The sequence below is a fragment of the Nocardiopsis sp. NRRL B-16309 genome (genome assembly GCF_001279585.1).
Lineage (GTDB): Bacteria > Actinomycetota > Actinomycetes > Streptosporangiales > Streptosporangiaceae > Nocardiopsis.
This window is the reverse complement of record NZ_LGEC01000065.1, coordinates 1-114,864: the sequence shown is the minus strand read 5'-3', so window position 1 is coordinate 114,864 and position 114,864 is coordinate 1. Positions and strand designations below refer to the sequence as shown.

General features: G+C 71.3%; 101 protein-coding genes, 3 pseudogenes and 1 riboswitch. Of the genes and pseudogenes, 62 read left to right on the top strand and 42 right to left on the bottom strand.

The window, feature by feature from the left end:
• Window positions 1-272: 272 nt before the first annotated feature.
• From ADL05_RS10260 to ADL05_RS10250, 3 genes are all read left to right on the top strand, one after another.
• Complete coding sequence (locus ADL05_RS10260) at window positions 273-1,028, top strand: DUF3027 domain-containing protein (protein WP_053616652.1); 756 nt, start codon at window positions 273-275, stop codon at window positions 1,026-1,028.
• Window positions 1,029-1,179: 151 nt separating this feature from the next.
• A complete protein-coding gene (locus ADL05_RS10255) occupies window positions 1,180-4,386 on the top strand; it encodes a sacsin N-terminal ATP-binding-like domain-containing protein (protein ID WP_053616651.1) in 3,207 nt (1,068 codons plus the stop codon).
• 344 nt (window positions 4,387-4,730) lie between these two features.
• On the top strand, window positions 4,731-5,156 hold the full coding sequence (locus ADL05_RS10250) for a hypothetical protein (RefSeq protein WP_053616650.1): 426 nt from the start codon (window positions 4,731-4,733) through the stop codon (window positions 5,154-5,156).
• A gap of 218 nt (window positions 5,157-5,374) precedes the next feature.
• Here the strand turns inward: ADL05_RS10250 and ADL05_RS10245 are convergent, their stop codons facing one another.
• Window positions 5,375-6,871, bottom strand: coding sequence for a methyltransferase (locus ADL05_RS10245; RefSeq protein ID WP_053616649.1), 1,497 nt, complete (start codon window positions 6,869-6,871; stop codon window positions 5,375-5,377).
• 207 nt (window positions 6,872-7,078) lie between these two features.
• Window positions 7,079-7,339, bottom strand: a complete 261-nt coding sequence (locus ADL05_RS10240) for a DUF2530 domain-containing protein (protein ID WP_053616648.1) — start codon at window positions 7,337-7,339, stop codon at window positions 7,079-7,081.
• A gap of 231 nt (window positions 7,340-7,570) precedes the next feature.
• Between ADL05_RS10240 and ADL05_RS10235 the strand changes: the two genes are divergently transcribed.
• From ADL05_RS10235 to thpR, 3 genes are all read left to right on the top strand, one after another.
• Entirely contained in the window at window positions 7,571-8,974 is a 1,404-nt protein-coding gene (locus ADL05_RS10235) for an NCS2 family permease (RefSeq protein WP_156365808.1), read from the top strand.
• A 174-nt stretch (window positions 8,975-9,148) separates the two neighbouring features.
• Window positions 9,149-10,606 (top strand): MFS transporter, encoded by a 1,458-nt coding sequence (locus ADL05_RS10230; protein ID WP_231640699.1) that lies wholly within the window; start codon window positions 9,149-9,151, stop codon window positions 10,604-10,606.
• Between the two features lie 53 nt (window positions 10,607-10,659).
• Window positions 10,660-11,247 carry an RNA 2',3'-cyclic phosphodiesterase gene (gene thpR, locus ADL05_RS10225; RefSeq protein WP_053616646.1) on the top strand — a complete coding sequence of 196 codons (588 nt, stop codon included), beginning with the start codon at window positions 10,660-10,662 and terminating at the stop codon, window positions 11,245-11,247.
• A gap of 306 nt (window positions 11,248-11,553) precedes the next feature.
• Here the strand turns inward: thpR and ADL05_RS10220 are convergent, their stop codons facing one another.
• The gene (locus tag ADL05_RS10220; protein ID WP_053616645.1) at window positions 11,554-12,288 is read right to left on the bottom strand and encodes a 3-keto-5-aminohexanoate cleavage protein; all 735 of its coding nucleotides are present in this window, start codon (window positions 12,286-12,288) and stop codon (window positions 11,554-11,556) included.
• 88 nt (window positions 12,289-12,376) lie between these two features.
• Between ADL05_RS10220 and ADL05_RS10215 the strand changes: the two genes are divergently transcribed.
• The 9 genes and pseudogenes from ADL05_RS10215 to ADL05_RS32405 all read left to right on the top strand — a co-directional run.
• Window positions 12,377-13,441, top strand: coding sequence for a hypothetical protein (locus ADL05_RS10215; protein ID WP_053616644.1), 1,065 nt, complete (start codon window positions 12,377-12,379; stop codon window positions 13,439-13,441).
• 246 nt (window positions 13,442-13,687) lie between these two features.
• Window positions 13,688-14,023, top strand: a complete 336-nt coding sequence (locus ADL05_RS10210; protein ID WP_231640687.1) for a hypothetical protein — start codon at window positions 13,688-13,690, stop codon at window positions 14,021-14,023.
• On the top strand, window positions 14,020-15,249 hold the full coding sequence (locus tag ADL05_RS10205) for a zeta toxin family protein (protein ID WP_053616642.1): 1,230 nt from the start codon (window positions 14,020-14,022) through the stop codon (window positions 15,247-15,249). The genes ADL05_RS10210 and ADL05_RS10205 overlap by 4 nt, the downstream gene beginning before the upstream one ends.
• Before the next feature lie 70 nt (window positions 15,250-15,319).
• A complete protein-coding gene (locus ADL05_RS10200; protein ID WP_053616641.1) occupies window positions 15,320-15,586 on the top strand; it encodes a hypothetical protein in 267 nt (88 codons plus the stop codon).
• A gap of 239 nt (window positions 15,587-15,825) precedes the next feature.
• Window positions 15,826-16,173: a hypothetical protein gene (locus tag ADL05_RS10195; RefSeq protein ID WP_156365796.1), complete on the top strand. Its 348-nt coding sequence runs from the start codon at window positions 15,826-15,828 to the stop codon at window positions 16,171-16,173.
• A gap of 153 nt (window positions 16,174-16,326) precedes the next feature.
• Window positions 16,327-16,608: a hypothetical protein gene (locus ADL05_RS10190; RefSeq protein ID WP_156365795.1), complete on the top strand. Its 282-nt coding sequence runs from the start codon at window positions 16,327-16,329 to the stop codon at window positions 16,606-16,608.
• A gap of 1 nt (window position 16,609) precedes the next feature.
• Window positions 16,610-17,818, top strand: coding sequence for a zeta toxin family protein (locus ADL05_RS29580; RefSeq protein WP_082376255.1), 1,209 nt, complete (start codon window positions 16,610-16,612; stop codon window positions 17,816-17,818).
• Window positions 17,819-18,250: 432 nt separating this feature from the next.
• Window positions 18,251-18,487, top strand: coding sequence for a hypothetical protein (locus ADL05_RS32410; RefSeq protein ID WP_082376254.1), 237 nt, complete (start codon window positions 18,251-18,253; stop codon window positions 18,485-18,487).
• Window positions 18,484-18,741, top strand: a pseudogene (locus ADL05_RS32405) (amidase family protein); the annotation flags it as partial. The gene ADL05_RS32410 and the pseudogene ADL05_RS32405, both read left to right, overlap by 4 nt.
• Window positions 18,742-18,852: 111 nt before the next feature.
• Here ADL05_RS32405 and ADL05_RS31710 read toward each other — a convergent pair.
• Window positions 18,853-19,863 carry a glycerophosphodiester phosphodiesterase family protein gene (locus ADL05_RS31710; RefSeq protein ID WP_053616638.1) on the bottom strand — a complete coding sequence of 337 codons (1,011 nt, stop codon included), beginning with the start codon at window positions 19,861-19,863 and terminating at the stop codon, window positions 18,853-18,855.
• Window positions 19,864-19,968: 105 nt separating this feature from the next.
• Window positions 19,969-21,099: a phosphoserine transaminase gene (gene serC / locus ADL05_RS10175; RefSeq protein WP_053616843.1), complete on the bottom strand. Its 1,131-nt coding sequence runs from the start codon at window positions 21,097-21,099 to the stop codon at window positions 19,969-19,971.
• 184 nt (window positions 21,100-21,283) lie between these two features.
• Between serC and ADL05_RS10170 the strand changes: the two genes are divergently transcribed.
• The 10 genes from ADL05_RS10170 (at window position 21,284) to ADL05_RS10125 (ending at window position 34,624) form a co-directional block, all read left to right on the top strand.
• Window positions 21,284-24,910 carry a hypothetical protein gene (locus ADL05_RS10170; protein ID WP_053616637.1) on the top strand — a complete coding sequence of 1,209 codons (3,627 nt, stop codon included), beginning with the start codon at window positions 21,284-21,286 and terminating at the stop codon, window positions 24,908-24,910.
• Window positions 24,911-24,988: 78 nt separating this feature from the next.
• A complete protein-coding gene (gene pdxH, locus ADL05_RS10165) occupies window positions 24,989-25,642 on the top strand; it encodes a pyridoxamine 5'-phosphate oxidase (RefSeq protein ID WP_053616636.1) in 654 nt (217 codons plus the stop codon).
• Between the two features lie 172 nt (window positions 25,643-25,814).
• Window positions 25,815-26,417, top strand: a complete 603-nt coding sequence (locus tag ADL05_RS10160; RefSeq protein ID WP_053616635.1) for a redoxin domain-containing protein — start codon at window positions 25,815-25,817, stop codon at window positions 26,415-26,417.
• Window positions 26,418-26,430: 13 nt separating this feature from the next.
• Window positions 26,431-27,345 (top strand): cytochrome c biogenesis CcdA family protein, encoded by a 915-nt coding sequence (locus ADL05_RS10155; RefSeq protein WP_053616634.1) that lies wholly within the window; start codon window positions 26,431-26,433, stop codon window positions 27,343-27,345.
• 443 nt (window positions 27,346-27,788) lie between these two features.
• Window positions 27,789-28,490 carry a metal-dependent transcriptional regulator gene (locus ADL05_RS10150; protein ID WP_053616633.1) on the top strand — a complete coding sequence of 234 codons (702 nt, stop codon included), beginning with the start codon at window positions 27,789-27,791 and terminating at the stop codon, window positions 28,488-28,490.
• Window positions 28,491-28,636: 146 nt separating this feature from the next.
• Window positions 28,637-30,919 carry a SpoIIE family protein phosphatase gene (locus tag ADL05_RS10145; protein ID WP_053616632.1) on the top strand — a complete coding sequence of 761 codons (2,283 nt, stop codon included), beginning with the start codon at window positions 28,637-28,639 and terminating at the stop codon, window positions 30,917-30,919.
• 180 nt (window positions 30,920-31,099) lie between these two features.
• Window positions 31,100-31,936 (top strand): ABC transporter substrate-binding protein, encoded by an 837-nt coding sequence (locus tag ADL05_RS10140; protein WP_231640686.1) that lies wholly within the window; start codon window positions 31,100-31,102, stop codon window positions 31,934-31,936.
• Complete coding sequence (locus tag ADL05_RS10135; protein ID WP_053616630.1) at window positions 31,933-32,796, top strand: amino acid ABC transporter permease; 864 nt, start codon at window positions 31,933-31,935, stop codon at window positions 32,794-32,796. The genes ADL05_RS10140 and ADL05_RS10135 overlap by 4 nt, the downstream gene beginning before the upstream one ends.
• Complete coding sequence (locus tag ADL05_RS10130; protein ID WP_231640685.1) at window positions 32,793-33,593, top strand: amino acid ABC transporter ATP-binding protein; 801 nt, start codon at window positions 32,793-32,795, stop codon at window positions 33,591-33,593. The genes ADL05_RS10135 and ADL05_RS10130 overlap by 4 nt, the downstream gene beginning before the upstream one ends.
• 152 nt (window positions 33,594-33,745) lie before the next feature.
• Window positions 33,746-34,624: an NPP1 family protein gene (locus ADL05_RS10125; protein WP_082376253.1), complete on the top strand. Its 879-nt coding sequence runs from the start codon at window positions 33,746-33,748 to the stop codon at window positions 34,622-34,624.
• A 108-nt stretch (window positions 34,625-34,732) separates the two neighbouring features.
• Here the strand turns inward: ADL05_RS10125 and ADL05_RS31075 are convergent, their stop codons facing one another.
• Both ADL05_RS31075 and ADL05_RS10120 read right to left on the bottom strand, forming a co-directional pair.
• Entirely contained in the window at window positions 34,733-34,900 is a 168-nt protein-coding gene (locus ADL05_RS31075) for a hypothetical protein (protein WP_179825600.1), read from the bottom strand.
• A gap of 43 nt (window positions 34,901-34,943) precedes the next feature.
• On the bottom strand, window positions 34,944-36,086 hold the full coding sequence (locus tag ADL05_RS10120; RefSeq protein ID WP_053616629.1) for an acyl-CoA dehydrogenase family protein: 1,143 nt from the start codon (window positions 36,084-36,086) through the stop codon (window positions 34,944-34,946).
• Window positions 36,087-36,308: 222 nt separating this feature from the next.
• Between ADL05_RS10120 and ADL05_RS10110 the strand changes: the two genes are divergently transcribed.
• The 6 genes from ADL05_RS10110 (at window position 36,309) to ADL05_RS10085 (ending at window position 41,954) form a co-directional block, all read left to right on the top strand.
• Complete coding sequence (locus ADL05_RS10110) at window positions 36,309-37,460, top strand: DUF2207 domain-containing protein (protein WP_082376252.1); 1,152 nt, start codon at window positions 36,309-36,311, stop codon at window positions 37,458-37,460.
• A gap of 187 nt (window positions 37,461-37,647) precedes the next feature.
• On the top strand, window positions 37,648-39,690 hold the full coding sequence (locus ADL05_RS10105; protein ID WP_053616626.1) for an MDR family MFS transporter: 2,043 nt from the start codon (window positions 37,648-37,650) through the stop codon (window positions 39,688-39,690).
• A 91-nt stretch (window positions 39,691-39,781) separates the two neighbouring features.
• A complete protein-coding gene (locus ADL05_RS10100; protein ID WP_053616625.1) occupies window positions 39,782-40,924 on the top strand; it encodes an acetyl-CoA C-acetyltransferase in 1,143 nt (380 codons plus the stop codon).
• 61 nt (window positions 40,925-40,985) lie between these two features.
• Window positions 40,986-41,231, top strand: a complete 246-nt coding sequence (locus ADL05_RS10095) for a hypothetical protein (RefSeq protein WP_156365794.1) — start codon at window positions 40,986-40,988, stop codon at window positions 41,229-41,231.
• A gap of 26 nt (window positions 41,232-41,257) precedes the next feature.
• A complete protein-coding gene (locus ADL05_RS10090; protein WP_053616623.1) occupies window positions 41,258-41,494 on the top strand; it encodes an AbrB/MazE/SpoVT family DNA-binding domain-containing protein in 237 nt (78 codons plus the stop codon).
• On the top strand, window positions 41,484-41,954 hold the full coding sequence (locus ADL05_RS10085) for a type II toxin-antitoxin system VapC family toxin (RefSeq protein WP_082376251.1): 471 nt from the start codon (window positions 41,484-41,486) through the stop codon (window positions 41,952-41,954). Before ADL05_RS10090 ends, ADL05_RS10085 begins: the two co-directional genes overlap by 11 nt.
• Before the next feature lie 30 nt (window positions 41,955-41,984).
• Here ADL05_RS10085 and ADL05_RS10080 read toward each other — a convergent pair whose 3' ends face one another.
• The 3 genes from ADL05_RS10080 to ADL05_RS10070 all read right to left on the bottom strand — a co-directional run bounded on the left by ADL05_RS10080 (window position 41,985) and on the right by ADL05_RS10070 (window position 47,062).
• Window positions 41,985-43,418, bottom strand: a complete 1,434-nt coding sequence (locus tag ADL05_RS10080) for an FAD-binding oxidoreductase (protein ID WP_053616622.1) — start codon at window positions 43,416-43,418, stop codon at window positions 41,985-41,987.
• 369 nt (window positions 43,419-43,787) lie between these two features.
• Window positions 43,788-45,014, bottom strand: coding sequence for a winged helix-turn-helix domain-containing protein (locus tag ADL05_RS10075; protein ID WP_053616839.1), 1,227 nt, complete (start codon window positions 45,012-45,014; stop codon window positions 43,788-43,790).
• 101 nt (window positions 45,015-45,115) lie between these two features.
• Window positions 45,116-47,062 (bottom strand): acyl-CoA dehydrogenase family protein, encoded by a 1,947-nt coding sequence (locus tag ADL05_RS10070; RefSeq protein ID WP_053616621.1) that lies wholly within the window; start codon window positions 47,060-47,062, stop codon window positions 45,116-45,118.
• Window positions 47,063-47,933: 871 nt separating this feature from the next.
• Between ADL05_RS10070 and ADL05_RS10065 the strand changes: the two genes are divergently transcribed.
• Together ADL05_RS10065 and rbsK are read left to right on the top strand one after the other, a co-directional pair.
• Window positions 47,934-48,737, top strand: coding sequence for an exodeoxyribonuclease III (locus ADL05_RS10065; protein WP_082376250.1), 804 nt, complete (start codon window positions 47,934-47,936; stop codon window positions 48,735-48,737).
• Window positions 48,734-49,654: a ribokinase gene (rbsK, locus tag ADL05_RS10060; RefSeq protein ID WP_082376249.1), complete on the top strand. Its 921-nt coding sequence runs from the start codon at window positions 48,734-48,736 to the stop codon at window positions 49,652-49,654. Before ADL05_RS10065 ends, rbsK begins: the two co-directional genes overlap by 4 nt.
• A gap of 268 nt (window positions 49,655-49,922) precedes the next feature.
• Here the strand turns inward: rbsK and ADL05_RS10055 are convergent, their stop codons facing one another.
• The 3 genes from ADL05_RS10055 to argS all read right to left on the bottom strand — a co-directional run bounded on the left by ADL05_RS10055 (window position 49,923) and on the right by argS (window position 54,062).
• Window positions 49,923-50,897: a hypothetical protein gene (locus ADL05_RS10055; RefSeq protein ID WP_053616619.1), complete on the bottom strand. Its 975-nt coding sequence runs from the start codon at window positions 50,895-50,897 to the stop codon at window positions 49,923-49,925.
• Window positions 50,898-51,304: 407 nt separating this feature from the next.
• Window positions 51,305-51,913, bottom strand: a complete 609-nt coding sequence (locus ADL05_RS10050) for a YceI family protein (RefSeq protein WP_053616618.1) — start codon at window positions 51,911-51,913, stop codon at window positions 51,305-51,307.
• A 403-nt stretch (window positions 51,914-52,316) separates the two neighbouring features.
• The gene (gene argS, locus ADL05_RS10045; RefSeq protein WP_053616617.1) at window positions 52,317-54,062 is read right to left on the bottom strand and encodes an arginine--tRNA ligase; all 1,746 of its coding nucleotides are present in this window, start codon (window positions 54,060-54,062) and stop codon (window positions 52,317-52,319) included.
• 368 nt (window positions 54,063-54,430) lie between these two features.
• On the opposite strand from argS, the gene ADL05_RS10040 reads away from it, so the two are divergent.
• Window positions 54,431-55,405, top strand: a complete 975-nt coding sequence (locus ADL05_RS10040; RefSeq protein WP_082376248.1) for a mechanosensitive ion channel family protein — start codon at window positions 54,431-54,433, stop codon at window positions 55,403-55,405.
• 154 nt (window positions 55,406-55,559) lie between these two features.
• Window positions 55,560-56,219 (top strand): bifunctional 2-polyprenyl-6-hydroxyphenol methylase/3-demethylubiquinol 3-O-methyltransferase UbiG, encoded by a 660-nt coding sequence (locus ADL05_RS10035; protein WP_053616616.1) that lies wholly within the window; start codon window positions 55,560-55,562, stop codon window positions 56,217-56,219.
• 16 nt (window positions 56,220-56,235) lie between these two features.
• Here the strand turns inward: ADL05_RS10035 and ADL05_RS10030 are convergent, their stop codons facing one another.
• The 3 genes from ADL05_RS10030 to ADL05_RS10020 all read right to left on the bottom strand — a co-directional run bounded on the left by ADL05_RS10030 (window position 56,236) and on the right by ADL05_RS10020 (window position 57,654).
• Window positions 56,236-56,427 carry a DUF397 domain-containing protein gene (locus tag ADL05_RS10030; protein ID WP_053616615.1) on the bottom strand — a complete coding sequence of 64 codons (192 nt, stop codon included), beginning with the start codon at window positions 56,425-56,427 and terminating at the stop codon, window positions 56,236-56,238.
• Between the two features lie 178 nt (window positions 56,428-56,605).
• Complete coding sequence (locus ADL05_RS10025; protein ID WP_053616614.1) at window positions 56,606-56,791, bottom strand: DUF397 domain-containing protein; 186 nt, start codon at window positions 56,789-56,791, stop codon at window positions 56,606-56,608.
• 11 nt (window positions 56,792-56,802) lie between these two features.
• Window positions 56,803-57,654 (bottom strand): helix-turn-helix transcriptional regulator, encoded by an 852-nt coding sequence (locus ADL05_RS10020; RefSeq protein WP_053616613.1) that lies wholly within the window; start codon window positions 57,652-57,654, stop codon window positions 56,803-56,805.
• A gap of 409 nt (window positions 57,655-58,063) precedes the next feature.
• Here ADL05_RS10020 and ADL05_RS10015 point away from each other — a divergent pair, with 409 nt between their 5' ends.
• Genes ADL05_RS10015 through ADL05_RS10005 form a run of 3 tightly spaced genes read left to right on the top strand, consistent with a single transcriptional unit; the run spans window position 58,064 to window position 58,775 of the window.
• A complete protein-coding gene (locus ADL05_RS10015; RefSeq protein WP_053616612.1) occupies window positions 58,064-58,336 on the top strand; it encodes a hypothetical protein in 273 nt (90 codons plus the stop codon).
• Window positions 58,336-58,572, top strand: a complete 237-nt coding sequence (locus tag ADL05_RS10010) for a hypothetical protein (RefSeq protein WP_053616611.1) — start codon at window positions 58,336-58,338, stop codon at window positions 58,570-58,572. The genes ADL05_RS10015 and ADL05_RS10010 overlap by 1 nt, the downstream gene beginning before the upstream one ends.
• Window positions 58,569-58,775 (top strand): hypothetical protein, encoded by a 207-nt coding sequence (locus tag ADL05_RS10005; protein ID WP_053616610.1) that lies wholly within the window; start codon window positions 58,569-58,571, stop codon window positions 58,773-58,775. The genes ADL05_RS10010 and ADL05_RS10005 overlap by 4 nt, the downstream gene beginning before the upstream one ends.
• Window positions 58,776-59,081: 306 nt before the next feature.
• Here the strand turns inward: ADL05_RS10005 and plsX are convergent, their stop codons facing one another.
• The gene (gene plsX, locus ADL05_RS10000; protein WP_053616609.1) at window positions 59,082-60,173 is read right to left on the bottom strand and encodes a phosphate acyltransferase PlsX; all 1,092 of its coding nucleotides are present in this window, start codon (window positions 60,171-60,173) and stop codon (window positions 59,082-59,084) included.
• 416 nt (window positions 60,174-60,589) lie between these two features.
• Between plsX and ADL05_RS09995 the strand changes: the two genes are divergently transcribed.
• Window positions 60,590-61,954, top strand: a complete 1,365-nt coding sequence (locus ADL05_RS09995; protein WP_231640684.1) for a KamA family radical SAM protein — start codon at window positions 60,590-60,592, stop codon at window positions 61,952-61,954.
• Between the two features lie 390 nt (window positions 61,955-62,344).
• Here the strand turns inward: ADL05_RS09995 and ADL05_RS09990 are convergent, their stop codons facing one another.
• Both ADL05_RS09990 and ADL05_RS09985 read right to left on the bottom strand, forming a co-directional pair.
• A complete protein-coding gene (locus ADL05_RS09990; RefSeq protein WP_053616607.1) occupies window positions 62,345-62,581 on the bottom strand; it encodes a DUF397 domain-containing protein in 237 nt (78 codons plus the stop codon).
• A gap of 517 nt (window positions 62,582-63,098) precedes the next feature.
• Window positions 63,099-64,001: a helix-turn-helix transcriptional regulator gene (locus ADL05_RS09985; protein ID WP_053616606.1), complete on the bottom strand. Its 903-nt coding sequence runs from the start codon at window positions 63,999-64,001 to the stop codon at window positions 63,099-63,101.
• A 311-nt stretch (window positions 64,002-64,312) separates the two neighbouring features.
• Here ADL05_RS09985 and ADL05_RS09980 point away from each other — a divergent pair, with 311 nt between their 5' ends.
• Window positions 64,313-64,873 carry an ATP-binding protein gene (locus ADL05_RS09980; protein WP_053616605.1) on the top strand — a complete coding sequence of 187 codons (561 nt, stop codon included), beginning with the start codon at window positions 64,313-64,315 and terminating at the stop codon, window positions 64,871-64,873.
• 155 nt (window positions 64,874-65,028) lie between these two features.
• Entirely contained in the window at window positions 65,029-65,400 is a 372-nt protein-coding gene (locus tag ADL05_RS09975; RefSeq protein ID WP_053616604.1) for an STAS domain-containing protein, read from the top strand.
• Between the two features lie 195 nt (window positions 65,401-65,595).
• On the opposite strand, the gene glmS is transcribed toward ADL05_RS09975, so the two are convergent.
• A complete protein-coding gene (gene glmS / locus ADL05_RS09970) occupies window positions 65,596-67,449 on the bottom strand; it encodes a glutamine--fructose-6-phosphate transaminase (isomerizing) (protein WP_082376245.1) in 1,854 nt (617 codons plus the stop codon).
• Window positions 67,450-67,782: 333 nt separating this feature from the next.
• On the opposite strand from glmS, the gene coaA reads away from it, so the two are divergent.
• On the top strand, window positions 67,783-68,688 hold the full coding sequence (gene coaA / locus ADL05_RS09965; protein ID WP_053616602.1) for a type I pantothenate kinase: 906 nt from the start codon (window positions 67,783-67,785) through the stop codon (window positions 68,686-68,688).
• Window positions 68,689-68,882: 194 nt separating this feature from the next.
• Window positions 68,883-70,949, top strand: a complete 2,067-nt coding sequence (locus ADL05_RS09960) for an AAA family ATPase (protein ID WP_053616601.1) — start codon at window positions 68,883-68,885, stop codon at window positions 70,947-70,949.
• 126 nt (window positions 70,950-71,075) lie between these two features.
• On the opposite strand, the gene ADL05_RS09955 is transcribed toward ADL05_RS09960, so the two are convergent.
• The 3 genes from ADL05_RS09955 to ADL05_RS09945 form a co-directional block, all read right to left on the bottom strand.
• A complete protein-coding gene (locus ADL05_RS09955; protein WP_082376243.1) occupies window positions 71,076-71,891 on the bottom strand; it encodes a peroxiredoxin in 816 nt (271 codons plus the stop codon).
• 111 nt (window positions 71,892-72,002) lie between these two features.
• Window positions 72,003-72,596, bottom strand: coding sequence for a TetR/AcrR family transcriptional regulator (locus tag ADL05_RS09950; protein ID WP_053616600.1), 594 nt, complete (start codon window positions 72,594-72,596; stop codon window positions 72,003-72,005).
• A gap of 306 nt (window positions 72,597-72,902) precedes the next feature.
• The gene (locus ADL05_RS09945; RefSeq protein WP_053616599.1) at window positions 72,903-73,622 is read right to left on the bottom strand and encodes a hypothetical protein; all 720 of its coding nucleotides are present in this window, start codon (window positions 73,620-73,622) and stop codon (window positions 72,903-72,905) included.
• Between the two features lie 214 nt (window positions 73,623-73,836).
• Between ADL05_RS09945 and ADL05_RS09940 the strand changes: the two genes are divergently transcribed.
• On the top strand, window positions 73,837-74,745 hold the full coding sequence (locus tag ADL05_RS09940; RefSeq protein WP_053616598.1) for a universal stress protein: 909 nt from the start codon (window positions 73,837-73,839) through the stop codon (window positions 74,743-74,745).
• Window positions 74,746-74,954: 209 nt separating this feature from the next.
• On the opposite strand, the gene ADL05_RS09935 is transcribed toward ADL05_RS09940, so the two are convergent.
• Window positions 74,955-76,409, bottom strand: a complete 1,455-nt coding sequence (locus tag ADL05_RS09935; RefSeq protein WP_053616597.1) for an NADH-quinone oxidoreductase subunit NuoF family protein — start codon at window positions 76,407-76,409, stop codon at window positions 74,955-74,957.
• On the bottom strand, window positions 76,406-77,116 hold the full coding sequence (locus tag ADL05_RS30460) for a hypothetical protein (protein WP_156365793.1): 711 nt from the start codon (window positions 77,114-77,116) through the stop codon (window positions 76,406-76,408). Before ADL05_RS30460 ends, ADL05_RS09935 begins: the two co-directional genes overlap by 4 nt.
• 429 nt (window positions 77,117-77,545) lie before the next feature.
• On the opposite strand from ADL05_RS30460, the gene ADL05_RS09925 reads away from it, so the two are divergent.
• The 4 genes from ADL05_RS09925 to ADL05_RS09910 all read left to right on the top strand — a co-directional run bounded on the left by ADL05_RS09925 (window position 77,546) and on the right by ADL05_RS09910 (window position 82,810).
• A complete protein-coding gene (locus tag ADL05_RS09925) occupies window positions 77,546-78,259 on the top strand; it encodes a hypothetical protein (RefSeq protein ID WP_053616595.1) in 714 nt (237 codons plus the stop codon).
• A gap of 5 nt (window positions 78,260-78,264) precedes the next feature.
• Window positions 78,265-78,975 (top strand): DUF4142 domain-containing protein, encoded by a 711-nt coding sequence (locus ADL05_RS09920; RefSeq protein WP_053616594.1) that lies wholly within the window; start codon window positions 78,265-78,267, stop codon window positions 78,973-78,975.
• 435 nt (window positions 78,976-79,410) lie between these two features.
• Window positions 79,411-80,604 carry a DUF1996 domain-containing protein gene (locus ADL05_RS09915; RefSeq protein WP_082376241.1) on the top strand — a complete coding sequence of 398 codons (1,194 nt, stop codon included), beginning with the start codon at window positions 79,411-79,413 and terminating at the stop codon, window positions 80,602-80,604.
• 352 nt (window positions 80,605-80,956) lie between these two features.
• Window positions 80,957-82,810, top strand: coding sequence for a phosphoenolpyruvate carboxykinase (GTP) (locus ADL05_RS09910; protein WP_053616836.1), 1,854 nt, complete (start codon window positions 80,957-80,959; stop codon window positions 82,808-82,810).
• Window positions 82,811-82,904: 94 nt separating this feature from the next.
• Here the strand turns inward: ADL05_RS09910 and ADL05_RS09905 are convergent, their stop codons facing one another.
• The 3 genes from ADL05_RS09905 to ADL05_RS09895 all read right to left on the bottom strand — a co-directional run bounded on the left by ADL05_RS09905 (window position 82,905) and on the right by ADL05_RS09895 (window position 86,946).
• Window positions 82,905-84,386: an NCS1 family nucleobase:cation symporter-1 gene (locus ADL05_RS09905; RefSeq protein WP_053616592.1), complete on the bottom strand. Its 1,482-nt coding sequence runs from the start codon at window positions 84,384-84,386 to the stop codon at window positions 82,905-82,907.
• 151 nt (window positions 84,387-84,537) lie between these two features.
• Window positions 84,538-86,049 carry an NCS1 family transporter gene (locus ADL05_RS09900; protein ID WP_053616591.1) on the bottom strand — a complete coding sequence of 504 codons (1,512 nt, stop codon included), beginning with the start codon at window positions 86,047-86,049 and terminating at the stop codon, window positions 84,538-84,540.
• Between the two features lie 24 nt (window positions 86,050-86,073).
• Window positions 86,074-86,946 carry an aspartate/glutamate racemase family protein gene (locus tag ADL05_RS09895; protein WP_231640683.1) on the bottom strand — a complete coding sequence of 291 codons (873 nt, stop codon included), beginning with the start codon at window positions 86,944-86,946 and terminating at the stop codon, window positions 86,074-86,076.
• 182 nt (window positions 86,947-87,128) lie between these two features.
• Between ADL05_RS09895 and ADL05_RS09890 the strand changes: the two genes are divergently transcribed.
• The 3 genes from ADL05_RS09890 to ADL05_RS09880 all read left to right on the top strand — a co-directional run bounded on the left by ADL05_RS09890 (window position 87,129) and on the right by ADL05_RS09880 (window position 88,964).
• Window positions 87,129-87,812 (top strand): helix-turn-helix domain-containing protein, encoded by a 684-nt coding sequence (locus ADL05_RS09890; protein WP_053616590.1) that lies wholly within the window; start codon window positions 87,129-87,131, stop codon window positions 87,810-87,812.
• Between the two features lie 248 nt (window positions 87,813-88,060).
• A complete protein-coding gene (locus tag ADL05_RS09885) occupies window positions 88,061-88,645 on the top strand; it encodes a TetR/AcrR family transcriptional regulator (protein WP_053616589.1) in 585 nt (194 codons plus the stop codon).
• A gap of 31 nt (window positions 88,646-88,676) precedes the next feature.
• Window positions 88,677-88,964: a YciI family protein gene (locus ADL05_RS09880; RefSeq protein WP_053616588.1), complete on the top strand. Its 288-nt coding sequence runs from the start codon at window positions 88,677-88,679 to the stop codon at window positions 88,962-88,964.
• A 196-nt stretch (window positions 88,965-89,160) separates the two neighbouring features.
• Here the strand turns inward: ADL05_RS09880 and ADL05_RS09875 are convergent, their stop codons facing one another.
• Window positions 89,161-89,346 carry a DUF397 domain-containing protein gene (locus tag ADL05_RS09875; RefSeq protein ID WP_053616587.1) on the bottom strand — a complete coding sequence of 62 codons (186 nt, stop codon included), beginning with the start codon at window positions 89,344-89,346 and terminating at the stop codon, window positions 89,161-89,163.
• Window positions 89,333-90,157 carry a helix-turn-helix transcriptional regulator gene (locus ADL05_RS09870; RefSeq protein WP_053616835.1) on the bottom strand — a complete coding sequence of 275 codons (825 nt, stop codon included), beginning with the start codon at window positions 90,155-90,157 and terminating at the stop codon, window positions 89,333-89,335. The genes ADL05_RS09875 and ADL05_RS09870 overlap by 14 nt, the downstream gene beginning before the upstream one ends.
• Before the next feature lie 245 nt (window positions 90,158-90,402).
• On the opposite strand from ADL05_RS09870, the gene ADL05_RS31705 reads away from it, so the two are divergent.
• Both ADL05_RS31705 and ADL05_RS09860 read left to right on the top strand, forming a co-directional pair.
• A complete protein-coding gene (locus ADL05_RS31705) occupies window positions 90,403-90,723 on the top strand; it encodes a hypothetical protein (protein ID WP_053616586.1) in 321 nt (106 codons plus the stop codon).
• Between the two features lie 839 nt (window positions 90,724-91,562).
• Entirely contained in the window at window positions 91,563-92,315 is a 753-nt protein-coding gene (locus ADL05_RS09860; RefSeq protein WP_053616585.1) for an AfsA-related hotdog domain-containing protein, read from the top strand.
• A gap of 47 nt (window positions 92,316-92,362) precedes the next feature.
• On the opposite strand, the gene ADL05_RS30455 is transcribed toward ADL05_RS09860, so the two are convergent.
• Window positions 92,363-92,521 carry a hypothetical protein gene (locus ADL05_RS30455; RefSeq protein WP_156365792.1) on the bottom strand — a complete coding sequence of 53 codons (159 nt, stop codon included), beginning with the start codon at window positions 92,519-92,521 and terminating at the stop codon, window positions 92,363-92,365.
• 195 nt (window positions 92,522-92,716) lie between these two features.
• Between ADL05_RS30455 and ADL05_RS09855 the strand changes: the two genes are divergently transcribed.
• The gene (locus ADL05_RS09855) at window positions 92,717-93,490 is read left to right on the top strand and encodes a DUF4239 domain-containing protein (protein ID WP_053616584.1); all 774 of its coding nucleotides are present in this window, start codon (window positions 92,717-92,719) and stop codon (window positions 93,488-93,490) included.
• 53 nt (window positions 93,491-93,543) lie between these two features.
• On the opposite strand, the gene ADL05_RS31070 is transcribed toward ADL05_RS09855, so the two are convergent.
• The 7 genes and pseudogenes from ADL05_RS31070 to ADL05_RS09820 all read right to left on the bottom strand — a co-directional run bounded on the left by ADL05_RS31070 (window position 93,544) and on the right by ADL05_RS09820 (window position 100,791).
• On the bottom strand, window positions 93,544-94,311 hold the full coding sequence (locus tag ADL05_RS31070) for a hypothetical protein (RefSeq protein ID WP_053616583.1): 768 nt from the start codon (window positions 94,309-94,311) through the stop codon (window positions 93,544-93,546).
• A 62-nt stretch (window positions 94,312-94,373) separates the two neighbouring features.
• Entirely contained in the window at window positions 94,374-96,026 is a 1,653-nt protein-coding gene (locus tag ADL05_RS09845; protein WP_053616582.1) for a cation acetate symporter, read from the bottom strand.
• 128 nt (window positions 96,027-96,154) lie between these two features.
• Window positions 96,155-96,571 (bottom strand): annotated as a pseudogene (locus ADL05_RS09840) (hypothetical protein); the annotation flags it as partial.
• The gene (locus ADL05_RS09835) at window positions 96,568-97,395 is read right to left on the bottom strand and encodes a LytTR family DNA-binding domain-containing protein (protein ID WP_053616581.1); all 828 of its coding nucleotides are present in this window, start codon (window positions 97,393-97,395) and stop codon (window positions 96,568-96,570) included. The pseudogene ADL05_RS09840 and the gene ADL05_RS09835, both read right to left, overlap by 4 nt.
• Window positions 97,392-98,408, bottom strand: coding sequence for a sensor histidine kinase (locus tag ADL05_RS09830; protein WP_053616834.1), 1,017 nt, complete (start codon window positions 98,406-98,408; stop codon window positions 97,392-97,394). Before ADL05_RS09830 ends, ADL05_RS09835 begins: the two co-directional genes overlap by 4 nt.
• A gap of 314 nt (window positions 98,409-98,722) precedes the next feature.
• The gene (locus ADL05_RS09825) at window positions 98,723-100,402 is read right to left on the bottom strand and encodes a cation acetate symporter (RefSeq protein WP_053616580.1); all 1,680 of its coding nucleotides are present in this window, start codon (window positions 100,400-100,402) and stop codon (window positions 98,723-98,725) included.
• Window positions 100,399-100,791 carry a DUF485 domain-containing protein gene (locus ADL05_RS09820; protein WP_053616579.1) on the bottom strand — a complete coding sequence of 131 codons (393 nt, stop codon included), beginning with the start codon at window positions 100,789-100,791 and terminating at the stop codon, window positions 100,399-100,401. Before ADL05_RS09820 ends, ADL05_RS09825 begins: the two co-directional genes overlap by 4 nt.
• 324 nt (window positions 100,792-101,115) lie before the next feature.
• A riboswitch (guanidine-III (ykkC-III) riboswitch) is annotated at window positions 101,116-101,177 on the top strand.
• A gap of 32 nt (window positions 101,178-101,209) precedes the next feature.
• Between ADL05_RS09820 and ADL05_RS09815 the strand changes: the two genes are divergently transcribed.
• Window positions 101,210-101,524, top strand: coding sequence for a multidrug efflux SMR transporter (locus tag ADL05_RS09815; protein WP_053616578.1), 315 nt, complete (start codon window positions 101,210-101,212; stop codon window positions 101,522-101,524).
• 489 nt (window positions 101,525-102,013) lie between these two features.
• Window positions 102,014-103,165: a S1 family peptidase gene (locus tag ADL05_RS09810; protein ID WP_053616577.1), complete on the top strand. Its 1,152-nt coding sequence runs from the start codon at window positions 102,014-102,016 to the stop codon at window positions 103,163-103,165.
• Between the two features lie 189 nt (window positions 103,166-103,354).
• Here ADL05_RS09810 and ADL05_RS09805 read toward each other — a convergent pair whose 3' ends face one another.
• The 3 genes from ADL05_RS09805 to ADL05_RS09800 form a co-directional block, all read right to left on the bottom strand.
• The gene (locus ADL05_RS09805) at window positions 103,355-104,782 is read right to left on the bottom strand and encodes a non-reducing end alpha-L-arabinofuranosidase family hydrolase (protein WP_197285753.1); all 1,428 of its coding nucleotides are present in this window, start codon (window positions 104,780-104,782) and stop codon (window positions 103,355-103,357) included.
• Between the two features lie 568 nt (window positions 104,783-105,350).
• On the bottom strand, window positions 105,351-105,527 hold the full coding sequence (locus ADL05_RS29565; RefSeq protein WP_082376238.1) for a DUF397 domain-containing protein: 177 nt from the start codon (window positions 105,525-105,527) through the stop codon (window positions 105,351-105,353).
• Window positions 105,524-106,342, bottom strand: coding sequence for a helix-turn-helix transcriptional regulator (locus ADL05_RS09800; protein WP_082376237.1), 819 nt, complete (start codon window positions 106,340-106,342; stop codon window positions 105,524-105,526). Before ADL05_RS09800 ends, ADL05_RS29565 begins: the two co-directional genes overlap by 4 nt.
• Before the next feature lie 475 nt (window positions 106,343-106,817).
• Here ADL05_RS09800 and ADL05_RS09795 point away from each other — a divergent pair, with 475 nt between their 5' ends.
• The 6 genes from ADL05_RS09795 to ADL05_RS09775 all read left to right on the top strand — a co-directional run bounded on the left by ADL05_RS09795 (window position 106,818) and on the right by ADL05_RS09775 (window position 114,396).
• The gene (locus tag ADL05_RS09795; protein ID WP_053616575.1) at window positions 106,818-107,234 is read left to right on the top strand and encodes an ATP-binding protein; all 417 of its coding nucleotides are present in this window, start codon (window positions 106,818-106,820) and stop codon (window positions 107,232-107,234) included.
• Between the two features lie 542 nt (window positions 107,235-107,776).
• Entirely contained in the window at window positions 107,777-107,920 is a 144-nt protein-coding gene (gene fxlA, locus ADL05_RS29560; protein WP_082376236.1) for an FxLD family lanthipeptide, read from the top strand.
• Between the two features lie 59 nt (window positions 107,921-107,979).
• Window positions 107,980-110,121, top strand: coding sequence for a lantibiotic dehydratase family protein (locus ADL05_RS09790; protein ID WP_053616574.1), 2,142 nt, complete (start codon window positions 107,980-107,982; stop codon window positions 110,119-110,121).
• Window positions 110,118-111,365, top strand: a complete 1,248-nt coding sequence (locus tag ADL05_RS09785) for a lanthionine synthetase C family protein (protein ID WP_053616573.1) — start codon at window positions 110,118-110,120, stop codon at window positions 111,363-111,365. Before ADL05_RS09790 ends, ADL05_RS09785 begins: the two co-directional genes overlap by 4 nt.
• On the top strand, window positions 111,358-113,310 hold the full coding sequence (gene fxlM / locus ADL05_RS29555; protein WP_082376235.1) for a methyltransferase, FxLD system: 1,953 nt from the start codon (window positions 111,358-111,360) through the stop codon (window positions 113,308-113,310). Before ADL05_RS09785 ends, fxlM begins: the two co-directional genes overlap by 8 nt.
• 21 nt (window positions 113,311-113,331) lie before the next feature.
• Complete coding sequence (locus tag ADL05_RS09775) at window positions 113,332-114,396, top strand: hypothetical protein (RefSeq protein WP_053616572.1); 1,065 nt, start codon at window positions 113,332-113,334, stop codon at window positions 114,394-114,396.
• 206 nt (window positions 114,397-114,602) lie between these two features.
• Here the strand turns inward: ADL05_RS09775 and ADL05_RS31065 are convergent.
• Window positions 114,603-114,864, bottom strand: a pseudogene (locus ADL05_RS31065) (ATP-binding protein); the annotation flags it as partial.

The window sequence follows — 114,864 nt, the reverse complement described above, 5'->3', positions numbered from 1 at the left end:
CTCCGTCGGTGGTGGGGGCGCCGTGCGCGCCCCCGTCGTCGCTCTCACCCCTCTGACACGGCGGCGCGGACGAACGTGACACGGCGGACGCGCGGATCCGGATCCCAGGGCGGTCGCCGCACCGCACGGCCGCCACCAGACTCCGTCAAGAGGGTGTATCGGCCGAACCTTGACCCGCGTTATGGTCAAATCGGTGTCGGCGATCAGTGAGAATGGGGAACGTGAGCCCTTCTCGACGTTCTCCTGCACCGGACAAGGCCTGTATCGACGCGGTGGACCTGGCGCGCTCGGTGGCTGCCGAGGTCGGGCGACCCGAATGGGTCGGTGCGCCCCTGGACCCCGAGGTCGAGGACACGCGCCTGGTCACCCACTACTTCACCTGCCTGGACCCCGCCTACCCCGGGTGGACCTACGCCGTCACCGTCGTCCGCGCCTCGCGCGCCAAGGACGTCACCGTCAACGAGGTCGTCCTGCTGCCCGGCGAGGGTGCCCTCACCGCACCCGACTGGGTGCCGTGGAAGGAGCGCCTGCGCCCCGGCGACGTCGGCGTGGGCGACCTGCTGCCGGTGGAGGAGGACGACGAGCGCCTCATCCCCGGTTACGCGCAGGTCCCCGACAGCGAGCTGGACGCCGAGGGCGTCGACCAGCAGATGGTGTGGGAACTGGGACTGGGCCGACGCCAGGTCCTGTCCGAGACCGGTCGCGAGCAGGCCGCGGAGCGCTGGTACAACGGCGAGTCCGGGCCGCGCAGCCCGATCGCCACGGCCGCCCCCGCCCGCTGCGCCACGTGTGGTTTCCTCACCCCGCTCGCCGGTGAGCTGCGGCAGATGTTCGGTGTGTGCACCAACGAGTACGCGCCCGACGACGGCAAGGTCGTCTCGCTCGACCACGGCTGCGGCGCCCACTCCGAGGTCCGCACCCCCGTGTCCAAGAACGACCCCGCGGTGCCGGTCGTCGACGAGCTGGGCTACGACCACATCGTGTTCGACGACACCGCCGAACTGGAACTGGTCTCCTCCGACTCCTGAGCGCCCGCGCCGCCTCCCGGGCGCGGGCACGCCGGGCGGCCGGGCCCGACCCCGTGGGGCCTCCTCGGTGGGCTAGGGTCGTGACTACCGCACTCGCTCCCGTCCGGGGTGCACCATGCCGGGCCGTGCCCGCAGCGCAGGAGGAGACACCATGGCCGAGTCGGTAACCGCTTCGCGGATCGATCCCTACAACACGGCCGAACTGCGCAGACGCGTGCTCGCGGCCTGGGCCGACGCCCCCGCGAGATTCCGCGAGGACGCCAACGCCGAGGAGGACTTCGCCCTCGGCGGCTACCGCGACCGGGTCGTGGTGGAACTCGCCCAGAACGCCGCCGACGCGGCGCGCCGCGCCGGTGTGCCGGGACGGCTGCGCCTGTCCCTGGACGGGTCCGACCTCACCGCCGCCAACACGGGCGAACCGCTGACCGCGGAGGGCGTGGAGTCGCTGGCCACCCTGCGGGCCTCGACCAAGCGCGACGACCACGGCTCGGCCGGCCGGTTCGGCGTGGGCTTCTCCGCCGTGGCGGCCCTGAGTGACGACGTCACCGTGCGTTCCGGGGGCTCGGCCGTGCGCTTCGACGCCGAGCGGGCCCGCGCCGCGGTCGCCGACCTGCTGGCCGGCGGCACCGCCCACGCCGACCTCGCCGAGGAGGTGCGGCGGCGCTCGGGCCACGTCCCGATGCTCCGCCTGCCGTTCCCCGGCGACGCCGACGGCCCCACGGACGACTACGACACCGTCGTCACGCTCCGCCTGCGCGACGAGGCCACCGTCGAGCGCGTCCGCGAGCTGCTGGAGCGCACCGGTGAGGCACTCGTTCTGGCCCTGCCCGGCCTGGCCGAGGTCCAGGTGGCCGTGGACGGCACCGAACGCGTCGTCACCCGCCAGGACCTGTCCTCCGACGACGCCGACCTCATCACCACGCTGCGCGACGCCGAGGGCACCCGGACGACCCTGTGGCGCGTGCTGACCCGCTCCGGCTCCCTGGACCCGGACCTGCTCACCGACCGCCCCACCGAGGAGCGCGGCCGGACCGGCTGGACGCTGACCTGGGCCGTCCCCGTCGACGAGGACGGGGCGCTCGCGACCCTGCCCGCCGACGTGGACCGGGTCGTGCACGCGCCCACGCCCACCGACACCGAACTCGACCTTCCCGCGGTGCTCATCGGCACCTTCCCGCTCGGCAGCGACCGGCGCGCCGTCCAGCCCGGACCCGCCACGGACCAGCTGCTGGCGGAGGCGGCCGACGCCTACTGCGCCCTGCTGCGCGGATTCCACGCGCGCGCGGCCCTGGACCTGGTGCCCGGCACCCGGGTCGGCGGCGGCGCGGTCGACGCCGCCTTCCGCGCCCGCGTCGCCGAACCCCTGCGGGACACGCCCTTCCTGGTCACCGCCGCGGGATCGCCCGTCCCGCCCCGCGACGCCGTGCTGCTGGACACCGGCGGATCGGGCGGCGCGGCCGGGGTGACCGCGGTCCTGGCCGAACTCGTCCCGCAGCTGCTGCCGGGGACCTGGAGCCCCCGCCACCCGGCGCTGGCCGCCCTGCGCGTGCACCGGCTCGGGCTGGCCGACCTCGCCGACCTCATCGCCGACACCGACCGCCCGCCGCACTGGTGGGCCGAGCTGTACTCCGCCCTGGCGGACGCGGGCGGTGCCGGGGCCGACCTCGACGAACTGGGCGCCCTGCCCGTCCCGCTCGCCGACGGGCGGCTCGTGCGAGGACCCCGTTCCCTGCTCCTGCCCTCGGACGACTGGGAGCGCGCGGCCGACGCCCGGGACCACTCGTCCACCCGTGGCGCGCCCTCGTCCGAGGAGCGCTCCGAGCAGGCGCGGGCCACCGCCCCCGAGCCCTCGGCGCACGAATCCCTCGCCGCCCTGTCCGCGCTCGGCGTGCGCGTGGTCCACCCCGAGGCCGTGCACCCGCTGCTGCGCCGCCTGGGCGCGGTCGACGCCGGCGCGGCCGCCGTCCTGGCGGACCCGCGCACCGAGGCGGCGGTCCGCGACTCCCTGGACGCCGAGGACCCCGAACCGGTCGCCGAGGCGGTCCTGGACCTGGTGGCCGCCTCCGGCACCACCGTCGCGGACGCCCCCTGGCTGGCCGAGCTGGCCCTGCGCGACGACGAGGACGGCTACTCCGTGGCCGGCGAACTGCTCGTGCCCGGCGCGCCGCTGGCCGAACTGCTCGTGGACGACGCGCCGTTCGGCACGGTCCACGCGGACCTGGTGGAACGGCACGGCACCGAGACCCTGCGCGCGGTCGGCGCCCTGTGGGAGCTGACCGTCGTGCGCGCCCACGACGCGGCGCTGGGCGACGACCTCGTGGACGAGTTCGACGGCGCCGCCGGCGAGGGCGGCCCCGACGGGCTGGAGGACTGGGCCGACGAGATGCTGGAGCGCGTGGGCGACCCCGACCTGCCGCCGGTCGCGCCCGAGCTCGTGTGCGTGGTGGACCTGGACTACATCGCCGACGACCAGTGGCCGCGCGCCCTGGCGATGCTCTCCCGCGGCCCGCTGCGCGAGGCCGTCACCACGCCCGCGCGCATCGTCCTGCCCGACGGCCGCGTCGCCGACGTGCCCTCCTACACCGCGTGGTGGCTGCGCACCCGGGCCCTGGTCGGCGGCCGGGCCCCGGTGGAACTGCGCACCGCCGACGCCGACACCGCCCTGGCGGGGCTCTACGACGTGGTGCCCGCCGACGTCGATCCCGAGTTCGCCCGCGCGCTGGGCGTGCGCAGGACCCTGGACGACCTGGTCGCCGACCCCGACGGGCCGGACGACCTCCTCGCCCGGATGGCCGACCCCGACCGGCACGTGGACCGTGCCGCGCTGCGCCGCGTGTGGGCGGCGCTGGCGGAGGTCGACACCGACCTGGTCACACCGCCGTCCCGGGTCAGGGCCGTGATCGGCGGCGCGATCGTCGTCGCCGACGCCGAGGACGCCCTGGTGCTGGACTCGCCGGACCTCCTGCCGCTGCTGGAGGACCGCCCGCTCGTCCTGGCGCCCACGGACACGGCCGACGCGGTCGCCGACGTGCTCGACCTGGCCATGGCCTCGGAGGCCGTGACGGGGGAGATCGGCACGACCGGCCAGCTGCGCCCGGTCCCCGACGAGGCCGCGCTCTTCCTGGAGCCCGACGACGAGCCGGACCGCACCTACCTGCACCACCCGTCGCTCACCGTGGACGGCGTGGAGGTCGAGTGGTACGCGGGCGACGGCACGATCCACGCGGCCACCCCGGAGGGGCTGGCCCGGGCGCTGTGCTGGCGGGCCGGTCAGTGGTCCCGGCGCCACGCGGTGGCCGCCGTCCTGCGGGACCCGTCCTCGGCCGCCCGCCTCCTGGCCGAGTCCGACCTGGACTGATCCGACCGCGCGGGTGGCGGGAGCGCCCGGACCGGCGGCGGTGGGCGGGACGGGCCTGACGGCGGTGGTGGGCGACCCGCGCTCCACCGCGGCGCCGCGCAGTCCGCCCGGCCGGGGCCCTGGGGACACCTCCTGGGACGGGCAGGGAGAATCCGGTACGTCCGTGCGGCGTGCCCGGAATCGGCGGGGGAGATCCCGGTACGTCCGTGCGGCGTCTGCGGCGTACCCGGAACGGGCAGGGGAGGACCCCACACCTCCGTGCGGCGTATGCGGCGTACCTGGAACGGGAACGGGCGCCCGCGCGTCCCAAGGACGTCCCCACGTGTGCCGTCGAACGGATCCCCATGCGCTTCCTCGCCCCCTTCCTCGTCCTCGCCTCGGCGCTCTCCGCTGGGGGCTGCTCCCCGGCCCCCGAACCCGAACGGGGCGGTTCCACCAGCGGCCCCGAGGAGGTCCCGGCCGAACAGGCCTACGCCGCCGGGGACCGGATCACCGCCGACCTGACCATGCACCCCACCGAGGAGGGCGGACGCAGCACGCCCTTCTACTCCGGCTACCGCCCCGACATCGCCTTCGGGCCGGACGGACAGGAGTCCGCGTGCGCGGTCCAACTCCCGGACGACCTCTCCGAGTTCGCGCCGGGCGAGACGCACATGGTCGTCTTCGAGTGCTCCGAGGACGTGCTGGTCGACTCCGCCGCGCCGGAGTTCGTCCTGTGGGAGAGCGGTCAGGAGCGCGGGGTCGGAGACGTGGTCTTCACGGGCGAATGACCCCCGCCGCTCGGACGCGGCCGGGACGGTCGGGACGTCGGCAGACGGGACCGTGACCGGTCGGTCCCCTCAGAAGCGTGCGGGACCGCGCTCCCGGCGTGGCGGGCGGGAACGGCGCCGCCCACGGGTGTCCAGCGGCGCGAGGGCGGGCGCGCCGGCCGTGCCGCGCCGCTCCAGCGGGGCCCGGTTCCGTGAACTGGCCCCGCCGACGGATCGCGTCAGCGGGCCACCCGGAAGAAGCCCTCCGAGATGAGCGTGCGCAGCGCGTCCGGGGTGCGCTCGCGGATCACCGCCGAGTCCTCGCCCATGAGCTCCGAGATCGCGTCCAGCAGCGGCCCCACCGGCATCGTTCCGTCGCACACGCTCGCCAGCGCCGCCTCCACGGTGCCGATCCGCGCCACCCGCCGCAGGCCGTCGCGCTGGCGCAGCACGATCTTCTCCGGGTCCGGCGCCCCCGGCCGCCCCACGCGCTCCTCCACCACACCGGGCGCGAGCGCCACGTGCGCCGACAGCAGGGCGGCGTCGGTCAGCCGCAGCGCCGTCATCGCCCCGTCCACGACCTCGGGCAGGTACGGCCCGACCGGCCGCTCGATCTCGTGCTTGAGCTCCTCGACCCGCACGGTGGCGTCCTGGGCGACGTCGTTGCGCAGGCTGATCCAGCCGAACCCGATGCCCTTGATGCCCTCGCGTTCGAAGTAGTCCAGCCAGGCGTCGTACCGCCGCGTGTACTCCGGCGTGCCGTGCTCGCAGGAGTCGCGCAGCCACAGCTCCACGTACTCCGCCGGGTCCTGGACGTCGCGCTGGACGACCCAGCCCGAGCACCCCGTGCCGGTCACCCAGCCGCCGACCCGGTCCTCCCAGTCGTCGCCGTCGGAGTGCACCCAGTTGGCCAGGATCTGGCACCAGCCGCCCTCCGTCAGGTGGGCGGGCGCCTGGCGCACCAGTTCGGCGCACACGGTGTCGCCCGGCAGGTCCGACTCCCGGTAGGTGTAGCGAGAGGCCTCCGGCGTGATGACGAACGGCGGGTTCGACACGATCAGGTCGAACCGCTCGTCCTTGACCGGCTCGAACAGCGACCCCTGGCGGAGCTCGGCTCCCGTGACGCCCGACAGGGCCAGGCTGATGCCGGCCAGGCGCACCGCACGGGGGTTCAGGTCGGTCGCCACGATCTCGCGGGCGCGCGAGGCCAGGTGCAGCGCCTGCACGCCGCAGCCGGTGCCCAGGTCCAGCGCGCGCTCGGCCGGGCCGTTGACGATGAGCTGCGCCAGGGTCGAGGACGCGCCGCCCGCGCCCACCACGTGGTCGGGGCTGGGGACGGTACCCGAACCGGGGCGCACCTTGGGGTCGGAGACCACGAACCCCGGTCGGCCGTCCTCCAGCTCCCACGGGCCCAGGTGCACCAAGGCGCGGACGGTGCGTCCGTCGGGGCCCTCGTCCACGGTCACCAGGCCGTTCTCGGCCAGCTCCTCGATGGGCAGTATCGTGCGCGCCGAGCGTTCGGGGATGGGCGATCGCAGCCACCACAGGCGCAACAGCAGTCCGAGCCGTTCGTCCCCGCCGGTGGCGCGCAGGGCGGGCACGAGCTCCTCGCGCGCGAGGGCGCGCGCCGCGGCGTCGCCCAGGCGGTCGCGCACGCCCGACACCGTGTAGTCGGCGTCGATGAGGATGCCTCGGAGGCGTTCGGCCAGGCCGCGGGGGAAATCAGTCTCAGACACGTGCCCATTATCAGGCAGGGGTGGCGGTGCCCCGCGACATCGGGCGGCGGTGGCGGCATCAGCGGTGGCGGTGCCCCGCGAGATCAGGCGGCGGTGGCGGCATCAGGGGTGACGGTGCCTAGCGAGATCGGGCGGCGGTGGCGGCATCAGCGGTGGCGGTGCCCCGCGGCGCGTGGCCGGGCGCAGCCGGACCACCGGGGCGTCCGGTCAGCGCGTGCGCTCGGCGTCGCGGCGGGCCTCGGCCGCGGCGCGGCCGCGCAGGAGCCGCGGGATGTAGAGGAATCCGAAGACCCCGAGCGCGATCCCGGTGACACAGACACCGATCCACCACCGCTCGGACTCGGGCAGGCCGTCCCCCATGGCGAGGAGGACGACGAGCGCGACCGTCCACGCGAGGGTGCCGAGGGCGGCGGGTACGCGGTAGTCGCTCTCGTGGACGTCCGGGTCGGGCCGGCGGGGCTTACGCACGGGTCAAGGCTATCCGCTGGAACGATGTGTTGCTCACATCCGATCACCGGATCAGCCGGAGACATGGTGATTCCTCTGAAACACACGTGACTCTGGTGGCACTGGTTGTACAAACCTGCAACTAATCTGGCGCAGAATCCTTGTTGTCCCTTAACACGACCAGGTCAGGCTGACGACGTGAACGCACCGAATACATCCCCCACCGGCACCGCCGGCGCCCCAGCCAACCCCATGGACCGCTTCTTCCGCGTGTCCGAACGCGGATCGACCGTCGCCACCGAGATCCGCGGCGGCCTGGCGACCTTCTTCGCGATGGCCTACATCGTGGTGCTCAACCCGTTGATCATCGGTACCGCCGAGGACGTCAACGGCCAGACACTGGGCATCCCCCAGATCGCCGCCGTCACCGCGCTCGTCGCGGCCATCTCCTGCATCATCATGGGCATCGTCAGCCGCTACCCGTTCGCCATCGCGGCGGGCATGGGCCTCAACGCGGTGATCGCCTACGGACTCGCCCCGCTCATGCCCTGGGCCGACGTGTTCCTCCTGGTGATCGTCGAGGGCCTGCTGCTGCTCGTCCTCGTCCTCACCGGGTTCCGTACCGCGGTCTTCGCGGCCATCCCCGCCGGCATCAAGACCGGCATCGCGGTCGGCGTGGGCCTGTTCCTCGCCCTCATCGGCCTGGTCAACGCCGGGTTCGTGCAGGCGGGCGAGGGCACCCCGGTCCAGCTCGGCAACGGCGGCCTGAACGGCTGGCCCATCCTCGTCTTCGTCATCGGCCTGCTCATCAGCATCGCGCTCTACGTGCGCAAGGTGCGCGGCGCCCTGCTCATCGGCATCGTCATCGCCACGGTCCTCGCGATCGTGATCGAGACCGCCCTCGGCGACGGCGGCGACGCCCTCGGATGGGGCCTGACCGTGCCGAGCCTGCCCACCAGCGCCGACGAGTTCGTCGCCGCGCCGGACTTCAGCGTCATCGGCCTGTTCGCCGACGGCGGCTTCAACGTCATCGCCCGGTGGTCCGACATCGGCTTCGCCACCGTCGTGATGCTCGTCTTCACGCTGCTGCTGGCCGACTTCTTCGACACCATGGGCACCATGGTCGGTGTGGCCCACCAGGCCGGACTGGCCGACGAGCACGGCAACATGGCCAACACCCGCGAGGTGCTGGCCGCCGACGCCGTCGGCACCCTGCTGGGCGGTGTGGGCTCCGCGTCCGTCAACACGGTCTACGCCGAGTCCGCCGCCGGTGTCGGCGAGGGCGCCCGCACGGGCATCGCGCCGATCGTCACCGGCGCGCTGATGCTCGTCGCCACCCTGTTCACCCCGCTGGTGTCGCTGGTGCCGTTCGAGGCCGCCACCCCGGTGCTGGTGATCGTGGGCTTCATGATGATGACGCAGGTCACCAGCATCGACTTCAAGGACCCGGCCATCGGACTGGGCGCCTTCATGGCGATCATCATGATGCCGTTCACCTACTCGATCGCGAACGGCATCGGCTTCGGCCTGCTCACCTACACCTTCGTCCGCACGGTGCAGGGCCAGGGCCGCCAGGTCCACCCGCTGCTGTGGCTGATCTCGCTGGTGTTCCTGATCCACTTCGCCGAGGCGCCGATCTACGCGCTCATCGGCTGACCGTACTCCGTGATTCCCGCCTCGCCGGGAATGCGGGCCCCGGTGAACGGCGTTGACCCGATTGATGAGTCAACGCCGTTTACCTTTGTGCCTCCAATACACTCCGTGTCTCCTTCATGCCTATAAGCGAACATGGCCGAGGCGCCTGCCCGAACCCGCCGGGGCGGTGGGCGACTGATGCGTGTTCCGATGTTCCGTTCCCTGGCCGTGCGCAACTACCGGCTCTACGCGCTCGGGCAGCTGCTCTCCAACCCCGGAACGTGGATGCAGCGCATCGCCCAGGACTGGCTCGTCCTGCAGCTGAGCCACGGCAGCGGCATCGCGCTGGGCATGACGACCGCGCTCCAGTTCCTGCCGCTGCTGCTGTTCGGACTGTGGGGTGGCGCGCTGGTCGACCGGCTCGACAAGCGCCGGCTGCTGATCTTCACGCAGGGCGCCATGGGCCTGCTCGCCGTGGGGCTGGGCGTGCTGGCCACGGCCGGTGCCGCCGAGGTGTGGCACGTGTACGTCTTCGCCTTCGCCCTCGGCATGATCACGGTGCTGGACAACCCCGGGCGGCAGGCGTTCGTCCCGGAGATGGTCGGCCGGGAGCACCTGAGCAACGCCATCGCGCTCAACAGCGCCAGCTTCCAGCTGGGCCGGGTGACCGGGCCCGCGATCGCCGGCCTGCTGATCGCCTGGATCGGCAGCGGTCCCGTGTTCGTCGTCAACGGGTTCTCGTTCGCCTTCACGATCGTCGCGCTGCTGATGATCCGGACCGCGGACCTGCGCACCCCCGAACCGGTCCCCAAGGGCAAGGGCCAGATCCGCGAGGGCCTGCGCTACGTCACGGGGCGGCGCGACCTCGTGCTGCTGCTGGTCCTGGCCGCGAGCGTGCAGTTCTTCGGTGCCAACGGGCAGAACCAGATCGCGCTGATGGTCAACAACGTGTTCGAGTCCGGAGCCGCCGCCTTCGGCACCGCCGCGGCCGCGCTGGCGGTCGGCGCGCTGGTCGGGGCGCTGCTGGCCGCCCGGCGCGACCGGCCCCGGGTGCGGCTGGTGCTCATCGGATCGATGGGCTTCGGCGTGGCCCAGGTGGTGGCCGGACTCATGCCGGGCTACCTGGCGTTCGTGCTCGTCCTGGTGCCCATGGGCGTGCTCTTCATGACGTACGTGACCACGCTCAACGCGACCTTCCAGCTCACCGTGGACTCCCGGATGCGGGGTCGGGTGATGAGCATGTTCCTGCTGGTGTTCATGGGCGTGGCCCCGATCGGGGCGCCCGTGGTCGGACTCCTGGCCGACGCCTTCGGCCCGCGGGCCAGCCTGGTGACCGGCGGCGCGGTGACCGTCGTCGTGGTGTCCGTGCTCTCGGTGCTGCTCATGCGGGCCATGGACGTCCGCTGGCGTGCCCTGCTGCCCGGGCGGTGGCGCGGAGAAGCCACGGCCGACGTTGACGGCGGTGCCGGTGCCGGTGCCAGTGCCAGTGCCGGTGCCGGTGCCGCCGTGGCCGCTGGCTCCCGCACCCCTGCTTCCGGTACCGCGGGATCCGATGGCGCGGGTGGCGGGCCCGGGACCGACGACACCGGCCCGGACGACGGCCGGCGCGACACCAGCGACACCTCCTCCCGGGGCGCGGCGACTCCGGTCTGAACCACCGGCCCCGGCCGGGAGGTCGCCCGCCCGCGGGTGGGAAGGATGGTGCAATGAGACTGTTCGTGGCCCTGGTACCGCCGGAGGAGACCCTGGACGCCCTGCGCGCGGCGGTCGGCAGGGGTCGGCGGCACACGCCCGGCCTGCGCTGGTCCCGGCCCGGCGACTGGCACATCACCCTGGTCTTCCTCGGCGAGGTGGACGGGGAGGACCTGGCGGAGCTGTCCGCCGCCCTGGGCGCGGAGGCCGGGGCACACGCCCCCTTCGAGATCGCGGTGCGCGGCTGGGGACGCTTCCCACGAGACCGGGTGCGCTCCTCCGTCCTGTGGGCGGGGGTCACCGGCAACACCGGCGCCCTGGACTCGCTCGCACTGGGGCTGCGCGCGGCGGCGCGCTCGGTCGGGATTCCCGTGGACACCCGGCCCTACGTGCCGCACGTCACCGTCGCGCGCAGCCGCCGCCCGCGCGACCTGGCCGACACCGTCCACGCCCTCGGCCTCCTGCGCACGCGTCCGTGGTCCGCGCGCGAGGTGCACCTGGTGGAGAGCCGCCCCGGAGCGGACGACCCCTACCGAACCGTTCGGACCTGGACGTTAGGGTGGGAACCCGATCCCCGATCTCCTGAGCGGAGCACGTCATGAGCATGCTCACCAACAACCGCAAGCAGCGCTGGCTGCTGCCGGTGGTGCTGGGTTCCATCATGCTCATCGTCGTCCTGGGCGCGTTCCTGAGCTGATCCGCCGACCGCGTCGGCCCCGCCCGGACCTCCCTCGCCCGGACCTCCCTCGCCCGGACCTCCCTCGACAGGACCTCCTTCGCCCTGGCCTTCCTCGCCTGGATCTTCCTCGACCGGATCCGCCCGGAGCTGGCGGACCGGCCCGCTCCCGTCCCGACCAGCGCCGACCATGCCCGTCTCGCCCGGGCCCGCCGGATCGGGCGCCGGTGCCTCAGCCCACGCGGTGGGCGGCGCCCGCCAGGCTCACGGCGTGCGCGACCAGGGCCGCGTTGTCGTGCGCCTCGTCCCCGTCGGGCAGGCGCAGGGTGTCCTCCAGCCCGACACGGATGTCGTACCCCGCCTCGATCGCCTCCTCCAGCATCGGCCAGGTGGTCGCGTCCGCCCCGTGCAGCAGCCGGGGCGCGCCGATCCCCGCGCGGTCGAGCAGGGACAGGATCGCGTCCGCGTTGCGCCGCGCGTCCTCCACCGCCACCTGCGTGGGCTCCACCAGCACCGCGCTCACCTCGATCTTCGTGGCGATGAGGATCCGGGCCGCCTCCACCGTCCACACCCCGGCCTCCACCGCGACGCGGCGGTCGTTCAGCAGGTGCACGAGGTCGATCGAGCCGGCCTCGTGCAGGTTGACCGTCACCGAGTCCGGAAGCGCCGACGACGCCCACCTCTGCACCAGGTCGTAGCGCCGCCACGGGTCCGACTCCGCCGACAGCGACGTGGTGAGGGACACCGGCACCGCGGGCCCGTCGTCGCGCAGGCCCTCCATCAGGGGCGCCACGACCTGCGGTTCCAGAGACTCCGCGCCACTGGGGTCGCGCGGGTGCAGGTGGATCGAGGTCGCGCCGACCGCGGCCACCGCGTGCGCGTCCGCCACCACCTGGTCCACGGAGACGGGCAGGGCGGGGTGCGCGCCGGGGCGGCGGTCTCCGTTCAGGCAGGCTTCGATCCTCATGGGTCCTCCTCACGGCCCTGTATGCGACATGTGCCCGTTAGCGCCCGGCTGCAAGCCACCCGTGGCGACCCCTGGCAGGATGGCGGGCATGACAAGACCGCTCGTGCCGGCCGTGGCCGCCCTGATCGTCGCCCTCGCACCGGTTCCCGCCGCCGCCCAGACGGCCGAACCCGACGACTCCGGCACCGGTGGCCTCGACTACCCCCGCGGGGGCGAGGGGCCGGAGGGCTCGGAGGTCGCCTTCACCTTCCGGGACCCCCGGATCGCGGAGTCGAGCGGCCTCGCCCCCTCAGCGGTGCACGACGGCGTGTGGTGGACCCACAACGACAGCGGCGACTTCCTGCCCGACGTCTACGCGGTGAACCAGGACGGCGAGACCCTGGCCACCGTCTCGCTGGCGGTGGAGCTGCGCGACTGGGAGGCGGTCGCCGTCGCGGAGGGCCCCGACGGCCGGTCGTCGGTGTACGTCGCCGACATCGGTGACAACTTCGGTGGGAGCTGGCCCAGTGTGCGGGTGTTCCGCTTCGCCGAACCCGAGCCCCTGGCGGACGCGCTCATCGAGCCGCAGGTGTTCACCTTCACCTACGCCGACGGCGGCCGCGACGCCGAGGCCATGATGATCGACCCGCGCGACGGGCGCCTGTACGTGGTGTCCAAGGAGTTCGCCGGAGGTCTGTACGCGGCCCCGGAGACCCTGGACCCGGACGCGGAGAACGTGCTGGAGCGCGTGGACTCGGCGCCGCTCTTCGCCACCGACGCGGCCTTCCACCCCGACGGCACCCGCTACGCGATCCGCACCTACTGGGGTGTGACGATCTACGACTCCACCGACGGTGTGCCGGGGTCGGCGCTGGGCTCCTTCGACCTGCCCGAGTCGGACCAGGGCGAGGCGATCTCCTTCACGCCCGACGGCACCGCGCTCATGGCCGGGACCGAGGGGGAGAGCGCCCCGGTGTGGTCGGTGCCGCTGGCCGACGAGTACCTGAGCGAGGTGCCCGCCGAGACCCCCGAGGAGAGCGCGTCCGCCGACGACGAAGCCGGCGCCGGGGCCGCCGACGACCGCGAGGGCGGTGCCCTCCCGTTCATCCTGGGCGGCGCGGGCGTCGCGGCCCTGCTCATCGCCGGCATCATCGTGCTCGCCCGCCGCGGCTGAGTCCGGTCGACTCCTGCTGGTCCACACCACAATGGCGGACAACGTGAATGCCATCTCTGTGATGAGCTGGCCGAACAGGCCGGATAAGATCGGTGTTCGTGCATTCGACGTCGTGGATGAATTGAGCATCCGTCGCCGATCAAGTGGTTTGGATTCGAGCTGAGATCGCCGAGTTCCACCTCCTCGGGCAGGGCCTGGGAGTCGCAAGGCCGGATGGTATAATCGCGTTGTTCAACGCCCGAGGAGATGAGTCCCCTGAACAGTGAGAACAAGGGTGAGCAGGGTGGTCCGGCTCCCCACGGTCTCCTGCCCGTACCTCCGGGTATGGATCTGATGGAGTACCTGGACCTGAAGGAAAAGGCGGAATCCTATATTAGGCTGGTGAGGGACCTCTATCTGAAACTGGCCTTCGCGGAAGAGGATCCTGGGCAGAAGGAAAAATTCGAGAATGAAAAAAAGCGACACACGGCCCTTCTGAAGTCCATGAAGTGGATGGAGGTCGAGGTGGCGAAGCCAATCGTCGCTGAATACCCGGAGCTCATCCGCCGTCTTCGTGAGAAGGAGAAGCGGGGCAAGGTGTGAGCTACTCCAGTGACCCTCAGGATGCCGCTCTTATCGAGCAGCTCAAGAACGAACGCATTGAAGAACTCATTCCCGATGATGTTCCTGAGCGCTCGAAGAACAAGAGACCGCAGTTCGTCATCCTCGCGGGTCAGCCGGGCACGGGGAAGACGACGACCCAGCAGGCGGTGATCCGGGCCCTCGGCGATGCATCGGTCGCGACCTACGATGGCGATGACAACGCCAAAATCCACCCGCGGCACGACGAGATCATGCGAAACGGCGGCCTGGCGGGCCATTCGAACGTCGAGCAGAAGCTGCCTCCCGATCTCCAGGAGGAGCTGCTCGGCCACCTTCGCGGTGACACGGGCGGCCCGAAGTACGACGTGGTCGCCAGCCACCCCCTCGTGGGGCAGGAGCACGCCGACTACTGGCTCAACGGATTCCGCGACCGGGGCTACGAGACGACCGCGGTGTTCGTCGCGACCCACGAGTCGAACAGCGCGCTCGGTATCGCGCACCGCTACCAGAAGGGCCGTGACGACCCGTCGAAGGAGTACGGGCGGTGGGTCGGCCCCCACTCGCACGATGCGGCCTACGGCAACAACCCCCGCATCGCCCACGAGTTGGAATCCACGGGCGAGGTCGACCACATCTACGTGACCAACCGTGACGGTGTCGTCCTCTACGAGAACCACCGCAACCCGGACGGGTCCATGCGGAACGGCCTCGGGGCCCGCGAGGCGATCATCGAGGAGCGCAACAGGACCCCCACCCCTGAGGAGATCGCGCGCTTCGACGCCACCGTGGCCTACATGCGCAGCACGGATCCCGCAGTGCGTACCGAGCCGGTCGACGAGATGGTGAAGATGGCCGTCGACTACGCGGAGCAGGATCACCGGGAACTGCGCCGCAACGGTATTCCGGCAGCGGCCCCAGGGCCTAGCAGATCGATCGGTACGGCGCTCCAGGAACAGTTCCAGGATGCGGCCGCGGCACCGGAACCCGCCAAGGCCGGTGAGGTGTCCAGGGCCATGCGTATCGCTCAGGGGGGACAGGTCCCATCCGGTTCCTCCCGGGCCGTGCGTCTTGCGCAGAGTGGACAGTCCGCATCCGGCCCGTCCAGGGCCACGCGTATCGCTCAACGTGGACAGCACCCGTCCGGCACGGGCTCGTCGAACTTCGGACGTACACCGGGACCGAGCAGTGACTCACGGGATGGCGGTGACCGCGGCATCGAGTTCTGAGCGCCGGGGATGGCAGGGTCTTCTCCGTGCCCATCTGGACCTGTGGTTCTCGTCCTTTCACCCCGGCAGCATGCAGCACGATGCCCTGGCCCTGACAGCGGCCCTGCGGAAGACCTTTGTCAACATGAACCTGGCCAGGGTGCGACTGGACGAGTTGGGTCGGATGTCTTTGTCCGACAGCGGTACCGAGGTGTGGATGAGCACTTCCGCGAAGTACGAGCCCTTCTACCGCTGGCTGGAGAAAATCCTGACGACAGTGGAGACATACACAGACACCGACCGACTCGTCCGGCGTGCCGACACGAACCATGGAAGGGAGAGCGGCGGTGTCGGATGACGCGGTGCGGACCGGCGGAACCCTATCGTCGGGACCTCCTCGATGATTCGCCTTCTCCCTTGCCTCGAAGCCTCACGCCAAGAATTCACATGACTGCTTCGGAGGAACCTTTGATCGTCAGCAGAGTCATCGATGAGGAAACCCGGGACGGAGTCAAGATGAAGGCCTTCGTTTTGGGATTCCCCACGTTCTTGGGGGAAGGACGGGGCCTCGTCCAGATCTTCACGGGCAGGAGCCTGGTGCGTGACGTGTACATCCTCACCGAGATCAAGTCGAACCCGATGGAGACGGGCCTGGTCACTCGTGTGCCGGAGCTGGCCGTGATCCTCCAGCAGGACCTCACCCTTCACGGCCCGGAGGCCCTGACCGCCGGTGAGTGGTACGCCCACTACGGCCCCTTCTCCTACTACGAGGACTTCGGACCGGCCAGCTTCACCACCATCCCCCTCGGCTGGGAGGAGGGCCGGTTCACCGACCCGATCTCGGATCGCAGGGTCGTCCCCGAGGATGAGGCCGAGGCGCTGCGCAAGCGGCTGTCCTTGCCTCCGGTCGAACAGGTCCTGGAAGCTCTCGGCGAGGGGTCCTGATCCGTCGTGGGACCCCGTTGCGGCCCCTGATCATCGTCGGTACCGTCCTGCCGGCCCGCAGGAGCTGACCGATGTGCCCCGGACACGAACCGAGCACCCCTTGCGGGCATCTCAGACAGCAGTCGTACACAACAACCAGAACTGAGGCCGACCGTGACCGAACCCGTACCCGAGGGAACCGCTGGCGATCGTTTCGGACCCAACACCAACCTGACGGTGGTCCACGAGGTATTCCTGGACGTCGCCAATAACCTGGCCGGGGAATATGCCCATCGTTTCCACAACGCTGCCACTGCTGAGGAGAAGAGCTCCGCGAAGGAGGCCATACTATCGGTCCGGCGGAACCAGCGTGCTGTCGATCCAACCGACCGGGAGACGATGATCGCTGAGATCCTGCGAATGGAACAGCTGATCGAGCGCTTGGCTCAGGACTGAGATGGAGGTTCAGGAAAGGTTCAAGGTCAAGGATGAGGAGCTCAGGGAGGTATTCGATGATGTCATCCGGGAATCCGTATTCGAGGGTAGCAAGGCAGCCGGCGGGAAGCCAGTAATTATTCTCTTGGGCGGACAGCTGGCTGCTGGAAAATCGACTGCTCTGAAGAAAATTAGAGAGCAGAACCCCGGAATTGTCGAGATCGATCCTGACAGCTTTAGATCGCAGCATCCAAAATATAAAGAAATCATGACAGAATGTCCTGATAAAATGGTACAGGCAACCTCTCAGGCCATGCAGGAATGGGCGAGGATGTGCCGTGACTACGCTTATTGTCAAGGTATCTCTGTGGTTGTCGAAGGAACGTTCTCGGGTTCTCAGGGGCCACGTTCATTCGCCGAGAAATTCGCGGAGCCGAGGGATGTGGAAGAGGGCGGTGAGGGAGTTTCACACGGTGGGTACAAAGTCGAGGTCGTTGCGCTGGCAACGCCGGAGGCCCAGAGTCGCCTGGACTTGGTAGGCCGGTATCTTAATTCAGCCCCAGGCAAGGGTCGGTGGAATCCGACGGATGCCCATGACAGGATTTATAAAAATATACCCGAAACCGTGTCAGCTCTGGAGAAGAGTCCTTCTGTTCATAGGGTGCTGGTGACTAACCGCCAAGGTGACTCGCTCTATGAGAACACCCGTGGGCTTGATGGGAGGCTGATTGGTGCGGCGCGTTCGGCAGAAGCATTGAGGCTGAACAGGGGGGACGGAGAATTTCCGTTCGGAAAAAGGGAAGCGGAAGCTTGGCTCGCCTCCTACAGCGAACTTTCTAAGAAGATCGTTACTAGACGTGAGTTGAACTCCGAAACCGCTCCCTCATTCCTTGCCCTGCATGCCGATGCGGACCGGATGGCCGCGGTGGCCTATGCGGGCCAGGAGAATCAGCTTGCCAAGCACACGTGGTACCAGAAAGTGCGGAAGGCGGTTTTCATGGCGGGCGGGCGCGGTGTGGACAACGCTGACCTGCCATCGAGTCCGGAGGGGTACTTCTCCGCCACGCCGGCAGAACGCACGCGCTATATGGAGGCGATGAAAGCCCCCAAGACGGTCCGGCGCTTCGCGCAGAGTGCTGTTCCCCCGGGCGTACAGGGCACCATCACGCCCTCGCTTGACGGTGGTCGACGGAATCGTGGGCCACAGGAGGGTCCTGATCTGGAGCTGTAGTGGTGTGGCCACACGCGGAGGCGGACAAGGTGCTCTCGCAGCAGCAGCCGGCCCAGCCAGAGGCCCTGCCGTTGAACCTTCTCCCTGGCCCACTCCGACTCCCTGGCCCACCCCGAAGAACGTGGCGAACACGAACAAGCCTGCACCTGCTCCATGCCCACGAGCGCGCTGAGAGGCCGTGCCGATCGTGGGCGACAAGGGCTTCGCGGGAGTCGGCACCGAGAGCGCCGAGGTCGGCCTCGGGCTCGTCCTGGTCCGTCCCAGGCGGGTGGAAAGCCCGGCGTGCAAGCGCCTCACCTCCGGTCGAACAACACCAGTACGACCGGGAGGGGTCCCCGCAGCGGTCCGGGCCTGGGCGCATAGGGCCGGTCCGGTCCGGATGCCATTCCGTGGCAGGGGCTCGGACATAGGCGACTGGGAGGGCTTCAGGGCGTGGACGATGACTACGCGGGGATGGGCGCTGGCGAGATCGCGGAGCGGGTGCGGAGCGGCCGGGTCAGCGCCGTGGCGGTGGTCGGAGCCGCACTCGAGTCGATCGAACGGCTCGACGCCCGGATCAGGGCGTTCCGTGAGGTCTGGCCGGACACCGCCAGGGAACGCGCGTCCGTCATCGACGCGGACGTGGCCTCCGGGAAGCACCTCCCCTCGCCGGGGTCCCGTTGGCGGTGAAGGCGTCCGAGGGGATCGGGCCGCTCCAGGCCCGCCGGTTGGTCGGGGCCGGGGCGGTACCGGTCGGATCGACCTCGGTGCCCGGTCCCGGGACGGAGTGGAAGACCTGGGGCGCGACGGACAGGGGCCGGACCGTCAACCCGTGGCGGGCGGACGTCACCCCCGGCGGCTCGTCGGCGGGATCGGCCGCCGCCGTCGCGGCCGGGATGGTGCCCCTGGCGACGGCGAGCGACGGGGCCGGATCCACCCGGATACCCGCGGCCTGGTGCGGTGTGGTCGGCTACAAACCGACCACCGGCCTCCTGCCCGCCCGGGACAGGGCGGGGCTCGCGATCGGCGGGCCCGTCCGGCCCCGGCGGGTGCTCCTACTCGACGGGCTGCGGGTCCAGGAAGTGCTCCCGGCACAGGAAGGCGTGCCTGGAGAAGTCGGTGAACACACCGTCCACCCCGGCCTCGAAGAACATCTCGTACTCGGCGGCGAACCCCCCGAAGTCGCCGGGCTCGCCGTCCGAGCGCAGGTCGGCGGGCAGGAAGTGGTTCTCGCTGCGGAACGTCCAGGGGTGCACCAGCAGACCGGCCTCGTGCGCGTTCTCCACCAGGTCCGTGGGCTCGCCGAGGGTGCCGTCCTCGTTCTCCGGCACCACCAGGCTCTTGTGCGGGCCGATCGCGTGCGCGAAGGACGCCACCTCGGCCAGGCCGTCGGGTGTGGTGAAGTGCCGCCAGTGCTCCTCGGTCCCCATCAGGTAGACCAGGGGCAACTCCGTCTCGGCGAGCCGGCGCAGGCTCTCCGCCTCGAAGGACTGCAGGAACACCGGGAGCTCAGGCTCCTCACCGGTCAGGCCCGCCTCGCGCAGGACCGCGACCAGCGTCGGCTCCAGCTCCAGTCCCTGCGCCACGTGGTAGGCGGGGTGCTTCGTCTCGGGGTAGATCCCGACCGGGCGGCCCAGCTCCTTGGTGAGCGAGAACGCCAGGTCGATGACCTCCTCCAGGGTCGGGATCTCGTAGGTCCCGTCCATCATCGCGTTCATCGCCCGCACGTCCTGGAGCCGTTCCACGGCCCGCAGCGTCTTGATCTCGGCCAGCGTGAAGTCCTGGGCGAAGAAGCCCGTCACCTCGCGGCCGTCGATCGTGCGCGTGGTGCGCCGGTCGGCGAACTCCGGGCGCTCCGCCACGTCCGTGGTCCCGCCGATCTCCTGCTCGTGGCGGCAGATCAGGCGACCGTCCCTGGTCGCGACGAGGTCCATCTCGATGAAGTCGCCCCCGTGGCGCGCACCCAGTTCGTAGGAGGCCAGGGTGTGCTCCGGGCGGTGCCCCGAGGCCCCGCGGTGGGAGATGATCTTGATCGGGAGTTCCGTCTTGTTCCTGTTCCTGCGCACAGCCGAACCGTCCTGAGAAGCGAAAGCCAGAAGAAGTAGACAAGCGGGGAGGCCGACCCGCGTGCGGCGGGTCGGCCTCCTATTCTCCAACGCCGGCGGACCGGGTCAGGACAGCTTGCCGAGGACGTGGTCGATGCACTCGGTGAGCGCCTGCACGTCGGAGGGCTCGACCGCGGGGAACATCGCCACGCGCAGCTGGTTGCGGCCCAGCTTGCGGTACGGCTCGGTGTCCACGACGCCGTTGGCGCGCAGCACCTTGGCGATCGCGGCGGCGTCGACGTCGTCGCTGAAGTCGATCGTCCCGACGACCTGCGAGCGCTTGGCCGGGTCGGTGACGAACGGCGTGGCCACCGACGACTTCTCGGCCCACGTGTAGAGGATCGAGGAGGACTCGGCGGTGCGCGCCACCGTCCAGTCCAGACCGCCCTGGCCGTTCATCCACTCCAGCTGCTCGGCGAGCAGCAGCAGCGTGGCCACGGCCGGGGTGTTGTAGGTCTGGTCCTTGCGGGAGTTGTCCACGGCGGTGGTCAGCGAGAAGAACTCGGGGACGTACCGGCCGCTCGCGGCGATCTCGTCGACCCGGGCCAGCGCCTTGGGCGACATGACGGCGAGCCACAGGCCGCCGTCGGCCGCGAAGCTCTTCTGCGGCGCGAAGTAGTAGACGTCGGTCTCGGTGATGTCCACGGGCAGACCGCCCGCACCGCTGGTGGCGTCCACGAGCACGAGGGCGTCGTCGTCGGCGCCGGCGACCCGCTTGATCGGGGCGGCCACGCCGGTGGAGGTCTCGTTGTGGGTGAGCGCGTACACGTCCACGCCCGCCTCGGCGACGGCCTCGCCGTGGCTGCCGGGGTCGGTGGAGATGACGGTGGGCTCCGACAGCCAGGGAGCGCCCTTGGCGACCTTCGCGAACTTGCTGGAGAACTCACCGAAGGCCAGGTGCTGTGACTTGGAGCGCAGCAGGCCGTGGGCGGCGATGTCCCAGAAGGCGGTGGTGCCGCCGTTGCCGAGCACGACCTCGTAGCCCTCGGGCAGCGAGAACAGGTCGCGCACGCCGGAACGCACGCGGGAGACCAGGGACTTCACCGGCTTCTGGCGGTGGGAGGTCCCCATGTAGCGGGGGCCGGAGGCGGCCAGCGCGTCGAGCTGCGCTGGGCGGACTTTGGACGGGCCACTGCCGAAGCGGCCGTCGGCGGGCAGCAGGTTCGCGGGGATCTGAATCTCGTCGGTCACGGTCACCAGGGTAGTGGCCGCGGTCACGACACCACCGGTCAGGGCGGATTCTCGCAGCGTGAAATCACGTGAGGGCGCACCAGCGCGTCACAGGCTCCGACGCTGTGGCCGATATGGGTCAGTGCGGATTCACCGCGAAGGGGTGAAGAAACAGGGATGTGTGCGGTCTAATGGGGCGGCCACCGGGGGGGTGACACAGGAACAGGACGAGCCGTGGGAGGGCGTGGACGTGGCCGAGGACAAGACCGGCGTCCTTGACGACGAGAACACCGTTGCGACGTCTCCCCACCTGGAGGCCTTCGACGCGCTGCGTGAGCGTCCCGGCCGCAGGCTCCCCCGGATCGCGGCCCGGCTCGAACGCCGTGCGGCGCGCCGGATCCCCGTGGACCGCCACAGCCGTGTCCAGCGCGGCGACGTCGCCGAGCCCCCGCCGGTCCTGGACCTGGAGGTGCCGGCCGGGGTCGACCGCGAGGCGGTGGTCGCCGACCTGGTCGACCGCTGCGGCTCCCACCTGGTCTGGCGGCTGCCCCTGGACTCCGCCGAGACCGCCCCGGGCGGGCCCGAGGACACCGAGGTGTACGCCAGCACCGACGAGCTGTACAAGCTCATGCGACGACTGGTCGAGCGGGCCGACCAGGACCGTCCGGCGGGTGGCCGCCTGCGCAGGCCGCCGCCGCACGCGCGCTTCCGGCGACTGCGGTCGCTGCTCATGCTGCGCGAGTGCAATTTCGACAAGCTCCGCGGCGACGTCCTCAACCAGCAGGAGTCCGACAAGAAGAGCGCGGACGAGCGCCAGGCGCAGGCCGACCCGGCGCGCCAGCCCCTCAAGGACGGGCAGCGGGCCCAGATCCACGTCATCGCCGAGCTGCGGCGGGTCCGGTTGCGGTACCTCAAGGAACAGGCGACCAGGGCCCGGGCCCTCGGCGCCGGCCGACGGGGGAGCCGGCTCGGCCTGCTGGACCACTACAGCCGGGCCCTGCACACCGTGGCGGCCTGGATCGCCCGGCTCTCCGCCAACGTCAGCTTCGGCCGCTTCGACGAACGCCTCATCACCCCGCTCCAGTTCGTCGTCAACCTCGTCGCCTTCGTCGCGCCCCTCGCCCTCGGTACGGTCAGCATCGTCAACTCCCTGAACACCGTCGCCCAGGGCGTCAACAACATCGTCGGAGCCGTGGCGGCGGTGATCCTCCTCGTCGTCTACTGCTCCCTCGCCCCGTTCCTCGTCCTGCCGTGGCGCTCCTACCGCTGGTTGAACCGCCACGGCTACGTGACCGACAGCGAGGACGCCGACGGTCCCGAGACCCGGCCGACCAACCACCGGTCCCGGGGCGTCCAGGTCCTCAACCTGCTGAACCTCCAGAGCGCCACGGAGGCGTACTGCGCGGCGGACTCCGAGCATCCCGTTCCCGCGGCCACCCCCTGGTGGCCCCGCCTCACCGGGGCGGGGCGCCCCCGGTCGGAGGCCGCCGTCGCCGGGCCCCGGCCCGGCCGCACCGGTACCGGTCCACAGCGCAGGTCCCGGCCGGCCGGCGTCCACCGCCTCGCGGTCAACGCCTTCCTCGACGATCTCGCCGCCGTCTACGGCGGTACCGCCCGGCGTCGGTTCGCCCCGACACGGGGGCGCGACCTGCGGCCGGTGCTCATCGTGGACCAGAGCCGGCTCGGCCGGGTGGGCCGCTACCTTGTGCGCCTGATCGAGGACGAGCGGTTGCGCCGGGGCCTCCCAGACCCCCTGCTGATCGTGCAGGTCCGCGCCGAGGGCGATCGCTCTCTGGTGGACACCGTTCCCGACCCCGCTCGCTACGGCTCGCTGCCGGGGGCCGACGACGCCCCGGCCCGCCCCGGATCCGTCGCGGGCTGGTCCTACGCCCGCTACTCCGCCGGGATCCTGGGCCGGACGAGGACGCTGACCGTCCCGGTGAGGGGCGAGCGGGACGCGTGGGGGCGGCACGCGAGCCCCCGCGCGGACCGCTGGGTCCTCACCGCCCCGGCCCTGGTCGGCGCCTGGACCGGGGGCACCGCGATCGCCCTCGCCCCGATCGTGCTCCTGGCCTGGACGGTCGTGCCCACCGTCGTCCAGGACCGCAACCCCTGCGTCGCCGAGGGCGTGCTGCCGCCACGGGGCATCGTCCGCCACGGCGACGACTGCGTCGGGATCACCGACGGGGACTTCGACTTCCACGACCGCCTGGCGGAGGTCAGCGACCGCATCCACGAGCAGAACGAGGCCATCGGCGACGACTCCCCCTACGTCACGGTCGCCTACGTCGGGGAGCTCACCGTGCCCGGCGACGGCGACGGTGACCTCGCCCTGGCCGGGGTCCAGGGCGAACTCCTCGGACTGGCCCACCAGCAGCGGGAGCACAACCAGTCCGCGGGGACGTCCGACGTCCCCGCGATCAAGCTCCTGCTCGCCAACACGGGTGTGGACTGGGCCCACGCCAGGGCGGTCGCGGAGATGATCGTGGCGCGCTCCCAGGAGGAGCGCCTTGGCATGGACCGCCCGATCGCCGCCGTCGGCTTCGGCCAGAGCGTGCAGCCCAACACCGAGGCCATCCTCGAACTCGGTGCAGCCCGGATCCCGATGGTCGGCACCACCGCCACCTACGACCGGGTCGCCTCCGTGGGCAGCGAGTACAGCCAGTACTTCTTCCCCCTCGCCCCCTCCAACACCCGCATCGCCCGCCAGGCCGCGCTGTGGGCCTACGAGGGGGTGCCGTGGAACGGCGGCGAACTCGTGGGAGAGGGGACGGCCCCCAGCCTCGCCCCGGCGCGCACGGCGGTCGCCGTCGCCGACGACAACGCCGGCGAGAGCTACGGCCCGCACCTGGCGGTCGAGTTCATGCGCGAGTTCACCTCGCTCGGCGGGACGGCGTGGAGCGACGGCCTCGACCCCGAACCGGTCTCCCACGGCCAGGACCGGCTGGAGTCCGTCGACGGTGTCCTGCCGTACCGCAGCGGGGGCACGAGCATCGCCGAGCACCTGGAGCGGATCTGCGCCGACGAACCGCCCGACCTGCTCTACTTCGCCGGCCGGTCGGTCGACTTCATGGACGTGCACGTCCAGCTCCAGGAGGAGGGGGTGTGCCCGGAGGCCGGCATGGCCGTGCTGGGCGGCGACGACATCGCCAAGTTCGTCACGGACAACGCCGACGTGATCGGACGCGCCTCCGACTACCCCGTCTTCTACACGCCCCTGGCGGCCAGCGGCGCGTGGAGCCAGTACACGGGCACGAGCGAGCGCGCGTTCTACGAGGCGGCCGAGGCCCTCGTCCAGGACCTCTACGGGAACGGGGACGAAGGGACCGAGGGGACAAGCGCGCGGGCGGACGGCGACGCGGACGAGGGCGCGGGGGGCGGCGAGCCGGGGAGCGACGCCGACCTCGTCGCCGCGGACGGCGGACTGCCCTCCACGGCGCACGCGGTCATGGCCAACGACGGCCTGCGCGTCATCGTGCGGGCGCTGCGCGGCATCGACCGGCCCGCCCCCCTTGCCGCCCGGAAGGCGCCGGTGTGGGCGCCGGCGCCGAGTCCGAGCGCGAGTCCGAGCGCGCAGCCCTCGCCCTACCTCGCCACCGCGACGGGTTTCGAGCAGGAACGGGTGCAGCTGTTCACCAACGTCCAGAACACGGTGGGCCTCACGGGGGTGTCCGGCTACATCGGCTTCGGCCCGGCGGGCGAGGGAAACTGGTACGAGGACCGTATGATCCAGCTGGTCGCCGTGGGGCCGCAGGACACGGAGGGACGGCGCCAGCACGTCGTCGCGGCCTGCGGACGGGTCACGGCCAGGACCGTCATCGAGGAGGGGTGCCGGTGAGGGCGTCGGGCGAACCGGCGGGTCCCGTGGCCGGCGTCGGGTGGCGCGGGGGAGCCCCGGCGCGAGAGGATGCACCCTGTGGATCACCGAGACCCCGCCGACCTGCGCAAACCGTACATGGGTGACCCCCTGCGCCGTTCGGACCTGGCCGACCACCCGATGACCCAGTTCCATCTGTGGTTCAACGACGCCGTCGAGTCCGGGCTGGCCGAACCCAACGCCATGGTGCTCTCGTCCGTCGAGCCGAGCGGCATGCCCCGGGCGCGCACCGTGCTGATGAAGGGCTACGACAGCAGGGGTCTGCGCTTCTTCACGAACTACACCTCGCGCAAGGGGCGGGCCCTGGCGGCCGACCCGCGGGCCGGGGTGGTCTTCCCCTGGCACGCCGTGCGGCGCCAGGTTCTCATGGCCGGCCGGGTGGAACGGCTCGGCGACGAGGAGAACGACCGGTACTTCGCCACCCGGCCGCGCGGCTCCCAGCTCGGCGCCTGGGCCAGCGAACGCCAGTCGCAGCCGGTCGCCGACCGCGAGGAGCTGGACCGGCTCTACCGCGAGTTCGACCACGTGTGGGCGATCGACGAGGAGATCCCCCGGCCCTCCTACTGGGGCGGGTACCGGCTGCTGCCGGAGGAGGTCGAGTTCTGGCAGGGCGGCGCGGACCGGATGCACGACCGGTTCCGCTACCTGCGCGACGCCGAGGGCGGCTGGACCATCGACCGCCTGGAGCCCTAGGGCGTGGACCGCCGAACCGGCCCCGCGGCGGGGCCGCCCCTCGCGCGCCTTCCCCTCCACGCGATCGAGATTATTTTCCGCACCGGCACGTCGCCTTCGCGCGACCGGCCGCGAACCATGATGGAGAAGCCGGTCCGCGCTCATCCGCGGCCGAGAACCGATCGAGGAGACCATGCCCCCCACACCCGTACACGCCGCCGTCGCCACCGCCGCCACGGCGGTACTCCTGCTGTCCGCGTGCGGAGCGCCGGACGGCGGCGACGGACCGGCCGCACCGGCGGACGCCGCGTCCCCGACCGACACGGCGCCCACGGACGCGGCCACCACTGACACGGCTCCCGCCGACGCTCCGGGTGACGGGGCGGACGTCGCGGCCCACCTGGACTTCACCGCCCCCGCGGTCGGGGGAGGCGACGTCGAGGGAGCCGACCTCGCGGGCGACCCCGTCGTCCTGTGGTTCTGGGCGCCCTGGTGCACGGTGTGCCGGGGCGAGGCGGGCGCGATCGCGGAGGCCGCCGAGCGCCACGCGGGAGAGGTCGAGTTCGTCGGCGTCGCCGGGCTGGGCGAGGAGGCCGACATGGCCGAGTTCGTCGAGAGCACGGGCACGGACGGGATCACGCACGTCATCGACGAGGACGGCACCCTCTGGTCCGGGTTCGGCGTGGTGGGGCAGCCCGCCTTCTCCTTCCTCTCCCCGGACGGCACCTTCGAGACGCACCCCGGCACGCTGAGCGAGGCGGACCTGGACGCGCGCGTGGCCGCGCTCGCCGGATGAGGCGGACGGCACCGTGAACGAGATCCCCTACGCGATCGCACTGACGGCCGGGGCGCTCGCCGTCCTCAACCCGTGCGGCTTCGCCCTGCTCCCGGCCTACCTGGCCCTGGTCGTGGCCGGGGAGGACGCCGACGGGCGCTCCGCGCCGCCCTGGCGGGTGATCGGCCGGGCCCTGGCCACCACGGCCGCCCTGACCGGCGGCTTCGTCACCGTGTTCGGCGCCTTCGCGGCGGTGGCGGTGCCGCTGGCCCTGCGGGTGGAGCGCCACCTGCCCGTGGTGACCATCGCCATCGGCCTGGTCCTGGTGCTGCTGGGCGGGTGGCTGCTCGCGGGACGCGGGCTCGGGATCACGCTCCCGGCCCTGCGCCCGGGCGGGCCCCGGCGGTCGCTGCGCTGGGTGTACGGCTACGGGGCCGCCTACGCCATCGCGTCACTGTCGTGCACGGTCGCGCCGTTCCTGGGCGTGACCGCGAGCGCGGTCGGACTGGGCGGCCCTGTCGCGGCGGCGGGCGTGTTCCTCGCCTACGCCGCCGGGACCGCGCTGGTGGTGGGGATCGTCACCGTGGCGACCGCGCTGGCCAGGGAGGGCGTCATCGCGAGGTTGCGCGGCGCCCTGCCGTACGTCACGCGGGCGGGCGGCGCGCTGCTCGTGGCCGCCGGCGCCTACGTGGCCTACTACGGCTGGTTCGAGCTGCGGGTGTTCGCGGGCGGATCGGAGCACGACCCGGTCGTGGACGCGGCGCTGCGGATCCAGTCGACCCTGCAGACGGCGCTGTTCTCGCTGGGTCCCGCCTGGCTGGCCGTGGTGCTGGTGGTGCTCCTGGTGGCGGGCGGGGCTCTTCTGCTCGTCCGGCGCCGCGTGGTCCGCGCCGCGCGCGGCCTCGTCCCCGCGGCGCACGACGCCGACAAGCCGACCCCGGACACCTGAGGGGCCACTGACCGGCCACCACCTGGGGAACCGCCGACCCGGCGGCCTGAGTGGCCACTGACCGGTTGTCCACAGGCGTTTGGACCGTGACGTGATCTTGACCGCGGTGTCCGGGCGTGCGCCGGGGAGGGTGGGAAACCTCCCACGGCGCGGCATCCGTGCAGGACAGGGCCCCGTCCTCCGTCGCGGTGGCGGCCGGGCGGGCGCCCACGCGGCCGGTCCGGGGCGCCGCCCGCGCGGTCGTGTCCGCATCGTGAGACACCGGCGAAATGGGTGTCGGCGGCGTCACGATATGCTGGTGTCATCGGTGGTCGCTCCCGCGGACCTGCGGACGCCCCGGTCCCCACTCGGCCCCAGGGAATCACGCCGCCCCGGCCTGTGTTGTGAGAGACCTGCCGTGCCCGCCGAACATGCGTCGGGCACAGAGCCTTGGGAGGGGAGACTTGACCGCACACGGGCTGATCGACACCACGGAGATGTACCTCCGGACGGTTTTCGAGCTCGAGGAGGAGGGGATCGTCCCGCTTCGAGCCCGGATCGCCGAGCGCCTGCACCAGAGCGGCCCCACGGTCAGCCAGACAGTGGCTCGTATGGAACGCGACGGCCTGCTGCGTGTCGAGAACGACAGACACCTGGTCATGACGGCCGAGGGCCGCAAGCTGGCCACGCACGTCATGCGCAAGCACCGGCTGGCCGAGCGGCTGCTGGTCGACGTCATCGGACTCCCCTGGGAGGACGTGCACATCGAGGCCTGCCGCTGGGAGCACGTGATCTCCGAGGCCGTGGAACAGCGTCTGGTGACGCTGCTCAACGCCCCCTCGGTGTGCCCGCACGGCAACCCCATCCCGGGGCTGGACGAGCTGGGCCTGGTGGACTACGCTCCCGAACCCTTCACCGACGACTCGATCGTGCCCATGCTCGACGTGGCCGCGAACTCGGACACCACCGTCACCGTCCGACGCATCAGCGAACAGCTCCAGTCGGACCCCGACATCATGCTCAGTCTCCGCAGATCCGGGGTACAACCCGGGCAGGAAGTCGTGCTGCGCGCGACGGACGACGGGGTCCGCGTGGTCGGCGGGGACGCGGAGGAGGCCGAGCTGCCCGCGCACGTCGCCGGGCACGTTTTCGTCGCCAAACCGTGAACCCGCGCGAGATTGGTTGCTCATCGGGATTGTCACATTGCGCTGCGGGAACGTCCGGGGTGTTGCTACGCTCGCCCCAAGGTGCGGTCGTTCGGAGTACCCGGAGCGAGCATGTATGCAGCTCATGACGGCGAGGTGGCGGCTAGATGACACGGTGGGGTGAGCCCTTCCGGGAGAGCGACGCGCTCGCCACAGCCGCCGTGCTGGACCAGGCGCAGATCGCCATCGTCGTCATCGACCGGTTCAGCCTGCTGCGCTACTGGAACCCCTTCGCGCGCGAACTCTTCGGGTTCGTGGGCGGCCGTGACTACGTCGGCCTGTCCCTCCTGGACATCGGCATCCACGAGTCCGACCGGGAACACGCCTCCCAGCTGGCCCGCCGCGTGCTGCGCGGCGAGCCCTGGGAGGGCACCTTCGCGGTCCTCAAGGGCGACTCCACCTGGATCCACGTGCGCGCCCAGGCCGTGCCCATGCAGGACGAGTCCGGGGAGATCGACGGCATAGCCCTCATCGCCCGCGAGGCGCTGCGCAGCGGGCGCGTGGAGGAGCAGTACGGCCTGCTGGAGCGCATCGGCAGTCGGCTCGCCAGCTCCCTGGAGTTCGACTCCACGGTCAAGGGCGTGGCCGGCATCCTCGTGCCCCAGTTCGCCGACCACTGCTTCATCGACCTCTACGACCACGACCGCCTGGTCAGACAGGTGTCGGTGCACGCCGAGGGCTGGTCTCCGCCCGCCCGGACCTGGTTCGAGGTCGGCGAGGAGGTCCGCTACCCCGAGCGCCACTTCGTCACGCAGGCCCTGCGCCGCCTGGAGACCGTCGTCAGCAGCGACTACCTCTTCGAGAACTCCCCCACCGACCGCTCTGACGTGGTCTCCCGGCAGGTCGGCGTCACCTCCGCCATCGCCGCGCCCCTGCGCGCCCGCGGCGAGGTCCTGGGCGTGCTCACCCTGGCCCTGTCCGGCCTCTCGCCACGGCAGAAGAGCACCTACGGCGGATTCGACCGCGACCTCGTGGGCGCCATCGCCTCCCGGGTGGCGCTGGCGATCGACAACGCCCGCCTGTTCGAGGAGGAGCGCAGCACCGCGCTGGCCTTCCAGGACAGCCTGCTGCCCAGTATCTTCCCGCAGCTCGACGGACTGACCGTCGCCACGCGCTACCTGCCCGCCGGGCCCCTGCAGGCCCACGGCCACGGCGTCCAGACCCAGGTCGGCGGCGACTTCTACGACGCCATCCCGCTCTCCGCCGGCCGGGTGGGGCTCGTGATCGGCGACGTCGAGGGCCGCGGCCCGCACGCGGCCGCCGTCATGGGCCAGCTGCGCGCGGCCCTGCGCGCGTTCGCCCAGGCCGACCGGGAACCCGCCGACATCCTGCGCGAACTCGACGAGTGGGTGCGCCAGCTCGGCCAGCCCGACGGCAACGGCGGCACCTGGATCCCCAGCGTCAGCTGCCTGTACATGGTCTACGACGCCTGGTCGCGCGAGCTGTCCTACGCCAACGCCGGGCACGCGGCGCCGCTGCTGGTCACCTCCGAGTCCGTCGAGACCCTCGACCTGGAGATCACCGACCGCGTGCTGGGCGTGCGCGCCAAGGGCGCGGCGGGCGAGGACATCGTCTACCACCAGGCGAACCTGCGCCTGCCCATCGGCGCGACCCTGGTCATGTACACCGACGGCCTGGTCGACCGGCGGCCGATCGGCGGCCGGGCCGACCCCGAGCTCGCCCTGGAGCGCATGGCCGAACGGGTGGCCGAGGTCGCCGACAAGGACGTCGACCAGATCGCCGAGGTGGCCGTGCACAGCGTGCCCGGTGAACTCGACGACGACACCGCGCTGATGGTCGTGCGCACCCACTCCGACGAACTGGACCTCATGGAGGGCTGGTTCCGCTCGGAGGCCTCCACCGTGGGCGAGGCCCGCCACCTGGCGGCCAACACGTTCAAGGAGTGGGGGATGGGCCGCGACCAGTCCGAACTCGCCTGCCTGCTGGTCTCGGAGATCGTCACCAACGTCGTCATCCACGCCACCCCCCACCCCGTGCACCGCGAGTTCACCGGCAGCGGGGTGCTCGACTCCGAGGGCCCGCTGGAGAACGACTCCCCGGCCGCCGACGAGTTCGACGAGGACTGGACCGACCTCCTGGAGGCGGTCTCGGAGGCCGACGAGCCCTCCGAGGAGCCGTGGGAGAAGGAGTTCCTGCTCCGGTTGCGCCGTGGCGCCACCGCCGTGTGGGTGGAGGTCTTCGACCACGACCTCCGGTTGCCGCGCATCCGCAGCGCCGCCGCCGACGACGAGGGCGGTCGCGGGCTCTACCTGGTCGAACAGCTCGCCAGCCGATGGGGGTCGCGGCCCACGCCGGACGGCAAGGCGGTGTGGTTCGAGATGCCGATGCACGGCGACGAGGACGAGGACGGCTCCGAGACGCTGGGCTGAGCCGCCCCCGACACCGCGAACTCCCTGCCACGGCGCGCTCCCTCAGCGTTCCGTGACCGATATGACCTGGCACAAACCGGGAGGTATCGGTACTTTGTGGGCAGCCGTCCCCCATGAACCGGAGCCCCGATGACCTCTCCCACCCGTCCGTCCCGTCGATTCCGCCTGAGTCTCGGCGTCGTGGCGGGAAGCGCCGTCCTCGCCGCGGCGGCCTGCGCCCCCGTGGACGGGGAGGGGGCCGACGCGGCCGACGACGCGGCCGTGGAGTGCACGCCCGACCAGCTGCCCACACTGACCGAGGGCACGCTCACGATCGGGACGGACAGCCCGGCCTACCCGCCGTGGTTCGTCGACGACGACCCGGCCAATGGCGAGGGGTTCGAGTCGGCGGTCGCCCACGCGGTCGCCGAGCGGCTCGGCTACACCGCCGAGCAGGTCGAGTGGAGCGTCGTGACCTTCAACAACGCGATCCAGCCGGGGCCGAAGCAGTACGACTTCGACATCAACCAGTTCTCCATCACCGAGGAGCGCCGGGCCGCCGTCGACTTCTCCAGCCCCTACTACGACGTCCGCCAGACGGTCATCGCGATGGCGGGTACCGACGCCGCGGACGCGACCTCCCTGGCGGACCTGGCCGGTCTGAGCCTGGGCGCCCAGGTCGGCACCACCAGCTACGACGCTCTCGTGGAGGCCGTGGACCCGGACGAGGAGCCGCAGGTCTTCAACAACAACGACGACGCGAAGCAGGCCCTGGAGAACGGGCAGGTGGACGCGCTCGTCCTCGACCTGCCCACGGCCTTCTACGTCACCTCCGCCGAGCTGGAGGACGCCGAGATCGTCGGCCAGCTCCCGGTGACCGGCGCCGACACCGAGCAGTTCGGCCTGGTCCTGGACCTGGACTCGCCGCTCACGGACTGCGTCACCGAGGCCGTCGACGGCCTGCGCGAGGACGGCACGCTCGCCGAGCTCGAACAGGAGTGGCTGGCGGAGGCCGCGGACGTTCCCGAGCTGGCGTGAGCGGCCCGACCGCCGCCGCGCACGTTCCGAGCGTCCTGGAGACCGAGCGGGTCGCCTTCCGCCGCCGTCAGGGCGTGCGGTCGGTCCTGATCGGCGCGGTCTCCACGGCGCTGCTCGGCGGGGCCCTGGTGAGCGTGGTGATCGGCTCGCCGGGCTGGGACCGGGTGCGGGAGACCTTCTTCGACGCGGCCGTGGCACGCGACGCCCTGCCCGCCGTGCTCACGGGGCTGTGGCTCAACGTCCGGGTCCTGGTGTTCTGTGCCCTGGGCGCGCTGGCGCTCGGGCTCGTCGTGGCGATCATGCGGACCCTGCGCGGACCGGTGTTCTTCCCGCTGCGCGCCCTGGCGACGTCGTACACCTACGGGTTCCGCGGCGCACCGCTGATCATCGTGCTGTACCTCATGACCTTCGGCGTGCCGGGGCTGCGGCTGGAGGGCACCCCGAGCGTCCTCGTGCTCGGCGGGATCGCCCTGGTGATCACCTACGGCGCCTACATCGCCGAGGTGTTCCGGGCCGGGATCGAGTCGGTGCACCCCAGCCAGATCGCGGCGGCCCGCTCGCTCGGGCTCACCTACCCGCAGACCATGCGCCACGTGGTCCTGCCGCAGGCCGTGCGGCGGGTCTCGCCGCCGCTGCTCAACGACATGGTGGCGCTGCAGAAGGACGTGGGGCTGATCTCGCTGGCGGGGCCGATCGACGCCATCCGGGCCGCGCAGATCGCCACCGCGCAGACCTACAACTTCACGCCCTACATCGTGGCCGGGGTGCTGTTCGTGCTGATGGCGATCCCGCTGGTCGCGGTGACCGACTGGGTGACCGTGCGCTCGGCACGCCGGCAGTCGGCGGAGGGGGGACGATGAGCGAGCTGGAGCGGCTGGCACGCCTGGACGGCACCGAGGCGGATCCGGGTTCCGTGCCGGTGCTGCGGGTGCGGGACGTGCGCAAGGAGTTCCGGGGCACGGTGGTGCTCGACGGGCTGGACCTGGACGTGCCCGAGCACGGAGTGGTGGTGCTCATCGGCGCCTCCGGCTCCGGCAAGTCCACCCTTCTGCGGTGCGCGAACCTGCTGGAGCCGATCACCGACGGATCCATCCACCTGGACGGCGAGCACATCACCGACCCCAGGGCGGACCCCGACCGCGTGCGGCGCCGGATCGGGATGGTGTTCCAGTCCTTCAACCTGTTCCCGCACATGTCGGTGCTGGACAACGTCACGCTCGCACCGCGCCGCGTGCACCGGCGCGACCGCGCGGAGGCCACGGAGCGGGCCCGGGAGCTGCTGGACCGGGTCGGGCTGCTGGAGAAGGCCGACGAGTACCCGGACCGGCTGTCGGGCGGGCAGCAGCAGCGGGTGGCGATCGTGCGGGCGCTGGTCAACTCCCCGCGCCTGCTGCTCCTGGACGAGGTCACCAGCGCGCTCGACCCCGAACTGGTGGGGGAGGTGCTGGACCTGGTCCGCGGGCTGCGCGACGAGGGAATGACGATGCTGCTGGCCACCCACGAGATGGGCTTCGCGCGCCAGGTCGCCGACACCGTGTGCTTCCTGGACGGGGGCCGGGTGCTGGAGCAGGGGCCGCCCGCGCAGGTGCTGGGCGATCCCGAGCAGCCCCGCACCCGGCGGTTCCTCCAGCGGATCATCGACGCCGGGCGGCTCTGAGCGGGCGGTGACACCGTCCGGAGCCGGGGGCGAACAGTACGCGAACCCCTCTCGCGGTCCTTGTGCCGGGCGGGCACCGCGGTTAGCGTGCGCCTGGCACGCGCCCTCCCCACGGGTGCGTGTACCGGATCCCGTTGCCGGAAGGAACCCCCATGCCAGGACCCGTCCACCCCCGTGACGCGGTACCGCTCCGCAGCGCACCCGCCTCCACCAGCACTACCAGCACCACCAGCACCCCAGGGCCCGGCCGCCGCCTCCTCGGCCGGGCCCGTCGTCTGGGCACCCGCGGCCTCGTCGGCGCGTTCGCCCTGGTCCTCGCCCTGCCGGGCATCGCGCTCGCGGCGCCGCCGCCGGCCCTGCCCGCGAGCCACACCGAGGCCGAGGGCACGTGGCAGCCCGCCTTCGACTACGACACCGACGGCTGCTATCCCACGCCCGCGATCGGCCCCGACGGCACCCTGAACGGCGGACTCAAGACCTCCGGGGCGCTCAACGGCAACTGCCGTGACCGGTCCGACCTCGACAACACCAACTCCTACGCGCGCTCCAGGTGCGACGCGAGCGGCTGGTGCGCCTACATGTACGGCCTCTACTTCGAGAAGGACCAGGTGCTGCCCGGCTGCTGCGGGCACCGCCACGACCTGGAGCACGTGGTGGTGTGGGTCCGGGACGGCGAGGCCCGGTACGTGTCCGCCTCGGCGCACGGCGACTACGACACCCGGCCCGCCGACCAGGTGCGCTGGGAGGGGACGCACCCGAAGATCGTGTACCACAAGGACGGCGCGTCCACCCACGCGTTCCGCTTCGCGGCCGGCCACGACGACCCTCCGGAGAACCACTACGGGGTGTGGCAGTACCCGGACCTGGTGGGCTGGGACCACTTCCCGCCCGGCCTGCGCGACGCCCTGGCCTCCGCCGACTTCGGCAGCGCCCAGCTGGACCTCAGGGACGACCGGTTCGGGTCGGCGCTGGAGCGGGCCCGGCCCGCGGGCATCGACTTCGACCCGCACGCCCAGGACGCCCGGCTCTGAGCCGTTCGCCGCGGTGAGCCGCCTCCGCCGGGGCCTGCTCCCTCTCCAGGGGCGGTGCCCCGCCGGGGGCGGCGCGGACCTTCGATGCCTACGTTCGTCCGGGCGCGCTCAGCGCCAGGACCACGCCCACAGCAGCAGGCACACGAAGACGAAGAAGACCACGATCCCGCTGGTCGCCCAGGGGATGTGGACCTTGGGCCGGAGCTTGCGCACGCCGATGACGAGCAGCACGACCAGCAGGCCCATCACGATGAGGCCGTCCCACGCACCGCTCATGACCGACTCGACCCTTCCGGAGGGGGCTCAGGGGTTCAGCGGATCACAGGCCCAGTCCGCGTCCGACGATCTCCTTCATGATCTCGGTGGTGCCACCGTAGATCGTCTGGACGCGGGCATCCTGCCAGGCCCGTGCCACCGGGTATTCCATCATGTACCCGTACCCGCCGTGAAGCTGCAGGCAACGGTCCATCACCCGGTTGCACATCTCCGTGGTCCACCACTTGGCCATGGCGGCGTCCTCGACGGTCAGCTCACCCTCGTTGAGCAGCGCGACCCCGCGGTCGACGTAGGTCCGGCCCAGGTCCACCTCGGTCGCCAATTCAGCCAGGACGAAACGGGTGTTCTGGAAGCGCCCGATCGGGCGGCCGAAGGCGGTGCGGTCGCGGCAGTACTCGATGGTGTGCCGCAGGATCCCGTCGGCGGAGGCGACCGCGCAGGTGGCGATGGACAGGCGCTCCTGCGGCAGGTTGTGCATGAGGTGGATGAACCCCCGGCCCTCCGTGCCGATGAGGTTGGCGGCCGGTACGCGCACGTCCTCGAAGAAGAGTTCGGCGGTGTCCTGCGCCTTCATGCCGATCTTGTCGAGGTTGCGCCCGCGCTCGAAGCCGGGGGTCCCGCGCTCCACCGCGATGAGGGAGAACCCCTGGGCGCCCGCGTCCGGGTCGGTCCGGGCCACCACGATCACCAGGTCGGCGTTGACCCCGTTGGTGATGAAGGTCTTGGCGCCGTTGAGGACGTACTCGTCGCCCTCGCGCACCGCCGAGGTGCGGATGGCCTGGAGGTCGCTGCCGGTGCCGGGCTCGGTCATGGCGATGGCGGTGATCAGTTCCCCGCTCGCGAAGCCGGGCAGCCACCGACGCTTCTGCTCGTCGGTGGTCAGGCCGACCATGTAGGGCGCCATGACGTCGTTCTGGAGGGTGATCCCCAGCCCGCTGCCGTGGGCGCGGCAGATCTCCTCGTTGACGATGGTGTTGTACCGGTAGTCGTGCAGGCCCGTGCCGCCGTACTCCTCGGGGACGCCGTGGCCGAGCAGCCCCACCTCGCCCGCCCGCAGCCACACCTCGCGGGGCACGATGCCGTCCTTCTCCCACTGCGCGTGGAAGGGCACGACCTCGCGCTTGAGGAACTCGGCCACCGTCTCCCGGAAGAGGTCGTGGTCGGCGTCGAACAGGTTCCGCTTCATGGACGGCTCCGGCGGGTGAGGGCGGTCACGTACGCCCCACGCTAACCGAATCTCGTTCGGTTTAGAAGGGCCGACGCCAAGCGGGAGCAAAGATCGCGGCCCCGGGCGCGGTGCCTCCCCGCCCCAGGCGCGCCGCGTTCCCACCGCGGCCGCAGGGGAAGTCCGCGGCTTCTGCGGGATCATGTCCGGTGTGCCTTCCCCCGAGAGAGTGAGTGAGTCCCCTTGGCCCCCCGCTCCCGTTCAGCCAAGCGCCGAAGCAGGCGCGACAAGATCCGTGCCGCCGAGCGCCGGCAGAAGCGCGCCGCGCTTCGGGCCGCCGAGCGCGAGCCTGAGCGTGACGATCCCCCTGTCGCCGCACCCCCGCAGGACCGCCCCAGGCCCCCTTTCGCGGCCATCCTCGTGGTGTGCGTCTCGTTGGCGGGTCTGCTCGGACTCGGCCTCCACCTCCTCGCAGGCCGGGACTCCGTCCCCGTCGAATGGCGTGTCACCGAGTTCGACGCCCAGGTCACCGTGCACGCCTCGGGGTCGGTCGACATGGTGGAGACCATCACCTACGACTTCGGTGACCAGCCCTCCCATGGCCTGACCCGTGAGCTGCCCGAGACCGGGTGGATCGACGACTACGGCTGGCGCGACCTCGGCCTCACCGATGTGCGGGCCGACGGTGCCAACGGCCTGCCGGTGGAGATCAGCGCCCACGCCGGCGACCCCCGCGAGGAGAGTCAGACCGTCGTGCGCGTCGGCGACTTCGAGGCCGATCCGGTTCTCACCGGTGAGCACGTGTTCGAGATCTCCTACACCTACGAACGCCTCACCACACCCGGCGGGGACGGCGGCGCACGCTACTACGCCGACATCGTCGGCACCGGATGGCGGGTCCCCATCGAGTCGGCCACCGCGGCGCTCCATCTGCCAGACCTCGCCGAAGCGGGGGAGGGAGGGGGAGCGCGGGATCCGCACGACGAGATCGACGCCGCCTGCTACGCCGGGGACGCCGGTGAACGCGGCGACTGCGTCGTCTTCACGTGGGCGGACCCGGACTCGGACCCGGGTGACCCGCTGCTGACCGCCCGTCACCGGTCGCTCTCCCCGGGGCAGGCCATGAGTGTGCGGCTGTCCCTCCCACCGTCCGTGTACTCCGCTGACCGCACCGGTGAGGACGAGGGCGCCGCCCGGCCCGACCCGCCGTACGACCAGACCCGTACCGTGATCGTCGGCCTCGGGCTCATCGGCTGCCTAGGGGGACTGGTGGTCGGGTCGAGCCTCCTGGTGGAGCGCTACTTCCCGGACACGTCCGCGTCGGGACGCGGCTCCCGGGTCGGCGGTGGGGGCGTCGGCGGAGCAGGCGGAGGCGGTGGCGGAGGAGGCGGCTGATCCGGGCGGCCGGCCGACGCCAAGCGGGAGCAAAGATCGCGGCCCCGGGCGCGGTGCCTCCCCGCCCCGGGCGCGCCGCGTTCCTACTGTGGCCGCAGTGGGCCAGGGAGCGAGGGGACGCAGGCGGTCGATGGGGCGCGGGGCCCGCGGCGGACCGGAGCCGCGACGGCGTGACGGGGGAGAGGCGATGGCGCAGCGCGGGACCGACGACCGGGAGCGCAGGGAGCGCCGGAGCCACCAGGGTCCGAGGATCGCGGTCATCATGACCGCGCTCATGCTCAGCGTGCTGCTCTCGGCCCTGGACCAGACCATCGTGTCCACGGCGCTGCCGACGATCGTCTCCGACCTCGGCGGGCTCAACCACCTGTCGTGGGTCATCACCGCCTACCTGCTCGCGGTCACCGCCAGCACACCCCTGTGGGGCAAGCTCGGCGACCAGTTCGGCCGCAAACAGCTCTTCCTCGGCTGCATCGCGATCTTCCTCGCGGGCTCCGCCCTGTGCGGGATGTCCCAGGACATGCTCCAGCTGATCCTCTTCCGCGCGTTGCAGGGCATCGGCGGGGGCGGCCTGATGGTGCTGGCCTCGGCGATCATCGGCGACGTGGTCTCGCCGCGCGAGCGCGGCAGGTACCAGGGACTGTTCGGCGCGGTGTTCGGGGTCTCCAGCGTGGCCGGGCCGCTGCTGGGCGGCCTGTTCGTCGACCACCTGAGCTGGCGGTGGGTGTTCTACGTCAATCTGCCCCTGGGGCTGGTCGCGTTCCTGGCCGTCCTGGCGGTCCTGCCGTCGACCCGGCCGGAGGGGCGCGGCCGCGTGGACTACGCGGGCATCCTGCTGCTGGCCGGGACCGCCGTGTGCCTGACCCTCGTGGCCGCCTGGGGCGGCTCGGTCTACCCCTGGGCCTCGGTCGAGGTGGTCGGCGCGGGAGCCGCCGCGCTCGTGCTGGGCCTGGGCTGGTGGTGGACGGCCCGCCGGGCCGACGAGCCCGTCATGCCGCTCGGCCTGTTCGGCAACCCGGTGATCGTGGTGGCCATGGCCATCGGCTTCTGCGTGGGCTTCGCGATGATGGGCTCGATGGCCTACCTCCCGCTCTTCCTGCAGGTGGTGCACGGGATGTCGCCGACGGCCTCGGGCCTGCACCTGCTGCCGATGGTGGCGGGCATGTTCCTGACCTCGATCGGCAGCGGACGGCTGGTGACGCGGACCGGCCACTACAAGGCCTATCCGGTGGCGGGCATGGCCGTGACGGCCGTGGGACTGTACCTGCTCTCCACCATGGGGCCGGATTCCTCCCAGGTGGTGATGGGCGCCTACTTCTTCGTCCTCGGCTTCGGCCTGGGACTGGTGATGCAGGTGGTCGTCCTGGTGGTGCAGAACGGCGCCGAGTACCGCGACCTGGGCGTGGCGACCTCCAGCGCGACCTTCTTCCGATCGATCGGCGGTGCCTTCGGTACCGCCGTGTTCGGGTCGGTGTTCTCCGCCCGGCTGGCCGCGGACCTCGCCGCCCGAGCGGACGAGATCCGGCTGCCGCCCGGGGTGGACGTCGCGGCCCTGGAGAGCGACCCGCGCGCCCTGGGCGAGCTTCCCCCGGCGGCGCAGGCCTCGTTCCTGGGAGCCTACGCCGACGCCGTCGACGTCGTCTTCCTGTGGGCGGTGCCCGTCGCGCTGGCGGGGTTCGTCCTGGCGCTGTTCCTGCGCCAGGTCCCGCTGCGCACCACCGTGGGCAGTCCGGACCTGGACGAGACCATTCCGCCGGTGTCCTCCTACTACGGGCGCGACGGGCTCGCGCACGTGGAGAGGGAGGTCTTCCGCGCCTGCGGCCGGGAGGGCGCCCACGCGATGTACCGGCGGCTGCGGGAGGCGGCGGGCCTGGAGGTCTCCCCGGGCGCCTGCTGGGTGCTCAGCCACCTGGGCGCGACGGGGCCGCTGCGGACCGGGGAGCTGGTGGAGATGACCGGCCTGCCGGCGGAGCGGTGGGAGGCGGTGCGCCGGGAACTGCTCGACGCCGCCTACCTCGTGGCCGGCCAGGACGCGTGGGAGCTCACCCGGCGGGGCGCGGACGCGGTCCGCGCGCTCTTCGAGGCCCAGCGCACCGCGCTGCGCTCGCTGCTCGCCGACTACGCGCCGCACGAGCACCCGGAGGTCGTGGCCGCGCTGGAGCGGATGACCTCCGACACCCTCGGCGACGAGGGGGACGCGGCCGACCTCGGCCGGGACCCGGGGCCGCGTTAGGCGTCCGGGAGGGGCCGGGTACTTGCCAGGACCGCCAAACCGAATACAGTTCGGTTCAGAACCGTCACCCCAGCTCCCCTTGGAGGGCCCCGTGGCCGAGGCATTCATCGTCGACGCAGTCCGCACCCCCGTCGGCACGAAGAAGGGCGCGCTCGCCGGCGTGCATCCCGCCGACCTCGGAGCACACGTGCTCAAGGAGCTCGTCCAGCGCACCGGGGTCGACCCGGCGGCCGTCGAGGACGTCATCATGGGCTGTGTCACCCAGGCCGGACCCCAGGCGCTCGACCTCGCGCGCACCGCCTGGCTCTCGGCGGGGCTGCCCGAGTCCGTTCCCGGCGTGACCATCGACCGCCAGTGCGGTTCCTCCCAGCAGGCTCTGCACTTCGCCGCCCAGGGCGTGATGTCGGGGACCCAGGACCTCGTGGTGGCCTCCGGCGTGGAGAACATGGGCATGGTCCCCATGGGCGCCAACGTCCAGTTCGCCGTCGACAACGGCCTGTCCCTGTACGGCGAGGGCTGGGCGGAGCGCTACGGCCTCCAGGAGATCTCCCAGTTCCGGGGCGCCCAGCTCATGTGCGAGAAGTGGGGCTTCAAGCGCGAGCGGCTGGAGGAGTTCGCGCTGGAGAGCCACCAGCGGGCCGCCCGGGCGATCGAGGCGGGCCACTTCGACGGCCAGATCGCGCCGCTGGCCGGGGTCGAGCGCGACGAGGGCGTGCGTCCCGACACCACCCTGGAGAAGATGGCGGGCCTGAAGGCCCTGCGCGAGGGCTGGGAGCTCACCGCCGCCGTGGCCAGCCAGATCTCCGTGGGCGCGGGCGCGGTGCTCATCGCCTCCGAGCGCGCGGTCGAGCAGCACGGCCTCACCCCGCTGGCGCGCGTCGTCCAGTTGTCCCTGGTCGGCGACGACCCGGTGTACATGCTCACCGCGCCCATCCCGGCGACCCGGATCGCCCTGGACAAGGCCGGGCTGGGCATCGACGACATCGACGTCACCGAGATCAACGAGGCCTTCGCCCCGGTGCCCCTGTCCTGGATCGAGGAACTGGGCGCCGACCCGGCCCGGGTCAACCCCAACGGCGGCGCGATCGCCCTGGGCCACCCGCTGGGCGCCACCGGCACGGTGCTCATGGCCAAGCTGGTCAACGAACTCCACCGCACCGGCGGGCGCTACGGCCTGCAGACCATGTGCGAGGGCGGCGGCCAGGCCAACGTCACCATCATCGAACGCGTCTGAGCCGGATCCGACGGTGGTGCCGTGCGCGCATGCGTGCACGGCACGAACGTACGCTCGGGCCATGAACCGAGTGACGCGGAACGCCGAGGACGGTGGCGAGGCCCGGGCCGTCCGCGACCGGCTCGCCCGGGCCGGCCTGCTCGACACCTCAGGGGGCCCGAGGCGGCGGCCCGGCGGAGAGGCGTTCGCCCAGGCGCGGCGCGCGGCGGGCGGCGGGACCGCGCTGGAGCGGATCGTCTCGGAAGGACGCGAACGCACGCCCCCGTCGCCTCGGGACGGCGGTGTCCCCAGAGGTGCTCGGAGGTAATACCTTCGATGTATTACCCTGGTTCCATGAGACTCACGCAAAAGGGACAGGTGACCGTCCCGGTCGAGGTGCGTCGGCACCTGGGCCTGCGGCCGGGGGACGAGGTCGAGTTCGAACTGGACGGCAGGGGCGCGCGCGTGGTCCGTGCCGCGACCGAGCCCTCCCGCGGGCGCCGGATCACCGACCGGCTCCGCGGCAAGGGCGACGTCCGGCTCACGACGGAACAGATCATGGCCCTCACCAGGGGCGCGGATGACGACTGACAGCGGGTCGTCCCGCGCCTCACCCGGGTCTCCGGAACCGGAGGCCGACCCCGGCGCCGTGGCGACTCTGGTCGACTCGAACGTGCTGCTGGACATCATGACCGAGGACGAGACGTGGGTCGAGTGGTCGGTCCGCGCCTTGGAGGAGGCGGCGGACCAGGGACCCCTCGTCATCAATCCGCTCGTCTACGCGGAGATATCGATCAGGTTCTCGCGCGTGGAGGACCTGGAACGGGAACTCGGCGACGACTTCGTCCGCTCACCGCTCCCCTGGGACGCGGCCTTTCTCGCGGGAAAGGCCTTCGTGACGTACCGGAGGAACGGCGGTACGAAGGCGTCGACCCTGCCCGACTTCTACATCGGCGCGCACGCCGCCGTCAGTGGTCTCCAGTTGCTGAGCCGGGACGCTCGGCGCTTCAGGACCTACTTCCCCTCGGTGAAGCTGGTCTCACCGCACTGACGGTCCCGGCTCCCGGCTCCCGGCACCCGGTCAGCCCTGGCGGGGCGGCGGGGCCGTGGCGGAGGGCATCTCGCGGGCCGGGCGGATGTTGTGGTTGCGGTGGAAGACGTTGTCCGGGTCGAACTCGGTCTTGACCGCGCTCAACCGCGCGTAGTTGTCCTCACCGAAGCCGCGCACGACGCGCGACTCCCCCTCGTCCCCCGTGAAGTTGAGGTACACGTCCCCGGTGGCCCACGGGCGCACGTCCTCGCGGACGTCGCGCACCCACTGGATCGCCCGCTCGTCGTCCTCGGGGTCCTCCCACATCGCCAGCGGGTGGACCGCCCACGCGGCATGGCGCCACGGCAGCGGGTAGTCGGTCTCCGCCCGCCCGACGGCGCCGCCGAGCCGCCACATGGCGTGGGCCGTGGGGGAGGGGACGACCATGCCGTCGGCCCTGGCGCAGAACCTGTCGAGCGCCGGATCGGGCAGCGACGCCAGGTGCTCCACCGACCAGTAGTTGCGATAGCCGGGCGGGTCGTCGAGCGCCTTCTGCATGTCGGCGTAGGGCATGTCGGTGACCATCTCGACCTCGGGCCCCATCCGGATCACCGGCGCGGCCAGGTCGCGCAGCATCGCCTCGGGGCCCGCGCAGGTGATCACCACACCGCACACCAGCCTGCCCACCAGCTCCTCCGGTACGAACGGCTCCGGCTGCGCGACGAGGTAGATCAGCCCTCCGCCGATCTCGTCGGGGGCCTGCGCCATGAAGTCGCGCCAGACGCGCGCGACCTCGGGTCCGGATTCGGGCAGGAACAGCAGCAGGCCGAGGGAGAACTCCGGCAGCGGGTGCAGCCGCAGTTCCATGCGGGTCGCGACGCCGAAGTTCCCGCCGCCGCCGTGCAGTGCCCAGAACAGCTCGGGGTTCTCGTCGGCGGCCGCGTGCACGAGGTCGCCCTCGGCGGTCACCAGGTCGACACTGAGCAGGTTGTCGCAGGCCAGGCCGAACTTGCGCTCGATCCACCCCGAACCGCCGCCGAGGACGAAGCCGCCGACGCCGGTGGTCGAGACGCGGCCACCGGTCGTGGCCAGGCCGTGCCGGGTGGTCGCCTCGTCCATCTGTCCCATGACCGTGCCGCCGCCGACGGCGACCTGCATCCGGTCCATATCGACCGTGACGTCCTGCATGCGGCGCGTGTCGATGACGAGGCCGCCCTGGGTGAGGCTCATTCCGGCGACACTGTGCCCGCCGCCGCGGACCGCGATCTCCAGGCCCTCCTCACGGGCGCACTCGATGCCGCGGCGTACGTCGTCGGTGTTCGCGCACTGGGCGATCACGGCGGGCCGGGTATCGATCATCGCGTTGAAGAGCGTCCGGGCCTCCTCGAACCCGTCGTCCACGTTCGAGAACACCTGTCCCGCGAAACCGGAGCGCAGGCGCGCCAACGCGGTGTCGGACAGGGGCTGTACCTTGAGCTGGGCCATGGCTGTCTCCCTTGTGAACGGGAGTGTCCTCCGGGGCCGGCACGGGGTCGCGGATCCGTCTTCGGCGGGCCGGGACGCGGCGTACCGCCAAACACCCCCTACTCAGCACACTAGGCCTGTCGGCGCTCGCGGATAAGAGCGTTCGGCCCGCTCATTGCGGGTGCGCCGTCCCGGGGCGTGCCGCTGCGGGGCCCCGCGAGGCGCGGTCGGGCGGTCGATGCCCGCCGTGGCGGGCGATCGCCGTCCACGGTCCGGTCGCGTCCTGGCGACCGCGGTCGGCCGTGGCCGGAACCGGCCACGACCGCACGACGGTTCCTCCGCCAGGTCCTGGAGGATCCCAGGCCGTGGACGGGCCCGCCCAGGCCCTCGTCAGACCCCCGTGAGCGCGGGCCCGCCGACGCCGTGGTCCAGCCCCAGCCAGGCGGCCGTCTCGCCGAGCTGCGCGGTGAGCTCCTCCAGGGTCTCGGGCGGCGCGTCCTCCTCCAGCGTGATCCGCTGGGCCAGCAGCGTCCCCGAGGCCCGGTCGGCCTTGAGGTCGACCCGGGCCACCAGGTCCTCTCCCAGCAGGAACGGCAGCACGTAGTAGCCGTGCACCCGCTTGGCGGCGGGGACGTAGATCTCCAGCCGGTACCTGAAGCCGAACAGCTCCTCGGCGCGGTCGCGGGTCCACACCAGCGAGTCGAACGGGCTGAGCAGGGCGCGCGCGTCCACCCGGCGCGGCACGCGGGCGTCCCGGTGCAGGTAGGCGGTGCGCTCCCACCCCCGGACCCGGACCGGCACCAGCTCGCCGGAGTCGACGAGGTCGGCCACGGCCGCCCGCGACTCCACGCCCTTGAGCCGGAAGTAGTCGCGCAGGCAGGGCTCCGTGGCGATGCCGTGCGCGCGGGCGGCGATGGCCACCAGCTCCCGGTGGGCCTCCTCCGCCGACGGCTCCGGTGCCAGGTGGTGCTCGGCGGGCAGCACCCGCTCCGGCAGGTCGTAGCGGCGCTCGAACTGGGCGTTGCGCCCGTTGGAGGTGACGTCGCCGATCCAGAACAGGTACTCCAGGCACTTCTTGACCTCGGACCAGTTCCAGCCCCAGTGCTCCTTCACGCGCGGCGCGTCGTGCGCGAGGGCGGCCTCGACCTCGCGGGCGGTGGCGGGTCCGACCCGGCCCACCTCCTCCAGAACGGTCTTGATGAGGTCGGGCCTCTCCTCGCGGATGCCGTTCAGCCAGCCCACGCGCTCCTGGGCGCGGTTGCGCTCCATCCGGTACCGCATCAGCTGCCGGGTGGCCGGCGGGACCAGGCTGGCCTCGTGCGCCCAGCACTCCACCAGGCGCGCCGGGCCGGAACCCGCCGCGGTGGTGGTGGCGCGGTCGAGCAGGGCGGGGTCGTAGGCGCCCATGCGCGCGAACACCGGGAGGTACTGGCTGCGGGCCAGGACGTTCACGCTGTCGATCTGCAGGATGCCGACCCTGCGCACGACCCGGCCGAGGTGGGCCAGCGTGGGGGTCCCGGTGGGGCGGCGGTCGGCGAATCCCTGGGCGGCCAGGGCGATCCGGCGGGCCTGGGACAGGGACAGCTCCGCGTCGCGGCGGGGGTGCGGTTCAGCCATGCCGCCACCGTAGCCCCCGCCCACGACACTCCGCCGCGGGCCGTCCCTGCCGCTCATCGCCGCTCGTCCCGACCCGCCGCATCACCCGGGCCGGCCGTGCCTCAGCCCATCCTGCGGTGCTGGTCCTCGGCCTTGGACGGCCCGGGCTCGGCCGGAGCGATCAGCGGTCCGGGCAGCGAGGGGTCGACCACGCCCTCCTCCAGCCAGGTGTAGGAGTCGTCCATCAGCCGACGCGACACCTTGCCGTCGATCTCGTCGGTGTTGGACCACAATCCGTCGAACAGGGTGTCGATCCGCAGCCGCGACTGCCGGCAGAACGCGTCGGCCAACTCGAACGGGGTGGTGCCGCGCTCGGGGCGGGTGTCGGCGTCGTGGCGGGCCCGCACGATCACCGCGCTCATCGCGAACAGCTCGGCGCCGATGTCGACGATCCTGGCCAGGAACCCCTGCTTGGTCTCCATCCGGCCCTGCCACCGCGACATCCCGTAGAACGTGGACCGGGCGAGCTTGCGCGCGGTGCGCTCCACGTACCGCAGGTGGCCGGCGACCGGCCCGAACTCCGCGAACGCCGAGGGCACCTGCCCCTGCCCGACCACCAGGCCGGGCAGCCAGGACGCGTAGAAGCCGCTCGCCTTGGCGACCGCCCGCGCCTTGTCGGAGCGGTCGGCCTCGGGGTCGATGATGTCCCCGGCCACGGACAGGTGGGCGTCGACCGCCTCACGGGCGATCATGAGGTGCATGATCTCGGTGGATCCCTCGAAGATCCGGTTGATCCGCAGGTCGCGCAGCATCTGTTCGGCGGGCACCCCGCGCTCGCCGCGCGCGGCCAGGGAGTCCGCGGTCTCGAACCCGCGGCCGCCCCGGATCTGGACGAGGTCGTCGGCGACGCGCCAGGCGTGCTCGGAGGCCCACAGCTTCGCGATGGCCGCCTCGATGCGGATGTCGTTGCGCTTGTCGTCGGCGAGCTGCCCGGCCAGTTCGACCATGGCGTCCATGGCGTAGGTGGTGGCGGCGATGGAGGCGATCTTCTTGGCCACCTCCTCGTGCTTGCCGACCGGGCGCCCCCACTGGACGCGCTCGCGGGCCCACTCGCGGGCGATCCGGGTCGCCCACTTGCCCGCGCCCACGCAGATCGCCGGCAGTGACAGGCGGCCGGTGTTGAGGGTGGACAGGGCGATGCGCAGTCCGCGGCCCTCCTCCCCGATCCGGTTGGCGACCGGGACGCGCACCTGGTGCAGGCGGGTGACGCCGTTCTCCAGCCCGCGCAGGCCCATGAAGCGGTTCCGGTGCTCCACGGTGATGCCGGGGGAGTCTCCCTCCACGACGAACGCCGTGATGCCGCCCCGGTGGCCGGGGCTCTCGGGCACCCGCGCCATGACCACGAGCAGGTCGGCGACGACCCCGTTGGTGGTCCAGAGCTTGACGCCGTCCAGGACGTAGGCCGAACCGTCCTCGGTGGGCGTGGCGGTGGTGCGCAGCCGGGCCGGGTCGCTGCCCACGTCCGGTTCGGTGAGCAGGAACGCGCTGATGTCGTCGCGGGCGCAGCGCGGCAGGAACGCCTGCTTCTGGGCCTGCGTCCCGAACATGGCGACGGGCTGGGGCACCCCGATCGACTGGTGGGCCGAGAGCAGGGCGGCGATCGCGGGTGAGGCCGACCCGATCAGCGTGAGCGCGCGGTTGTAGTGGAGCTGGCTGAGCCCGAGGCCGCCGTACTCGGCGGGGATCTTCATTCCGAAGGCGCCCAGCTCGCGCAGGCCGCGCACGACCTCGTCGGGGATGCGCTCCTCGCGCTCGATGCGCTGGGAGTCGATGCCCTCGCAGAAGTCGCGCAGGCGGGCCAGGAAGGCCTCGCCGTCGCGGTCGGCGGCCTCGTCGGGGACGGTCAGGGGATGGATCAGGTCGAGGCGCAGTCGGCCCAGGAAGAGTTCCTTGGCGAAGCTGGGCAGCTCCCAGGTGCTCTCCCGGGCCTGTTCGGCGACGGCGCGGGCACGCCGTTCGTCGACCTCGGGCTCGGCGGGGGTCGGGGCATCGGGTTCGACGGTCGACATGGGTCGCTCACCTCACTGGCGGGGGTGTCACACTGTGGTCTGCATCACAGCCCTACCCGTCGGTACCGCGGCTGACGCGTGGCCTCGGGCCCTGGAGCACGACCGACGACGTCTGTAGAGAAAAACCTTTGGCCCGATGCGAACCACCGGGAGTGGTGGGCCGTCCTAGTTCCTGAGCGACGGAATCCCTCGGATTGCGCTGGGTAGTCGCGACGCCCCGGTGCGGAGGACGGCCGCACCGGGGCGTACTCGGGGCGCTTCACGCTGGGGCCTTCGTCGTCGCCTGCGCCTGCGCTCGTTCCTCGCTCCGGCTTGGCTCCTCCTGCAGGCACCAGCGCGCCCCTCGCACCTGTGCTTTCTTTGGGCCTCCGCTCGTTCCTCGCTTTGGCCCGACCAACCCCCCTGTGGTCCCGCCACCTGAACGGCTCACCTCCAACCCCCTCGGGTCGGGGCAGGCACGCCCGCTTACCTTCAACCCGCTGGGGCGGGCCTCCAGGCTCCTCAGGACCGCTCGGCGCCCTCGCCGTGCTTGCTTCGGGCCTCTGCTCGTTCCTCGCTTCGGCCCGACCAACCCCCCGGTGGTACCGGCGAGCAGGATCGCTCACCGTCCATCTCCTGGGGTGCACCTCCGGGCCCTCCAGGACCCGTCGGTGCCCTCGCAGTGCTTGCTTCGGCCCGGATCAACCCCTCGGTGGTACCGGCGGACGGGATCGCTCACCTTCCACCCCCAGGCGCTCCGTGGGGCGACGTGTGCGCGTTCGACCCCTCGGAGGTCTCCGTGAGCGGGCTCGCTCGATTTCGACACCGCCCAGGTGGGGGACAGGGCCCGGCGCGGGGGCGGTGTGTCGGCGTGGTGGCCTAGGCTTCTGATGTGCGTATCGCGACATGGAATGTGAACAGTGCCCGGGCGAGGACCGAGCGGATCGGCGCCTGGCTGGACCGGAGCGACGTCGACGTCCTGGCCATCCAGGAGACGAAGTGCCGCGACGACCAGTTCCCCGCCTCCGTCTTCACCGACCGCGGCTACGAGGTGGCCCACCACGGGCTCTCCCAGTGGAACGGGGTCGCGATCGCCTCCCGGGTCGGCCTCGACGACGTACAGGTCGGGTTCCCCGGCCAGCCCGGCTACGGTGAGCCGGAGGAGGTCGAGGCGCGCGCCGTCGGCGCCACCTGCGCGGGCGTCCAGGTGTGGAGCCTGTACGTGCCCAACGGCCGCGAGATCGACCACCCGCACTACGCGTACAAGCTGCGCTGGCTGGAGGCGCTGCGGGAGGCGGGCGCGGCCCGGCTGGCGGAGGACCCGCGGGCGCAGATCGCCTACGTCGGGGACTTCAACATCGCCCCCGAGGACACGGACGTGTGGGACATGGCCGAGTTCGACGGCAAGACCCACGTCACCGGGCCCGAGCGCGCCGCGTTCACCAAGCTGGTCGACGCCGGGTTCGCCGAGGTGGTGCGCCAGTACACCCCCGGTCCGGGCGTGTACACCTACTGGGACTACAAGGCCCTGTCCTTCCCCAAGCGCAAGGGCATGCGCATCGACTTCGTCCTCGCCTCCCCGGCCCTGAGCGAGCGCGTGACCGGCGCCCGGATCGACCGCGAGGAGCGCAAGGGCAAGGGCGCCTCCGACCACGCCCCGGTCATCGTCGAACTGGACGGGGAGGCCGACGCGTGAGCCGCGCACCCCGGATCGCCGTCTTCGGCAGTGTGAACATGGACCTGGTCGCCTACGTCGACCGGGTGCCCTCCAGCGGTGAGACCGTCACCGGCACGGCGTTCCGCCAGGTGCCCGGCGGCAAGGGCGCCAACCAGGCGGTCGCGGCCGCGCGCGCCGGCGCCGAGACCGCCTTCCTCGGGGCGGTGGGCGACGACTCCTTCGGCGAGGAGCTGCGCGCCAACCTCGTGGACTGCGACATCGACGTGTCCGGCCTGCGTACGGCCCCGGGCGCGTCCGGGGTGGCGCACATCGTCGTGGACGGCGGTGGCGGCAACTCCATCATCGTCGTGCCCGGCGCCAACGGCACGGTCACCGCGACGGCCGCGGGCGACGCCGCGGTCATCGGCGCCCGCGACGCCCTGCTGCTCCAGCTGGAGCTGCCGATGGAGGCCGTGGTCGACGCCGCGCGGACCGGGCGGCGACTGGGCGTGCCCGTGTACCTGACGCCCGCGCCCGCCCGGGAGCTTCCGGCCGAGCTGCTGGAGTCGGTGGACGTGCTGGTGCCCAACGAGCACGAGGCCGCCGCGATCACCGGGCTCACCGACCCCCACGCGGCCCTGGAGGCCCTGGTCGAGCTGGTGCCCGAGGTGCTGCTGACCATGGGAGAGGCGGGTGCGCTGCACGGCCGCCGGGGAGCGAAGCCGGTGCACGTGCCCGCGCGCAGGGTCGAGGCCGTGGACACCACCGCCGCCGGTGACACCTACTGCGGCGCGTTCGCCGTGGCCCGGGCCGAGGGGAACACCCCCGAGGACGCGATGCGCTTCGCCGCGGCCGCCGCCGCGCTGTCGGTCCAGCGGCACGGGGCCGCCTCGTCCATCCCGACCCGGGCGGAGATCGCCGCCTACGTCGCCGCCGACGGACCCGTTGACGACTGAACCGACGAGCAGGTGAGGGCCCGGCCGCCGCGCGGCCGGGCCCTCCGCGTGTTCCACGGATGCTCGCCCCTGTTCTCGAAGGGTCGCCCGCACAGGTCGGGGGCGTCGGCGGGTTCTTGCGGATGCTCGCCCCTGTGCTCGAAGACTCGCCTGAACAGGTCGGAGGAAGGACACCGGCGGGTTCTTCTGGAGCGGGCGGAGCCGGAGCCGGAGCAGGGGCACCGGGCGCCGGGGTGTCCGGCCAGTGCGGCGGAACGGCGAACGAACGTCAGTCGGGCTGAGGCGCCGACCACGTGAAGCGCGTGTCCCGCCCCGAGGCGTCGGGGCCCGTCCAGGATCCGTCCCCGAGCACGGTGAGGCGCTCGGCGTGCCGGGACGGCTCGGGCAGTGGGCCCAGAACGCGGCCGGTCGCCGCGTCCACGGCGTGGTTCTCGTGGAAGTCCTGGACGTAGGGGCCGCCGTCCTCCGGGGCGACGGCCTCGCCGGTCACGGCGACGACCGCCGTGCGCTCGTCGAGGAAGTCGGCGCCGGTCTGGCCGACGAACAGGGTCTCGAATCGCTCCTCGTCGTAGCCGAACGCGCCGACGCCGACCCGGGAGACCGGCTCGCCGCTCGGGAAGGCGTGGAACGTGACCTCGTCGTGGTCGCTGACGGAGAACATCCGGCCGTCGGGGGAGAGGTCCTGGAAGTAGCCGGTGAGGGGGTACGGGGTCACGACCAGCGCGTCGCCGTCGAGGCGGGCGTGGAACGTCGCGCCGCCGTCCTGCCCCTCGCCCACGCCGACCAGCACGTGTCCGTGGTCCGGGTGGGGCCGGACCTCGGCTCCGTGGCCGATGCTGCGGAGCCGGGCGCCGGCCAGGACCTCGCCGGTGGCCGCGTCGACGGCGTGCAGGCTGTCGGTCCGGCCTGGGCCGTGCCAGGCCAGGTCGGGGCGGTAGAGCCAGAGCAGCGACCCGTCGGCGGAGAAGGCGATCGAGGACCGGCCCGACATGTAGTGCTCGGACGCGGGCGGCGCGTCGAGGGAGAGCCGCCAGGCGACCGTGCCGTCGGCGTCGACGCCGACCAGGTCGTGGTCGGTGGTGTAGGCGGCGCGGTCCAGGCCGGACGCGACCGCCACGCGCTGGGGCTCCTCGCCGAGGGGGAACCGGGCCGCCGGATCGGGGACGGCCGCACCGTCGCGGGCGGGTGACGTGAAGGCGTGGGCGAGGATATCGGTGGCCGAGAACGAGGCCAGAACGCGCATGGGGTTCTCCGTGGGGTCGGTGGGACGCATGGTCGAACGGGCCGAGCAGCGGGAATGCGGCCACGGTAGCGGGTGCCGGTGACGGGCGCCCCTCGCGAAGAAGGTCGGGGCGAGGGCGAAGCCACGACGGGATCGGCCGCGACCAGGGCGGCGGTGGTGCCACGGGAGCGAGCGCGGGTCAGCCGCCAGGACGACCACGGGAGTGGTCGCGACCGGGGCGACCGGGGCGATCGGAGCGACCACGGGGCGACAACGGAAGGTGTGCGTCCGAGTGCCCGCGGTGATGGCTCGCGGGCAGGGGGCGGGGCGCCGTACGAGCGGCGATCATGTGGTGGGGGAGCGCGGAGCGGCGGGCGAGGGCACCGGTCGTGCCGGGCGGCGGCACGATCGCCTCGCGGGCGCGTCCGTCAGGGAGCGTGCCCGATCTGCTTCAGGAACGGGGCCGGGTCCTGGTTCTGGAGGCGGACCTCCAGGACGATGTCGACGTGCTCGCCGACGAGTGTGCCGCCCCAGGGAAGCTCGCTGCCGAGCCCCACCCCGAAGTCGGAGAGGCTGATCCGCGTGGTCGCCGAGAAGAAGTGCCCGTAGGTGTCCTCCGGGGACACGTAGTCGGGGGACTCGCCGACCCACTGGGCGTTCAGGGTGACCGGGACCGTGGTGCCGTGGATGGTCAGGTCCCCGTTCAGCCGGAAGGCGAACCGGCCGCGTCGGCTCTCCTCGAAGCCAGTGGACACGAAGTGGATCTCCGGGTGGTGGTCGACGTCCAGGAAGTCGGCGGAGCGCAGATGGGCGTCGCGGGCGCCGACCCCGGTGTTGATGCTCCCGGCCTCCAGCGTCACCTCCACGCTGGACGCGGCGGGGTTCTGGGCGACGACGACCTGGCCCTCGGCGCGGCCGAACGTGCCCTGGACCCGGCCGTAGCGCAGGTAGTGGGCGACGAAGATCAGGCTGGAGTGAAGCGGGTCCAGGTGCCAGACCCCCGGCCTGGGTCCCACCTCGGGAGGAGCTGACGTCATATCCGTTTTCTCCCTTATGTCGTGTCTGTGGCTTTTGTCCACACACCTTAGGTCGGACGCCCCACCGGAGCGCCAGGTTCCCGGGGCCGCGATCACGAGATCTTCGACTCGGTCCCCGCGTTCGCGTTCCCCATGGCCCGGATCCGACCGCACACGGGCGTGAAACCCCTGTTGGGAGATGCCTCGGGCTGGCTGTGAGTTCTCTCCCACACCGGTCGGCGGCCGGATCCGGCCAGGTCGGAGCTCCTGCGCGCACGTGTGCCCGTCCGGCCCGTGCCGGGGCCCGCCGTGCCCTTGTCGGCGCCCCAGCGCTCCCCGCCCACCGGGCACACGAAGAGGGGCCGCCCTGACGGACGGCCCCTCCTTGCGTGGTCGGACGACGGGCCGGACGGCCCGCGCGCGGCTACATGTGCTCGGGTGCGTTGACCCCCAGCAGGTCCAGGCCCTGCACCAGCACGCGCAGCGCCACCGCGATCAGCGCCAGCCGCGACTCGCGCTCGGCCTCGGTGGGCGCGGTGAGCACCGGGCAGTGCTCGTAGAACGTGGTGAGCGCCTGTGCCAGCTCGAACAGGTACGCCGACAGCCGGTGCGGCTGGAGAAGGTCGCCGACCTGCGCCACGACCCCGCCGAAGCCGAGCAGCTTGAGCGCGAGGTCGCGCTCGGCGGCCTCGGCGACGGTGATCTCCCCGCGTGCCGAGTCGGCGTCCACCCCGCCCTTGCGGAAGATGGAGCGGATCCGGGCCTGCGCGTACTGCAGGTACGGGCCGGTGTTGCCGGTCAGCGCCAGCATGCGGTCGAAGTCGAAGGTGTACTCGGTGTCGTGCGAGACCGACAGGTCCGCGTACTTGACCGCGCCGATGCCGACGTCGTAGGCGATCTCCGCCTGCTCCGCCGCGCTGAGGTCGGGCCGGTTCTCGGCGACGACCGCGGCCGCGCGCTCGACGGCCTCCTCCAACAGCTGCATGAGGCGGACCGGGGCGCCGCTACGGGTACGCAGGATCTTGCCGTCGCTGCCCAGCACGTTGCCGATCTGCACGTGCGTGGTCTCGACGCTGTCCGGCAGCCACCCGGCCTTGCGGGCGGTGGCCCAGACCATCTTGAAGTGCATGGCCTGCGGGGCGCCCACGACGTACAGGATGCGGTCGGCCTTGAGGTCCTCCACCCGGTAGCGGACGGTGGCCAGGTCGGTGGTGGCGTAGCCGTAGCCGCCGTCGCTCTTGCGGATGATCAGCGGGACCGGCTTGTCCTCGCGGCCGGTGAAGCCGTCGAGGAACACGCACAGCGCGCCGTCGCTGACCTCGGCGATGCCCTTGGCCTCCAGCTCGTCGCACACGTCGGCGAGCATGGCGTTGTACGTGCTCTCACCGGCGAGGTTCTCGTCGGTGAGGGTGACGCCGAGCTTGCCGTAGACCTTGTTGAAGTAGACCTTCGACAGGCCGACGAGCTTGCTCCACAGGCGCAGCGTCTCTGCGTCGCCGCCCTGGAGGGCGACCACGCGGCGCCGGGCGCGGGCGGCGAAGCCGTCCGCCTCCGGGCCGGAGGAGTCGAACTTGGTGCGGGCCGCCTGGTAGAAGGCGTTGGGGTCGGTGGTCAGCAGGTCCGCGTCCGGGGACTCCTCGCCGACCTCCAGCAGGTGCTCGATGAGCATGCCGAAGGGCGTGCCCCAGTCACCGATGTGGTTCTGCCGGATGACGTTGTGCCCCAGGAACTCCAGGGTCCGGGCCAGGGAGTCGCCGACCACGGTGGTGCGCAGGTGCCCGACGTGCATCTCCTTGGCCACGTTGGGCGCGGAGTAGTCGAGCGGGATGTTCAGCGGCTCCTGCTGGGGGACGCCCAGGCGGGGGTCGTCCAGCAGCTGACGGGTCTGCCCGGCGATCCAGTCCTCGCGCAGGGTCAGGTTGATGAAGCCCGGCCCGCTGACCTCGACGTCGCGGCAGACGTCGGCCACGTCCAGGTGCTCCATGATCGCCGCGGACACCTCACGCGGCTTTCGGCCCAGTCGCTTGGCGAGCGCGAGCGCGGCGTTCGCCTGGTAGTCGGCGAACTGGGACGGGCGGATGACGGGGTCGGTGTCGGCGAACTCGGGGCCGAAGGCGGCGCCGAGGGCGGACTGGACCCGTCGCGAGAGTACTTCCTGCGGGTCGGCCATGGCACAAGCGTACCGACCGGCGGCGCCCTCCCCGCCCGGTCGCGGATCGGGCCGGAACCGGGCCAGGACCGCGCCGCGCGCGTCGCCGCCGCCGGGTCGGTCGCACTGCGCCTGCGCGACGGCCGCCGCCTGGACCCGATGCCCGTGGCGGAGGCGCTGGGCCGCATCACCGAGCGCGTCCGGACCCACGACCCCGCCCTCTGGGAGGGCGGGGTCATCGCTCGGTAGCCGCCGCGGGACGGGGGGCGACTCGGTCGTCTCTGGCGGAGCGGAGGGCCGCCCTACCGGCTTTGACCAGTTCGAAGGATCACAAGTACGTTCTACGTCGATCGTCGCGTATGTCCGTCCGACACAGTGGAGCACTTTCCATGGCACCCGCCGAGCCCGCCCTCCTGAACAGCACGGCCATCGGTCAGGTGGTGGACCTGCCCGCGTGGCTCCAGGGCAACGTCGATCTGCTGATCGGGGTCCCCCTGCGAATCCTGTTGATCGTGGTCGGCGCGCTGGTCATCCGTGCCTTTGCCAAGCGTGCGATCTCCCGTCTCGTGGAGCGCGTCCTGCGGTCGGGTGAGGGAAGGAACGGACAGAAGCGGTTCTCCCGAGGTCCCGCGGTGCTCCAGCGTGATGCGACCCGCGCCGACGAGCGGCGTCAGCAGCGCGCCCGCACCCTCGGCTCGGTGCTCAGCAGCTTCGCGACCATCGTCATCGTGGCCACGGCCCTGGCGATGGTGCTCGGCGAGGTCGGCATCGCCCTCGGTCCGCTGCTGGCCAGCGCCGGTGTGGTCGGTCTGGCGATCGGCTTCGGTGCCCAGAGCCTCGTCGCCGACTACCTGTCCGGCCTGCTGATCATGGCCGAGGACCAGTTCGGCGTCGGCGACGTCGTCGACCTCGGCGAGGCGGTCGGTGAGGTCGAGAGCGTGGGCCTGCGGATCACCCAGGTCCGCGACATCAACGGCGGCCTCTGGTACATCCGCAACGGCGAGATCCAGCGGGTGCGCAACGACAGCCAGGACTGGGCCCGCGCCGTCCTCGACGTCTCCGTGGCCTACGAGTCCAACCTGGAGAGGGTCTACGAGGTCCTGGAGCGGGCCGGGCGGGAGATGCGCGAGGACCCGGAGTTCGGGAAGTTCCTCCTGGAGGACCCGACCGTCTGGGGCGTGCAGTCCCTGGACGCGGACGGTGTCGTGGTGCGCCTGGCCGCCAAGACCGTGCCGCTGGAGCAGTGGGGCGTGACCCGCGAGCTGCGCCGCCGCGTCAAGGCCGCGCTCGACTCATCGGGCATCGAGATCCCCTTCCCCCAGCGCACGGTGTGGATGCGTTCCGGCGACGGCAGCGCCGCCTGACGAACCCGCTTCGGTAGAGCCGGGCCCCAGGAGTCTTCCGGAAGAGGCCGACACCCGTAGAGGTGTCGGCCTCTTCCGCTGTTTCGCCGTCGCTCCCGCTGTGACGTGGCTACCGTGGTGCGGGTCCTGCCCCCGAACTTCGAGGACCACGGTCTTGGCCAACCCGACCACGGACATCCCCGGCTACTGGGACCGGTACGCCCAAGGCGTTGCTCCGCCGGATTCGGAGGAGGAGTCGGCGCCCGTTTTCGAGTGGACCCAGTACCCGGGGCATGGGCCCGGGGCCGAACTCCTGGGGGAACCCGCCTACGCGCTGGAGTTGGGCTCCGGGCGAGGGGAGGCTGTCGCGGCGCTCGCGTCCACGGGGGTGATGGCCACAGGAGTGGACATCTCGCCCGTGCAGGTCGACCAGGCACGGAAGCGATGGGGACACCTGGGCGCGGAATTCCACCGCGAAGATGTCGTCGCATTCCTGCGGGACGCTGATCAGCGGTGGGACGCCATCTACTCGGTGTGGGGTGCGGTGTGGTTCACCGACCCGGAGGTTCTGTTGCCGCTGGTTCACGAGCGGTTGGAGCCCGGCGGGCGGTTGGTGTTCTCCCACGCCCAGCCGGTCCCTGGCGCTTACGGGGTGCAGGGGATCTACGGAAGCGGGTTCCACGGCCGCCAAGTGTGGATTCACCGGTGGGCCTACGAGCCCGAGATGTGGGAGGAGATTCTGACCGGTCACGGGTTCAGTGACGTGGAGGTGTGGGTGGAGCCCGCGCCGGAGTCCGGACACGTGGGGACCCTGATCGGTGTGGCGTCCCGATGAACTGGGAGCGCCGTGTCTACCAGGTCATGCTCACGCTCGCGAGGAGTGCGGACCACTCCCTTGCGGGGACTTCGAGGTGCCGTTGGGTGGGGTTCTGGGAGTCTCGCACAGCGGAACCTCCGGGGAAGTCCGCGATCTCCACGCAGTTCTGTGTGGTGGCCCCGCTGAACGAGGACTTGCGGAAGGTCAGTTGCTGCGCGTTCGGCACGTCTGGCTCCTCTCCAGGACCCGCGCGGTGCGGGGCACCAGTAGACAGTTGCCCGCACTTCGGTGGCTCACACATGAGCCTGGTCGGTCGCGAGGGCGGCAAGTAGAGTGTTTTCGGGATTGCATCAGGTATGCAACAACAGAGGCCCCCGGCAGCGCCGGGGGCCTCTGTCGGCCGGTCACCTGGCGCGAACCGTGCTCAGTAGCGCGGACCACTCGGTACCGCTGAACACCAGGTGCCCAAGCTCCCTGTTCTGGGTGTCGCGCACTGCGGCTCCGTCGGGAAGGTCGGCGACCTCAACACAGTTCTCAGTGCGCCCCTGGGAGTAGGACGACTTGCGGAAGTTCAGGTCGTGGGATTGCATCGGTGCCTTCTCTAGCTGGTGATCAGGTTCTCCATGAACGCACGGGAATCTTCGACACTGAGCGCGGAGGCCTGCACGTAGCGGTACACCGTCTCGCAGTGCGCGATCTCGACAGCGTCCTCGTAGAACAGCTGGGCCATGATGTCCTCCCGGTATACCACCGGCGGATCATCCTGGAAATCAAGTATCGCGAAGCTCCCGGCTGTTGCCGCATGTAGCCCTGCTGAGTCGGGGAGGACCTGAACTCGCAGGTCGCGGCGCTGGACTTCGATCAGATATCGGATCTGCTCTGCACGCACATCAACGGGGATCTTGCGTAGAGCAGCCTCATCGATGATCGCCCAGACGCTGGGACCGGTGGTCGACCCGGGGGCGATGATCTGCTTCCGGGCCATACGGGCTTCGACATAGCGCTCAATCTCGCCTTCGTCGACAACACCGTGCCCACGGGTGATGGCTCGTGCGTACCCCTCGGTTTGGAGCAGGCCCGGAATCACGAGGGCTTCGTAGGTCCGGATGGAGGCCGCTTCCAGCTCCAGCCCCACGTATGCGCCCTTGCCGAGGACGTCGGCGTATCCAACCCACCACCCAGACTGCCTGGCCTGCTTCGTCAGAGTTGCGTATGCCAGCCGCTCCTCAGGATCGGTCACCTCGTAGATGTCCAGCAGAGCGTCGACGTCGATCACTGACGGACGGAGCCACTCGTTGTTCTCAATCCGGGTGAGCTTTCCACGTGACCACTTGCCCTTGCCCCGCTTCTTGGCCTCCGAAGTCACGTAGGAGGACGTGTACCCCTTCGCCTCACGCAGTTCGCGGAGCCGCCGTGACAAACGGCGACGACGGAGGGTCGGACTCTTGGCCATGGGTGTCCCGCTCCTCGACATAGCTGGCTGGCTCGATCCTACGGCGCGTTCGCGCTGATCAGACATTCACTACACCGCCCACTCAGAATCGGGCATTCCACCCGGCTACATAGATTGCTCAGTAAGATTCTCGCACTGATTCTGAATCTGGGCATTGAGAATATGACTGCGATGCGTCACTATGGAGCCACCTGATTCAGTCCTGCCGGACCTCCCATCCGGCATCCATGCTGAGGAGGCGCCCTGTGCGCTACCTGACCCATGACCACGCGCGTCTCATACGCACCGGCCGAACGTGCCGGGCCTCCCGGGTGCGCGCCTACGCGCCCCCGCCGATCCCGTGGCCCCGAACCCCCGTCGACGTGCTCGGGGCACTCGTGTCGACCCTCCTCCGGATGGGGGCCTGGGCATGATCGACATCCGCACGGAGATGCTCCTCGACGCGCTCTCGGACGCCCTCGCCCTTCCTCCCGCCCTGACCGGGAACGGCGCCGAGCTGCGCGCGAGGCTGGAACGCCGACGCACGGTGGCCGTACGCGCGGCGATCGACCACGCCCGGACCACCGGCGACCTGACCGAGGCCGTCGAACGGCTCGACCGCGCCCTGCACGACCTCCCGCTCTGCTACCAGCCCGCGCCCGGGGACCGGCCGTCGCTGAGCGTGCTCTCCGGAGGCCGGTGATGAAGCCCCGTACGGTCTGCGACATCCGCGAGCTGCCGAGCCTGCGCGCGCTGTCGGCCTGGGCACGAAAGCACGGCACCCGCGTGCGCTACCTGGGGCCGACCCTGGAGGGAGAACCCGTCTGGGGAGCCGCCAGAGGCACGGTGACGCGCGTGGCGCGTGGGAGCGGACCCGACCCCCGCCCCCTGCCCCTCGTGTGGTCCTCGCCGCTGCAACACGGATCGGCGCACCGGTGAGCGCGCTCGACCGGGCCCTGGACTCGTTGATCGCGGGCCGGTGGATCCTCACGACCCAGGACACCGACGACGGCCGCACGCTGATCGTCGCCCACCGCCCGATCGGCTGGACGGGGCCCGGCGACCCCCACGAACTCCTCACCGCCGATGATCACCGGCAGATGCGGCGCCTGCTCGCCCGTCGGCACGGGGAGGCGCCATGACCGCTCCGGCGTCGCGGTTCGAGCGGGGGCGCACCGGCCGGGTCCCTGCCGGTGTGGGGTCACTCCGGCCGGGCCCCTACGAGCCGGGCCCCTACGAGCCGGGCCCCTACGAGCCGGGCCACCCGGCCGGGCCTACCGGTCTGCGCCCCTCCGATCGGGACCCCAGTCGGGCCCTGCGAGCCGGGACACCCGGCTGGGCCTGCTGGTCTGGGTCCCTCCGAACCGGACCACCTCAGCCGGGCGCGCCGCTCCGCCCTCACGACGCGGTGGGGCGGGGCGCCTGGAGCCTCCGACGAGGGCGCGCCCTCAGCGCTCCTCGGACTGGGCCAGCCGGTGCAGCCAGTTCGGCGGCCGGGTGTGCACCCGGCGCCGGATCTGGTCGCCGATCCGCCCGCCCGCCAGGTCGTGCGCGAGCCGGCAGGCGCGGGCGATGCCCTTGGCGCGGCTGTCGCCGTGCGCGATGACCACCGTGCCGTTGAGCCCGAGCAGGGCCGCGCCCCCGTAGGTCTCGCTGTCCAGCCGCTCGCGCAACTCCCTGAGCGCGCCGCGCTGGAGGAACGCGCCCGCCTTGGCCAGCGTGGTGGAGGTCAGCGCCTGGCGCACGGCCTCCATCGCGAAGGCCGCCGTCCCCTCCACCGACTTGAGCGCCACGTTCCCCGTGTGGCCGTCGGTCACCACCACGTCCACCTTCCCGGCGAGCAGGTCGTGCCCCTCGATGTTGCCCCGGAAGTCGATGCTGTGCGCGCCCTCCGCGGTCGCGGTCAGAAGCTCCGTCGCCCGGCGCACCAGGCGGTTGCCCTTGCCCGGCTCGGACCCGATGGTGAGCAGCCCCACCCGCGGCTTGCGCACGCCGAACGCCGTCTGCGCGTAGGCGCAGCCCAGGTGGGCGAACTGCACGAGCATCTCGGGTTTGGCGTCGGCGTTGGCCCCGGCGTCGACCATGATGGTCGGCGTCTCACCGGTGGGAAGTGTCACCGCCAGCGCCGGGCGCAGGACACCCGGCTGGGTGCGCAGCCGCACCGTGGACGTCGCCACGACCCCGCCGGTGGACCCGGCCGAGACCAGGGCGTCGGCGTCCCCGCGCCGGATGAGCCTGCACGAGACGGCCGCGCTCGACCGGGGCCGGCGCCAGCTGGCCAGCGCCCCCTCGTGCATCGCGAGGTTGTCCTCGGCGTGCACGACCGGGATGTCGCGCAGGGCGTCGAGTTCGGCCAGCTGGGCGTGGATCTCGGTGCGCCGCCCCACGAGCACGACCCGCAGGCCGTGCTCGCGTGCGGCGATCACCGCGCCCCGCACGGCCTCACCGGGTGCGTGGTCCCCGCCCATCGCGTCCACGGCGATGATCGGCGGGGACGTGCGCGGGTCCTCGGACGTCTCCGCGTCGGATGTGCCACTCAACAGGTGTGCCCTTCACGGGTGGTCGGTGGGCGCGCGCGGGGCGCGGTGTTCCCGTCGGCGCGGGTCCTGCGCTGCCCGGCGGCGCCGCGAAGCATGCCCTGTCAGGGGCTCGGCCGGTGGTGTGATCACACGCTATCGGGTCGCCCGAGACGTGCCGTTGTCCGGCAGGTTCGTCGGTTCATGCGAGGATACTTCCTGTATGTCCAGGTCAGAGCTGGATTTTGGGCAGAGTGGGTACAAAACCCCTAGTCGGGGTATACCCGCTCGCTGGTTCGGTCTTGCGAAACGCTCCGAACACGAACAACAACACCAATGACAGTCTTCCGGTGGTCCGTCGGCGTCCCCGTACGCCGGAACCGCCGGATCAGGGCTGCCCGGCATCGGGTGGCCCACCCCACATGCAGGAGAGGAGAGGCGTGAGCGTTACGCCAGACGCGGCACTGTCCCCGTCCGCCGGACGTCGGTTTCGTGCCTACACGACGAAGCACCTTGACGAGCTCACGGCGCGAGCCGGGCTCGCCGCCGACGAGCGGCTCGCGGTCCAGGCGGTGGCCCAGGTGCTGCCGTTCCGGGTCAACAGCTACGTCGTCGACGAGCTGATCGACTGGGATGCCGCTCCGGACGATCCGATCTACCGGCTCGTCTTCCCGCAGGCCGACATGCTGCCGTCGGGCGACGTGGCCAGGATCGCCGATCTGCTGCGCTCTGGTGCCTCGCGCAAGGAGCTCAACGAGGCCGCCAACGGGATCCGCGCCACTCTGAACCCGCACCCGGCGGGCCAGATGGACCTCAACGTGCCCAAGATCGGCAACGAGGAGCCGGTCCCCGGTGTCCAGCACAAGTACAAGGAGACCGTGCTCTTCTTCCCCAAACAGGGGCAGACCTGCCACGCGTACTGCACGTACTGCTTCCGCTGGGCCCAGTTCGTCGGCGACGCGGACCTGAAGTTCGCCTCCAGCGACATCGACCAGCTGGTCGAGTACGTCCGCTCGCACCCCGAGGTCACCAGTGTCCTGTTCACCGGTGGCGACCCGATGATCATGGGCGAGGGGGTCATCTCCCGGTACATCGAGCCGCTGCTGGAGATCGAGCACCTGGAGGCCATCCGGATCGGGACGAAGGCGCTGGCCTACTGGCCGCAGCGCTTCGTGACCGACCCGGACGCCGACGACACCCTGCGGCTGTTCGAGAAGGTCGTCGCCTCGGGCAAGAACCTGGCGTTCATGGCGCACTTCTCGCACCCGAACGAGATGACGCCGGAGCTGGTCCAGGAGGCGGTGCGCCGCATCCGCTCGACCGGGGCGGTCATCCGCACCCAGGCGCCGCTGATCCGCACGATCAACGACGACCCGGCGGTCTGGGAGTCCATGTGGCGCACGCACCTGCGCCACGGGATGGTCCCGTACTACATGTTCGTCGAGCGCGACACCGGCCCGCAGGACTACTTCGCGGTGCCGCTCGCGGAGGCCTACGAGATCTTCCGGGACGCCTACCAGAAGGTCTCGGGCCTGGCCCGTACCGTGCGGGGGCCGTCGATGTCGGCGACGCCGGGCAAGGTGTGCGTCGACGGTGTGACCGAGGTGGCGGGCGAGAAGGTCTTCGTCCTGCACTTCATCCAGGCGCGCGACCCCGAGCTGGTGGGCCGCCCCTTCTTCGCCAAGTACGACGAGAAGGCGGCCTGGCTGTTCGACCTCAAGCCCGCGCTCGGCGCGACCCACTTCCCGTGGGAGAACGCGCCCGTCGCGTCCGCCGGCGGCCTGGTGGACCCCACGCGCCTCTAGCGCCTCAGGGGCTCCAGGTGCCTCGGGTCTCTCGGCCTGCCAGGCGCCTCGGAGCCTCTGGCGCCTTGGGCGCCTCAAGCGACTCAGGCGTTCCACACGCCTCAGGTGCCTCAGGTGCCTCAGGGGCTCCGAGTGCCTTGGGCGTCTGGGGCTCCGGCGTCCCAAGCGCCCCAGGTGCCGTTCGGGCGGGCGGTGGTCGGCCCCCTGCCGACCCGGTGGAGAACCGACGAGGAGCCCGGCACCCCGCGGGGGTGCCGGGCTCCTCGCGCGCGCCCGATCCGTGGACGGAAGGGCCGTACGCGGCTGGGGGAGACCGCGCGGACCCCCGGAGCGGGCGCGATCCCGGGTTGGTCTTCGTCGTGGGGGAGGGCCCCGGGGCCGGGGCTGCTGTCAGCCCAGCAGTTGGTCGAACTCACCCGTCTTGGCGCCTCGCACGAACGCCTCGATCTCGCCGGGCGTGTAGACGAGGGCGGGGCCGTGGGGGTCCCGTGAATTGCGGACGGCGATGTCGCCGTCCGGCAGGGTGGCGACCTCAACGCAGTTCCCGTCCGGATTGCTCCAGCTGCTCTTGGTCCATACGACCTTGGGCAGTTGGCCGGCGGGGACGCCGTTGTAGATCGGCTGCATCTCAACCTCCTGAACTCCGGGCGGACGCGTGAGCGGGGGTTCACGCGCGGCGGTCCAGTCCGCCGCACCAGACGTGTCCGACCACCGGGGGATGGGAGGACGGAGTTCGGCCGGGTGGCCGACGCCTCTGTCCTGTAGGTCCCGGTGCGGGCCACAGATTAGCCCATGCACGTGCATCCGTGATTACAGCCGTAAGTACATCTGGATGAACCCGCAGTCATGGGCGGACGAAACCGCATGTCATGGCTAACGCGTGCGGTTGAGTGACGGTTCAGTGAACTGGGATCGTTGCCGGGTCGTGGCCGAAGTCGGTCACCGTGCGTACGACACGTCGCCACATGTTCACGGAAAGTGATGATTCGGGGCGTGCGGCGGCGGTGCTCCCGAAGGGCTCTCAGGGGGTGGGGAGGAGGACGAGCGTGAGGGGGAGGGAGGGGCGGGAGGTAAGCGGAAAACGGGAAGGGAAGGGGGAGGTCGGGCGGAGGGGCGCCCGGACGCGGTCGGCGTCGTGGGGGTCCTAGGAGTAGCGTTCCAGGAACCCGCGCAGGATCTCCTCGGTCTCGGTCGGCGGCGGTGCCTGTGTGGCCAGGTGGTCCATGGTCTGCGCGTAGCGGTGGGTGTCGTCGAACTTGTCGAAGTACAGGGCGCTGCTCAGCTGCTCCAGGTAGACCACGTCGGGCAGTTGCGGCGTGGGGAAGCGCAGGATGCTGAACGGCCCTCCGGCGGCCGCGTGGCCGCCCATGGCGAACGTGGCGATCTGGATGGTGACGTTGGGACGGCGGGCGACCTCGATCAGGTACTCGATCTGCTCCCGCATCACCTCGGGTTGGCCGTAGGGGCGGTGCAGTACGGCCTCGTCGATGACCGCCCACAGGCGCGGGGCGTCCGCCGGGACCTCCGGTTCGACGAAGCGCGCCTGGCGACGCATGCGCATCTGCACACGACTGTCGATGTCCTCGTCGTTCCTGGCGGTGCGCGACAGGCGCACCACGGACCGCGCGTACTCGCGGGTCTGGAGCAGTCCGGGCACGAACTGGACCTCGAACGTACGGATGACCGAGACGGCCTCCTCCAGGCCGACGTAGACGCCGAACCACTGGGGCAGGACGTCGCCGTACTTGTGCCACCAGCCCTGGGCGTTGGCGCTGGAGATGAGCCCGAGGAGGGCTTCGCGCTGCTCGGCGTCGTCGATCCCGTAGAGCTTGAGCAGGTCGTCGACGTCGCGGCGCTTGAAGCTGACCTGGCCGAGTTCCATCCGGCTGATCTTGGCGTGCGAGGCCCGGATGGCGTAGCCGGCGTCGTGCCGGGAAATGCCCTTCTCCTTGCGCAGCCTCCTGAGCTGGGTTCCCAACAGAATGCGCAGGACAGTGGGACCGCCACTGGAATTGGCCAGGAAATCCTCACTGACCTGCAGGTTCATTGCATGATCGGCGACCACTTCGCCTCCCTGTAGCGGCTTTGGCGCGAGCGACCGCTCAGTATACCGAGCAGGTCTGGTTTGGGACAGGGGGTCGCCGAAGTCCTCGTTCGGGCGGTCCGTGACGCGCGATCCATGTGTCGCCGCGGGTGTTCGCGTGTGAATTCTTGCAATGAGATCTACCAATAAGTGCTGATCGTCCTATAGTGTGGCCGAACGTTGAACTGCACGTGCATCTGTGTCTTACCGATGTAAGCCACAACCGGGGTATCCGACCGGATCGCACGACCCGACGTCACATGGTGAGGACCGTGATGAACGCAGAGCTGGTGCCGTCGGAGCTGGACTCCGAGGCCGCCTGCCACCCCACTCGTCTCGCGGAGGTCGCCGACGACTCCCCCGGCGGCTGGTGGGCGAACGCCCTGGAACGGCTTCGGGTGGGCGAGAGCGCGCGCACGCCCGAGAGCGTCGCGCGGGCCTTCCCGTGCACGGCCGACTCGGTGCGCGCGGCCCGGGACTTCGTCACCGAATCGGTGGCCGACTGGGGTCTGCCGGGCGTCGCCGACGACCTGCGCCTGATCGCCTCCGAGCTCGTGGGCAACGCCTGTCGGCACGCCGTCCCCCCGGGTGCCGACCCGGCGAGCGTCCGCGTGCTGGTCCAGGTGCGGCTGCTGCTCGACCGCTCGGCCGTGGCGTGCGCGGTGGCCGACTCCAGTCCGGGCGCGCCGACGAAGGTGGACGCCCACCACTTCGCCGAGTCCGGCCGTGGGCTGGGGCTCGTGTCGGCGTTCAGCCGCGAGTGGGGCTGGAACCCGGTGCCGGGCCACGGCAAGGTCGTCTGGGCCGTCTGCGGTGCCAGGGAGACCAGGCGCTAGAGGCCCGGGGGCGGGGCGCACCGGCGCCTCGGGAGGGGTCGCACCGGGCTGTGGACGGCATCGGATCGTCGCCCGGAGCGAGTAGTCTGGCAACACAAATCGGCTTTCGGCCGATCAGGACAGACAACCCTTCCATCCGAGCCCGGGAGTGAGGCGTGGCCGTACTGGACACGGGACAGGGCCGGTTCGTGTGCGACGGCACGACCGTCGTCGAGCTGCGCGGTGAGATCGACATCGCTACCGCCGACCAGGTGTGCACCGCCCTGGTGACGGCGGCTTCCGACGGCTGCGTCGTCGTCGACCTGTCCGAGGTGGAGTTCATCGACGCCTCGGGGGTCAACGCCCTCGTGGCCGCCATGCGCGCGGCCGTACGCGCCCACCACCACCTGGCGCTGGCCGCGCCGCCCGCGCAGCTCACGCGCATCCTCGACGTCCTGGCGCTGCACGCGGTCCTGCCCACGCACCCCGACGTCGACACGGCACTGGCCGCCCACCGGTCGCTGGTCCCCGCCCCCCGACGCCGCTGAGGCGTCCGGCCCCGCACCGGAGCCTCGGTCCTGCCCGAAACGGCGTGCGGCGGCTCGCAGGGTACACGCCCGACCCCGCATGACCCCTGGCCGGCCGCCCCCGCTCATCGGTACGAACGGCGTGCGGCCGGCCGGAACACCCTCGTGTCCGACCGGCCGCGCCGGGTCTTCCGTGTTCTCCGTGGCTCGGAGCCGCTACTCCACCGTGACGCTCTTGGCGAGGTTGCGCGGCTGGTCCACGTCGTTGCCCTTGGCGAGCGCCAGCTCGCACGCGAACACCTGCATGGGGATCGTCGACACGATCGGCTGGAGCAGGGTCGGCACCGCCGGGATCTCGATGAGCACGTCCGAGTACGGGCGCACCGACTCGTCGCCCTCCTCGGCGATGACGATCGTGCGGGCGCCGCGGGCGCGCACCTCCTGGATGTTCGACACGATCTTGTCGTGCAGCACGCTGCGCCCCTTGGGCGAGGGCACCACGACGACGACCGGGAGGCCGTCCTCGATCAGCGCGATCGGGCCGTGCTTGAGCTCGCCGGCCGCGAACGCCTCGGCGTGCATGTAGGCCAGCTCCTTGAGCTTGAGCGCGCCCTCCATCGCCACCGGGTAGCCGACGTGGCGGCCCAGGAACAGCACCGTGTCGACGTCGGAGAGGGACCGGGCCAGCTCGCGGACCGGCTCGATCGTGTCCAGGACCCTCTCCACCTGCTCGGGCATGGTGGCCAGCTGGGCGATGACCGTGTTGATCTCGTCGCCGAACTTCAGCCCGCGCACCTGCGCCAGGTAGAGGCCGATGAGGTAGCAGGCGGCCAGCTGGGTGAGGAAGGTCTTGGTGGCGGCCACGCCGACCTCGGGTCCGGCGTGGGTGTAGAGCACGCCGTCGGACTCGCGCGGGATCGTGGACCCGTTGACGTTGCAGATCGCCAGCACGCGGGCGCGCTGCTCGCGGGCGTAGCGGACCGCCATCAGGGTGTCCATGCTCTCGCCGGACTGGGAGATGGCGATGACCAGGGTCTGCTGGTCGAGGATGGGGTCGCGGTAGCGGAACTCGCTGGCGACCTCGACCTCGCACGGGATGCGGCACCAGTGCTCGATCGCGTACTTGGCGATCAGGCCCGCGTGGTAGGAGGTGCCGCAGGCGATGATGACGATCTTCTCGACCGAGCGCAGCTCCTGCGGGGTCAGGCGCATCTCGTCGAGCGTGAGTTGCCCGTCGACCGTGACGCGGCCCAGGAGCGTGTCGGCGACCGCCTGGGGCTGCTCGACGATCTCCTTGAGCATGAAGTACTCGTAGCCGCCCTTCTCGGCGGCGGAGGCGTCCCAGTCCACGTGGTACTCGCGCACGTCCACCGGGTTGCCGTCGTAGTCGGTGACGACCACGGAGTCGGCGCGCAGCTCCACGACCTGGTCCTGGCCCAGCTCGACGGCCTCGCGGGTGTGCGCGATGAAGGCCGCGACGTCGCTGGCCAGGAAGTTCTCGCCCTCGCCGCGGCCGACGACGAGCGGGGAGTTGCGGCGGGCCGCGACGACCAGTCCGGGGTCGTTCACGGAGGCGGCCACGAGGGTGAAGGCGCCCTCCAGGCGGCGGCACACGCTGCGCATGGCGCCCGCCAGGTCGCCGTCGCCGCGGTCGGCCAGCTCGGTGGAGAGCAGGTGGGAGGCGACCTCGGTGTCGGTCTCCGAGAGGAACTTGCAGCCCCTCTCCTCCAGCTCCAGCCGCAGGGCGGCGAAGTTCTCGATGATGCCGTTGTGGACCACCGCGACCCGGTTGTCGTTGTCGACGTGGGGGTGGGCGTTGACATCGTTCGGGGCGCCGTGGGTGGCCCACCGCGTGTGCCCGATCCCGGCACCGTCACCGCTGATGGGGGCGGCCTCCAGTGCGCTGCGCAGGTTGGCGAGCTTGCCCGCCCGCTTCGCGCTCCGCAGGACACCGTCACCGATGACGGCCACACCCGCGGAGTCGTATCCGCGGTACTCCAACCTTGCGAGGCCGTTCACGACGACCTCTAGCGCCGGTTGCGGCCCGACGTAGCCAACGATTCCGCACATGGCCGCCAGCGTAGGCGAAAAAGGGCGGTGTTTCGACCAACCACTCACCCATACCACTGGTTGTTTTCGCAGGTAGCGGTATAGACCATTTGGTGTATGGGTGGTAGACCACGCAGGTGGGGGCCCGATGGGGGTGCCGAGTGGTACCGATTTCACCGCGTCCTTACCCGGCCAAAAAACCTTGGGGGAAGGGGAGGTGAACGTGTGGTTTCACCCACGTTGTCCGCCCAGGTGCGGGCTGGGGGGAGACCGGGTGCGAAGTGCGGTGGGGTGCCTCGTCTAGGGTGGTCACTCGTGTCCCACACGACGAAGAACGGCCTGTCATCGCCGTACGTGGAGTTGGACCGGGAGGCCTGGGCGGCCCTCCGCGCCTCCACGCCCCTGTCCCTGACCGAAGCGGACCTCGCCGTCCTGCGGGGTACCACCGACCCCACGTCCCTGGACGACGTGCGCGACATCTACCTGCCGCTGTCGCGCCTGCTCAACCTGTACGTGGGCGCCACGCAGCAGCGGCACGCCGCCGTCCGCGCGTTCCTCGGGGAGGCGGACCGCCCGTCGCCGTTCATCATCGGTGTGGCCGGAAGCGTCGCGGTGGGCAAGTCCACCACGGCCCGGCTGCTGAGGTCGCTGCTGGCGCAGTGGCCCAACCACCCGAACGTGGAGCTGGTCAGCACCGACAACTTCCTGTACCCGAACACGGTCCTCCAGTCGCGCGGGCTGATGCGCAGGAAGGGCTTCCCGGAGAGCTACGACCGGCGCGCGCTGGTGCGGTTCGTGTCGGAGATGAAGGCCGGTGCGGAGCGCATCGACATCCCCGTGTACTCGCACCTGAGCTACGACGTGGTGCCGGGGGAGAAGCAGACCGTGCTGCGCCCGGACATCCTCATCGTCGAGGGCATCAACGTGCTCCAGCCGGCCACGGCCGGACGCCTGGCGGTGGCGGACTTCTTCGACTACTCGATCTACGTCGACGCCAAGGTCGAGAACATCCGCGGCTGGTACCTGGACCGGTTCCGCGAGCTGCGGCGGACGGCGTTCTCCGACCCGCGCTCCTACTTCCACCACATGGCCACCTCCATCAGCGAGGAGGAGGCGTTGGAGTTCGCGGCCAACACGTGGCGGACGATCAACGAGATCAACCTGGTGGAGAACATCCGTCCGACGCGGGGACGGGCCACGCTGGTCCTGTACAAGGGGGACGACCACCGGGTACGCCGGGTGCGGCTGCGCAAGACCTAGTTTGTGTGGGCCTCCGCCCACGGCCTTCGGGTTTGGCCCCGGTACGGGACGGCGCTAGGCTGAGTCCTCTTTTGGCGGCGCACCCCTCGGGGTGCTCATGGATCGGAACGAACCGGGCCCTCGCGGCGACCGGGGCGGGACCCGCGCACGCGCGCCGCCGCGTCACTGTCCCGCCGAACCCTCCGAGGTCCGCCATGACCACGACCGATCCCTCCGCCGTGCCCGTGAGCCCCGAGCTCCAGGCCGAACGCGACCACCTGGACGCCGCCCGCGACGCGCTGCGGCGGATGCGCGAGAGCGTCGAGGGCACCGAACTGATGCTCGGCGACGTCGTCACCGACAAGGTCACCAACGCCGCGCTGCGGCAGGGCCGGGAGCGGCGGCTCGCCGCCCTGGCCGACGTGCCCGGCGCGCCCCTGTTCTTCGGCCGCCTGGACTTCGACCCCGGCACCGTCTCCGAGGACGGCGACGCCGACCGCGTGCACATCGGGCGGCGCCACGTGCACGACCCCGAGGGCCGGCCCATGGTGCTCGACTGGCGGGCGCCCGTGTGCGTCGCCTACTACCGGGCCTCACCCGGCGACCGGATGGGCGTGCGCGTGCGCCGCAGGTACGGCTTCGGCGGCGGAGCCCTGCTGACGGCCTTCGAGGACGAGAACCTGCTCGGCGACGCGCCGGTGGCGGACGCCGGGGGCGACCTGCTCGCCACGGAGATCGAGCGCCCGCGCACGGGACCGATGCGCGACATCGTCGCCACCATCCAGCCCGAACAGGACGACCTGGTCCGCGCCCCGCTGGAGACCACCCTGTGCGTCCAGGGCGCGCCCGGGACCGGCAAGACCGCCGTGGGCCTGCACCGCATCGCCTTCCTCCTGTACACCGAACGCGAGCGGCTGTCCCGGTCCGGCGTGGCGATCATCGGTCCCAACCGGTCGTTCCTGTCCTACATCCGCGACGTCCTGCCGGCGCTGGGCGAGGTCGACGTCGCCCAGACCACCGTCGAGGAACTCCTGCACGCGGGCCTGCCCGTCCGCCGGACGGAGGAGCCCGGCGCGGCGCGGATCAAGGGGCAGGCGCGGATGGCCGAGGTGCTGCGCCGCGACCTGTGGGCGCACCTGCGCACGCCGGAGGAGACGGTCATGGTGCGCCGGGGCTCACGCCGCTGGCGCCTGTACCCGGAGGACCTGCGCCCGCTCCTGGACGAACTCGCCTCCCGCGGCGTCGCCTACGGGTCCGGGCGGGACCTGCTCTCGCACCGGATCGCCCACGCGGTGCTCTCGCTCATGGAGGGCGCCGGGGAGGTCTGCGACGACCGCACCCACCAGCAGGTGCGCCGCGACCCGGCGGTGCGCTCGGCGGTCACCGCCCTGTGGCCCAAGGTCGATCCGGCCAAGATGGTCCTGGGGCTGCTCACCGACCCCGAACGCCTCGCCCGCGCGGCCGCGGGCCTGCTCACAGCCGAGGAACAGGCCGCCGTGCTGCTGCCGGGGCGTCCGCGCGGGCCGAAGTCGGCCCGGTGGTCGCTGGAGGACATGGCGCTGATCGACGAGGCCGCCGCGATGATCGAGCGCCCCGTGAGCCTCGGGCACGTGGTGGTGGACGAGGCCCAGGACCTGAGCCCGATGCAGGCGCGTGCCGTGGGACGGCGCTGCGCGTCGGGGTCGCTGACCGTGCTCGGCGACATCGCCCAGGGCACGAGCCCGGCCGCCGCCGCGAACTGGTCGACGCTGCTGGAACACCTGGGCAAGCCGACCGGCCACCTGCGCGTCCTGGACCGGGGCTACCGGGTCCCGGCGCAGATCATCGACTTCGCCGCGCGGCTGCTGCCCGAGATCGCCCCCGGGCTGGGCGCCCCGGTGGCGGTGCGCCGCGCGCCGGGTGCCCTGCGGGTCACCCGCGCGGCGGACGGGCTGGCGGCGGGGGTCGTCCAGGCGTGCCGCGCCGCGCTGGAGGGGGAGGGATCGGTCGGGCTGATCGCCGCGGACGGCGAGCTTCCGGCGCTGCGGGAGGCGCTGGTGCGGGAAGGGCTGCCGACGCCTCTGTTGGGGGAGGGCGACACCGGGCTGGACTCCGCCCGCCTGGTCGCGGTCCCGGCGAGCCTGGCCAAGGGTCTGGAGTTCGACGCGGTGGTGGTCGCCGAGCCCGCGGCGATCGTCGACGCCGAGGAGCGCGGGACCAACCGCCTCTACGTGGTGCTCACCCGCGCGGTGAGCACCCTGCACGTCGTGCACGCCCGCCCGCTGCCCGACGCCCTCGCCTGAACCGGACGGCGGCCATGGGCGGGGGCCCGCCCCCTACGAGTACGGCCCCGGACCGACCGCCGACGTCCTCGGCGGCGTCGCGTTCCACTGCCCGCGCGTCGGCACCGGGACCGACTGATCGGGGCCCTAGAGGAGGAGCAGGGCCAGGGCGGCGGTCAGGAGGACCACCACCAGCGCGGTGGCGGCGGCGCCCCTGCGGTCGGCGGGCAGCCGGCCGAAGAGCAGCGACAGGCGTCCGAGCAGGGCCAGGGGCGGTGCGGCGAGCCAGACGTCGCGCTCGACCCTGGAGCCGGCCGTGCGCACGATACCGGGAAGGTGCCCGACGGCGCGCAGGAGCGGGCCCGCCATGCCCCTGCTGTGGCCGCGTGCGGGGGCCCGCCGCAGCACGGCCGCCGAGAGGGCGCCGCGCAGGGCGCCTTCGTCGTTGGCCCAGTGCGCGCGGTAGAGGATCGTGCCGTCCGGGTCGATGAGGTAGGCCGAGTTCGGCTTGGGGCTGAACGCGCGGTGCGCCTCGCCGTCGATGCCGTCGACCGCGACCTCGAAGCGGACGGCGTGGTGGCGGCGCAGCTCCCGGGCGTGCTCCCACTTGCGCTCGAAGGTCTGGGGCTGGGGGATGAGCTGGCCCGGGTGCGCCTCCCTGGTTTGGACGAGGACGAAGCGAACCTTCTCCCCGAACTCGTCGTGCAGCCCGCGCAGGACCGGCCCGGCGCTCTCGGTGACGGGGCAGGTGCGCGATCCGAAGACCAGCAGGACGGGGAGCGGCCCCAGGTCCGTGCTGCTGAACCGCGGACCGTCGAGGGTCGGCAGGTCGAAGCCGGGGACGCGGTCACCGGCGCCGGGAGCGTCGGAGCCGAAGGACATGTCCCTCAGGAGCAGTCCGGTGCGGAACCGGTCGAAGCGGTAGCCGCTTCCTGCGTCGGTCGGTACGGGCGTGTGGGACATGGTGACTCCTCGGTCGGGTCCTCACCGCTCCGGACGGGACGGTGTTGACTGATCAGTCAAGTGGAAGGGCGGGCGAACGCGGCCCGGTGCCGCGTGCGGAACCGGACGGACTCAGAGGGAGGTGCCGAGCAGGGCGCGGACTCCGCCCCGGGCGTGCTCGACGAGTTCAGGGCGGTCGTAGGTCCTGGCGAGCAGCGCCGTTCCCTGGAGGTAGGCCAGGATGCGCAGAGCGGTCTCCTCCGGGTCCAGGCGGGTGTCGACCTCGCCGCGCGCCTGGGCCTCGCGGACGGCGCCGGAGAAGTGCGCGGCCCAGGCGTCCAGGATCCGCGTCGCGTGGGCGCGCATCTCCGCGCTGTGCCCGGAGAGTTCGGCGGACAGCCCTCCGATGGGGCAGTCGGGCGTGCTGCCCATCCGCTCCCGCATCAGCACGATCATGCCGCCGAAGCCCCGGACGAACCGGTCGATCCGTTCCAAGGGGGGCGCCTCGGCGCCGAACGCCTCGTCGAGCAGGGCCGACATCATCGCCCAGTTGGCGTCGAGCACGGCCAGGCCGAGCCGTTCCTTGGAGGGGAAGAAGTGGTAGAGGCTGCCCCGGTGGACGCCGGCCTCCTTGCAGATGTCCTCCACGCTCACCTGGGCGAACGAGGAGTCGTGGATGAGGTCGCGTGCCACGCGCACCAGCCGTTCCCTCGTGTCCCCGGCCACGGCGCCTCCTCGTGTTGACTGTTCGGTCAAGAATCTAGGCGCTCTTGACCGAACAGTCAAGCGATCATCCGTGCCGGAGCGGAGGTCCATCGCGCGGATCCGCCTCCGGCCGTGCGGCGGCCGGCGGGAACGCCGCCTGCGACGGGCAGCGCTCACAGGACACGGCCCGCCGCGTCGGCGTCGGTCAGGGCGCGTCCCGCGGGCGGGCCCTCGCTCCGGACGCCGACCCCGCCCGTGCGCTCCCGGGTGTGCGGCGGGAGTGCCGCCGTGACGTCGAGCAGCCAGGTGAGTGTCCGCGGAACACGATCAGGGCGACGCCGACAGGCTGCTGCGCGGAGTGCGCTTCCAGGGACCGGGCAGGACGCCCGCGGAGAGCAGCCACAGCGCGACCGTCACCAGGTGGACGCGCTCCAGGAGCCCGAGCGTGACTCCCGGGGCGCCGGAGCCGTCGGCCACCAGCACGCGGCCCGCCAGGACCAGCACGGCCACCACCACCACGGTCTGGACCGCGGCCACGGCGGCCACCGGCAGCCACGACCGCTTCTGGTGCAGCCGCAGGCTCACCGCCAGGGACACCACGCCCAGCAGGCTCGCGAGCATCGCGACGACGGCGACCACCGCCTGGGCCACGGTGGCGCCCGCGAGCCCCTCGACCAGGGACTCCGCGGCGCACGCCACGTCGGTGGACACCACGCACGGGCCGGGCAGCAGGGACGCGGTGAACGAGGCCGCGCCGAACACCGCCATCGAGGCCCACGACACCGCCAGCCAGCGGCGCGACCAGCGCGCGCCCAGGGACAGGCCCAGCGCGGCGGCGAGCACGGCCAGGATCGACGCCACCCGGTGGGCGTCGTCGAGGAACCGGCCGAGGGCCGAGTCCGATTCCGCCAGCACGCCCCGCGCCGCACCGCCTCCGGGCAGGATGACCTCCACGACCCAGAAGCTGAAGACGATCGAGGCGGCCACGGCCGCGACCCGACCGTCCCTCTGGTCCCAGTGCACATGGTCCGACTTGGCGTAGGGCATGGCACGCTCCCCGTTCCCGCATGATGGTGACGACGACTGGCCGGACAGGACCGGTCGGCCCGTCGCGCCGGGCGACCGTGCTGGGACACTACTTCACCCGACTCGCATCGGCACCGTTATGCGCGGGTGCGTGTTCTCGGGTCATGATCAGGAGACACCGATCAGGAGGTCCCGGGACGACCGGGGGCGACGACCGACAAGAAAGGCGCACGCGATGGACGGCGCGACCACGACACGCTGGGTGGTCGTGGGGGTGGACGGCACCGAGTCCAGTCGCCACGCGTTGGAGTGGGCGGCCAACCAGGCCGCGCAACGCGGTCTCGGAGTACGCATCGTGACGGCGGCGGGGCCGCTGGCGGATGTGGGCGCTTTCGCCGGGCTCGGCGGCGCCGAACCGGTGGCCCCCGACGACACCGACACCAGCGGTGCCTCCCTCCTGCTCGACTACGCCGGGGACTGGGTGTCCCGCCTGTTCCCGGAACTGGAGGTCCAGACCCGCCTGTCCTACGCACGGCCGGTCGAGGCCCTGCTGGCCGAGGCCTCCGCCGAGGGCTGCGCCGCGGTGGTCGTCGGCTCGCGCGGGCTGAGCGGGATCGTCGCCGCGTTCGTCGGTTCGGTGGGCATCGAACTGGCCGCCCGCGCCCCGGTGCCCGTCATCGTGCTGCCCCGCGAGCACGCCTCGGCGCACGGGGTGCGCGGTCGGGTGATCGTGGGCACCGACGGATCCGAGCCCAGCCGCCGGGCGGTCGACGTGGCGTTCCGGCACGCGGAGGTCGCGCGGACCGAGCTGGTGGCGGTGAGCGCCTGGCAGCCGCTGGTGGCCTTCGCCGCGGCGACCGGGCCCATCCCGCCCGAACTCTTCGACGACGCCACGGCCGCCGAGGCCGCGCGCCAGTCGCTGGAGGAGGAGATCGCCGAGCCGCGGCTGCGCCACCCCGGGGTGACCGTGCGCACGCGGGTGGTGCGCGCGCACCCGGTGGTCGCCCTGTTGGAGGAGGCCACGCCCGCCGACCTGATCGTCGTGGGATCCCGGGGGCGCGGCGGCTTCCGCGGGCTGCTGCTGGGCTCGGTCAGCCACTCCGTCCTGCACGGCGCCAGGGGCCCGGTCGCCATCGTGCGCTGACGCGGGAGCGGCGCCGCCGGGTGCCGACCCCGTGTCGGGCGGGTCGGGTGCTGTTGGGCGCGTACCGGGTGTCGGGGCCCGGTCGCCATCGTGCGCTGACGCGGGAGCGGCGCCGCCGGGTGCCGACCCCGTGTCGGGCGGGCCGATCGCCCTCGTGAGTCGACCGGATCAGGGAACGCCGTCGCCTGGTGCGGTCCATGGTGCCCGCCTCAGGACGGGGGGCGGACGCGCAGGGCCAGGGCGGGGCACATGCGCACGGCCAGCTCGGCGTCGCCGACCAGGGTGTCGGGCAGCGGGAGGTCCGGCTCCTCCGGGTAGCCGTTGCGGTCCAGCCGGACCAGCTCAGGCAGCAGCTCCCCGCACAGCCCGTGCCCGTCGCAGCGCGACCAGTCCAGCAGCAGCCGGGCGTGCCGGTGGTCCGGCTCGCCGGTCAGCGGCAGCTCCCCCACGACCGGGCGCCCGCACCCCCCGGTGAGGGCGTGCGTGGACATGTCCTCGGCGAACACCGCCAGCGCACTGCGCGCGAACACCGCGCTGCCGTCCGGGTGCGCGCACGCGCCCTTGCCCTCGCCGACCCCGGCGGCGGTGAGGACGGCCTCGGGAGCGCCCTCGCCGCTGATCAGCGCGGTGAACGACTCGGCGAGGGCGGGCAGTCCGCGCAGACACGGGCCGCACTGGCCCGCGCTCTCGTCCGCCAGGTAGCGCAGGACCCGCGCGACCTCGCCCAGCGGGCAGGTCGTCCGGGGCAGCGGCAGGACGACGCCCGCGCCCAGGGTGCCGCCGACGTCGGCCATCTCCCGGCGCGACAGGTGCGCGCGGGCCACGACGTCGGGGGCCAGCCAGGCGCCGTGGTAGCCGCCGACGAGCACCGCCTGGCCCGGGGGCACCCCGCACGCGTGCAGGACCCGCGTCAGGGGCGTACCGGCGGGCGCCTCCACGATCGTGGACCCGCCGACCGTGAGCAGCACCGTGCCGGGCTGGTCGGGCGTGCCCACCTCCGCGTACTGGTCGGCCCCGCCCAGGGCCAGCAGCGCCACGTGCGCGTAGGTCTCGGCGTTGGACAGCAGGGTCGGCAGGCCCGCGACCCCGCTCTCGCTGGTGCGGCGCGGGTTGCCGGGCGGCACCGGGGCCCTGCCGTTGATGCCCTGGACGAGCGCGCCGGCCTGCCCGGACACGAACCGGTGGGGCATCCGCACCACGCGCAGGCCGATCGTGGAGCGGCGCTCGGCCACCGCGGCGCGCAGCGACTCCTGGAGCGGGTCGTCGGCGCCGCCGGCGGCCCGGTCGGCGACGCCCACCACCACCTCGCGCGCCCCGAGGGCCCGGGCCGCCAGTTCGGCGCCGTCGAGCACCAGGTGCGGCACGCGTTCGACGAGCATCGCGTCCTTCGCGCTGGCGGGCTCGCCCTCGGCCGCGTTGACCACGACCCGGGCGGAGGTCTGGCGGTGGTGGGCCGAGCGCTGCACGGCGCGCAGCTTGCGGGCGAAGGGGAACCCGGCGCCGCCCCGGCCGCGCAGACCGCCCAGCCCGGCGAGCGTGATGAGGTCGTCGGCGGCCAGGCGCGGCAGGGCGCCGTGCAGGCGCACGTGGGTCTCGTGGTCGATCCGTTCGTGGGCGTCCAGCCCCGTGGTCAGGCGGGGCGGACCGATGGTGACGGTGGTCATGGGCGTCCTCCGGGGCGCATGGACGACCAGAACTCCAGTTCGTCGTCGGCGGAGCCGTGCGGGGTGAGCAGTTCGGAGTCGGCGCGCGGGGCCTCCTGGTCGTCGAACTCGGGTCGCGAGGTCACCACCAGGCGCAGCACCAGTGCGGCGCAGACCGCCACCAGGCACAGCATGTAGGCGACGACGGCCCAGGCGGGCGCCGCGCGTCCGGCGGTCAGGCCGTGCACGAGGGCCAACGGCCAGCACAGGTAGGCGGCCAGGTGCGTGGCGCGCCACGTCCACGCGTGGGCGGCACCGGCGAACCGGCCCCGCAGCACGCCGGTGACGACGATGACCAGAAGCAGGTCGCTGGCGATGATCCCGCACGCCACGGCCGCGTCGACACCGAACGGAAGCAATGCGTTGCCGACGTTCAAACGGGTGAACGAGATCTGGAGTACGACGTGGGAAAAGAGGAATCCCACGGAAATCAGTGCGGCCGATCGGTGTGACGATTGGTGGATTATCCGCTGGCGCGGAGTGGTGAGGACGCGGTCAGTGGCGATAATGCCAAGAACCGTTGTCACGGTGAGGCCGACCAGGGAGAGCACACCGGAATACGTCCACAGCGCGTCCTGGGCGGCGCGCATCACCGAGAGGCTTCCCGGCACGATCAGTGCCAGGACGGTGTTCGCCACCACCGCTCCGACCAGGAGTGATATCCACATCCATGAGTGTGTGCGGCGCGGTGACCGGTCGCCGACCGGGCGGCCGCGAGCGTTGCGGGTGAGGGAGTTCCGGCCGGGTCCCCGGCGTTTTCCGAACATACTGTCCACCCCTCGTCAAACGCCGGACGGGAGGGTTCCGCGCGGCGCTGCGAAATTGGTAGGAGGTTTACGACTGGGGATCGTAGCGGCCGAAGATAGCACCGGTCGGGCGTTCCCGTCAGGCGTTCTGGACGGTTCTCTCGGATGTGCGGTGTTGTCAAGGCCTCGGCAGGATTTTTTTCCGGATCGAATCCCCAGTTCAGCGGTGCCGTCCGGTTCCGAGTTCCAGATTCTGGCATCCGTGAATCCACCGAAAGGTCCATACTGGCCAATCTCCGGGCGATCACGTTCGGATAAATACGAGCGGTAACATCCTGATGGGAGAGGTCTGTGCACACTGAGGCGAAGAGCGCCGCTGCGCTCGGCCTGACCACGTTCCTGCTGGTCACTGGCTGTTCCACCGACGACTCGACCCCCGACCCCGCCGGCGTCGCCGACCCCGAGGAACCTCCGGCCGACTACGGCGAATCCGCCGACCCCGAGGAGGACACGGCCGAGGAGGGCGGCGGCGCCGCCACCCTGGACACGGTGGCGAACGAGCAGTTCGGCGACGTGCTGACCGACCGCGACGGCAACGTCCTCTACCTCTTCACCGACGACGGCCCCGGCACCTCCTCGTGCTTCGACGAGTGCGCCGAGAACTGGCCGCCCCTGCGCGCCGATGCCGAGGACGCCGCCGTCAGCGCGGGGGGCGCGGCCACGGCCGACCTCGTCGGCACGATCGAGCGCGACGACGGCGCGCCGCAGCTGACCTACGCCGAGTGGCCCCTGTACACCTACACCGGAGACGCCGCCCCCGGCGACGTCAACGGCCAGGGCGTGGGAGGGGCCTGGTACGTCGTCAGCCCCGCCGGACAGATGATCACCGCCGCCCAGGACGAGGCAGGCGAGCCCGAGGACGCCGGTGACAGCGGCTCCGACGGCTCCGCCGACGGCGGTGGTTCCGGCGGCGGCTACGGCGGGGGCGGCGGCTATGGCGACTACCGGTCGATGCCGTCCGCACGCGTGACGACCCCGGACGCCCCCGCTCCGTCCGGGATCTGATCGCGATGGCTCTCCGGAGCACGTCCCGTCCGGACGAGGGGACCGACCGCACCGGCGCCGAGTCCGGCACCGCCGTCCGGCGGCTGCGCCGGCGCTCACCCCGCTCGATCGAGCTGGTCGGGGTCGCGGGCTTCCTGGTGGTGGCCGCGCTGACCGTGTTCATGATCGCGCCCAACGGCACCACGAGCGTGTCGGGCGTGTTCTGGAACGACTGGGTGAGCACCGAGTTCGGCCCGCTCGGACCGGCCGACGTCGACGCGCTGGTCAAGGTGCGCCAGGCCGGGCTGTGGGAGATCCCGGTCGGCCAGCAGGCCCAGGACCGGGCCCAACTCGACAGGGTCCGCGAGGTCGGCGCGATCCTGGCCGAGGACCACATCCTCATGGACGAGCAGCTGCGCGGCGTCGCCGCCCAGCTCGACGTGCGGCTGCCGAGCACGCCCAACCCGGACCAGCAGCGCTGGATGGACGAACTGTCCGGGCTGTCCGGGGCGGGGTTCGACCGGGTCTTCGCCAACAGGCTGCGCTTCGCGCACGGCGAGGTCCTCGCGGTCCTGGCCGAGGTCCGCGCCGGCACCCGCAACGAGCTGGTCAGGTCCTTCTGCCAGCACGGCATGCTCATGGTGCTCAGGCACATCACGCTGCTGGAGAGCACCGGCCTGGTCGAGTACGAGGAGCTGCCCGAGCCCCGTCCGCCGGAGCGGCGCCCCCTGAACTGACGCCACGGAACCGGAGCCGCCGAACCACAACCGCCGAACCGGACCTGTGGAGCCGGGGCCAGGCAACAGCGTCCGGGGAACCGGGCGCGGGGGGATCCGGATCCCGGCCCGCCCAACCGACGCGGCCGACCGACCCCGGGGCCGAGCCGGGGCGGGCCCGACCGGCACCAGACCATCTCCCCACCCCCACAGGGGTACCGGAGGGGCGCCCGGCGCCCCCGGCCCTCGACGCGCCGGGCCCCTCCGGTTCCCCGCCCGCCTCCGGCGAACCTCCGGCCCCCGGCATGCCCGCAAGGCCGGAACCGACGGGCCGTCCCGCTTCCGAGTGCCGCCGACCCGTCCCCCGCCCACGTCACCCCGGACCCCCGAGTTCCGACCCGCTGACGCGCGGCGCCGCCGGTGCCGTGTGCCCGAACACCCGAGGAGAGACGAAAGATGAACGCACGACCACGACCACCAGGAACCGAGAACCGCCGCACACGCGTGCTCGTCGGAGCCGCCGCGGCCCTGCTCCTCGTCGCGGGAGCGCTGACGGTGGTCCTCACCGACGTCGGCCCCTCCTCCGACGAGCAACTCGTGGGAGCCGGCCACGGATTCGGCGGCAGGCACGATCACTACGGGAACCAGGACGACCCCGAAGGCGGTGACGCCGGAGACGGCGGCGCCGGCGGGGGCGACCAGGGCGGGGGCGACCACGGCGGCGGCGCCCACGGCGGCCACGGGGACGGCGCCGAAGCCGTCGGCCCCTTCGAGGAGGACTTCGCCGACATCGAGCAGGCCCCGCCGCGGGAGGACGGGCCCGAGCCCGGCCCCGAGGCGTCCACGGGCAGCTTCACCGTCGACTGCGGGGTCAACGAGAACGGCGTGTTCAACTCCGAGAACGTCATCGTCGCCCCCGGCGTGCCGCACGGCGCCCAGCACACGCACGACTACGTCGGCAACCAGAACGTCCAGAACTTCACCGACGACGTCCTGGCCAACAACGAGCTCCTCGCCCAGGGCGAGACCACCTGCCCCGACGGAGACCTGTCGATGCACTACTGGCCGGTGCTGCGGGACATCACGCGCGAGGGCGCTGACGCGGACGAGTCCGGCGGAGGGCTGGACGGCAACATCGGAGAGATCCTCACCGCCTCCTCCGCGACCATCGAGTTCCTCGGCAACCCGCGGGGACCGGTCACCGAGATGCCGGAGTTCCTCCAGATCATCACCGGCAACGCCCGCGCCAACACGGCGGAGGGCGCCAACGCCAGGGCCCAGTGGACGTGCACGGGCTTCGAGGACCGGGCCTTCCCCGACCGGTATCCGCTGTGCCCGGAGGGCAGCGACGTCGTGCGGATCTTCGACTTCCCGAGCTGTTGGGACGGTGAGAACTTCGAGAGCCCCGACAACCGGACGCACATCGTCTTCCCCGAGGAGGACGGCGGCTGCCAGGACGGGTTCACCGCGGTGCCGCTCCTGCGCCAGACGCTGGTCTACGAGGTCCCGGACGGGCCCTCCTTCGCGGTGGACGGCTTCCCCGAGGAGGAGCACGCGCCGATCACCGACCACTCCGACCACATCAACGTCATGCCGCGTGAACTCATGGCGGAACTGGTCGACTGCGTGAACACCGGCCGGGACTGCTGACCCGTCCCCGCCCGGGTCCCAGGCGCGCGCCGTCCACGCGCGCCTGGGACGACCCGGGCGGATCTGGACGACAGGGGCGGGACGTCCACGGAATGGTCTAGTGATTCACCCCGGCGGCCGGTGCCTGTCGTGTGACGAACAGCACCGGCCGTTGGTGCTGGTGGGGCACCTGCCCGTGGTGCAGGGCAAACCCGCGATGAGCAGTGACTCGGCCCGTGCGTCGGGCGGTGGCTCACACACGTGGCCGGATCGGCGGATTCCCCTGCTGTGCTGGGGAATCCGATGCCTGCACAGTACTGATATAGACCATTGGCCTATACCAATTGGTCACCGCTGGTCATCGTCGTTCATGATGCGAGGGATCTCGACTTTCGTAAGAGGAGCGGCTGTGACTGACGTGGGTATCGATGTGGGAGTAGCACCGACCAGCCATGAGGAACTGATCTCCTGGGTTCGCGAGGTCGCCGAGCTCACTCAGCCCGACGAGGTCGTGTGGTGTGACGGCTCGGACGAGGAGTGGACGCGCCTGACCGACCAGCTGGTCGCGCAGGGCACCTTCACCCGGCTCAACCCGGAGAAACGGCCCAACAGCTTCTACTGCACGTCCGACCCCAGCGACGTCGCCCGTGTCGAGGACCGCACCTACATCTGCTCGGAGCGGGAGGTGGACGCGGGCCCGACCAACAACTGGATCGCCCCCGACGAGATGCGCGCCACCTTCGGCGAGGTCTTCAAGGGCGCCATGCGCGGCCGCACCATGTACGTCGTCCCGTTCTGCATGGGTCCGCTCGGCGGCGACATCTCCCAGCTCGGTGTCGAGATCACCGACTCCGCCTACGTCGTCGTGTCCATGCGCATCATGGCCCGCATGGGCGCGCCCGCGCTCCGCCTGATCGAGGAGCGCGGCGAGTTCGTCCGCGCCGTCCACTCCGTGGGCGCCCCGCTGGAGCCCGGCCAGCAGGACGTGCCCTGGCCCTGCAACTCCACCAAGTACATCTCCCACTTCCCGGAGACGCGCGAGATCTGGTCCTACGGCTCCGGCTACGGCGGCAACGCCCTGCTGGGCAAGAAGTGCTACGCGCTGCGCATCGCCTCGGTGATGGCCCGGGACGAGGGCTGGCTGGCCGAGCACATGCTGATCCTCAAGGTCACCTCGCCCGAGGGCGCCTCGCACTACGTCGCGGCGGCCTTCCCCAGCGCCTGCGGCAAGACCAACCTGGCCATGCTCCAGCCGACCATCCCGGGGTGGAAGGTCGAGACGGTCGGCGACGACATCGCCTGGATGCGCTTCGACTCCGAGGGGCAGCTGCGCGCGATCAACCCCGAGGCCGGCTTCTTCGGCGTCGCGCCCGGCACCGGCGCGAAGACCAACGCCAACGCGGTCGAGACGCTGTGGGGCAACAGCATCTTCACCAACGTCGCCCTCACCGACGACGGCGACGTGTGGTGGGAGGGCCTCACCGAGGAGCCGCCCGCGCACCTGACCGACTGGAAGGGCCGCTCCTGGACGCCGGACTCCCCGGAGCCCGCCGCCCACCCGAACTCGCGGTTCACCACCCCGGCCGGCCAGGCGCCCACCATCGCCGACGAGTGGGAGGACCCGGCGGGCGTGCCGATCTCGGCCATCCTCTTCGGCGGGCGCCGCGCCACCGCCGTCCCGCTGGTCACCGAGTCCCTGAGCTGGCAGCACGGCGTGTACCTGGGCGCGAACGTCTCCTCGGAGAAGACCGCCGCCGCCGAGGGCACCGTCGGCGAGCTGCGCCGCGACCCGTTCGCCATGCTGCCCTTCTGCGGCTACAACATGGGCGACTACTTCGCGCACTGGGTGCGGATCGGCCAGCAGGCCGACCAGGCCAAGCTGCCGAAGATCTTCTACGTCAACTGGTTCAAGAAGGACGCCGACGGCCGCTTCGTGTGGCCCGGCTTCGGTGAGAACAGCCGCGTCATCAAGTGGATCGTGGAGCGCCTGGAGGGGCGGGCCGACGCGGTCCCCACCCCGATCGGCAACGTCCCGGCCGCCGACGCGATCGACACCGAGGGACTGGACCTGTCCACGCGGGATCTGGAGTTCCTGCTGGAGGTCGACCGCGAGATCTGGAAGCAGGAGGCCGCCCTGGTCCCCGAGTTCTTCAAGACCTTCGGCGACCAGCTGCCCAGCGAACTCTGGGACGAGTACCACGCTCTGCTGGACCGTCTCGGCCAGTAGGACCTTCCACGCCGGTCCTCCCCTTCCGTGCAGGGGACCGGCCGACGGGGGCGCGGGCACCAGGTGCCCGCGCCCCCGCGCGTGTCCGGGGCGCTCAGGCGGTGGCCGGGGTGCGGGAGCCCAGGCGGGCGAACACCACGTGGGCGGCGGCTCCGGCCAGCGCGCCCAGGAGCCAGGCGTAGCCGGACAGGCCGGAGAGCGCGGGCACCCACACGGTCGCCACCGAGAACACCGAGGCCAGCACGAACGCCGCCAGGGCGCGCAGGTTCCAGCCGCGGGTGTAGTGGTAGGCGCCGTCCGGCGAGGTCGAGTAGAGGTCGCTGACCACCATGCGCCGACGGCGGATCAGGTAGTAGTCGGCGACGATGATGCCGTAGAGCGGAGCCAGGACCGCGCCCAGGGTGTCGACGAACGCGGCGATCCCGATCTGTTCGATGAAGCCCACCCACAGGCCGCCGATGACGAAGGCGACCGCGGCGGTGATGAGCCCTCCGGTGCGCGCGCTGATCCTGGACGGCGCCAGGTTGGCCAGGCCGTAGGCGGGCGGCACGAAGTTGGCGACCACGTTGATGCCGACCGTGGCCACGAAGAAGGTCAGCGAGGCGACCACGGTCAGCCAGATGTTGTCCACCCGCTCCACGATGTCGGCCGGGTTGGTCAGCGCCTCGCCGTGCAGCACCGCGGTCCCGGCGGTGATGAACAGCGCCAGGAACGAGAACAGCGCCAGGCTCACCGGCAGCCCCAGCAGGTTGCCCCGGCGCATCGCCTTCTCGGTGCGCACGAACCGGGAGAAGTCGCCGTAGTTGATGACCACGGCCGCGAAGTAGGCCACCATCGTGCCGACGATCGCCGAGAACGCCGCCACCGGGCCGCCCTCGTAGTCGCCGCCGCCCGCGAACACCTCGCCCAACTCGGTGAACAGCCCGTTGCCGGCCTGCGCCCAGATGACCGCCAGCAGCACGAACATGACGATGTACACGGCCGGTCCGGCCCAGTTGAGGAAGGTGCCGATCCAGGCGATGCCGCGGATGAACAGCGCCACCTGGAACACCGCGACGACCGTGTACGACACCCACCCGACCAGGGACATGCCCAGGAACGCGGTCTCCGGTCCCGGTCCGAACAGGGCGGTGATCAGCAGCGCGATCGCGGTCGAGGCGAGGTAGGTCTGCGCCCCGAACCAGAAGATCGCCACCACGCCCCGAACGAGGGTGGGGAACTGGGAGCCGTGGACGCCCAGGCTCGCGCGGGCCATCACCGCGAACGGGATCCCGTACCGCACGCTCGGCCGGCCGACGAGGTTGACCAGGGCCATGACGATCACCCCGGAGAGCACGATCGCCGCGAACACCGACCACCCGTTCAGCCCGTAGGAGATGAACAGGGTGGCCGCCAGCGTGTAGCCGAACAGGCTCTGGATGTCGTTGGACCAGACGTTGAAGATCTCGAAGGCGCCCCACCCCCGCTTCGCCGCGGGCAGGGGGGCCAGGTCGTCGTTGTACAGGGACGGGTCCGGGTCATGGACGTCCAGGGACTCGGCGGGCAGCGGCTCCCGCGGGGCGGTGTCGGGTTTCATGGCGGTGCTCCAGTGGAGGGGAGGGATCGGTGGGGCGGGGCGGATGTGCCCGCGGAGGGTGAGGGCGGATGTGCCCGCGAGAGGTGAGGGCGGGCGGATGTGCCCGCGAAGGGTGGTGCGGGACGGGTGCCTCGCGCCGGGTGGCGCGGGGTCAGATGTCCTCCCGCGCGGTGGCGCGGTCGGCCAGTTCGTCGGTCGGCACGAGGTCGAAACCGCCGGTGCCGGGGTCGTGCACCCAGCTGCGCCCGGTGCTCGTGGCCAGGAAGTCGTCCGGGCCGGACGGCGAGAGCTCCCGCTGCGGGAAGCGCGGCAGGATCCACACCCGCATGAGCACGAGGTAGACCGCGAAGGCGATCGGGAAGCCGATGACGTAGGCGTAGTCCAGGGCGAAGAGGGCGGCGGCGGACGCCGTGCCCCAGGCGATCAGGGCCGCCGGGTTGACGCCCCGGACGTAGCGGTACTGGCCGTCGGAGCGGAACAGGTGCGGCACGTTCAGGCGGCGCCGCCGGATGACGTAGAAGTCGGCGATCATGATCCCGGCGATCGCCGCGATGAAGCCGCCGTAGTAGCTGAGGAACGTGAAGAGGTTGTCCAGCAGCAGCCACGGCATCACGGCGGTGGCCACCACGCCGGCCATGACCACGCCGTACCGGTAGGACAGCCACGGGGCCAGGGCGTTGACGAAGTTCAGCGCCGCCGGGACGACGTTGGCCGCGGTGTTGGTCGACCACTGGGCCAGCACGATCATCACGAGCAGGATCCCGAGCACGAAGCCCGTGCTCTCGCCCTGGATGACGTCGATGGGGTTCCAGTTCCCGGTGACGATGACCGAGACCGCGCCGATGAACGCGATCCACATCTGCATCACCGGCAGCACGATGAACTGCGCGATGAGGATGTTGCGGTTGCGGCGCAGGAAGCGGCGCTCACCGGACGGCGCGGCCACGAACCGGGTGATGTTGGGGATGTCGACCGAGACCGGCGCCCACACCGCCATGTTGACGATGAACAGCGCCGCGAGCGAGGTGTCGCCGCTGCCCGCGAACGTCCAGATGTTGGCGCCCTCCAGCTCGGCGATGCCGTCGAGCGTGAAGTACATCCACAGGGAGATGGCCAGGATGCAGGGCGCGGCGACGGCGGCCAGGCGCTCGATCGCCTTGATGCCCAGGGCCACGTTGACCACCTGGACCACCAGGAACACCGCGTACCAGAGCGGCCACGAGCTGAACCCGGTCCAGTACTCCACGAGCCCGTTGATGGCCAGCGCGCCCAGGTAGGTCTGGATGCCGAACCAGCAGGCGGCGACGATCCCGCGCGAGACGGACGGCAGGTGGGTGCCGATGGTGCCGAACGGTGCCCGCAGGTAGACGGCGAAGGACAGGCCGTGCTCGGTGCCGATGTCGGCGGTGAGGGTCATGACGACGGCGAGGGTCATCGTGGCGGTGAGGACGATGGCCATGACCACGGGCAGGGTGACTCCGCCCTCGACGCCGTTGGCGCCGTACTGGAAGGTCACGATGACCACGGCCAGGCCGACCCAGATCCAGATGAACCCCCACAGCCCGATGGGGCGCTGGGTCAGCCAGGTGGGCAGGATCGACTCTTCGAGGAGGTGGTCGGCCGGGCGGTCGGCCGATCGCGGAGGAACGGACGGCTGTTCCATGGGGGGATGACTCCTTCGCTCTGCTCAGGGCAGGTCGAGCGCGGCGCCCCGGCGGGGCGGGGGCGCGGACGGTGCGGTGGCGGCCGTGACGGCCGAGGCTGCGGTGGTTGATTCGGCTGTGGCTGTGGTGGCCGTGGTTTCGGGGGCGGTGGATGTGGGTGTCGTCGGCACGGCACCGGGACGGATCGGCCAGCCGGTCACGGCTTTGGGACGGGGCCGGGCGTAGGTGCGGATCTTGCTGGTGGTCAGGCCGAGGCGGACGAGGGACTCGGCCAGGGGGACCGCCGCGGTGACACCGTCGATGACGGGGACGTCCGTGGCGGCGCGGACGGCCTCGTCCAGCCCGGCCATGCCGGCACAGCCGAGGCAGACGACCTCGGCGCCGTCCTCCCGGACGGCGGCTCCGGCCTGGGCGGCGATGGCGGCGGTGGCGGCGGCGCGGTCGCGTTCGATGTCCAGGACGCCGAGACCGCTGGAGCGGACGGAGGCGCAGCGGCCGTCGAGGCCGGCCAGCATCAGCCGGTCCTGGATCTGCGGGACGGTGCGGTCGAGGCTGGTCACCACGGAGTAGCGGCGGCCGACGAGGCAGGCCAGGTGCGCGGCGGCCTCGGTGATGTCGACGACGGGGACGTCGCACAGCTCCTGGAGCCCCTCGCGGCCGTGTTCGCCGAACCCGGCCTGGATGACGGCGTCGTAGGGCCCGTCGAAGGAGATGACGCGGTCCATCACGGCGACGGCGGAGAGGTAGCTCTCGAAGTTGCCCTCCACGGACTCCGGCCCGAAGAAGGGGGTGAGCGGCACGATCTCGGTGCCGGGCGCGGCCACCGAACGTGCCTGTCCGGCGATCACCTCGGTGACGGAGTCGGTGGTGTTGACGTTCACCAGCAGGATGCGCATCCTCGTCCTTCCGCGCTGCGGGGCCTGGGCCGTGGCGCTCGGTCGGGAGCACGCGGCCGGCCTGTCGTGGGAGTCCTGTGTCGTGGATCACTCCTCGGGTACACCGTAGGCTTGTGAAGCTATAACTTCAATATCCATAAAGCAATCACTTCACGGGGACGCTACGTAGACTTAACACCGCTATGACGAGCCCCTCTACAGACCACTCCGGCGCCGACCCCGACGAGCAACGGATCGGCGGTCGGATCCGCGCCCTGCGCAACGCGCGCGGACTCTCCCTGCGCGCGCTCGCCGACAGGCTGGACATCAGTGCCAGCGCGCTGTCCCAGATCGAACGCGGCAAGATGCGCCCGTCGGTGACGCGGCTTTACCAGATCATGTCCGAGCTGGGCGAACCCATGTCCGCGGTCTTCGCGGGCGAGGAGGAGGCGGTCCCGGGCGGGGCCGCCTCCACTGGGGGCGGCCCCGGGTGGAACGGCCCGCCCGTCGCGGAGGGATCGGCGGCGGCGCCGCCCTCGCGGGTGCTGTCCGACCACGTGGCGGTGACGCGGGCCGACGACGCGGCCGTGCTGGAACTCCACCACGGAGTGCGCTACCGGCGGCTCACGCCGGAGCAGGTCCCGGGCATGAGCTACTTCGAGTCGACCTATCCGCCGGGGGCCTTCTCCAGTCAGAACGCGGAGTACGTGCGCCACAGCGGCCACGAGATCGGCCTGGTGGTCAGCGGCGAGCTGGTCGTGGACACCGGCTTCGACACCCATCGGCTCGGCCCGGGCGACACCATCTCCTATCCCTCGACCACGCCGCACCGCATCTCCAACCAGTCCGACGTCCCCGCGGTCGCGATCTGGCTGAACCTGCCCTGACCGCCGTGGCTGGCGGGGCCCAGCCTTGGCGCAGGGTTCCGGGGAACGCGGGGGATGCCTGAAATGGAGTGCTCGCCCTCGGCGGACGTGGGCGCGGCGCCGGACGTGCGTCGGTACGTTCCACGACCGGCTCCGGGGCCTCGCTGTCGTCGGTGTTCACGCCCCCCACTGCCTTGACCGGACTAGGACGTGCGTCCTAGGATCTCGACTCGGACGCACGTCCCAGTCGATCGTGGGAAGGAGCGGCCGTGCCCGGTACGAGCACGCGTGACCGCATCATCGCGGCCGCCGACGACCTGTTCTACCGCCAGGGCTATGAACACACGTCGTTCGCCGACATCGCGGAGGCAGTGCGGATCTCGCGTGGGAACTTCTACCACCACTTCAAGTCCAAGGACGAGATCCTCGACGCCGTGATCGGGCTGCGCCTGGCCGATACCGCGTCGATGCTGCGGGAGTGGGAGAGCCGGGGAAGGCGTCCCGAGGACCGGATCGGGAGCTTCATCGACATCCTCATCGTCAACCTGGCCGACATCTCCCGCTACGGCTGCCCGGTCGGCACGCTGTCCGCCGAGCTGACCAAGCTCGACCACTCCGCGCGGAACGGGGCCAACCGGCTGTTCACGCTCTTCCGGAGCTGGTTGCGGCAACAGTTCGCGCAGATGGGCCGTACGGAGAACGCCGACGAGCTGGCGATGCACGTCCTGGCTCGCAGCCAGGGCGTGGCCACGCTGGCCGCCGCCCTCGACGACGAGGCGTTCGTCAAACGCGAGGTGGAACAGATGCACGACTGGCTGAGGTCGTGCGCCGACGAGTTCCCGGTCCGGAGCTGACCCGGGTGCGGGGACCGACGAGAGGAAGCGGATGTTCGTCGTACTGCTGGAGTTCACCGAGAAGCGGTCGCGGGCCGCGGAGTTCATGGACGGACACGGCGACTGGATCAGGCGCGGGTTCGATGACGGTGTGTTCTTGTTGGTCGGAGGGCTCAGGCCTGAGCGCGGTGGCGCAGTCGTGACTCACGGAGAGTCGCGAGAGGAGCTGGAGGCCAGGGTGAAGGACGATCCGTTCGTGGCCGAGGGCGTCGTCACCGCGACCATCCTCGACATCGCACCGGCCAGGGCCGACGAGCGGCTCGGCTTCCTGCTCGGCTGACCGTGCGGCACACGTACCGGCGTCCGCGCCCCGGGTCTGGGGGAACGGCGCACGTCCGGGCCATCGCCGGGACGGCCGGTGAGGCGGCGGCCGCGTCGGGGCGAGGGGACGAAGGCCCCGGTCCGGCCGGTTCACGGCGCGGCGGACACGGGGCGGCGGCCGGCCGAGGAGCCGGCCGGCCGCCTTCGGCGCGAGGTCAGGGCCGGTGGGTCGTGAGGCTGAGCAGGAACGCGGCCCAGGCGTCGGTGGGGTAGGGGATGTGTCCGAGGGCGCGGTGTCCGGTGTCCCGGACGAGAACGCTCGATCCCTCGGCCACCTCGACGCAACGGCCTTCCTGGGCGCTGTAACTGCTCTTGTGCCAGCGGGGCTCACGTGTGGTCATCGAGTTCTTCCTTGGCCTTCCTGATCAAATCCCGGCTCAAGCGGGGTGACAACGCCTCGGACTGCAGGATGCCGAAGAGCATGGCGCAGTGTTGCACCTGCATCATGTCATCCATGAACTGCTCGCCCTTCATGTGTTCGGCGGAAGCGACCATGGGCCGGTCGGGGAAGGCGTAGACGCAGAACGGACCCGAGCCGCCCGGGTGGCAGTCGGCGTCGTCCGGGATCACCTGCATCCGGAAGCGGCCCGCGTCGAGCAGCGCGAGGACGGTGTCGAGCTGGGCGCGCAGGACGTCGCGCCGGCCGCCGACCACGCGGCGGAGCACGTACTCCTCGACGACGATCGAGACGACCGGGGCCGGGTCCTTGTCGAGGTTGCGCCGGCGCTTGGCCCGGGCCTCGACCATCTGGTCGATCTCCTTCGCCGACCGCCAGGGACCGGTGTCCAGGAGCAGCGCCCGGGTGTACTCCTTGGTCTGGACCAGGCCGGGGAAGACCAGCGGCTGGTACTCGCGCAGCTCGGTCACATTGGCCTCAAGCTGCTCGACCTCCTCATAGGACTCCGGTAGTACCTCGGGCGAGTTGGCCCGCCCCCACGCGCGCAGCACGACACCGGAGGTGCCGAAGAGCTCGTCCAGCTCAGCGGCCTGCTGCTCCTGGAGCCCCCGCGTCCCGCGCTCCCAGGCCGAGACGGTCGACTGCACCACGCCCAGCTCCCGCGCCACCTGTCCCTGCGTCTTGCGCGCTCGCCTGCGGGCGGCCACGATCTCCCTGCCCAGCCGCCGCCAGGCGGGTTTGGTCTCTCGCTCCACGTAGCGCACTCCAACTCCGTGACATCGCCAATAGCGCCAATGCAAGACGACACGGCCACCGCATACCTCAGATAACGACCAACTGTGACTCTTTGGTGATGTTCGTGGTACGCGGGCCCAGAATCGGCCAGTGTGGTGTCCATCGACGAACACAGGGAGGTTCGCGTGGAAACTGTGCTCCGGGTGGAGGGGCGTCGCGGTGTGCCGGGGGCCGGGTGCGCGCGCCGGTCGGGTGAGGGGGACGCGTGACCGCCGCCGAACGGCTCCGGCCCCGGACGGTTCGTCGGGGGCGCGACCTGCTGACCACCCGGGAGGTGGCCGACCTGCTCCGCGTCCGGCCGGTGACCGTGGCCCTGTGGGCGCAGGCCGGGAAGGTGCCATCGGTGCCGACGGCGGACGGCGGTGTCGGCCACCCGCGCGACCAGGTGCTCGATCTGGTCGCGCGCGGCGGCGTCCTGGCCGAGGCGCTGTCCGCGCTGGAGGCAGTGCGCGAGCTGGCGCTCAGCATCGGGGCGGAGACCGAGGCGGCCGACATCGGCCGGCTGATCGCGACCCTTCGGCCCTGAACCGGTCGTGCGCCCGAACCTGGACCGGACCCGCGCCCGAACCCGAGTCGGCCCCGTGCCCGAATCTGGACCGGACCTGCGTCCGAAACCCGAGCCGGACCTGCGCCGAATCCGGGTCGGCCCTGTGCCGCACCTGAGTCGGCCCTGTGCCCGGCTCCTCCCATTCCTCCCCGCCCGCGCGTACGAGGGGCCGCGCGGGTGGGGAGCACGCACGGACCGGTCAGCGGCGGTGGGCCCGCGGCCCACCGGGGGTTCGGCGCCACGGGGAGCGGTGCGGCGCCTGCGCCCGCGATGCCACCCGCGGCCCGGCGGGCGCGGCGGCTCGGCGCGCGCGGAGGTCGCGGAGGTCGCGGAGGGCGTGCGGGGCCGTCCTTTCCCGGTTCTCTCTGCAGAGGAGTGCGCCCGGCGGAAGTTGAATGCGAAACATTCGCCGGGCACACCGCCGCGAACTGCGGAAATGGCGTACTCCTGCTTTTCTCTAGGGAAAATTCCGACCGCGTTCGCCGGGTGTTCGCATAATGATATCTAACTTACAGTGACGATGTCGTTTGTGTCTTGTCCTCCGGGGAATATCGGAAATGAAGAAGTCCGCGGGAGGAGCGGCCGTCCACCCCGGATGTACTCCCCTCTGACCTTGGTGGAGTTCATGGAAGACCACGTCACAGCCGCTGTCCGCCGTTCTCCGCTTCGCGGTCCCGCCCTGCGGCCGGGAGCCGGTCCCGGATTCGTAAACCCGCCCACCGCACCCGGATCATCCGCCCACTTCGGGTGCCCGAATGGCGTTTCCCGTGCCGTTGTCCCTCTCGGTGTGACGGCCGGGTCCGGGCTGGGAGGTTCGATTGTCTGACGCCCTGTGGGTGGTCGGGGACACCTGCCCCGCCGCCCGTCCCCACCCCGAGGCGCGCACGCTCGGGGACGTGCACCACGCCCTTTCCGTCGGAGAACTCCGGCGCGTGCGCCTCGTCCCCTCGCTCGGCGTGGGCCCACTCGACTGGGACCACCTCGCCGACCGGATCGCCGGGGCGGGCCTGGTCGGCTCGGTCACCCTGGCCGCACCGCCGCCCCAGCCCGTCGCGCGGGCCGAGGTCTCCGTGTCCGCCCAGGAGGACGTGGTCGTGGCCGCGCCCAGTGCCGACCACGGGACGGTCGAGTTCGCGCTCGCCATCGCGGAGGGCAACCGCATCATGCGCGACCACGCCGCGCGGGGCCGACGACTGCCCGGCCAACTCCTCGTCGAGGCGGCCCTGCAGGGGCTCACCTGGGCGGCCAGGGAGCTCTATCCGGCCGAGCGCGACCACCCGCCGCTCCAACCCGTCCTGTACGGCTTCGGATTCGAGTTCCAGCGGCCCCTGTTCTGGCTGCCGGTGACCGTGCGGCTCACGCTCTCGGAGATCGGCCCGCCCGACCCCCGGCGCAGACCGCTCAACGCCGAGATCGTCTACCTCCAACAGGAGCGCACGTGTGCGCGGGGGCATGTCGCCTTCCAGGCGTGTGATCCGCGCTCGGTCGAGGACACCGAGTCGGCCCAGTCCCGGACCGTGGGCGCCCCTCCGACGCGCGGTAGGCGGCGCACACCGGGGGAGGGGCCGTGACGGCACCGGCTGGACGTGACGGCTCCGGTCGGACGTGGAGGTGCCGGTCAGACGAGTCCGAGGCGGCGGAGGTCGTCCAGCAAGTGGTCCTCGGGATCCGGGCCGTCGGGATGGATCTCCGCGTACCCCGGGCCGATCACGTAGTGGTGGAAGAACGCCAGTGCGTCCGGGGTGACGACACGGCTGGCGTCGATCGCGTCGTCCATACCCGGAGGCTAAGGGGCGGGAGCGTCATGGGCGCGATTTCGTGCGGCCTTGTGTCCGGGCAGGTCAGGACATGTACGAAAAGTCGAAGAGGGGTGCGCGCCGTTTCCGGTGTCGTTTTGGTCTTTCCCCGGAAACGCCGCCCCGTTCCGTGCTACTGATGTTCCCGACCTGTGCCACGACCCCCTGGGAACACCATGCTGACGCTGTTCGTCATTCTCGCCGTCCTGGCCGTCATGGTCGGCGGCGCCGTCCTGGCCGCCCGGAGCTTCCGGATCGCCGACGACTTCTCCGGGGGAGCGGTCGGCATCATCATCGCGCCCTGTGTGCTGTCGCTGTACCTCGTGGCGGCGGCGATGGCCGTGGTGATCGGCTGGGAGGACTACAAGGCGGCCGAGGACGGCATGGCCGCCGAGGCCGCGGCCGCCCAGGAGCTCTACTGGAGCAGTACCGCCTTCCCCGAGGAGGAGGGCGACGCCGTGCGCGACCACCTGCGCACCTACCTCACCACGGTGGTCGAGGACGACTGGCCGCGGATGGAGGCCCGCGGCGAGCTGAGCGGCAAGGGCGACAACGACCTCGCGGCCCTGGCGGCGTCGGTGCGGGGTCTGTCGGTCTCCGACACCGGCGACGGACTGGACCGCCTGACCGCGCGCCAGGAGATCACCGAGCTCAGTGACGCCCGGGGGCAGCGGGCCAACGCCGCGGGCGACCAGATCCCGACGCTCCTGACGGTGATCGCGGTCGTGACCGCCGTGGTGGTCGCGGTGCTGCCGTTCGCGATGATCAAGCAGGGCGCCCGGGTGGCCTACTTCTGGGCGTCGGTGAACCTGGCGTTCGTGTTCGCCACGATCGCGCTCCTCTTCGCGCTGGGCACGCCCTACACGGGTGTGCTGGCCAACGACGCGGGCGGTCTGGAGGAGGCGATCGCGGGCTTCGACCGGGCCGACCTCGCCCTGGAGTCCAGGTAGGCCGGGCCCGCCCGTCCCGCCGTGGCGCGGGACGGGCGGGCGCCCTACACGCCCTAGCGGGAGGCGCGGGCGGCGGCGGCACGCCCGGCGCCGCAGGCGGCCCCGACGGCGACGATCGTGACGACCACCATCGTGCGCATCGGAGTGAACGCGCCCGGCGACTGCGCCTGGGCGGGCGCGGCGGTGTCCACGAGCAGTTCCTGGACGTCGGCCGCGGGCTCCGCGGGCCCGGGGGTCGGCTCGGCGGCCGGTTCCGTCTCCTGTTCCGGTCCCTCCTCGGGGGCCGCCTCGGCGCCGGGTTCCGGCGCCGCCCCGGGCACGGTGTCGGGCTCTGGCACGGGCGGCAGCACCTCCGCCGGATCGACGGGGGCCGCCGGGGGCGCCTCCCGTCCGGGCGGCGGCGGTGGCTCCCCCGGGATGACGGGCTCAGGCTCGGGTTCCGGCTCGGGCTCGGGCTCGGGCTCCGGCTCGGGCTCCGGTTCGGGCGGCGGAGCCGGAGGCGCGGGTTCAGGCGGCGGCGCCGGGCAGGCCGGTGCCTGCCCCGCGTGCACGACCACCCGCACGCCGCCCGCGCAGACCAGGACGTACTCGGGTGTGACGTCGACGTGCGCGTCCGGGGCGTCCACGCGCACACCGCCGGGACCGACGTCCACCCGGCCCGTGCCGTCGTCCACGTTCACTCCCGACGGACCGACGTCGACGGCGGGGGCGCCCCTCTGGGCGAACGCGGGTGCGGCACCGCAGGCGAGGACGAGCAGCCCGGCGGACAGCAGACAGGACAGCGCGGTGACAGGGGACCGGCGGTCGAGGGAGGTAGTCACACGGTGATCGTACGTGTTCGATGCGTCGCGTCGGGGACGTTCCGCGCAGGTGGAACCGAATCTCAGGGAGAGTGCAGGCGCAGGACCGCGTGTTCGGCCCAGTCCGGTGGGCGGGTCAGCCACGACACCGTCATCATCGTCGCGAACGCCAGGGGAATCGTCCAGGCGGCGGGCTGCGCCAGCAGCACAGAGCCCCAGCCGCCGGGGGTCGGCAGCAGGATCGACCAGCCGACCGCGCCGGTCGCGGTCACCGCGCCGACCGTCAGTCCCGCCGCCGCACCGGGCAGGGTGAGCCGACGCCACCAGATCCCCAGCACGAGCAGCGGGCAGAACGTCGACGCGGCCACGGTGAACGCCCACACCACCAGCACGTTGATGTCGATGCGCTGCGCGGGCAGGGCCAACAGCACCGCCACGCACGCGCCCACCGCGACCGCCAGGCGCAGGCGGGGCACGCTGCCCTGGAACAGGTCGTGCGACAGGCCGCCCGCGAGCGCCAGCAACAGGCCGGACGAGGTCGACAGGAACGCGCCGAACGCCCCCGCCGCCACCAGCGCGGTCAGGACCGTGCCGACCGACCCCGGCACGGCCTGGGCCGGGAGGACCACCGCCACCGTGTCGGTGCCCTGGAACAGGACCAGGTGCGGTGTCAGCACCCGGCCGAGGAGCCCGTACACGGCGGGGAACACGTAGAACAGGCCGAGCAGCGCGATGACGCCCACCGCGACCCGGCGGGCGATCCGGGCGGTGGGACTCGTGTGGAAGCGCATGATGACGTGCGGCAGGCCCATACAGCCCGCGGTGATCGCCAACAGCGTCGACCAGGTCTCGAACAGCGGGTAGCCGCCCACGTGCAGCAGCGGCGTGCTCCAGGCCCGCCCGCCCAGTTCCGGCAGACCCTCGGGCTCGGGCACGGCCGCGCCCTCGGGAAAGACGTACTCCGTTCCGGCGGGGACCGTGTGCTCGCCCTCGGCCAGTTCGAGCGTCCCACCGTCCCGCTCGGTCACCTCCACCGGCTCGTCGAGGGCGAACCGGGTCCCCACGGTGAACTCGACCGGTGTGGTGTCGGGGAAGTGCGTGCCCCACTCCGGGTGCAGGGCCTCGGCCCGGGTCTCGACTCCCGCCGTCACGACCAGGAAGAGCGCGGGGCCGCCGATGAAGGCCAGCTTCACGACGTAGTGGAAGGCCTGCACGTAGGTCGCCGAGCGCATGCCGCCCGCCGCGATCGAACCGCTCACCACGAGCCCGGCCAGGACCACGCCGACCCAGTAGGGGGTGCCGCTGACCAGGCTCAGCACCACGCCGGCGCCCTTGAACTGTGGCACCAGGTACAACAGCATGATCACCAGCACCACGAGGCCGCAGAGCTTGCGCAGGCGGGGCGCGCCCAGGCGGTACTCGGCGAAGTCGGGCACGGTGAACGCCCCCGACCGGCGCATCGGTCCGGCCACCAGGGCGACCACCGCGACGTAGCCCGCGGTGAAGCCCACCGCGTACCACATGGTGCCGAGCCCGTTCTTGAGCAGGAGCCCGGCCAGCCCCAGGATCGAGGCCGCCGACAGGTATTCGCCCGCGATGGCCATCGCGTTCCACGTCGGGGACACCCGGCGCGACGCGACCAGGAAGTCCGACGTGGACCGGGCCGCGCGCACTCCGTACACCCCGACGATCAGGCTCGTCGCCAGGACGAGGCCGATGGCCAGGACGGCGGTCACGTCCGCCCCCCGCGGTCGTCCCGGCCGTCGCCCGAGTCTCGGGGGTTCCCTGCATCCGGTCGGGCGCCCGAGTCCCGGGGGCCACTGGGGTCTCGGTCGTCCCAGGGAGTGCCTCGCGCCCGGTGGTACCCCGGACCCCGGCGGTCTCCCGAGTCCCGGTAGTCGTCCGAGTCACGGCGGGTCCTGTCGGCGATCGCCTCGGCGCGATCCTCCGCGCGCTCGGCCGAGCGGACGTGCCACAGGCCCAGGAAGAACAGGGCGGGGTACACCGCCACCGTCAGCAGCAGCCAGGACAGCGGGACGCCCGCCCACCGGATCTCGCTCAGCTGCGGCGCCGCCGCGAAGGCGCCGCTCATCCCGAACAGCAGGACCGACAGCAGCACCACCGTGCGCAGGGCCGTCCGCCGCTGGACACGGAACAGCCGCCGCGCCGCCTCGGTGTCAACGGGCTCCGGGATCGGCAGCAGGTGCTGCGCGGGCCGGTTGCCCCGCGCCAGCGCGATACGGGTCTGCGGGCTGGTCAGCTTCTCGCGGCGAGGGCTCATGGCGCCTGCCGTGGCTGCTGGTCCGGCTCACCGTCCCGGGGCCGTGCCGCTGCGCCCTGGGTGGTGGCGGCCCGGCCGCCCAACTGGTCGCGGCGGGCGGCCTCCAGCAGCTGGGCGCGCAGGTGGCGCCCGTGCCTGCGGCTCACCGGCACGTCACCGGCCGGGGTCCCGGCGACCAGGCCCGAGGACGAGGTGACCCGCAGGTCGCGCACCCACGGGATCGCGATGAGGTAGCCGCGGTGCACCCGCACGAACCCCGCCGACGCCCACACCTCCTCCAGGTAGGACAGCGACAGGCGGATCAGGTGGCCGCCGTCGGCCGTGTGCAGCCGCACGTAGTCGCCCTGGGCCTCCACGAACTGCACGTCGTCGCGCTTGACGAACACCGTGCGGCGCCCGGTGTCGATCTGCACCACGTGCAGGTCCTCGGCGGGCGGGGCGGTCCCGCCCGCGCTCCGCAGCTGGGCGATCCGGCCGACCGCCTCGGCCAGCCGCTCGGGACGGATCGGTTTGAGCAGGTAGTCCACGGCACCGATCCCGAACGCCTCCACGGCGTGGGCCTCGGAGGCGGTGACGAACACGATCGAGGGCGGCTCCGACAGCACGCTGAGCACGCGCGCCACGTCCATGCCGTCCAGGCCGGGCATGAGGATGTCCAGGAACGCCGCGTCGATGGTCGTCGTGCCCAGCAGCCGTACCGCGCTCGCGCCGTTGTCGGCGACGAGGACCTCGGCGACCTCCGGCATGTCGCCGAGCAGGGCCGCCATCTCCTGGCGGGTCGACGCCTCGTCCTCGACCACCAGCACCTTGAGCTCGGGCTTCACTGCGCCACCACCCCCCGGGTGAACCTCGGTACGCGCACGGTCACCTTCGTCCCTTCTCCCAGCGCGGTCTCGATCACCAGACCGTACTCGGGACCGTAGACCGTGCGCAGCCGCTGGTCGACGTTGGCCAGACCCACGCTGCGCGACTCCGGTCCGGTGCCCGCCAGCAGGGACCGGGCGAGGTCCGGGTGCATGCCGATGCCGTCGTCCTCGATCTCGATGACGCACAGCGGCCCCTCGCCGAACCCGGACACACTGATGTGCCCGGCGCCCTCCTTGCGCTCCAGGCCGTGCCGGATCGCGTTCTCCACGATCGGCTGGACGACCAGGAACGGGATCGCCACCGGCAGGACCTCCGGCGCCATCCGCACGGTGATGTCCAGCCGGTCCTGGAAACGGGCCCGCTGGAGTTCGAGGTAGGTCTGTGTGGCCTCCAGCTCGTCGGCGACCGTCGCGTAGTCGCCGCGTTCGGCGAACCCGTAGCGCAGGTAGTCGGCGAAGTCCGACAGCAGTTGTCGGGCGCGGTCCGGGTCGGTGCGCACCAGGGCGGCGATGACCGCGAGCGCGTTGTGCACGAAGTGCGGGGAGATCTGGGCGCGCAGGGTGCGCAGGTCCGCGGCGGCGATGCGGTCGCGGGTGCGGCGCAGCGCGGCGTGGTCCAGACAGTCCGACACCAGGGAGGCCGCCGCCTCGACGTCGGCCTCCGCGGGGCGGCCGGAGGCCACCAGGGCGCCGGCGATCTCGTCGGCCACGTTCAGTGGCACCGCGCACACCGCGCCGCCGTCCGGGAGGCGGGTGCGGGCGCTGGCGCCGTACTCGAACACCTGGGCGAGCAGGCTCTCGACCTCGTCGGAGGAGGGGGACGGGCCGTGCGAGGCCACAGGCCCGTCGAGGTCGGCCAGGATCGCGCAGTCGGCGCCGAGCAGCTGCCGGAGCCGACGGGCCGCGGCAGGCACCCCCCTGCCGTGCAGTCCGTCCTGGAGATCGACGCCCAGGGCGTGTACCTGGCGCATCAACTCGACGCTCGCCAATGGGGCCGACGCCGGGCGCCGTCGGAAGGGGAGCTTCCACGACAGCCACCGATATGACACAGAACGACCATATCCCAGTCAGATGTGTCGTCGCTCACGTTGCTGTGCCGTCCTTCCGATGGGCGGGGCGACGGAGGAGGGGCGGAGCCGGGGGAGGCCGGGCATGGGGCGGGCCCACCGCCCGGGAGGGAGCGATGGGCCCGTTGGAGAGAGGACCGGGGAGGGCCGCCCGGGAGCGGAGTGGACTCCCGGTTGGAGTGATCGGCCCCCATGGCCGACCCGGTCCCCCACATGGCCTAGTGGTCGGAGGCCTTCTCCGCGCCGGCGCCGGTGAGCGCCCGGACCTGGAGCATCGCGAACTTGTCGAAGTCGCGCTCCTTGGACATGAACGTTCCGACGACCGCGCAGAGCAGACCGAGCGGCACCGACACCAGGGCCGGGTTCGGCATCGGGAACCAGGCGAAGTCGGCGCCCGGGATGAGCGCCGTCTCCCGGCCGGACACGACCGGCGAGAAGAACACCAGGCCGACGGCGCTGATCAGACCACCGTAGATACCGGCCACGGCACCGGCCGTGTTGAACCGCTTCCAGAAGAGGCTGAGCAGCAGGGTCGGCAGGTTGGCCGAGGCGGCGATCGCGAAGGCCAGCGCGACCAGGAAGGCCACGTTGAGGCTCTGCGCGAAGATCGCCAGGACGATGGAGACCGCGCCGATGCCCAGGGCGGAGAGCTTGGCGACCCGGACCTCCTCGCGTCCGGGAGCCTTGCCCTTGCGCAGGACGGAGTTGTAGAAGTCGTGCGCGAGGGAGGACGAGGACGCGATGACCAGGCCGGCCACCGTGGACAGGATGGCCGCGAAGGCGGCCGAGGCGATCAGGGCGAGCAGGACCGATCCGGCGAGGTTGCCGCCGACCGCCTGTCCGACCGTCTCCGCCAGCTGCGGTGCGGCCGTGTTGCCCGCCGCGTTCTGGGCGGTGATGGCCTCGCGTCCCACCAGGGCCGCGGCGCCGAAGCCCAGCACCAGCGTCATCAGGTAGAAGGTGCCGATGAGGCCGATGCCCCAGTTGACCGACTTCCGGGCGCTCTGGGAGTCCGGAACCGTGTAGAAGCGGATGAGGATGTGCGGCAGGCCCGCGGTGCCCAGGACCAGCGCCATGCTGAGGCTGACCATGTCCAGCTTGTTCCACATGGTCTGCACGGGGTCGCCGGCGACCTCGACGCCGTAGCGCAGGCCGGGCTCCAGGAAGGCCGCGCCCTGGCCGCTGGCGTCGGCGGCGTCGCTCATGAGCGCGCCGAGGTTGAAGCCGTACAGGGACAGGGTGAGCACCGTCAGCAGCGCCGCGCCCGACATCAGGATGACGGCCTTGACGATCTGCACCCAGGTGGTGCCCTTCATGCCGCCGATGGTGACGTAGACGGTCATCAGCAGTCCGACGACCACGATGCCGACGATCTTGGCGGTGGCGGCGTCCATGCCCAGGAAGGTCTGGCCCTCCTGGATGCCCAGGAGCAGGGCGATGAGCGCGCCGGCGCCGACCATCTGCGCGAGCAGGTAGAAGATCGACACGGTCAGCGTGGAGACCGCGGCGGCGGTGCGGACCGGGCGCTGCTGCATCCGGTAGGACAGCACGTCGCCCATGGTGTAGCGGCCGGAGTTGCGCAGCAGCTCGGCGACGAGCAGCAGGGCGACCAGCCACGCCACCAGGAATCCGATGGAGTAGAGGAAGCCGTCGTAGCCGGCCAGGGCGATGAGTCCGGCGATGCCGAGGAACGACGCGGCGGACATGTAGTCACTGCCGATGGCCAGGCCGTTCTGGAGCGGGGAGAACCCGCGGCCACCGGAGTGGAAGTCGGCGGCGGAGTAGCTGCGGCGGCTTGCCCAGACGGTGATGCCGAGGGTCGCCGCGACCATCAGGCCGAAGAGGACGAGGGTGACCAGACGGCCGCTCTCGTTGACGGCCTCCTGTGCGAGCATCATCGGGTGCCCTCCTGGTTCTTCTGGCGGGCGTCACCCTTGACGAGCTCGTCGCGGAGCTCGGTCGCCTGGGCGTCCAGCTTCTTGCGGGCGTAGCGCGTGTAGAGGATGGCGATCCCGAAGGTGGACACGAACTGGAGGACGCCGAAGACCAGTGCGACGTTGGTGCTGCCGAAGAGGACGGTGCCCATGAAGTCGCGACCGAACGCGGACATCAGCACGTAGAGCAGGTACCACGCCAGGAAGGCGATGCTCATCGGGAAGATGAACGAGTAGAGGCTCCGCTTCAGCGCGAGAAAGCGCGGGTCGCTGTGCATCGCCAGGTAGGCCGGGTTGACGTCCTGGTCCGGACCCGGCGGGTCCGATCCCTGGTTCTTGCTGTCGGTCGTCATGGTGCGAATCCTCCGGGGGGATTGGCGGAGAGGGTGATTTCGTGGGCGTTTCGGTGATGTGACCTGCGTTACTCGGAACTGTAAGGAGCGACACTCGCCGCGTGGAGGGGGTGCGCGGGCACGCGCGCCGAACGCGGACTGATGTCGCCGAGTGGTCGCCCAGCGCGCGGCGAACGGTCACGTGGTGCGGTGAACGGTCGGCGAGCGGTGTCCCGTGGTGATCCGTCTGACCGCGTCGCCCCGGAACGCCCCGGGGGATCGGGGCGTTGTAGCGTACGACCGGCCGCGGAGCCGGACCGCCCCAGGGGCCCGACGGCCCGGGGCGGAGGGCGCTCACGCGACCCCGGACGAGGTGCGCCGTACCCGGTAGGACAAGACGGCGCGTACGTGCACCTACGTCGGCGGAGGTCCGATTCCCATGGCATGGCTCGTCCTGATCGTCTCCGGTCTGTTGGAAGCCGTCTGGGCCGTCTCGCTCGACGCGAGCCGCGGATTCACGCGCCTGTGGCCGTCGGTGGTCTTCGGTGTCTCGCTCGCCTTGAGCATGGGCGGACTCGCCTACGCGCTGCGCACCATCCCGGTCGGCACCGGATACGCGGTGTGGGTCGGCGTCGGCGTGGTCGGTACCGCGCTGGTGGGCATGCTCTTCCTGGGTGAGGGCTTCAGCCTCGCCAAGATGCTGTGCCTGATGCTCGTCGTCGGCGGCCTGGTCGGTCTCAAGCTGCTCCACTGAGTCGAACTGGCCCGTCGGGCGTGCCTCCCACTCGCCGCTTCGGACCCACGGCGACCGCCCCGTCCTCCCCGGAGGGCGGGGCGGTCGTGTCATGTGCGGGAGGCGTTCGGACGGGCTCGCCGATCCCACCTGGGCAGTGACGGTATGTGATGACTAATGGCCGCTTCCGGCCAGCATGTATCCCTTTCGCCATGCCCGGCTCCGTGCTAGACGCGACGCGCGGCCGCGAGCGTCTCTCGTCTTGTTACCCGGGCGTAAAGGAGTCGCGCGGTACCGCTCCGTGGTGAACCCACGTCGGAGTCCGTGGCGAATCGCGCCGAACGCGGAGAGTGTTCGGCTATTGCCCCCCTACGGACAGATCCTTTACTTTTGCTCGACGTTCACACCGTGTGGGCGAAAGATGGCTCAGGGTCCCCACAACCCAGGAGCCGTCCCCCTGGGGTACGTGTGTGCCCTCTGCTTTGTCACCCCCGCTAGAAAGGGCAGACGTTGTCGATTTCCCCTCTCGGGCGACTCGCGGCCACCGCCGCACTCGCCTCCGGACTGGTCCTGGCCCCCGTCACCGCGGCATCGGCCGACCCCTCCGCCACCCCCGCGCTCGACCCCGAGCAGATCGCCGCCATGCAGGAGGAGTTCGGCCTCAGCGAGGCCGGTGTCACCGACCTCCTCGACGCCCAGGCCGAGGCCGCCGAGCTGGAGGCCGACCTGCGTGAGGAGCTCGGCGCCGACTTCGGCGGCGCCGTCTTCGACACCGAGACCCGTGCGCTCACCGTCCGCGTCACGGACCCGTCCTCGGGCGAGGCCGTCCGCGAGGCCGGCGCCGTTCCCGAGCACGTCGAGCACGGCGAGTCCGAGCTGGAGGCGGCCGTCGAGGCGCTCAACGGCGCCGAGGAGGCCGCGTCCGACGGCGTCCACGGCTGGTACGCCGACCCCGAACTGGACACCGTCGTCATCGAGGCCGCCGAGGGCGCGGCCGGGGACGCCGAGGCGCTGGCCGCCGAGGCGGGCCTGGACGTGGACACCTTCACCGTCGAGGAGGGCACGGAGGAGCCCCGCACCTACGCCGACATCGTCGGCGGCAGCCCGTACTACTTCCAGCAGGGTTCCGACTGGTTCGTCTGCTCCGTCGGCTTCGGCGTCGTGGGCGGCTACGTCACCGCCGGGCACTGCGGGGCGGCGGGATCGTCCACCTGGCTCCAGGTGGGCGGACCGGACCAGCTCGGCACGGTCGCCGAGTCGGTCTTCCCCGGCCAGGACGCGGCCTGGGTGCGCTCGGGCGCGGGCCACACCGCGACTCCGCTGGTCGACGACCACAATGGCGGCGCCGTGACGGTCACCGGTTCCCAGGAGACCCCGGTCGGCGGCGCGGTCTGCCGGTCGGGACAGACCACCGGTTGGCACTGCGGCACGATCGAGGCCAAGGACCAGAGCGTCAACTACGGCGGTGACGTCGTCAACGGCCTCACCCGCACCACCGCGTGCGCCGAGGGCGGCGACTCCGGCGGCTCCTGGGTGACGGGCACCGAGGCCCAGGGCGTGACCTCCGGCGGCTCCGGCAACTGCACCTGGGGCGGAACCACCTACTTCCAGCCGGTCAACCCGATCCTGGAGCAGTGGAACCTGACCCTCCTCACCGGCTGACCCCACGGATCCACCAGCCACCGGCCGCCCGCGCCCCCGCTCCGGGCGGCCGGTCCCGTGCCCGGGGGCGTGTCCCGTGGGGATCCCACGGGACACGCCCCCGGTGTTCAACGGACGGTGCTCGTCCCGGGTCCATGGGCCCGCGACGTCACCGCCGACCGTGCCGGACCCGGGATCCGGCACTGCCCGTCAGCGCTGGAGGGTCAGCAGGCCGGGACGGTAGGGCAGGTGGCCGTAGTCGGTGCCGTCGGAGCCGGGGTCGCGTCCCTGGTAGAGGAACCGCATGTCGCAGGGGTCGACGGTCATGGTCTGGTCGGGGTCGGTGCGGATCAGCTCGCCGTGACTGATGTCGTCGGTCCACGTGGCGCCGCTGTTGGCCAGGCCGGCGAAGGGGTCGCTCTCGGTGGCGGCCTGCGGCGTCCAGGTGCCGTCCAGGCTGGAGGCCGTGAACGAGCGGAAGTACCGGTCGCCCTGCGCCCCGATCGCCTCGACGATCATGAGGTACTGGTCCTGGCCCTGGACCCGGTAGACCTGAACCGCTTCGAACAGGTTGTTGGTGGTGTCGGACATGATGGTGGTCGAGGTCGAGCCGAAGCTGCCCGGGAAGTCACCGATGGGCATGCTCGCCCGGTAGATCCTGCCGTTGTCTCCGGCGAAGAACAGGTACATGTCCGTGTCGTCGCCGATGAGCGCCTGATCGATGGGTCCGGTGCCGGAGTCGGTGATGCTTCCGTCGAAGAGCGTTCGCGGCGCCGACCAGCTGTTGACGTCGGCGGGGTCGGTCGAGGTCCGGTAGGAGAAGGCGGGCCCGCCCCACTGGTAGGCGAGCACCCAGACGTCTCCGGGGGCGAAGTAGAACAGCGACGGCGCGACGGCGGAGAAGGGCATCGGGTTCTGATCGGCCGAGGACATGCCGGACCAGTCGTCGAAGACGTCGAAGTTCATCGAGCCCCAGGAGTCTCCCGTGTCATGGGTCGTGCCGTAGACGAGGTGCCCGCCGTCGTAGGGGGCGTGGGTGAAGTCCTTGAGCGAGACCCACCCGGGGTCCGGCTGCGCCAGCGGGCCGGTCGACGTCCAGTCGTAGCTCGACGGAAGGGCGCACGTGTCGCCCGGTCCCTCGCCGTCGACGCGCACGAGCCGCCACTGCTGGTTGTCGCCGCCCCAGTCGTCGTACTGCACGACGTTCGCACCGTCGGCGTTCGAGCCGCCCTGGACCTCCACGGCCTTGCCGCTGTGCCGGTTGACCAGCCGCACATGGCCGCCGGGTGAGTCCTCCAACCGGAACTGCTGGTTGGCCTGGTCGTGGTCGGTCCACTGGACGATGCCCGCGCCGTTGGCGGTCGACCAGTTGTGGACGTCCAGCACCTTGTCCGAGTGGCGTGACTGCAACCGGTAGTGGCCGTCGCCGGAGTCGACGAACCGCCACTGCTGCTGGTGCTGGTCGTTGCGGGACCACTGGGTGATCCGCGCCCCGTCATGGGTGGCCCGGTTGTACACGTCCAGGGCCTTGCCGCTGCCGCGGTTCACCAGCACGTACCAGGCGTCGGTGTCGACGGTCGCCGCCGTGGCGGGCGTCGGCAGCAGCGCGGAACCGGCGCCGCCGACCGCCAGGGCGATCACGCAGGCGATGACGGCACGAAGGAGCCGTCCTGGCCACGGCGGGGGCGGCGCGATCGGGGACCTGCTCAACGTGGACATGGTTCTACCTCCGGCGCTCGGGGGGTGTTAGCGCTAACAAGTCGGGGCGTCGTCGCCCTTGCCGTTGAATCTGAGGGATGGCGCGCCGGAAGTCAATCCCTGTTTTCGAGATATATTTCGAAAGTTTCGATAGTGTCGGAAGCGCGAGTGGCCCCCGGCGGAACGATCCGCCGGGGGCCACTCGCCTTCGCGGTCGTGCACGCGCGACCGCTCCGCGCGGGTCACCCGCCCACGCGCGTGGGGACGTCGCGGAACTCGTCGCGTACACGGTCGCCGGGCCGTCCGGCGACCTGGCGCACGACCCCAGCGGGGCCTATCCACTGCGCGCTGCCGAGGCCGCGGTCCGGGGCCGGGGCCCTCCGGACTTGGCAAGCGTTGAGCGGGTCGCGGGATTGTTGTCCGTGGGACACGGTGTCGCCGGTCGGCGAGGGACGGACTCAGACGGACGGGATGCGCAATCACCCGTGGCTCCGCTATGGATCGGGGCCTACGTGTGCAGAGCACTGACCAAGGCCAGCCACTCAGGAGCCGGGGTCGACAAATGGCCCAAGTCGCGGTTCTGGGTGTCGCGGACCAGGACAGCAGCGTCGTCCCGCCGGGTCTCCACGCAGTGGCCGCCGCTGCCGTTGCTGTACGACGACTTCTTCCAACCTTCGGTCATCATGTGATGCTGCCTCGAATCTCTTCCATCTTGGATCGTGACGCCGGTACCGGCAGCGCAGCGCTCCTCAGATCCGCGAACGTCCGGTCGTAGCTTGCCACAACCGTCGGCTGCTTGAGCGATACCCCCGTTTGCTGACTCTCGACATAGACGAAAGCACCGGAATCGGGTACTTCCATCAGCGTAAACGACCCGCCCAGACCTGCATGTCCCTCGGCATCGATCGGCACTATCTGGATGTTCGTGCGCGGGCGGTATGACTGCTCGATGAGGTGATCGATCTGCGTCACCATCACCTGTGGGTCACGAAACCGTCGCAGCAAGACCACCTCGTCCAGTAGCACTGTGATCGTCGGCGGATGGGGTCGCTCCAGGATGCGCTGCCGGTGCTGTCGGGTCTTCACGATCTGATCGATGACCTCTGGAGGAGCTTCGGGCTCTGCCAGTTCACTGATCGCCCGGACGTACTCCTCCACCTGGAACAAGCCAGGTATCAGCCCCAGCGAGTACTCCCGAATCTTGACGGCCGCCTGCTCTGCCTCGGCCGCCTCGCGGAAGTATGCGGTCATCCCGACACCGGAGAAGACGGCATCCCACGCGTCCACAAGCACGCCACGAGCGTTAAGCACCTTGTCGAGACGTGCCACCGGGTCCCGCCGTGTCCCTTTTTTCCCTAGCTCCAAATCGCTGATCGTGCTCTGTGCGACCATAGCCATCGCCGCCAGTTGCTGCTGTGTGAGATCGGCCTGACCTCGGGTTTTCTTGAGCAACTTACCGAAGCGACGCCTCGATGCCTCGTCGCCATCTTCTGTCTTCACCAGCCAACCGCCCGAATACCCGACTCTACCGCTAGCCATAGAATTTTTACCGGATTGAGCGGTAATCATAGACCTGGAGCCGGTGCCGTTGGCAAGGTTTGAGGTGGATCAGCCATAGAAGGCTTCCCGGCCTGGGGGACGGAGTGACGTTTCGCCCTATTCACGCAAAGGTCATAAGCGACTCACCAGGCCACACGACTGGAACACACAAGTGCCCCGATAGCCGAAGTCGGAAGCGGCCAACGGGGCATGTGCTCTACCCCGATGCGTCTGAGGTGAGACGAATGCAGTCTACCGATTTGTCCCTGGGAGATCCACGGTTTCTCCCGCCACTGAACCCCACCCTTGCCCGAGCCGTCCAGCAGTACCGCGAGCGCCTGGGCATCCCCAGCGCGCCCCCGCCACCGCTGCCGGCTCCGCACGGCATCCGCGCCCTTCTCGCCATCGCTCGACCGATGCCCTACATCACAGGGGCATGAGCGTGATCTCCACCGATCTCCAAGCGAGCACATCGATAGCCCGACACACCTTCGCGGGACTCAAGAAATCTGTCGGTCAAGCCCGGGAGTGGGCAGAGCTCAGGCTCGTGGAGCAAGGCGTTGATGTGCCTGAGCATCTGACGCTCATCCTGTCTGAGGTGGTCACGAACACGGTCCAGCACACGCGTAGCGGTTTCGCCGGCGGCAAGTTCGCGGTACGACTGATCACCTACCCGGACCGGGTACGCATCGAGGTGCGAGACAGTGGCCCGCGGGACGGCCGCACTCTCGCCCGGCGCACTCCGACACTGAATGCGGAACGCGGTCGTGGCCTGTTCCTCGTGGAGTCCTTCGCCAGCGCCTGGGGGCGTTTGCCGGTCGGAACCGGAGTCTTCGCAGAGGTGGCCCGGTGAAACGCCGCACCTCCGTGTACCTCCGCACGCGGCATCGCGCCGAGCTCCACTAGCACTCGCGCGACGACCCGAGCCCCACGACGACTCGGCACTTCTGCGGTCATGCAGCACACCCGGACACGTTACGAGACCGCTGTCCGGCGGGCCGCCCGACGCGATGTTGCCGTTGACCGGACCCATGGATGGCTCTCATCCATCTCCACCGTCACCGGCCTGGAGGGAGGGACAACGATCCTCTACGACCTCGGCGCAGTCAACGAACTCCTCGACCGGCTCGGCACACCAAGCACCCCCTGAACCGAGACGGTGAGGGCATCCGCTGAACACCCGGCTTGGCTTCCTTCGCCACACCGGCCACATAAGAAAACTCCTGCAACCGGCATATTCACATCTGCCAGTTGCCTAATATTAATGTCTAAATCTGCCAACAAGTGGCACTCAAAATGTCACATGACAAACCTCAAGGCGATTGCTATCGTCGTTTTCATTGACCTTCGACAGGTCAATTTCTCAAATCATTAGGATGCACGAAAGGATTTTGTATGGCGCCCCCTTCCGACAGCCCGCTCACCCTGGACATCACCCTGATCGAAGACTCCGACGCGTTCTCGGAGTCGATCAACCTCACCGACGACGGTTGCGGCACCACCTGCGAGGGAGCCTGCTGCACCAGCGGGAGCGACTGACCGAACCCCAGGTGCCGCGTCCTGGAGGGGCGCGGCACCACACGCGCTGGAGGCCGCAGATGTTCACACAGACCGCCCGCTGGCAGGTGGTGGGCACCCCTTACGTTCGAGCGACCGTGCACGCCGACTACACCCCACCTGGGTGGCCCGACCTCGTCAACGGTGACCGAGACGCCTGGTGTGAATGGTTGCGGTCGGTGTGGGGGCACGGGGAACTCGCCGCCGCGATCAGCCACGCTTCCCCGACCCTCTCCAATCGCGTAGACGTTCTCCTGTGTGGCGGGCTCGTTCGTCGCACGCGGGCTCGCCGTGTCGTGGCTGCGGTGATGCGGTACGTGCTGCGTGCCCAGCACAGAGCGACCCCGTTCGGCACGTTCGCAGGGGTGACCACCGCTCAATTCGGAGAGCACGTGAGCGTCCGCTGGCACGGGTACCGCCGGATCGTCGCCCCCACGGGTGCTTGGGTGGCCGGCGTGGCCCAACAGTTGCAGGCGTTGCCTGCGCTGCTCAGCCGCACCCAGGTGATCGCGAACTCCACGGCCTCGTTGCAGGACGGTCAGCTTGTTGTTCCCCAGGTTGCCCGGCCCGACCCTGGGCACCCGCTGGCCACGAGCAAGCAGGCTCGACTCCGCTACACCAGCGCGGTGCAGGTCGCGATGGAATCAGCGCGCCATCCAACGTCATGGGGTTCCGTCGTGGAAGCCGTGAGCACCGCTCACCCGGACGAGGCGTGCGAAGGCATCACCACGATGCTCACCCAGTTGGTATGGGTCGGGGCTCTCCTGACGAATCTGCGTCCGCCCTCCACAGCATCCCCGGTGGAACGCCTGGAGGCGACGCTACGCGGGATAGGGCCCGGCGGCACTCTGGTGGCGAAGAAGGCGAACCGCATTCAGGAGGCCATAGGCACGGCCAACGCTGCTGGCAACGGAACCGGCGCTGCGATGGAGGCGATGAGGGAGCTGTCGAGTCTGCCGTCTCTGGGCGTGGACCTGCGGCTGGACGCCGACATCACGCTTCCCCGAACAGTCGCCCACGCCGCCCAGGACGCGATGGGCATGCTGGAGATGCTCTGCCCTCACAGGGATGGGTTGGCGAGTTGGCGGGGATGGCGGGAGCGCTTCATCGACCGGTACGGCACTGGCTCCCTCGTGCCCGTCGCGAAGGTCGTTGAACCGTCCGGTGTCGGATACCCGGACTGGGACGACAAGGCCAACGCGAGCAGCGCGGTGTCAGCACGTGACCGCTGGCTGTTGGAGCAGGCGCAGGCCGCCGCACTCGACCACCGCCACGAGGTGCTCGTCGACGATCTGGTGACGATGATGCGGGGGGAGGAGCACGCACGGACAGTGCGGCACACGGAGATGAGGGTGCGGCTCGAATCCCCGTCCCCGGCTGCTCTGGACTCGGGCCGGTTCCGTCTCGCGGTGTTGGGGGTCTCGCGTACCGCCGCGACCGTGGCGGGCCGGTTCGCCTCCATGACCGACACGGTCGGCCAGCTCGGCACCATCCTGAGGTCCCTCCCCGGGCCCCTGCCGGTCCAATTGTCCTTCCCCCCGCAGACGGCGCGTAGTGCCCATGTCGCTCGGGTCCCTCAACTGCTCGATCACGTGGTCTCCGTGGCCGAGTACCCATCGCCTGGTGCGCTGGGAGTGGATGACCTCGCCGTCGGCTGCGATGGGGGCGGATTGTTCCTGTGGTCGCATTCCCTCGGATGCCGTGTCCAACCGGTGGTGCCACATGCTCTGAACCTACGCTTCGCGCCCGCGCTGGTGAGGTTCCTGGCCGAGTTGCCGCGCGCCGAGCGCATGCCTGCCACCAACTTCACCTGGGGTGGGGCGTCGAGATTGCCGTTCGTGCCGCGTCTGCGCTCGGGGCGGATCGTGTTTTCCCCCGCGTGCTGGCGCGTTCGCCCCGAGGACCTTCCTCCTCCCCAGGCCCGGTGGCAGGAGTGGGACCAGGTGTGGTCAGCGTTCGCCACCCGTCGCCGCGTCCCCACCGTCGTCGAACTCGGTGGGGGCGACCAGTGGTTGCGCCTGGACCTGGCCGAGGACGACCACCGGTACCTGCTGCGCAACCACTTGACCTCCACCGGCGCCGCCGTCCTCCAGGAAGCCCCCGATCCCCGCTCGTCCGGCTGGTGCGGTGGCCGCCCCCACGAACTCCTGTTCCAGCTCACCCGTCCCCAGGGAGAGGTATGACCACCTCCGACACCGCCCTCGCCGTTGCGGGCGGGGTCGCTGAACGCCTGGCCACACCCGAGCAGGGCTTCGAGCGCTCCCGCGACCAGTGGTGGCCCCAGTCCCTGGCCCAAGGCGCAGCGGGCATCGCCCTGCTGCACATCGAGCGCGCCCGCACCGGTCACGGCTCCTGGGAACCGGTACACCTGTGGCTCAAGGCCATGGTCGCCGACGGGGTGAAAGCCAGCCCTGACGCGCATCTGTTCTTCGGCGCTCCGGCCGTGCTCTTGGCCCTGCATCACGCCGAGTCAGCGGGCCTCGACTGTGGCGGAGAGCTCACCCGGCTCGATCCCGTACTCCTGCGCGGCGTGCGCCGGCGCCTGGGATGGGCGCACGAGCGCGCCGACCGAGGCGAGCTGCCGACGCTGACCGAATTCGACGCGATCCGTGGCCTCACCGGTCTGGGGCATCTGCTGATGTTGCGCGCCCCGGAGTCTGCGGAGCTGCGTCAGGTGATGGAGTACCTGGTGCGCCTGAGTGAACCCGTGGTTCTCGCTGACGGTGGGGAGGTGCCCGGATGGTGGACACGAGTGGGACCCAGCGGCAAGCCCTCTGATGCGTTCCCCGGCGGGCACGCCAACCACGGCATGGCCCACGGCATCGGCGGACCGCTTGCTCTGCTTTCCCTCGCCCTGATAGACGGTGTGCGTGTGCCCGGCCAGCCCGAGGCCATCAGACGCATTCTCGCGTGGCTGGACACCTGGCACAACGACGGGCCAGGTGGCACCTGGTGGCCTTACTGGGCCACGGCTGCCCAGCACCAGGGGGCGGAGCAGGTGACCGGCCCACAACGGCCGTCCTGGTGCTACGGGGCCGGAGGCCTTGGCCGAGCCCAACAACTCGCAGCCGGCGCGCTCGGCGACACCGAGCGTGCGGCGTCGGCCAGGCAGACCCTGACCGACGTCCTGACCCATTCGATCTCGTTGGGCATGGTGGTGGACGACTCGCTGTGCCACGGGTGGGCCGGGCACGCCCTCCTCGCCCATACCAGCGGCCTCGGCCACCCCTTCGACCTGCTCGCCCCGATCCTGTCCGGAGGCGATCCCGACGTGGTCGCGGAGCAACTGTTGGCCCCGCGCGGACCACGCAGCGGAATCGGCATGCTCGAAGGCGGTGCTGGCACCGCCACCGCCCTGCACACCCTCGGCTCGGGCAGCGCCAGCTCGTGGTTCTCCTTCCTCCTGATCGGGGACTCCCATGGATGAGCAGGAGCAGGAGCAGGTGTGGATCGAGTGGGCCGATTGGGCAGGCGCGGAAGCAGAAGCGGCATCCGGGCTTCTGCCAGCACTCGAAAACGGACCGGTGGCCGGGTGGTGGTTCATCCGCAAACGGCCCTGCTGGCGGTTGCGCTACTACGGAGGCCCGGCCGCCCGCTCCCACCTCGACGGGGCTCTGCGTCAGCTTCATGTCCACGGATCGGTGAAGAGCTGGACCCACGGCATCTACGAACCGGAGACGTGGGCGTTCGGCGGCCGGTCCTCCATGGACCTGGCACATCAGCTCTTCCACCAGGAGAGCCGTCACCTGCTGCATCGCGCCGCCCGCACACAGAGAAAGGCGCCGAAGCTGGGCAACCGCGAACTCGCCGTCCTGCTTTCGAGTGTGTTCCTGCGCGGAGCCGGCCTCGACTGGTACGAACAGGGAGACGTGTGGGCGCGCGTCGCGAGCCTGCGCAACCGGCCTGAGCCCTTCCACACGGACGCGACGCTCGCCCAGCAGGTTCGGACCTTGATGACGATCAACCCCCAACCGCTCATCGGGTCCGGTCCCCTGCGCGACGAGGCGGAACGGGTCCATGAACTCGCGGATGCGGGGCGGCGACTCGCCGGGCTGCATCGGCGCGGCCTGCTTACCCGCGGGCTACGCGCGGTGTGCGCCCACCACCTGATCTTCTCCTTCAACCGGTGGGGGCTGCCCCACTGGGACCAACATGTCCTGACAACGACAGCACGAGAGGTCGTCATGACCGACACGACCGCCCCGACCAGCGAGGCCATCAACCACGCCCGCCAGGCATTGGCTGACCAGCTCCGCGACGGCGACCACATCCAGAGCCCTGCGGTGGAGGCAGCGTTCCGAGAGGTGCCCCGCCATGTCTTCGTCCCCAACGCGAGCTTGGAGGACGCCTACGCCGACAAGGTCGTGTCCATCAAGGACGACGAGGACGGCCGATCCCTGAGCTGTGCCTCCCAACCCCGCATCGTCGCGATGATGTTGGAGCAGGCACAGATCGAACCAGGGATGCGTGTCCTCGAACTGGGTACCGGGACCGGCTACAACGCCGCGCTCATGGCCCACGTCGTCGGTCCGGACGGACACGTGGTCACCATCGACGTCGACCAGGACCTCACCGACAACGCCGCAGCCCACCTCACGGCGGCCGGGGTCGGCAACGTTGAGGTCGTTCTCGGTGACGGGGCCCTCGGCCACGAGACCGGTGCGCCATACGATCGCATCATTGCCACGGTCGGCTCCCACCGCATCCCCGCCGCGTGGGCGCGGCAGCTAGCCCCCCAAGGCCGGTTGGTCGCGCCCGTCCGGATCGCCGGGGACGTGAGTCGCTCCATCGTGTTCGAGTCCATGGGCAGCAAGTGGGTGAGTGTGGACAGCCAGCTGTCGACGTTCATGCCCCTGCGCGACAGTGTCGGAGACGACACCCGTGCTTACATCCCTGTCACCGCGGACGGCACGGTGACGCTACAGGCCAACCAGGAACAGACCATCTCCCCGGAAAACGTCATGGGCGTGCTCGACGAGCCCGCGACCACGGTGTGGACCGGAGTGAGCATCGGAGGCATGGAACCCCGCGACGGGCTCTGGCTGCGCTTGGCCCTGAAACTGGACAACTCCCTGTCCCGGATGAACGCCTCCCGAGCCGCCGTCGACTCCGGCCTGGTCTCGCCTGGACTGCCGTGGGGCGACATGGCCAGCGTCGCCGTCGAAGGACGCGGCCTGGCCTACCTCACCGCACGACGAGTCCCCGACGAGAAGAACCTGTGGGAGTTCGGCGTCATCGGCCACGGTGAGGCCGGACAACGACTCGCTGAACGCATGGCCGCTGAGATCCGCGCCTGGGACCGCGCCGTTGATGTCTCCTTCGAGCTGTCGCTCGACGGCGAGGAGACGGTGTTGAGGCCCGTGTGGCGCTGACACGAGCCGAGAAGAGCTGAGATGGTGACCCCCCACTGGGCGCGCCGCTTCCCCTTGGTGGCGCGCCCCCGCCCGGCCTGCATCCCGTTGGATGCGCGCGTCGACGAGCTCGTCCGGCTCGCCGACGCCGCCCACGGAGACCCTGTGCGAGCCTCGGCCGTCCTCAACCAGGCGGCCCTGCTCGCCTCCGACGTCGGGCTGCCCGACCTGGCCCGCGTCTGGTGCCACGAGCACGCCCGCGCTGTCTGCGCCCGCCTGCCCGGCGACGCGAAGACCGCGATCCACGCCCTGGAGCCGGTCGTCAACCTCGCGCGACTACGTATCCGCGATGGCGACGGCGACAACGCCTTGCGCCTGCTGGAGGCTCTGTTCGAGGGCGTCAGCGCTCGTATCGACACTGAGGTCGACCAGGGCCTGGTCGTACCGTGCTCCCAGCTCGCCACTACCGAGGATGACCACCACGAGGTCGTGCGGTGGCTGTGGACCGTGCTGCTGGCCGACGGCACCCGTGCCATGACCACCGCCGGACGCTGGACCGACGCGCTGGACCACCTGCGCACCCACAACGGGGTTGGCAACCGCATGAGCGACGGACGCCAGGTCGCAGTCATCGCGCACCTGGTCGCCGGAGACGCGCAGGAGGCTTGGCAGATGGTGGACTCCACGGTCCCTGGAGAGCCGTGGGAGCAGGCAGTCGCAGCTCTTCTCGGAGCACTGTGTGGGGACCACCCTCCCGAGCCCGCGCGCGAACGAATGTGGACCGCATACATCCAGGTGCCCTGGTCGGCGGCCACCGCGGTGTTCCACACCCGCCTCGGTTTGTCCGTGGCCGACGTACTCGGCCCCCATGACGATCGGACCGAGACGGTGACCCACGACCTCATCGGCCGGATCCTCGCTGACCGGAACGGCTACTGCGCACGCGAGCTGGTGGCGGCCATCCCGCAGGACACTCTTCGCGATGCAGGCCCTGAACTATCGGATTTGGTGCGGGCATGTGGACTCGACCAGCGTGGGCTGGCCCAACCGGTCCAAGCTCGGCTGGACGCGGCAGTCCAGGGCGCGCTCGTCGCGATGTGCGTTTGAACGATCGCCCGAACTTCTGCCTTCGCGCTGACCTCGGGGAGCTGACTTGCCGGACATGCACCCAGTCGAACTTCTTCGCTGCTGTCTCCAACTCCGTGAGCATGAATGGGTTCCGCCTTCTTCGAAGTGAAGGCGAATCCTACGTGCCTCATTCCTTTTGTTGTTCTGTGTCCCGTGGGCATTCCACGGGACACGAATTCCGTTGTTCAGCGGGTGAAGACGTAGGGGCGCAGGTCGGGCGGGGCGCAGGCCGGGTCCACCGTGAACTCGGCCCAGACGTGGGTGCCGAGGTCGGCCCAGGGGGCGAGGCGGAAGTGCCCCCAGGCTGTGGGCAGGCTCTCGACCAGGACGAGGCCGCGTTGGCCTTCGGCCCAGTCCCATTCGTCGGCGGTGCGTTCGGTGGGGATGCGTGGCGTGCCGCCGCCTCCGCCGCAGTCGCTCAGGGACACGCGCAGGGTGGCCGCGTCG

Bases quoted from the DNA above. Each gene is read 5' to 3' on its own strand.
- ADL05_RS10255 (WP_053616651.1), top strand. From the start codon at position 1,180: ATGGCCGAGTCGGTAACCGCTTCGCGGATCGATCCCTACAACACGGCC.
- ADL05_RS10250 (WP_053616650.1), top strand. From the start codon at position 4,731: ATGCGCTTCCTCGCCCCCTTCCTCGTCCTCGCCTCGGCGCTCTCCGCT.
- ADL05_RS10235 (WP_156365808.1), top strand. From the start codon at position 7,571: ATGGACCGCTTCTTCCGCGTGTCCGAACGCGGATCGACCGTCGCCACC.
- thpR (WP_053616646.1), top strand. From the start codon at position 10,660: ATGAGACTGTTCGTGGCCCTGGTACCGCCGGAGGAGACCCTGGACGCC.
- ADL05_RS10220 (WP_053616645.1), bottom strand. From the start codon at position 12,288: ATGAGGATCGAAGCCTGCCTGAACGGAGACCGCCGCCCCGGCGCGCAC.
- ADL05_RS10215 (WP_053616644.1), top strand. From the start codon at position 12,377: ATGACAAGACCGCTCGTGCCGGCCGTGGCCGCCCTGATCGTCGCCCTC.
- ADL05_RS10210 (WP_231640687.1), top strand. From the start codon at position 13,688: ATGAGTCCCCTGAACAGTGAGAACAAGGGTGAGCAGGGTGGTCCGGCT.
- ADL05_RS10200 (WP_053616641.1), top strand. From the start codon at position 15,320: ATGCAGCACGATGCCCTGGCCCTGACAGCGGCCCTGCGGAAGACCTTT.
- ADL05_RS29580 (WP_082376255.1), top strand. From the start codon at position 16,610: ATGGAGGTTCAGGAAAGGTTCAAGGTCAAGGATGAGGAGCTCAGGGAG.
- ADL05_RS10160 (WP_053616635.1), top strand. From the start codon at position 25,815: ATGCCCCCCACACCCGTACACGCCGCCGTCGCCACCGCCGCCACGGCG.
- ADL05_RS10145 (WP_053616632.1), top strand. From the start codon at position 28,637: ATGACACGGTGGGGTGAGCCCTTCCGGGAGAGCGACGCGCTCGCCACA.
- ADL05_RS10130 (WP_231640685.1), top strand. From the start codon at position 32,793: ATGAGCGAGCTGGAGCGGCTGGCACGCCTGGACGGCACCGAGGCGGAT.
- ADL05_RS10125 (WP_082376253.1), top strand. From the start codon at position 33,746: ATGCCAGGACCCGTCCACCCCCGTGACGCGGTACCGCTCCGCAGCGCA.
- ADL05_RS31075 (WP_179825600.1), bottom strand. From the start codon at position 34,900: ATGAGCGGTGCGTGGGACGGCCTCATCGTGATGGGCCTGCTGGTCGTG.
- ADL05_RS10120 (WP_053616629.1), bottom strand. From the start codon at position 36,086: ATGAAGCGGAACCTGTTCGACGCCGACCACGACCTCTTCCGGGAGACG.
- ADL05_RS10105 (WP_053616626.1), top strand. From the start codon at position 37,648: ATGGCGCAGCGCGGGACCGACGACCGGGAGCGCAGGGAGCGCCGGAGC.
- ADL05_RS10095 (WP_156365794.1), top strand. From the start codon at position 40,986: ATGAACCGAGTGACGCGGAACGCCGAGGACGGTGGCGAGGCCCGGGCC.
- ADL05_RS10090 (WP_053616623.1), top strand. From the start codon at position 41,258: ATGAGACTCACGCAAAAGGGACAGGTGACCGTCCCGGTCGAGGTGCGT.
- ADL05_RS10085 (WP_082376251.1), top strand. From the start codon at position 41,484: ATGACGACTGACAGCGGGTCGTCCCGCGCCTCACCCGGGTCTCCGGAA.
- ADL05_RS10080 (WP_053616622.1), bottom strand. From the start codon at position 43,418: ATGGCCCAGCTCAAGGTACAGCCCCTGTCCGACACCGCGTTGGCGCGC.
- ADL05_RS10075 (WP_053616839.1), bottom strand. From the start codon at position 45,014: ATGGCTGAACCGCACCCCCGCCGCGACGCGGAGCTGTCCCTGTCCCAG.
- ADL05_RS10070 (WP_053616621.1), bottom strand. From the start codon at position 47,062: ATGTCGACCGTCGAACCCGATGCCCCGACCCCCGCCGAGCCCGAGGTC.
- ADL05_RS10055 (WP_053616619.1), bottom strand. From the start codon at position 50,897: ATGCGCGTTCTGGCCTCGTTCTCGGCCACCGATATCCTCGCCCACGCC.
- ADL05_RS10050 (WP_053616618.1), bottom strand. From the start codon at position 51,913: ATGACGTCAGCTCCTCCCGAGGTGGGACCCAGGCCGGGGGTCTGGCAC.
- argS (WP_053616617.1), bottom strand. From the start codon at position 54,062: ATGGCCGACCCGCAGGAAGTACTCTCGCGACGGGTCCAGTCCGCCCTC.
- ADL05_RS10040 (WP_082376248.1), top strand. From the start codon at position 54,431: ATGGCACCCGCCGAGCCCGCCCTCCTGAACAGCACGGCCATCGGTCAG.
- ADL05_RS10025 (WP_053616614.1), bottom strand. From the start codon at position 56,791: ATGCAATCCCACGACCTGAACTTCCGCAAGTCGTCCTACTCCCAGGGG.
- ADL05_RS10020 (WP_053616613.1), bottom strand. From the start codon at position 57,654: ATGGCCAAGAGTCCGACCCTCCGTCGTCGCCGTTTGTCACGGCGGCTC.
- ADL05_RS10015 (WP_053616612.1), top strand. From the start codon at position 58,064: ATGATCGACATCCGCACGGAGATGCTCCTCGACGCGCTCTCGGACGCC.
- ADL05_RS10010 (WP_053616611.1), top strand. From the start codon at position 58,336: ATGAAGCCCCGTACGGTCTGCGACATCCGCGAGCTGCCGAGCCTGCGC.
- ADL05_RS09990 (WP_053616607.1), bottom strand. From the start codon at position 62,581: ATGCAGCCGATCTACAACGGCGTCCCCGCCGGCCAACTGCCCAAGGTC.
- ADL05_RS09985 (WP_053616606.1), bottom strand. From the start codon at position 64,001: ATGAACCTGCAGGTCAGTGAGGATTTCCTGGCCAATTCCAGTGGCGGT.
- ADL05_RS09980 (WP_053616605.1), top strand. From the start codon at position 64,313: ATGAACGCAGAGCTGGTGCCGTCGGAGCTGGACTCCGAGGCCGCCTGC.
- glmS (WP_082376245.1), bottom strand. From the start codon at position 67,449: ATGTGCGGAATCGTTGGCTACGTCGGGCCGCAACCGGCGCTAGAGGTC.
- ADL05_RS09960 (WP_053616601.1), top strand. From the start codon at position 68,883: ATGACCACGACCGATCCCTCCGCCGTGCCCGTGAGCCCCGAGCTCCAG.
- ADL05_RS09955 (WP_082376243.1), bottom strand. From the start codon at position 71,891: ATGTCCCACACGCCCGTACCGACCGACGCAGGAAGCGGCTACCGCTTC.
- ADL05_RS09945 (WP_053616599.1), bottom strand. From the start codon at position 73,622: ATGCCCTACGCCAAGTCGGACCATGTGCACTGGGACCAGAGGGACGGT.
- ADL05_RS09940 (WP_053616598.1), top strand. From the start codon at position 73,837: ATGGACGGCGCGACCACGACACGCTGGGTGGTCGTGGGGGTGGACGGC.
- ADL05_RS09935 (WP_053616597.1), bottom strand. From the start codon at position 76,409: ATGACCACCGTCACCATCGGTCCGCCCCGCCTGACCACGGGGCTGGAC.
- ADL05_RS30460 (WP_156365793.1), bottom strand. From the start codon at position 77,116: ATGTGGATATCACTCCTGGTCGGAGCGGTGGTGGCGAACACCGTCCTG.
- ADL05_RS09920 (WP_053616594.1), top strand. From the start codon at position 78,265: ATGGCTCTCCGGAGCACGTCCCGTCCGGACGAGGGGACCGACCGCACC.
- ADL05_RS09915 (WP_082376241.1), top strand. From the start codon at position 79,411: ATGAACGCACGACCACGACCACCAGGAACCGAGAACCGCCGCACACGC.
- ADL05_RS09910 (WP_053616836.1), top strand. From the start codon at position 80,957: ATGCGAGGGATCTCGACTTTCGTAAGAGGAGCGGCTGTGACTGACGTG.
- ADL05_RS09905 (WP_053616592.1), bottom strand. From the start codon at position 84,386: ATGAAACCCGACACCGCCCCGCGGGAGCCGCTGCCCGCCGAGTCCCTG.
- ADL05_RS09900 (WP_053616591.1), bottom strand. From the start codon at position 86,049: ATGGAACAGCCGTCCGTTCCTCCGCGATCGGCCGACCGCCCGGCCGAC.
- ADL05_RS09895 (WP_231640683.1), bottom strand. From the start codon at position 86,946: ATGCGCATCCTGCTGGTGAACGTCAACACCACCGACTCCGTCACCGAG.
- ADL05_RS09890 (WP_053616590.1), top strand. From the start codon at position 87,129: ATGACGAGCCCCTCTACAGACCACTCCGGCGCCGACCCCGACGAGCAA.
- ADL05_RS09880 (WP_053616588.1), top strand. From the start codon at position 88,677: ATGTTCGTCGTACTGCTGGAGTTCACCGAGAAGCGGTCGCGGGCCGCG.
- ADL05_RS09875 (WP_053616587.1), bottom strand. From the start codon at position 89,346: ATGACCACACGTGAGCCCCGCTGGCACAAGAGCAGTTACAGCGCCCAG.
- ADL05_RS30455 (WP_156365792.1), bottom strand. From the start codon at position 92,521: ATGGACGACGCGATCGACGCCAGCCGTGTCGTCACCCCGGACGCACTG.
- ADL05_RS09855 (WP_053616584.1), top strand. From the start codon at position 92,717: ATGCTGACGCTGTTCGTCATTCTCGCCGTCCTGGCCGTCATGGTCGGC.
- ADL05_RS09830 (WP_053616834.1), bottom strand. From the start codon at position 98,408: ATGCGCCAGGTACACGCCCTGGGCGTCGATCTCCAGGACGGACTGCAC.
- ADL05_RS09825 (WP_053616580.1), bottom strand. From the start codon at position 100,402: ATGATGCTCGCACAGGAGGCCGTCAACGAGAGCGGCCGTCTGGTCACC.
- ADL05_RS09820 (WP_053616579.1), bottom strand. From the start codon at position 100,791: ATGACGACCGACAGCAAGAACCAGGGATCGGACCCGCCGGGTCCGGAC.
- ADL05_RS09815 (WP_053616578.1), top strand. From the start codon at position 101,210: ATGGCATGGCTCGTCCTGATCGTCTCCGGTCTGTTGGAAGCCGTCTGG.
- ADL05_RS29565 (WP_082376238.1), bottom strand. From the start codon at position 105,527: ATGATGACCGAAGGTTGGAAGAAGTCGTCGTACAGCAACGGCAGCGGC.
- ADL05_RS09795 (WP_053616575.1), top strand. From the start codon at position 106,818: ATGAGCGTGATCTCCACCGATCTCCAAGCGAGCACATCGATAGCCCGA.
- fxlA (WP_082376236.1), top strand. From the start codon at position 107,777: ATGGCGCCCCCTTCCGACAGCCCGCTCACCCTGGACATCACCCTGATC.
- ADL05_RS09790 (WP_053616574.1), top strand. From the start codon at position 107,980: ATGTTCACACAGACCGCCCGCTGGCAGGTGGTGGGCACCCCTTACGTT.
- ADL05_RS09785 (WP_053616573.1), top strand. From the start codon at position 110,118: ATGACCACCTCCGACACCGCCCTCGCCGTTGCGGGCGGGGTCGCTGAA.
- fxlM (WP_082376235.1), top strand. From the start codon at position 111,358: ATGGATGAGCAGGAGCAGGAGCAGGTGTGGATCGAGTGGGCCGATTGG.
- ADL05_RS09775 (WP_053616572.1), top strand. From the start codon at position 113,332: ATGGTGACCCCCCACTGGGCGCGCCGCTTCCCCTTGGTGGCGCGCCCC.